The following is a 115,343-nucleotide window of genomic DNA, read 5'->3' on the forward strand; positions in this document are numbered from 1 at the left end:
CGGACACCGATGTCCGCCACCTGGCGGGCCCGCGCCGCGAACTCCACGGACTCCTGCTCGGGGCGCCCGAAGAGCTTGACCAGGGTGGCGCCGGGCGCGGAGAAGCGCTCGGTCATCCTGGTGCCCATCGCCGCGTTCAGGGTGGCCGCCTCGCGCTGCATCCGGGCCATCCTGCTGCCCATGCGCCGGGCGGGGATCACGAAGACCGGGAGCAGCGCGAGCGCGAGCAGGGTGATCTGCCAGGACAGGGTGAGCATCACCACCAGGGTCAGCAGCAGCGTGACCAGGTTGCTGACCACGCCTGACAGGGTGTTGCTGAAGGCGCGCTGGGCGCCGATGACGTCGTTGTTGAGTCGGGAGACGAGCGCTCCCGTACGAGTACGTGTGAAGAACGCGACCGGCATGCGCTGCACATGATCGAACACAGCCGTGCGCAGATCGAGGATGAGTCCCTCCCCGAGCGTGGCCGACAGGCGTCGGGCGAGGATGCCGAGCGCGGCCTCGGCGACCGCGATGAGGGCGATGAGCAGGGCCAGGCGTACGACCTTGCCCTCGTCGTCGCCCGACACGATCGCGTCGACGACGTCGCCGGCCAGTACGGGCGTGGCCACGGCGAGCAGCGCGGTTCCCACACCGAGCACGACGAAGCGGGCGATACGGGTACGGTGCGGGCGGGCGAACGCGCCGATGCGGCGCAGCGTCGCGCGGGCGAACGGGCGGCGCTCCTGCTCGGCGTTCATGACACTGTGCAGCTGTGTCCAGGCTGTGGTCTCCATGCTCATGGGAGAGAACTTAGAACCTCAAGCGTTATCGAGGTCAACACCCGACCTCCGACCGCCCGACGGAAGGACTCGATGACCGTACGTAAGACCCTGGCCCCGCTTCCGCAACCCGCCGTTGGCGCGGTGGGGAAAGCCTCTCCCGGTGTGACAGCGGTAGAACTCCCCCAGGGACGCCCTCTCCAGCGCCTCCCCGTCCGCCGTATCCGCCAGATCCTGTGTCTGGTCCCCCTCCTGCTGGTCACCGTCGTGGCGGTGCAGCACCGTTCCGTGCTCGCCGAGGGCTTCGGTCACCTGCGGCACGCCGAGTGGCCGTGGCTCGTGGCCGCGATCGGCACCACCTGTCTGACGTGGGTGGCCGCCTCCTTCACCCGGCAGGGCGCCGTGGTGGAGCGGTTGCCCCGGCGGCGGCTGCTGGCCACCCAGTTCGCTGCGGGCGCGGCCAACCATCTGCTGCCGACGGGTCTCGGCGCGAGCGCGGTCAATCTGCGCTTCATGACCGTGTGCGGGGTGCCGCTCGCCCGCTCCTCGGCCGCGCTGGCCCTGTATCTGATGGCGGAGTCGGTCGGCCGGCTCGCCCTGCTGACCGCGCTCCTCGTGGCCTTCCCGGACGCGCTGCGGCTCGGCGCACTGCTGCCCGACACGGCGGCCGGTCCACTGCTGCTGGGCCTGGGCGCGGTGCTGGCGGTGGCCGTGGGTGTCCTCGTCGGTGTCCGCAGGGTGCGGACGGCGGTGGGCTCCTTCCTGCGGACCGCGCTGTGCGAGGCCCGCTCGGTGCACGCCCGCCCGTCCCGGGCGCTCGCCCTGTGGGGCGGTTCGCTCACCTTCCCGGCGCTCCAGGCGGCGGGGCTTGCCGCGGTGGGGCAGGCGCTGGGGTTGTCGGTGCCGCCCATGCACATCGCCCTGGCGTATCTGGCCGCGACCTGCGCGGTGGCCCTGGTCCCCACGCCGGGCGGGGTCGGCTCGGTGGAGGCGGCCCTGGTGGTGGCACTGGTGGCGGCCGGCGGCCCGGCGGCCGTGGCCACGGCGGTGGTGCTCGCCTACCGGATCATCACGGTCTGGGTGCCACTGGTGCCGGGCGCTCTGACACTGGGCGCGCTGGTGCGGCTGAAGGTGATCTGACCCGGACGTCGCTCGCCGGGGGCACGAGTTCGCGGCCCCGGAGTGCCACGGCATGGGCGGGCGGACAGACAGCCTGAACCATGCCGCCCGGGAAGCCTGCGACGCTGGGCGCGCTGGTGCGGCTGAAGGTGGTCCGACCCGGGCGTTCGCACACCGCGGCACGGGTGCGTCGTCCCGGAGCGCCGCGGCATGGGTCGGCGGACGGCCTGCACGGCGCGCGGGTCGTTCACCGGTCTGTGAGGTGTACGCGCACCGGGCCGCCCTCGGGGTCGGCCTGGTGCGTCCAGCGAGCGGTCAGGGTGATGGTCCGGTTAGGGACCGCCGTGCGGAGGCGTTCGCGGTGCAGGGTGCGGCCGTCCTGGGTGACGTGCAGGACTGGGCGGCGGGTCAGCGGGGTCGCCGTGCGCAGGACGTACGGCAGGCGGTCGGCCGGGGTGACGCGGTTCGGGGCGATCCAGAAGAGGGGCGGATCGACCGACAGGGGGACGCTGTCGGGGCGTTCGGCTCCGGTGAGCATCTCCAGGACGGCACCGGCCACGTGCGCGCCCTCACGGGCCGCGGTCGCCGCGCTCTCCGCGGGGTGCAGCACACTGCCGGCGGCGAACACCCCGGACCGCGAGGTGTGCAGCGAACCGTCGATCACCGGGCCGCGGGTGCCGGTGTCCAGGGTCAGGCCGCCGCGCCGGGCGAGTTCGTGATCGGGCACGAAGTCGCCGGTGAACACGACCGTGTCACAGGGCAGTACGGCCGTTCTGCCGTCGCGGTGCCGTACCCGGACGCCCGACAACCGTCCGTGTCCGAGGAGTTCGGCGACCGTGGTGCCGGTGAGCAGCGGGATCCCTTGCCGGAGACGGGCGTCGGCGGCGCGGGCGGGCGTGGTCTGTGCGCGGGGCAGGTCGGTCAGCATGGCGACGACCACCGCTCCGGCGGACCGTACCGTGGCGGCGGCCGCGTAGGAGACGTCCTCGGCGCCGACCACGACCGCGCGCTCCCCGATGCGCTGCCGGTACCGGTGCACGGCCTGCTGGAGTTCGCCCGTGGTGTACACGCCGGCCGGGCGGGTGCCGGGCACCAGCCGTGCGGCGCGCGGCCGTTCGCGGGCGCCCGTGGCCAGGATCACCGCCCGTGCCCGGATCGTCTCCGGGCCGCTCGGGCCGACGGTGTGCAGCGACAGCGGCCCCGCCCAGTCGAGGGCGGTGACTCCGGTGCGTACGACGGCTCCGGCGCGCTCGGCGGCGCTGACGAGGCGTCGGGCGTAGGCGGGGCCGGTCAAGGGGTGCGGCCAGGCGCCGTAGCCGCCGTGAGCGCAGTGCCGTGGCACTCCCCCGGCCTGTTGCTCACGGTCCAGGACCTCGACCCCGGCGACCTGGGCGGCGGCCAGGCGGGCCGCGGCCACGAGTCCGGCGGGACCGCCACCGACGATCAGGACGTCGACCTGCCGTACGGCCGTCATGGGCAGTCCGTCTCGCGCGGCGCCGAGGGCCGGGACTCCGTGCGCGGCGCCAGGAGCCGACACTCCCCACGCAGCACCGAAGGCCAGGACCGCCCGCCCAGCGCCAAGAACCGGGACTTTCTCCACGGCGCAGGCCGCACAGCAGGCCGGATCGACGGGCGGCGACGAAGCGAACCGGGCCGCCGCGCTGGAACGACCGCTGGACACGCCGAGGGCCGGACCTCCCCACGCAGCACCGAAGACCGGGAACCCCCGCGCAGCGCCAGGAGCCGGGACCTTCTCCGCGGCGCCGAAGGCCGGGCCTCCCGGCGCGGCCCCCGCGTCGCCGGCCGCCCGCACCTCTCCCGCCCGCCGCTCACCGCCGCGCCTCCTCGAACAACTCCCGCACCGCGGCCCCGCAGTAGAACCCCTGGCAGCGTCCCGCCCGGGCCCGGGTCCGGCGGCGCAGTCCGTCGAGGCCGGACGGGGGGATCGTGCCGGTGAGGGCGTCGCGGATCTCACCGCGGGTCACGCGCTCGCAGTGGCAGACGAGGGTGCCGTACTCCGGGTCCTCGGCGATGAGTTCGGGGCGTTGGTAGGGGCGCGGGAAGGCCTCGCCGAGGTTGGGCATGCGGACCGGTTCCAGCTCCTCGGCGGGCCCGAGGTCGAGCCCGGTGTCGGCGAGGAGTTCCGCCACGTACGCGGCGATGGCGAGCGAGGCGGTCAGTCCGGTCGACCTGATGCCACCGACGGTGACGTACGCCTGCTCGGGGTGGACGGAGATGCGGTAGTCCTCGTGCTCGGTGGCGGCCCGCAGGCCCGCGTAGACGGCGGTGACCTCCTCGTCCAGCAGGCCGGGCAGGATACGGCGGCCCTTGTCGCGGAGTTCTGCCAGGCCGTCGGCGGTGGAGGATGTGGCCCGCTTGTCGTCCAGGTCCTCGGCGGTGGGGCCGAGGAGGACGTTGCCGTACACGGTGGGAGCGACCAGGACGCCCTTGCCGAGTGCGGTGGGGACGGGCAGGAGGATGTGCCGCACGAGGTCGCGGGCGAACTTGTCGAAGACGAGGAGCTGGCCGCGGCGCGGGGTGACGGTGAAGTCGTCGTGGCCGAGGGCGCGGTCCAGCGTGTCGGCGTGCAGACCGGCGGCGTTGACGAGCCAACGGGTGCGCAGGGCGCCCCGGGAGGTCGTCAGGTGGTGGCCGCCGTTCTCGTACGCGGCCTGCTGCACGCGGGTGTTGAGGTGAAGGTCGACTCCGTGCCGGACGGCCTGGGTGGCGTACGCCAGGGTCGTCGTCCAGGGGCAGATGATGCTCTCGCCGGGGACGTGCAGGGCGCCCAGCGCGCCGGGGCCCAGGTGCGGCTCACGGTCGTAGAGCTCCTCGGGGCCGATCAGGCGGGTGTCGGGGCAGTCGTTGCGCTCGGCCTTCTCCGCCAGGCGGGGCAGGGCGGCGAGTTGTTCCTCGTCCCAGGCGACGAGGAGGGCGCCGACGGGTTCGACGGGGATGCCGGTCGCTGCCGCGTACGCGGCGAGCAGCCTCGCGCCCTCGCGGACCAGGCGGGCCTCCAGGGAGCCGGGGGCGGCGTCGAAGCCGGTGTGCAGGATGGCGGTGTTCGCCTTCGAGCTGCCCTGCCCTATGTCGTCCTGTGCTTCCACGAGGGCGATGCGGAGGTGGGGGTGGCGGGCGAGGGAGCGGGCGATGGCGGTGCCGATCACTCCGGCGCCGACGATGGTGACGTCGTACGGAGATGAGGGGAGGAGGCCTCGGCGGGTTACGGTCGCGTTTTTCGGCCGCGGCGCCGTCACGGCCGGTCGCGCCGTTCCCCGCGCCCCCACGGGGCGCGTCATCGGGGCGTTTCCTCGAGCAGGGCCGTGACCGCGCTTCGAAAGCGTGCCCGGCGCTCCGCCGCCTTCTCCGCCGACACCCTTGGCTCGTACACCGCGGCCGGCTTCCAGACCGGCAGGGCGTCAGCCAGGTCCAGGCCGGGTTCCGCGCCGAGTCGCGCCAGCGTGCCCACGCCCAGCGCCGTCGCGTCCGGTAGCGCCGACACCTCCACCGGCCGTTGCAGCAGGTCGGCCTGGGTCTGCATGAGGAGGGTGGAGCGGGTGAGGCCGCCGTCCACACGCAAGGCGTCCAGGGGTGAGTCGAGTTCCGCCGAGGCGGCCTCGACGAGCTCCACGACCTGGGCCGCCAGGCCCTCGCAGAGTGCTCGCACCAGATGCCCGGGGCCGGTGTCGAGGCCGAGGCCGGTGAGGGAACCCCGAAGGTCGCCCCGCCACCACGGGGCCGCGAGCCCGGCGAGGGCCGGGACGAAGGTGACCCCGCCGCTGTCGGGCACCGCACCGCCCACCGCGTCGAGGTCGGCGGCGCCTTCGATGACGCCGAGATCGGTGAGCCAGCGGACCGCGGACGCGGCCGTGTAGACCTGGCCGTCGAGGCAGTAGCTGGTCCGCCCACCGAGCCGCCAGGCCACACAGCTCACCAGTCCCGAACCGCCGCGCCGGGGCTCGGACCCGGTGTGCGCGAGCAGGAACGCACCTGTCCCGTAGGTGCACTTGGCGCCGCCGGGTGCCGTGATCCGCTGGGCCAGCAGGGCGGCCTGCTGGTCCACGGCCAGACCGGTGAGCGGAATCTCCGGGCCGAACGCCTTTGTCGCACCGACCTGTCGGGCATTGTCGACGACCTCGGGGAGCCGTTCGCCTGCGAGGCCGTACAGGTCGAGGGCACGCCCCGACCACTGCACACGGTCCAGGTCGAGGAGCTGGGTGCGCCCGGCGGTGGCGGCATCCGTGACAAAGGCACCGGTGAGCCGGTGGACCAGCCAGGCGTCACTGGTGGTGACGACTCCCTCGCGGGTGAGGTGCCGTCGTATCCAGGCCATCTTGGGCGCGGCGAAGTACGGGTCCAGCGGGAGGCCCGTCAGGTCACGCAACTCGGCTTCATGAGTGCGGAGTTCGGCGCACACGCTGTCCGCCCGGCGGTCCTGCCACACGAGCGCGCCGGTGAGCGGCCGGCCCGTCGCCGGGTTCCAGGCGAGCACGGTCTCGCCCTGGTTGGCGAGGCCCAGCGCGACCACGGGTTCGCCCGCCTCGGCCAGTGCCCGCGCACCCGCGTCGATCACCGAGTCGTACAGCTCCGCGGGATCGACCTCGACCAGTCCGCCGGACAGGTGGCGGGGCCGCACCTCGGCGAATCCGGTGCCGATGACACCGCGTCCGGGGCAGATCACCAGGGCCTTGGTGCCGGATGTGCCCTGATCGACGGCGAGCACCGGACCTGTCATCACGCCCCTCCCTGAGTGATCACGGTCCGACAGCCTGCCGTCGCCGTCCGTACCGCGTCAAGCCGCTCCCACCAGCGGTTACTCGGCCCCGTTGACTGGCTGATGACCAGTCAACTTCCGTTGTCTGAGAAGAAGTTCTCAATGATCCGGAAGGTGGTGTGCCGTCGGATGCCCGCCTTTATAGTGACCGCCGACCGACGCGCGATCTCCTCAACCGCCGCCCCGAGGAGGGCTGTTGTTACTCCACCCTGCCGTCCTGCCCGGTCCCGCGTCCGGGGCGGGCAGGTGATGGCCAGAGAAGGAGCACGCCCCGCCTACGATCCCGCCGGCCACGACCCGGAACTGCGCGCCGCCCTCCAGGAGGTCCGCGCCGGGCGCTGGATGTCGATGCGCAGCCTGCTGGAGCGGACCACCGCCTGGTGGCAGTGGACCCAGCGCACCCAGGTGCTGGCCGCGGCGGCCGCGGGGACCGACGTGGTGCGGACCTGGCTGGCCGAGGAGCCCGGCAGTGTGCCGGCCACGGTGATGCGGGCCCGGGTCGCCGTGGAGCGCGCGCTGCGGGCCCGGCGCGAGCGGCACCGCCGTACGCACGAACTGTGGATCGAGGCCTGGGACGTCAGCCGGACCGCCGCCCGGGTCGCGGCCCACGACCCGGTGCCCTGGGTGTGTCTGCTGGCCCTGGCCCAGCTGGACCACCGGCTGCTGTGGGAGGAGCACCGGGCCGGACCGCCCGGGCCGATGCTGCCGCCGGGGCCGTGGGGGCTGCTGGCGGAGGCCGACAAACGGGACCCGCACAACCGCGAGGCCCACCACCGCATGCTGCAGTTCCTGTACGCGCGGGCGTCCTCGGGACGGCTGGCGGAGGCGGTCGGCTATGCGCACTGGGCCGCCGAATCCGCTCCGCCGGGTTCCGCGTTGCATGTCCTGCCGCTGTATGTACGCGTCGAGCGGTACCGGCGCGGTGCCGGGCACAGTGCCGCGCTCGACCTGCACTGGGTGGCCGAGGACGCCGTCCGGGAGGCAGGCCGGGCCCACGACGCCTGGTTCGCGCGGGCCCCCGCCGAGGAGCGCACCCCGCTCGACCTCAACCATCTCGCCCATGCCCTGTGGGGCGCGCTGCGGTTCGAGGAGGCGACCGAGGTGTTCGACGCGCTCGGCCCGTACTACACGCCCCTGCCGTGGTCCTACCGCGCCGACGCGAGTGGCGAGCAGGGGCGGGGCGTACAGATCTTCCTCCAGGCGCGGGCGCGCAGCCGGTCCGCGGCGCACGGTCCCTGAACACCCGTACCTTTCACGCCACTTCATCGGAGGTCTCCGTATGTCGTCCGAACCGACGGTCTCCCCGGAAGTCCCGCAGCCCGACGAGGAACAGCGCCTGCGGGAACTCGGCTACCGGCCCGTACTGGCCCGCCGCATGGGCGGCTTCGGCAACTTCGCGATCAGCTTCTCGGTGATCTCGATCCTGTCCGGCTGCATGACCCTGTACGGCTTCGGCATGGGGGCGGGCGGCCCCGCGGTGATGCTGTGGGGCTGGGCGGGTGTCGGCCTTTTCGTGCTGTGCGTGGGACTCGCGCTGGCCGAGGTCACCAGCGCGTATCCGACGTCCGGCGCCCTGTACTACATGGCGGACCGGCTCGGCGGCCGTCGCTGGGGCTGGTACACGGGTTGGCTGAACCTGCTCGGGCTGCTCGGCGCGATCGCCGGGATCGACTACGGTGCCGCCCTGTTCGCCGGCGCCTTCGCCAACCTCCGGTGGGGTTTCGAGCCGACCCCCGCGAAGACCATGATGATCTTCGGGGCGATCCTGTTGCTGCACGCCGTACTGAACCTGTTCGGGGTGCGGCTGGTCTCCGTGCTCAACTCGATCAGCGTGTGGTGGCACCTGGCCGGCGTGGCGGTGATCGTCGGCGCTCTGTGGATCGTTCCGGACAGCCATCAGTCGCCGTCCTTCGTGTTCACGCAGTTCGTCAACGACACCGGCTGGCACAACCCGGTCTACGTGGCCGCGATCGGTCTGCTGCTCGCGCAGTACACCTTCTCCGGCTACGACGCCTCGGCCCATCTGTCCGAGGAGACCTCCAACGCCTCGGTGTCGGCGGCCAAGGGCATCGTGCGCTCGATCTGGGTGTCGTGGATCGCCGGGTTCGTGCTGCTCGCGGGACTCACCTTCGCGATCCAGGACTACGACGCCACGCGGACCAGCGCGACCGGGGTGCCGCCCGCCCAGATCCTGCTCGACGGACTCGGCACGGACGGCGCGAGCGCGCTGCTCGTCGTGGTGATCGTGGCGCAGCTGTTCTGCGGCAACGCCGAGGTGGCCGCGGCCAGCCGGATGGTGTTCGCGTTCAGCCGGGACAAGGCCCTGCCGGGCTCGGCGCTCTGGCGGAAGGTCAGCGCCCGCACCCAGACGCCGGTCGCCGCCGTGTGGCTGTCGGTGGTGGTCGCCGGCGTACTGGCCCTGCCCTCGCTGTACTCGGCGACCGCGTACGGCGCGGTGACCGCGATCAACGTCATCGGCATCACGCCCGCGTACGCCATCCCCGTGCTGCTGCGACTGCGCGCGGGGAGCCGTTTTCAGCCGGGTCCGTGGAGCCTGGGCAGGTGGAGCAGGCCCATTGGATGGACGGCCGTGGTGTGGGTGGCCTGTGTGACGGTGCTGTTCTGTCTGCCGCAGTCCTCGCCGGTGACGGTGGACACGATGAACTACGCCTCCGTGGCCCTGGCCGTCGTCCTGCTTCTCGCCACGGTGTGGTGGTTCGTGGCCCGGCGTTCCTACGGAACGCCCACGACGGCCGCGTACTCGGACCGGGAGCAGGCCGAACTCTCCGAGGGCATCGTCTGAAAGCAGGCGATCCGGCCTCCTGCCAGGTACGAACTGCTGTGGCGGATACGGCAGGATGAGCGGTCGCGTCGGCCACGGAACCTTCACACGGCGGACGCGATCGCACATCCCGCACTTTCGAACAGGTGGCAACATGACGGCATTTCAACGGGATCTCACCATGGACGACATGGTCGGCGCCGGCATCGCCGTGGTCGCGGGCCTGGTGGCGGCCTTCCTGCTGCGCATGCTGCTCAAGTGGCTGGGCAAGCACGCGGACCGCACCAAGTGGGGCGGTGACGACGTCCTCGTGGCCGCGCTGCGGACCGTGGTGCCCTCGGCGGCGGTCGCGGGCGGCATCGCCGTCGCCGCGGCGGCCCTGCCGCTGACCAAGGGGGTCCAGCACACCGTCAACCAGGTCCTGACCGTGCTGCTGATCTTCGTCGTCACGGTGGCGGCGGCCCGGCTGGTCGCGGGGCTCGTACGGACGGTCACCGCGTCCCGCTCCGGAGTCGCCGGTTCGGCCACGATCTTCGTCAACATCACGAGGGTGCTGGTCCTGGCGATCGGCTTCCTGGTCGTGCTCCAGACCCTGGGCATCTCCATAGCGCCCCTGCTCACCGCCCTCGGCGTCGGCGGTCTCGCGGTCGCGCTCGCCCTCCAGGACACCCTCGCCAACCTCTTCGCGGGCATCCACATCCTCGCCTCCAAGACGGTCCAGCCCGGCGACTACATCCGGCTGGCCAGCGGCGAGGAGGGGTACGTCGAGGACATCAACTGGCGCCAGACGACCGTGCGCGCGCTCTCCAACAACCTGATCGTGGTCCCCAACGGCGAGCTCGCCAAGACGAACATGACCAACTTCATGCGTCCCGAGCAGCAGTTGACGATCCTGGTCCAGGTCGGGGTGGCGTACGACAGCGATCTGGAGCACGTCGAGCGGGTCACCTGCGAGGTCGTCACCGAGGTCATGACGCGGGTCGAGGGCGCGGTCCCCGAGCACGAGCCGCTGGTCCGCTTCCACACCTTCGGCGACTCCCGGATCGGCTTCACGGTCATCCTGGGCGTCGGCGAGTTCAGTGACCAGTTCCGCATCAAGCACGAGTTCATCAAGCAGCTGCACAGGCGCTACCGCGAGGAGGGCATCCGGATCCCGGCGCCGACGCGGACCGTGGCGCTCCAGCAGGGCTCGGTGTCGATTCCGCACCAGCGCGGGGCGGAGACCGTGATCGAGCCGGGCGAGGTGTCGTCCGCCCGGCTCGACTAGGTCATGCCCTTCGGACCGGTCCGGCGTTGCGGAACGGCGCACCGGGCCCGGCTCGTACGGGGGCGAACGGCGCGCCGGGCCTGGCTCGTACGGGGGCGACGATCCGGCGCCCCCCGTACGGCCGGTACGGGCCCGCGCCCCCGGTCGGTCGTTCAGGCCGGGCGTACGGCACGTCGGCGCCCGACGGCTCCGTGAAGCCGGGCGGCGCGGGCCGTCCGGGCTGATCGGGAGCGCCGGCCCCGCCGTGGTCGGCTACAGGGTGGCCGAGTTGTCGTGCGGGGCGCTCGGCCGGCTCTGCGGCTGCCGCAGCGCCGAACTCACCGGCGTCGCCGTCCAGTCCGGGTGACCGGGCATCCTCGGGGTCCTGGTGCCGTAGAGCCAGGCCCCCAGGAAGCCCGACTGGTCGACGCCGGAGACCTCCGAGGCGACCGCGATGTAGTCCTCCGTCGACGCCGAGGCGTTGCGGAAGCGCTCCAGGAACGTGGACTCGATCGCGCCGAAGACGCTCTCGCCGACCTGCTGGCGCAGCGCGTACAGGACGAGGACGCCACCGAGGTAGCGCTGGCTGTCGAAGAGGTTGGCCTCGTTCGGGGCGGCGACGGGGCCGGAGGACTTCCGCCACTGGTCGCCCCGCGCGTACGTGTCCTTCATGCGGGCTTCCATGGTGGTGAGGCCGAGTGAGTCGGTCCAGCCGCGCTCGTAGCGGTACAGCAGCCCGTAGAAGTCGGCGTGGCCCTCGTTGAGCCACAGGTCGGACCAGGTCGCCGGGCTCACGCTGTTGCCGAAGTAGGAGTGGACCAGCTCGTGCATCATGTGCGAGCCGATGCTCTTCTCCGCCTGGAGCAGGAAGTTCGGCTTGTACAGGGTGAGGGTCTGGGTCTCCAGACCCGTGAAGTCGAAGGCGTCCGAGGCGTCGCTGTTGCAGGGCAGCAGGCCGTACGTCTCGAAGGGGAAGGCCCCGAGCCGCTGCTCGATCCAGCTCACCAGGTTCGGGGTGAGGGCGAGGGCGGGCTCCAGGGCGGTGGCCCGGGCGGTCGGGACGACGTCCCTGAGCGGGAGCCCGTGCGGGCCCTGACGGTCCTTGATCACGTAGTCGCCGACCGTGATCTGCACGATCTCCGTGGCGATCGGCTCCCGGGACCGGTAGCAGTACGCGGTCCGGCCGTCGCCGAGGTCCTCGGTGCCGACCAGGTGGCCGCTCGCGACACCCTTGAGACCGGCCGGGACGGTGATGCGGAAGCTGAAGTCCGCCTTGTCCGAGGGGTGGTCGTTGCAGGGGAAGACGGTGTGCGCCGCGTTGGGCTGGGGGCAGACCGCGAAGCCGTCGGGGGTGGGCACCCAGGCGGTTGGGGTGACGGCGGCGCGCGGGTCGGCCGTGTACGTCACGGTCACGGTCGCCGTGGCCTGGGCCGCCAGCGAGGTCGCCGGGGTGATCCGCAGCTTCTCGCCGACCTGCTCCCGGGCGGCCCGGACGCCGTCGAGCAGCACCTCGTGCACGTCGAGGCCGAGCGCGTCCAGGGAGAGGCGGCTGAGCTCCTGGGTGGTGGTGAGCGTCAGGGTCGCCGTCGCGTCGACGAGCCGGGTCGTGGCGTCGTACGCGAGGTCGAGGTGGTACGCGGAGACGCGGTAGCCGTCGTTGCCGAGGCCCGGGAAGACGGGGTCCCCGAGGGTCTCCGGGCCAGGGGTGGCGGTTGCCGGGTCCGCGTGCGCCGGGGCGGCCACGGACAGGGCCGCCACGGTGCCGAGCAGAGCTGCCGGGGCCGTCACTCTGGTGCGATATCTCATGGTCTGCTTTCCCTCGGGCGACCGGTCGGTCGGGTCCGGCCGTCGGATGACTGCGATCAACGTGCATGACCACAAGATCGGCCGCCTCGGTTGCCTCGGGGGATGTACGGGATCTCGGAAACAGTCGAGGACCGCTGTCGAGCCCGGCTCGATCACGAGATATCTTGATGTCGAGCAATGTTGCAGACGTGGAGCGGAGCACCCGGTGACTGACTCGACTATCATCTATACACACACTGACGAGGCCCCGGCCCTGGCGACGTATTCCTTCCTGCCGGTGGTCCAGGCGTACGCCTCGCAGGCGGGTGTCTCCGTGGAGACGCGGGACATCTCGCTGGCCGGGCGCATCATCGCCGTGTTCCCGGAGTACCTGACCGAGGACCAGCGGATCCCGGACGCCCTGCACGAGCTGGGCGAACTGGCGAAGACGCCCGAGGCCAACATCATCAAGCTGCCGAACATCTCGGCGTCGATCCCGCAGCTCAAGGCCGCCGTCGCCGAGCTGCAGGCCCAGGGCTACGCGCTGCCGGACTACCCGGACGACCCGAAGACCGACGAGGAGCGGGACATCCAGGCCCGCTACGACAAGGTCAAGGGCTCCGCCGTGAACCCGGTCCTGCGCGAGGGCAACTCCGACCGCCGCGCCCCCGCCTCGGTCAAGAACTACGCCAAGAACCACCCGCACCGCATGGGCGCCTGGTCGTCGGAGTCCAAGACCAACGTGGCGACCATGGGCGTGGACGACTTCCGCTCCACCGAGAAGTCCGTCGTGATCTCCGAGGCGGGCTCGCTGAAGATCGAGCTGGTCGGCGACGACGGCTCCACCACCGTGCTGCGCGAGTCCGTACCGGTCCTCGAGGGCGAGGTCGTCGACGCCTCGGTGCTGCACGTGGCCCCGCTGCGCGAGTTCCTCACCGCGCAGATCGCCCGCGCCAAGGCCGAGGACGTGCTGTTCTCCGTGCACCTCAAGGCCACGATGATGAAGGTCTCCGACCCGATCATCTTCGGTCACGTGGTGCGCGCGTTCTTCCCGAAGACCTTCGCGCAGTACGGCCAGACGCTCGCCGCGGCCGGCCTGACCCCGAACGACGGTCTGGGCGGCATCTACAAGGGCCTGGAGTCCCTGCCCGAGGGCGCCGAGATCAAGGCGTCCTTCGACGCCGAGCTCGCCGAGGGCCCCGCCCTGGCGATGGTCGACTCCGACAAGGGCATCACCAACCTGCACGTGCCGTCCGACGTCATCGTCGACGCCTCGATGCCGGCCATGATCCGCACCTCCGGCCACATGTGGGGCCCGGACGGCCAGGAGGCCGACACCCTCGCGGTCCTGCCGGACTCGTCGTACGCCGGTGTCTACCAGGCCGTGATCGAGGACTGCCGTGCCAACGGCGCCTACGACCCCTCCACCATGGGCTCGGTACCGAACGTCGGCCTGATGGCGCAGAAGGCCGAGGAGTACGGCTCCCACGACAAGACCTTCGAGATCCGGACGACCGGCACGGTCCGCCTCGTCGACCAGAACGGCAATGCCGTCATCGAGCAGACGGTCTCCGCCGGCGACATCTTCCGCGCCTGCCAGACCAAGGACGCCCCGATCCGGGACTGGGTCAAGCTGGCCGTCACCCGCGCCCGCGCCACCGGCAGCCCGGCGGTGTTCTGGCTGGACGAGACCCGCGCCCACGACGCCAACCTGATCGCCAAGGTCAACACGTACCTGGCGGAGCACGACACCGAGGGCCTGGACATCCGGATCCTGAACCCGGTCGAGGCGACCAAGCTGTCGGTGGAGCGCATCCGCCGCGGCGAGGACACCATCTCGGTGACGGGCAACGTCCTGCGTGACTACCTCACCGACCTCTTCCCGATCCTGGAGCTGGGCACCAGCGCCAAGATGCTGTCGGTCGTCCCGCTGATGGCGGGCGGCGGCCTGTTCGAGACCGGCGCCGGCGGCTCCGCCCCGAAGCACGTCCAGCAGCTGGTCAAGGAGAACTACCTGCGCTGGGACTCCCTCGGTGAGTTCTTCGCGCTGGTCCCGTCCCTGGAGCAGTACGCCGACTTCACGGGCAACTCCCGCGCCAAGGTCCTCGCCGACACCCTCGACCGCGCCACGGCGACCTTCCTCAACGAGGACAAGTCCCCGACCCGTCGCGTCGGCGGCATCGACAACCGCGGCAGCCACTTCTACCTGTCCCTGTACTGGGCCCAGGAGCTGGCCGCGCAGACCGACGACGCGGACCTGGCGAAGGCCTTCGCTTCGCTCGCCGAGACCCTCGCCGCGAACGAGCAGAAGATCGTCGAGGAGCTCAACGCCGTCCAGGGCGAGTCCGCCGACATCGGCGGCTACTACCAGCCCGACCCGGCCAAGGCCGCGAAGATCATGCGTCCGTCGACGACATGGAACGAGGTGCTGGCGTCGCTGAGCTGACGCCCACCCGCTGTGCGACTCCGCCCCGGTCGGCTTCTGCCCGGCCGGGGCGGGGGCGTGTCCGGAGGCGCTTGCCCGAAGGCGCTTCCCAGGGGGCGGCGCGTGCCGGGATCTTATCCGGCGCGGCGGCTCACCAGTCCCGTGTGCCGATCAGTTCCTCCACGTCCGCGTCCTCGAAGCCGTAGGTCCGGGCGATGAACCAGAACTCCTCGGCTATCTTCTCGCGGGCCACGGTCTCGATGTCCAGGTCGTCGTCCTGGAGGTCGTTGAACTCCTCGGTGGCGGCCTGGGTCAGGACGTACAGCGCGGCCAGGTCGGCGGGCCGGTCCGCCTCGATCCGCTCGCACAGACGCAGCAGGATGTCCTTGCCCCGGTCCACCGCACGGTCGGGGTACCAGCCGTCCCGGTAGAGCGTGTCGAGGAACGGGTGGGCGGCCACCCGCTGGTTGCTGATGTTCATGCTGAGATGGTGCACCACGCCACTGACAACGCCCCGGGAGCAGCCGTATGCCCTCTTTCGACCTGTTGCCCGGTGCCGCGGAGTCGCCGGTGATCCTTCATGTCCCGCACTCGGCGCGGGAGATCCCGGCCGAGGTGCGGGCCGGGATCGTGCTGGACGACCTCGCGTTGGAGCGGGAACTCGACCACATCGTCGACGCGCACACGGCGGAGATTGCCGAGGAGGCGGCAGGGCGGGCCGCTCTGAGGCCGTGGCGGTTCGTGAACCGGTTGTCGCGACTGGTCGTGGATCCCGAGCGGTTTCCGGACGGGCGGGAGGAGATGCTCGCCGTGGGGATGGGGGCCGTGTACACGCGGACCACGCACCGGGAGGACCTGCGGCCGGGCGATACCGATCCCGGACCGCTCATCGCGCGCTACTTTTGGCCGTACGCCCAAGCCATGACCGACGCCGTGGCCCAGCGACTGGCCGTCACCGGGCGGGCCGTCGTCATCGACGTGCACTCCTACCCCAGCGCGCCGCTGCCCTACGAGTTGCACGGCGAGGGGCCGCGGCCGCCGGTCTGTCTTGGTACCGATTCCTTCCACACGCCGCCCGAACTGCTCGCCGCGGCCCGGGAGGCGTTCGGGGAGGTCGGGCTGGACAGTCCGTTCAGTGGGACCTACGTGCCGCTGGAGTTCTACGGTCGCGATCCCCGGGTGAGCGCCCTGATGGTGGAGATCCGGCGGGACACGTACATGACGGAACCGGGCGGCCCCGCCGGGCCGGGGCTCCACGAGCTGGCACAGGCACTCGCCGCCCTCGTGGACGCCCTGGCCTGACTCCGCCCGGAGCATCCTTCAGACGGTCAGCCAGTCGGTGACGATCACTCCTTCGCCGGTCCGCAGCCGTAGCGCGAAGGGACCGGCGGGGGACGCCTCGCAGGTGAAGCGGCCCATGTCGTCGGTCGTGAGCGGCACGCCCGCCTGTGGGCCGCTGAGCACCTCGATCCGGGCCGACTGGGGCGGCAGCACCTGCCCCATCAGGCCCTGCGGGGTGAGTTCGACGTCGACCGTCACCTCGCCCGCGTGGAAGGTCAGCATCCGCGGCGCCCCCGTCGCTCCCCTCACCGGGAGGGCGTCCACCACCGAGTCGAAGGTGAGTTCGACGATCCGGCTGTCCAGGTCGTGCAGCGCGAACGCCTCGACGGCGATCTGCCGCAGGGCGGGCGGTACCGGGTCCAGGATGGCCGTCGCCTGCCGGAGCTCCTCCTCCAGCAGTTCGAGGGTGAACTCCTCGTCCGGCAACGCCTCTTCGTCGAACACGTCGTCGTTCATGTCGCTCATACCGCCCCCCGGGCTTCGAGCCGCGCCCGCAGCCGCCTCAGGCAGCGCTGGCGCAGTGGTCCGATGCTGCCCACCGCGATCCCCAGGGCGGCGGACACCTCCTGGTAACCGGGCTTCGGCGAGGCCATCAGGATGCGCAGCAACTGCCTGCACCGCTCGCCGAGTTCCTCGAACTCCTGCCACAGGTGCCGGACGCGCTCGCTCTGGGCGGCGGCCTCCTCGGAGTCGATGAACGACTGCTCGGGCGTACGGTCCTCGCTGATCCGGTCCAGGAGCTGCGGATCGTCCGTGACGGTCAGCCGTCTCAAGCTCTTGAGCACCTTCAGGCACTCGTGGCGTGCGGTGCTCGCCAGCCAGGACTTGGCCTTGTCGGGTTCGCGGATGCGTCCGAGGTGCTGGGCGAAGCGGAACCACACGGTCTGGTAGACCTCGTGTGCGTCGGCGTCGGAGAGCCGGTGCGCGCGCACCACGGCCCACACCAGTGGGCTCAGCCCCTCCACGAGCGCCTTCCAGGCCGCCGCGTCACCGTCGACGGCGGACTGGACCAGCACACCGACATCTGCTCGGTCCACGGTCCCACCCCTCGTGTACGGCAAGTCATCGTACGCCGTGGAAGGGACCGCTCCGGCCCTCATGTGCCGACCGGGCGCTGCACGACCGGCACAGGGCGCCAGCCGGCCGGCTTCAGCGCGGGGACGTGCGCCCCGCGCACTTCGGCGAACTGCGTGGTGGAGGCAAGCAGTTGCTGCCGGGCGGCGCGCGGGTCGGTCTCCTTGTTCGCGGTCATGTGGGCGGCGACCAGCCCTGCCACGACCGGGGTCGCGAAGGAGGTGCCGCTCCAGTGCGCGTACCCCTCGAACATCACCTGATCCGGCTTGGCGGTGGTGCCGTCCTCGCTCAACACGCCGACGTGGGAGGGGGCCTGGCAGGTGCACACGTAGGTGAAGCCGTACCGGCAGGCCTCGTAGGTGGAGTGCTGGTAGAGGTACGGAACCGGTGCGTCGAAGCCGGTGAGGGTGCTGGTGAGGCGCTCGCCGGGAGCGTAGACCTTCACCCAGGAGCCGTGGTTGCTGAAGCAGGCGCCGAACTCACCGTCGCCGCGCAGCGCACCGACCGACAGGACGACGTCCTGGTAGTCGGGCAGGTCGGCGTAGGCGGCGGGCCAGAAGGGGCTGGCGCTGGCGTTGTTGCCGGCCGCGGCGACCAACAGGGTGCCGTGGGCGCGCAGTTCCTCCATGAACGCGTCCATGCCGAGCAGTCCGTCGGTGCGGCCGTTGGAGGTGCCCGCGGAGAGGCTGATGATGTCGGGCCAGCCGTTGGCGACCGCCTCGAAGAGCTTCTCGCCGAGCTCGGACTCCAGGATGGCGCCCGCGTCGTTGAGGGTGCTGCGGACGGTGATGTCGGTGTTGGGCGCGACGGCCGCGAGGACACCGGCGATGAACGTGCCGTGGCCGACGTACTGGAGGAGGTTCCCGGCCCCGTCGGTCTCGGTGCCGTGCAGGTCGCCCTCGACGCGGGCGAGCAGCGGGACGAGGGCGTGGTCGTGGGTGAGTCCGTTGTCGACGACCAGGACGCCCACGGCGGTGTCGGGGTCGTGACCGGCTTCCGCGGGGGCCGGGTTGGTGCCCTGGCTGAGCGCGGCGGGCACGGGTTCGTCGCCGGGGCAGGAGTTGACCGCGATCGACACCACGTGGTTGCGGCTGACCAGGCGGTGTCCTGCGCGTCCCTCCCGTTCGCTCATGGCGCGCAGGGCGTGGGTGACGGCACGGTCGCCGCGCCGGTCGCCGTGGCCCGGGTCGCCGACCTTGATCCGGGTGATGCCCGAACGGTTGGTCTCGGGGCTGTCCCGCTGTACGTAGTCGCCGGTCAGACCGGTCGCCTCGGTGAAGTGGGTGCGGACGGTCTCCTCGACGAGTGCCGCGTCCCGGCCGTCCCGGGCCAGGACCACGCCCTTCTCGTAGATGAACTCCGAGGCGTCGTCGGGCCCCAGTGCCAGCGGGACGTCGGGCATGGAACGCTGGATCTGGTCGAACTGCTCGTGGAATCGCTGTGGTGCCATGGCGTGTCCTCCCACTGGGGCGGCGGTCGTCAGTCAGAGCCGCGGGACGGGTGATTGATACAGCGCCAAACCGGTGTGGCCTGCCACCTGGGCCACTACCATCCTTTGAGTGACAGCGGGAAGCGACCAGGTTCTCGAACTTCTGCCGATGGTGTTCGCCGCGCCCAACCAGGCGCTGGCGAGGGCGGAGGAGGTACTCGGCGCGGATCCCTCACCGCTGCACGCCTCCGTCGCCCACCAGGTGATCGGCATCTGGCAGCGGGACTGGGGCGACCTGCGGATCGCCCTGGACCATCTGCGCCGCGCCCGCGATCTCGCGGCGCGCTCGGAGTCGGCGGACCGGGAGGCGGACGTGCTGGCCGCGTACGGGGTGGCGCTGGTGCACGCGGGGCGTACCCGACAGGGTCTCGCGGCGCTGGAGCGGGGTGTCGAGGTCGCCAGCGGGCACACACGCGCGCGCGTCCTGTTCCGCCGGGCCTACGCGTCCTGGGTGCTGGGGCATCACCGGGCGGCGCTGGAGGACGTACGGCGGGCGGTTCCGGTCCTGCGGCAGGCGGACGACGTGATCTGGACGGCGCGGGCACTGACCCTGCGGGCCACCGTGCATCTGGCGCTCGGCGCGGTGGAGCGGGCGGACGCCGACTTCGCGGCGGCGGAGGCGCTGTGGGACACCACGGGCCAGGAGCACGACAAGGCCGACGCCGTGGAGAGCCGGGGCCTTGCCGCGTACCGGTCCGGGGACATTCCCGCCGCGCTGCGACTGCTCGACGAGGCACAGGAGCGGTACGCCAAGCTCGGCACACCGACGTTCATGCTCACCATCCGGCGCTGCGAGGTCCTGATGGCCGCGGGTCTCGCCCCGGAAGCGCTCGCGGAGGCGGACGCGGCGATCAAGGTGCTCGACGGGATCGGCGGGCAGTCCACCCTCAAGGCGGAGCTGTTGCTCGCCGCCGCGCGGGCGGCCAGGCACACGGGTGACGCGCACACCGCGATCGCGCGCGCCGACATGGCCGTACGGCTGTTCGCCGGACAGCGGCGCACCTGGTGGGAAACGCATGCCCGGCTGGTGCTGATCGAGGCGCGGGTCGCCGCCGGGCGCGGCTCGGGCCGGCTGGTCGCGGACGCGGCCGCGGTGGCCGACCGGCTGGCCTCCTTCGGCGCGCCGGCCGCCCCGGAGGCCTCGCTGCTGGCGGGCCGGATCGCGCTCGGTCTGGGGTGGCGGGAGGACGCCCGACGGCATCTGGAAGTGGCCGCCCGCAGCCGGCGCAGCGGGCCGCCGCTGGCGCGGATGACGGGCTGGGCGGCGCGGGCGCTGTGGGCGCGGGCCGTGGGCTCCGACCGGCAGGTCCTGGAGGCCTGCCGGCGTGGCCTCGACGTGCTCGACGATCACCGTACGACCCTCGGCGCCTCGGAACTGCGGGCCCGGGCCACCGCGCAGGGCGCCGAGCTCGCCGGACTTGCCGCGGAGGCCTCGCTCGCGTCGGGCGGGCCGCGGCGGCTGCTGGTGTGGAGCGAGCGCTGGCGGGCCACCGTGCTGTCCGCGCCGCCGACCCGCCCGCCGGCCGACCCGGCACTGCTCAGCGACCTCACCGCCTTCCGTGAGATAGCGGCCCGCGCGGAGGAAGCCCGGATGGAGGGCAGGCCGGTGCCGACGCTGGAGCGTGAACAGCGGCGCCTGGAACGGGAGATCCGCTCCCGCACCCTCCACATGCGCGGCGACGCTCCCGGTGACGGTTACCGGTTCGACCCCGGCAGGCTGCTGGAACGGCTCGGTGACGACGTACGGCTGGTCGAACTAGCCGTGCTGGACGGGCGGGTCCAGGTGCTGCTGTGCGCGCGGGGGCGGGTGCGGCGGTTCGAGGCCGGACCGCTGGCCGACGCCGAGCGCGAGGCCGAGCACGTCCAGGCGGGGCTGCGGCGGCTCGCGCACCCCGGCGCGGAGGCCAGGCTTCCGGTCGTGGAGGCGGCAGGGCGGCGGCTGGAGGAGTTGCTGCTCGGGCCGGCCGCGGCGCAGCTCGGCTCCGGACCGGTCGTGGTGGTGCCGCCGGGGCGGCTGCACCGGGTGCCGTGGGCGCTGCTGCCCTCGCTGCGTGAGCGGGTGTTCAGTGTGTCGCCGTCGGCGAGCAGCTGGCTGCGGGCGCGGGAGACCACGCCGCCACCGAGCGGACGGCAGGTCCTCGTCCGCGGGCCGGGCCTCGCGACCGGGGGCGCCGAGGTGCCCGAACTGGCCGGACGCCACGGCTCCGCGACCGTCCTGGAGTACGACGACGCGCGCGTGCCGCGGGTACTGGAGGAACTGGACGGGGCTGCGCTGGCGCACATCGCCGCGCACGGCACGTTCCGTGCGGACAGCCCGTTGTTCTCGGCGTTGCGGATGGCCGACGGCCCGCTCATCGTCCACGACTTCGAGCGCCTGGACCGCAGCCCGTACCGGATCATCCTGTCCTGCTGCGACACCGCCCGGTTCGCCTCCGTCGGCGCGGACGAACTGCTCGGCCTGGTCACCGCGCTGCTGCCGCTGGGTACGGCGGGAGTGGTGGCGTGCAGTGCGCCGGTCAACGACGAGGCGGTGGTGCCGTTGATGCTCGCGCTGCACAAGGGGCTGAGCGCGGGAGCCTCCATGGCGGAGGCATTGCGTGACGCTCGGGCCTCGCTGCCGGGGGACTCGGTGCACCGGGCGACGGGGTGGGCGTTCTCGGCGTTCGGGGCGGCGTGAGAGGTGTGTGTGTGCCCGGTGGTGCGGGTGATGTGTGGGGCGGCCTGACCCCTCCCCCGAATACTGGGGGTCAGACCGCCCCGGTCCGGTGTCCGGCTCAGGCCGGCTGGGCCTCCGGCAGCTCCACCAGGCACGGCAGGGCGTCGCGGTCGCTCGCGCCGAGGCGGGCGTACGCGCCGTAGAGGTGGTTGCCGACGGTACGGACGGACAGGGTGAGTTTCTCCGCGATCTGGCGGTTGCTCAGGCCGGCGGCCGCGAGGGTGACGATCTGCCGCTGGCGGGCGGTGAGTTCGCCGAGGACAAGACCCGACAGGGCCGGGGTGCGGGCGCCCTGGCAGCGCCGGGCCAGGGCGACGGCCCGGGTACGTGAGGTGCGGGCGGCGCTCGGGTCGCGGTGCGCGCCTGCGGCCTGGGCGTACGCCTCCGCCGCGAAGAGCAGGAAACCGCGCTCCTCCAGGGCCTGGGCGGCACGGTCGAGGGCGGGCCCGTCCCCCTGGGCCAGCGCCTCGGCATGGGCGGCGAAGACACCGGTCAGGCGACCGACGGCCCCGTCGGGCACACCGAGCCGGACGGCGTCGTACGGCTCCTCAGCGACCGTGCCGAGAGCCGCGTCGAGGTCGCCGCGGGCGGCGGCCCACCAGGTGGCCGCCGAACCGCCCGCGACCTCCCGCGAGTTGGCCGCGCCGCGTGGCCGGGTCGGGGGCGCGGCGAGTCGGGGGCTGCTGGAGCCGGGGGTGGCCGCGGCAGCTCGGGGGGTGCTGGAGTCGATGAGGGGCACAGGAGAGTGGAGGGGGCCGGACTCTGCGGGGGGCACGGGAGGGTGCAGGGCGCCGGGCTCGACGAGGGCCGCGGACCAGTCACCACGGGATCCGGCCGAAGACTCGGCGCAGTGGTCGGTGTCCGCCGGCGCCGCATGTTCCGGATGCCCCGACTGTGCTGAGGCCAGGGCGAGTTCGAGGCGGCAGGCCGGGTCGTCGGCGGCTGCCCGCAGTCCCTCCCTCGCCCAGGCCGCGGCCTCCCGCAGTTCCCCCCGCAGGCGTGAGAACCGTGCGCGTACGGCGGCGTGCCGGGCCGGTACGCCGGTGCCCTCGTCCAGGAGCCACTCCCCCACCGGGGACGGGACGGCTCGTACGTCCGTCTCGGCGATCGCCCGGGCCAGCGTGGCCGTCTCGGCCTCCAGGGCGGCCGCGCAGCCGGCCGGGGTGCGGGCCAGACGGCGGGCCCGCAGGCGTCCGGCGGCGGCTCGCAGCACCGGGCCGTGGAGGGGGTGGGCGAGGCGGGTGGCGCCCTGCTCGTCGACGTGGACCAGGCCGTCGGCCTCCAGCGCTTCGAGGGCGCCGAGGTCGAGCGTGTCGGCGTCCAACGGGAGCGGCTCGCCGAAAGCCAGGCGGTCCAGGGTCTCCCGCTCGCCGGGGCCGGTGCGGTCGAGGAGGTGCGCGGTGCGCTCGCGCAGGCTCGCGGTGATCGGCACCGGGCCGCGCCACTCCCACTCGGCCGAGTCCGGGACCCGGTGCAGCAGCCCCCGCTCGCGCACCGCGTCCACCAGCTCGCGCAGCAGCCGCAGATCGCCCCGGCACAGGCGGTACAGCCGGTTGACGGTGAGGGTCGCGAGACCGCCCGTGCCGGTCGCGAGCAGCTGCGCGGTCTCCTCGCGGGGCAGCGGTGCCAGGGCGAGGCGCGGCAGGAGCTCTCCGGTCCAGAGACGGGAGATCGCGCCCGGTGACCGCGGGCCGTCGGTGGCGACGACCAGGAGTCGGGTGCGGCCGTGCACCGTGAGCTGGTGGACCAGGGCCGCCGAGGCGTCGTCCAGCAGATGGGCATCGTCGACGAGCAACAGCCGTACAGTGGACAGGAGTTGAACCGCTCGGTGCAGGGACACGGTCTCCGGCAGCAGGTGCGCGAAGGCGGCGAAGGGGAGCCCGCGAGCCTCGGGCGTGCCCACCGCCCGGGCGTGGTCGCTGCCGCGTACGGCCTCCGTGACGAGCCGGGTCTTGCCCCGGCCCGCGGGACCGGTCACCACGATGCCGTGCCGTCCGCCGGCCACCGACCTGCGGACCAGCTCGAGTTCGTCCTCCCGCCCGGTGAACGGCCAGGGCAGCTCAAGGGTCTTCGCGTCCCGTTCAAAAGTCGTCACGGAAGCAAGAGCAGCGCTACTCAGTCCTGATACAGGGGGACTTGAGTAGCCCCCGACTCAGGCGCCCCGAGACGCCGGACGGCACGCTGAACCCCATGACCGCACGCTACTGCTCCCTCGCGCAGCAGTCGGCACCGGCGTTTGCCCCGGGGCTGGCCGCCGAGCGGCTGAGTGCGCTCATCGGCGGCAGCCGGATGTGGGTCAACAGCACGGTCCTGCACTACTGGTTCTTCGACGGCGACGCCGACGGGTCGGTCATTGCCGTTCCGGGGACCGGGCAGTCCCGCCGGGTGTCGTGGGTCGGCGCCAAGGAGCAGCGGGACGTGGTGCGCGAGTGCTTCCAGGAGTGGCAGGACCTCGGGATCGGGGTGCGCTTCACCGAGGTCGGCGACCGTTCGGAGGCGGAGCTGCGCATCGGGTTCCAGCTCGACGACGGCTCCTGGTCGGCCGTGGGCAAGGACGCGCTCGCGGTCGGTCTGAACGAACGCACCATGAACTTCGGCTGGGACCTGACCGCGCCCGGGGAGCGCGGGACGGCCCTGCACGAGATCGGGCACGCGCTCGGCATGCTGCACGAGCACCAGAGTCCGTTCGCCGGGATCCACTGGGACGACGAGGCCGTCCACGCCGATCTGGCGGGCCCGCCGAACTTCTGGAGCCGGGACCGGACGTTCTTCAACATCCTGCGCAAGCTGCACCCGGACGAGGTCAACAGCCCCGTCTGGGATCCGCAGTCGATCATGGAGTATCCCTTCGAGGCGGGGCTGGTCCTGGAGCCGGAGCAGTACCGCGCGGGCCTCAACCCGCCCGGCACCCTGTCGGCCGCCGACAAGGAGTACGTCCTGCGCCGGTACCCGCCGACCGAGCAGGTCCGGACGCCGGAGCTGGTGCCCTTCCGGTCCGCGCCGCTGGGGCTCGGACCGGGTGAGCAGGCAGACTTCACCGTGGAACCGCCGGAGACCCGCGAGTACACCGTGGGCACCTTCGGCGACGGCGACACCGTCGTCGTGGTCTTCGAGGAGCGGGACGGGGAACCCCGCTACCTCTGCGGCCGGGACGACGCGGGCACTCCGCACAACGCCACGCTCAGGGCCCGTCTCGTGAAGGGCCGCCGCTACTTCGTCCGTGTGCGCCTGTACTCCGCGTGGGGGTCGGGGGAAACCGCGGTCATGTGCTGGTGACAGCACAGAGGGGCCGCACGGACGAGGCTGGACCACTGTCCGGCGCCGGGGGAATGGCCGGTGCACGTCACCTTCGGGGGAGGGAGACGTGCACCGGCCACGGGGCGTTCAGCGGAGGTCGCGAGGGTGGTCGGCATCCCGGGACGGGAGCTCCCGCGTGAAGACGACACGGGCGCGGCCGGGACCGTCGTAGTCCTCCACCACTCGGTCGTCGAAGCCGAGGCTGCGGTGGAAGGCGATGGAGCCCTCGTTGGTGACCGAGGTGATCGCCTTGAGGCGGACCGCTCCCTGGCGGCGGGCGGTCTCGGTGAAGGCGTCGTAGAGGGTACGGCCGAGGCCGGTGCCGCGGGTGTCGTCGCGGGTGGCGATCAGGTGGACGTATCCGGTGCGGTCGGGGGTGACGAATCCGAAGAGGTAGCCGCGGATGCCGTCCTCGGCTCGGGCGACCAGACAGGTGGAGCCGAACTCCTGCACCAGCGCGGTGAGATGAAGGGCGCGAAGGTCACGCTCGCCCCAGTAGCGGGCGTGGTCCTCCAGGAGCTGGTGGAGGTCGCCGACATCGGCGAGGTCGATACGGACGGCCATGGCGTCGATCATGGCATGGAGTCGGGCGAGTCCCGGTAGCGGGCGGCCGTGCGGCGCGCGGTCTCCGCCAACTCCGCGCGGACGTCGGCCGGTTCGAGGACCTCGGCGTCGGGGCCGAAGCCGAGCAGACGGCGGCAGGCGGCCTGCCGGTCGTCGAAGTGGAGGATCAGGCGGTGCCGGCCGGGCTCGTCCGGATCGACGGTCGCCCGGGCCGCCGACGCCGTGTCACCGAGCACCTGCGGCAGTGCGGCGAGGCCTGCCGGTGTCAGGCGTACGGTGACCGGGAGCTGGTCCAGGCTCGCCTCGAACTCGGCGGTCCAGCGGGCCCAGTAGGCCGACAGATCGAAGTCGGCGGGGCGGGTGAAGGACTCGGGCAGGAGTTCCGCCTCCGTGATCCTCGACGCGCGGTGTGCGCGAATGCCCCGGTCGGACCGGACGATCAGATACCAGACGCCCGCCTTCGCGACGAGGCCCAGGGGGTCCACCGTTCTCGTCGCTCCGCAGCGGCTCGCGTGAGCCAGGCGCAACCGCCTGTCCCGTCGTACGGCATCGACGAGCACGGGCAGGTGCGGAACCGGCTCCGGTGGCTTGAACCAGGCCTGGGTGTCGATGTGGAAGCGGCTCGCCGTGGTGTTCGCCTGCTCGCGGCCCGCCGCCGGCAGTGCTGCCAGGAGTTTCAGGCGCGCCTGAGCCAACGCGTCGCCCAGCGCGATCCGTTCCAGGGGCCCGCTTCCGGAGGCGGCCGCCAGCAGCGCCGTCGCCTCCTCCGCGCTGATGCCGAGCAGCGGACTGCGCCAGCCCTCCAGGAGACGGCAGCCGCCGCCGGGCCCCCCGCTCGCCACCACCGGGACGCCCGCCGCGCTCAGCGCCTCCAGGTCCCGGTAGACGGTACGGACCGACACCTCCAGCTCCGCGGCCAGTTGACGTGCCGTCTGCTGCCCGCGGGACTGCAGGCTGAGCAGGAGGGACAGCAGCCGGTCCGCTCGCATCGGGCGATCACCTCATCGACGTATGGCTGACAAAGGATGTCAGTCATCCGGCCGTAGCGTCACCCGTGAAGCCCCCGATCAGCAGGGAGACAGCACGTGATCACCGGATACGTCATCGGCGAGAGCCTCCGGCCCGGCGCGGTGTTCGCGCCGCGCGGGTTGCGGCTGCGGAAGGTCAGCAGGGTCGAGGTCGACGGGGCGAGCGATGCGCAGCCGCCCGTGTGGACCCTCGTCGAGTGGGAGACCGACGGCGTGGACGTCGGAGCGCTCGCGGACGCGTTGGCGCAGGCTCTGGAACCCGAGAACGGCTGGTACGCCGACTTCACGGCCGGGGACGAGCGCGTGGTCGTCTTCGCGGGCAAGGTGTTCCGCTGCCGGCACGGCGACCAGGCGGGCCGCGCCGAAGCGGTGGCGTACGGGCGGTCGGTGGGTACGCCCGAGCATCAGCTCGACTGGGAGGAGTGACCGCGCTTCCGCCGCAGCGGCCCGCCGCCGCATCGCGCGGGATCTACCGGTGTCACTCACTGCCGGTCCGTCAGGCGGAACGGTCAGGGCGTGCGGGCGGTGTGCGCGGCCCAGTCCAGGATCTGTACGGCGGCCCCGGCGGCTTCCAGGCCCCGGCAGTGGGCGTGGTGTCGGCGGGCGATGCCGTCGAGGTCGAGGTGTGCGCCGAAGGCCGGGTGGGCGGTCAGACGGCGGGCGTAGGCCCACAGGGTGGGGTGGTCGGCGATGCGCTGCACCGCGGCGGCGTCGAGGTGGTCGCGGTGCACGGTGTCGAGTTGGACCAGCGCGACCCACAACTCGACGTCGGCGGCCGTGAGGTGATCGCGGATCAGGTACGCGCGCCCCGGCAGCCAACGCTCCAACGAGCCCAAGGTGTCCAGCAGTCGTTCCAGCGCGGCGGCACGGTTCGCGTCGTCGCCGCCGGCCGATCCGGCCTGCTGTGCGGCCTGCTCGATGACCCCGCCCATCCGCTCGACGGCCTCGGTCTCCGACTCCGCACCGCACGGGTACAGCGCCGGACGGCCGCCGCCGAAGTGCCGGGCGAGGTCGCGGATGATGTCGGCGGCGTGGGTGCTGACGATCCGCCCCGACCAGTCGTCGCTGAGCACCGGCGCGACGGCCGCGCCGGTGTACCGGTGCGCGCTGGCCTCGTACAGCGGGCGCAGCGCGGAATGTCCTCCGTCCGGACCGTCGGGGACCGGGTCCAGGAAGGTCACGGGACAGACGTCGTCGAGGCCGAGCAGGCTGTGCACGACGGCGATGCGCAGACCGTCCGCACAGGCGGCGGCCAGGTGGAGCCGGTAGCGGCGCGGCACGGCGTAGTGCCCACTGCGCGCGTCCTGTCCGATCCGGCCCCGGAAGGCGGGGACGGAGTGGGTGGCGGGGACGTGGGCGAGCGATGTGACGGACATGGGTCTCCCCGGGGTGTCGGTGCGCAGACGTACGCGCGGCGGAAGCGTCGTCGGGCCGAAGGTGCGGGCCAGGACAGGGAGGGGGTGACTGCGGCCGGGCTCAGCCCGGGGGCCTGATCGCGCTGCAGACGCGCAGCAGATCGATGTGACGGCGGGAGGTCAGAAGAGGCGAGGACGGAGGTGTACGGCTCACTCGGCCGACGGCCGGTTCAACGCGCCCCATGTTTCCCTACCTGTTCACTAGGATTCCCGTCTGGAGTGTCGATCGGGCCGGGGCGCACGTCAAGAGGGCGTCCACGAGGTGGGCACGGGCGGGACCCCCGTCCGACGTCCTCCTGGTCAGTGCGACTCGCGGCTGACCTCCGAGCCGCTGGAGCCGACGAGGAAGTCCAGGTCGGCACCCTTGTCGGCCTGTTGGACGTGGTCGACGTACAGCCGCTCCCAGCCTCGCCTCGGGTTGGCGAAGCCCTCCACGGTGGCCGCGTTCGGGGTGCGGGCGGCGAGTTCGTCGGCGGGCACCTCCAGGTCGATGCGGCGGGCCTCGACGTCGAGGCTGATGACATCACCGGTCCGCACGAGGGCGAGCGGGCCGCCCGCCGCCGCCTCCGGGGCCACGTGCAGGACGACCGTGCCGTACGCGGTGCCGCTCATCCGGCCGTCGCAGACGCGGACCATGTCGCGCACGCCCTGCTCCAGCAGTTTGGTGGGCAGCGGCATGTTGGCCACCTCGGGCATGCCCGGGTAGCCCCTGGGTCCGCAGCCACGCAGGACCAGGACGGAGTCCGCGTCGACGTCCAGGTCCGGGTCGTCGACGCGGGCGTGGAAGTCCTCGATGCTGTCGAAGACGACCGCCCGGCCCCGGTGGCGCAGCAGATGCGCGGAGGCGGCCGCGGGTTTGATCAGCGCTCCGTCGGGGGCCAGGCTCCCGCGCAGGACGGCGATGCCGCCCTCCTCGACGAGAGGCCGGGCCCGGGTCCTGATCACCTCGGCGTCCCAGATCGGGGCGTCGGTGAGATGGTCCACGAGCGGCTTGCCCGTCACGGTCAGCGCGTGCGGGTCCAGGAGGTCGGCGACCTCGCGCAGCACGGCGAGCAGGCCGCCGGCCCGGTGGAAGTCCTCCATGAGGAAGCGCCCTGCGGGCTGGAGGTCCACCAGGACCGGTACCCGGGAGCCGATGCGGTCGAAGTCGTCCAGGGTCAGTTCGATGCCCAGCCGGCCCGCGATGGCGAGGAGGTGGACGACGGCGTTGGTCGAGCCCCCGATCGCGGCCAGCGCCACGATCGCGTTGTGGAAGGAGCCCTTGGTCAGGAAGGTGCTCGGGCGGCGGTCGCCGGACACCAGCTCCACCGCGAGGCGTCCGGTGCCGTGCGCGGCCTCCAGCAGCCGGCTGTCGGGAGCGGGGGTGCCGGCCACCCCGGGGACGACCGTGCCCAGCGCCTCGGCGACCAGCGCCATCGTCGAGGCGGTGCCCATGGTGTTGCAGTGCCCGCGACTGCGGATCATCGACGACTCGGAGCGGGTGAACTGCTCCTGGGACAGGGTTCCGGCGCGGACCTCCTCCGACAGCCGCCACACGTCCGTGCCGCAGCCCAGCGGGGTGCCGCGGAAGGTGCCGGTCAGCATCGGCCCGCCGGGCACGACCACGGCGGGCAGGTCCACCGAGGCGGCGGCCATCAGCAGGGACGGGATCGTCTTGTCGCAGCCGCCCAACAGGACCACGCCGTCGAGGGGGTTGGCCCGCAGCATCTCCTCGGTGGCCATCGCCGCCATGTTGCGCCAGAGCATGGCCGTGGGCCGCACGTTGGTCTCGCCCAGCGACACCACGGGCAGGTCGAGGGGGATGCCACCGGCCTCGTACACGCCGTCGCGGACGGACCTCGCCACCTCGTCCAGGTGCGCGTTGCAGGGCGTGAGGTCGGAGGCGGTGTTGGCGATGGCGATCTGGGGCCGGCCGGTGAAGGCGTCGGCCGGGACTCCCCGGCGCATCCAGGCCCGGTGGATGTAGGCGTTGCGGTCCTGTCCCGCGTACCACTGTGCGCTGCGAAGGCCCATCGCTCGGCTCTTTCCGGTCATCGGTACGGCGGTCTACTATCCGGAACGCGATGCAGCATACGCAGGCGTTCCCCGCTTCGACAGCCTCCGCCCCGCACGGCGCGGAGAGTGACCGGCTCGTGGGATCGGACCGGGTACCGGCCGTGCTCAGGGAACTCGCCCGGCGTCCGGACGGGGTGACGTTCGACGAGCTCAAGCGGGCGATCGGCAGCCCGAAGCCGACCGTGCACCGGGCTCGGGCCACCCTGCGCCGGCCGGTCCGGCGGTCGGCCAGGACTCCGGCGGCCGCGGATCCGCTCGGCGACGGGTTCCTTCGGATGGCCTTCGCCCATCACGAGGGCCGTCCCGAACGGGTGCGCGTGCGCCCGCTGTTGGAGAGGGCGAGCAACGTCTTTCCGGCTCCGGTCGCGTCGGCGAGCACCCCTGACGCCTTACGACGACGGGTCGGTGAGGTGTCCCTCGAAGGCACGGTGAGCGTCAGCGGGCCGATGCACCTCCCTCCCCCGCGGACGCTGGTCGACGCGGTCGAGGAGATCCGTGACGCGCTCGGCCCCCTGAAGGAGCCTCTTCGTTGAACGTCCCCTCAGCGACGGGCCGGAAGATGCGCGCCTTCGTCCTCACGGCCCCGGGCGAGTTCGCGGTCCAGGAGGTGCCCGCACCCGTCGCCACTCCCGGTGAGGTCGTCGTCGACGTCGAGCGGGTCGGCGTGTGCGGCACCGATCTGGAGTTCTTCACAGGGGCCATGGCCTATCTCCACCAAGGACACGCCGCCTATCCGATGCGACTGGGCCACGAGTGGGCCGGGCAGGTGCGGGCGGTCGGCGCCGGGGTCGATCCCGGCTGGGTCGGGCGCCGGGTCATGGGCGACACCATGCTCGGCTGCGGGACCTGCCGCCGCTGCCGGCGCGGGCGGCAGCATGTGTGCGAGGAGCGCGAGGAGGTGGGCATCCGGGGCGGCCGAGCGGGCGCCTTGGCCGAACAACTCGCCGTCCCCGCGAGTTCGTTGCACGTTCTGCCCGACTCCGTGGACCCGGTGCTCGGCGCCCTCGTCGAGCCGGGCGGAAACGCCCTGCGGGCCGCACGGGCCACCGGTGCGGGGCCCGGCGACCGGGTCCTGGTGCTGGGGCCGGGCACCATCGGTCTGCTGGTCGCGCTGTTCGTCCGGGCCGCCGGTGCGGAGGTGCACCTGATGGGCGCCACCGAGGACTCCCTCGCCTTCGCGCGTTCACTGGGCTTCCCGCACGCCTGGCGCGAGGACTCGCTGCCGGGCCTGCCGTTCGACGCCGTCGTGGACGCCACCAACGCGGCCCATCTTCCCGCCCTGGCCCAGGAGTTGGTCGAGCCGGGCGGTCGGCTCGTGTACATCGGGCTGGCAGGCGGGCCCAGCAGGATCGACACCCGCGCGCTCGTCCTGAAGGACGTGACGGCGGTCGGCGTCCTGTCGGCCTCCCCCGGGCTCGACGCCACCATCAGGGCGTACGCCGAGAAGGTCGTCGACCCGAGGCCACTCGTGGCCGCCACCGTCGCGCTGGACGAGATCGGCGCCGTACTCGCGGGCGAGCGCCCGCCCGGCGCCGGTCCTGGCCCGAAGATCCACGTCGATCCCGGCCTGCTGTGAGCCCGTCCGGGCGGGGGACACCGTCGGCATGCTCGACGACCGGACATGTTCGACGAGACGAAGGGTTGAGCCCGGTGAACGTCAAGGTGCAGCCGACCGCCCAGGTCGACGGGACGGCGGTGATCGGCGAGGGGACGACCGTCTGGGATCTGGCCCAAATCCGCGAGAACGCCCGGCTGGGGAGCGGGTGCATCGTGGGCCGGGGCGCCTACGTCGGCCCCGGGGTGCGCATCGGCGACAACGTGAAGCTCCAGAACTACGCGCTGGTCTACGAGCCCGCCATGCTCGGCGACGGGGTGTTCGTCGGACCGGCCGCGGTCCTCACCAACGACCGCTTCCCCCGGTCGGTGGACCCGGAGGGCAGGCTGAAGCGCGGCGGCGACTGGGAGACCGTGGCGGTGGAGGTGGCCGAGGGGGCGTCCCTGGGGGCCCGTTCGGTGTGTGTGGCACCGGTCCGCGTCGGCCGCTGGGCCTTGGTCGCGGCGGGCGCCGTGGTGACCAGGGACGTACCGGACTTCGCGCTGGTGGCCGGCGTTCCCGCGCGCCGGATCGGCTGGGTCGGCCGGGCCGGCGTCCGGTTGGTCGGGCGGGACGGCGAGCCGGGCGGCTGGCAGTGCCCGGAGTCGGGTGCGCTGTACGACGAGGAGGACGGCCACCTCGTCGAGCGCGTATGACGCCCGTTGCCACGAAGACGTGCGGCAACGTTCTGAGCCACCCGTCGACGGCCTCCGCGGTGGCGGTGCCGCCGATGCAACCGGCCGGCCACGGTTGACTGTGCCGTCCGATAGCGTGTCGCCCGTGATCACGGGCGAGATCAAGGGCAAGGTGGATCGGTTCTGGGATGCGTTCCGGCCCCCGGACACGGTGAGCGCGTGACCGGCCGGCCGACGCCCGCGGTGCTGCCCCCGTCGCTGCGCGCGCGGCTCGGGCTGGTCGCGGCCCTCGCCGCGCTGGTGGTCGTCGTGCTCGGGGTCCTGTACGCCGGCCACAGCCGGCCCGGCAGGGTGGACAGATGGATCATCCCGCCGACGGCGGACAGTGTGCGGCCTCCGTGGCGGCACGTCGCCACGGCTCTGGACTTCTTGGGAGAGCCCGCCGGATCGGTGCTGCTGGTCATGGTCGTCGTGGCGGGCTGCCTGCTGCTTCGGCGTCCCCGCGCGGCGGTGCTCGTCGTCGTCGGCGCCGCCGTGGCCGTGGGGACGGCGACGCTGCTCAAGCATCTGGTGGGGCGCACCATCCACGGCGCCGACAACCTGTCCTATCCGAGCGGGCACACCGCCTTCTTCACCGCACTCGCCCTCGTCGTGGCGCTGCTCGCGGCCGACCGGCTCGGCCTCGGCAGGACGGCCGGCACATCACTCGTGCTCTGCGCGGCGCTCCTGGCCGGCGCCGCGATGGGATGGGCGGAGGTCGCCCTGGGCGCGCACTATCCGACCGACGCGCTCGGTGGCTGGTGCACCGCGCTGGCGGTGATTCCGGCGACCGCGTGGCTGGTCGACCAGACGGCTGACCGGATGACCGCCCGGTCGGGCGATCGGACGGCCGGCGCCGGTCAGCGGGAGCCTCGCTGACGTCACGTCACGCCGAGCGCCGGAATACAGGCTTCACGGGTCGTCCGCCCACCCAGGGGGTGGGGTCGGCGGCGTCCAGTGCCTTCCGGTACACCGCGCACGCCTGGGCCACGACGTCGACGGTGTGATCGATGTCGGCGTCGCTGAGCGCGCTGCTCACCACGAACGACGGGGCCAGCACCCCGCCCGCGAGGAGCCGGCGCAGGAACAGGGTGCGGTACTCCTGCGACGGCTGCCCGTTCTCGTCGAGGGTGGCGAAGACCAGGTTGCTGGCCCGGCCCCGGACGACGATGTGCTCACCGACGCCCATGCCGGCGGCCGCGTCGCGGACACCGGCGGCCAACCGCTCGCCGAGGGTGTGCAGCCGCGCGGTGACTCCCTCTTCGGCGTAGGTGGTCTGCACGGCCATCGCGGCGGCCAGCGAGTGCGTCTCCGCACCGTGCGTGGTGGACAGCAGGAACACCCGGTCCCCGGAGTGGCGCAGCCCGCCCCGCTCCATCAGGTCGCGGCGCCCGGCCAGTGCGGAGACGGCGAATCCGTTGCCCAGCGCCTTGCCGAACGTGGAGAGGTCGGGGACTACGCCGTACAGGCCCTGGGCGCCCGCCTCGGACCAGCGGAAGCCGGTGATCATCTCGTCGAAGATCAGTACGCAGCCGTGCCGGTCGGCCAGTTCGCGCAGGCCGGCGAGGTAGCCGGGCGGCGGCTCGGTGTGGGTGGCGGGTTCGAGGATCAGACAGGCGATCTCGTCCTGGTACCGGGTGAGCAGTTCCTCCGTGGCGGCCAGGTCCCCGTAGGGGAACGCCACGGTGAGCTCGTTGGTCGCCGCCGGAATGCCGGCGGACATCGGTGTGGTGCCGATGAACCAGTCGTCGGTGGAGAAGAACGGGTGGTCGGCGCAGAGGGCCACCCGCGGGCGCCCGGTGGCGGCGCGGGCGAGGCGTACCGCCGCGGTGGTGGCGTCGGAGCCGTTCTTCGCGAACTTCACCATCTCGGCGGTCGGCACCGTGGCCAGGAAGCGTTCCGCGGCTTCGACCTCCACGATGGACGGCCGGACGAAGTTGCTGCCGCGGTCGATCTCCCGCCGCACCGCCTCGGTCACGCGAGGGTGGGCGTGCCCGAGGCTGACCGACCGCAGGCCGGACCCGTACTCGATGTACCGGTTGCCGTCGACGTCCCATACGTGGGCACCGCGGCCGTGGCTGATGACGGGGGCCAGGTCCTCGGGGTACTGGTCGTCGCCCTTGGCGTAGGTGTGCGCGCCCCCGGGGATCAGGGCGTGCAGCCGTTCGTTTGCCTGCCGTGACCGGGGCAGACGGAGCTGTTCGGTGTCTTCGGTGGTCACGCAGACCTCAACTCTCTGTTTGCTGCAGGACCTTGGCGAGGCTCGGCGCCTCCCGGTCCCGCTGGGACATCGACGTGACCGGCAGCGGCCAGGGAATGGCGAGCTCCGGGTCGTCGAAGGCGATCGTCACGTCCTCGGACGGATCGTGCTGACGATCGATACGGTAAGAGGTGTCTGCGATTTCGGTAAGAGCCTGGAAGCCGTGCGCGCACCCCGCCGGGATGTACAGGGTCGTCTGTGTCTCGCCGGACAGCTCGAAGAAGGCCCGGTTCCGGTACGTCGGCGAGCCCGGCCGCAGGTCCACGACGACGTCGAAGATCCGCCCGTACGAGCACCGCACCAGCTTGGCCTCGCCGGCGCCGGAGCGCAGGTGCATGCCGCGCAGCACGCCCCGGACCGAGCGGGAGACGCTGTCCTGGACGAAGGCGTGCGGGTCGAGGCCCACCGAGCGGACCACGTCGACGTCGAAGGTGCGGCAGAAGAAGCCGCGTTCGTCGGCGTACGGAGTGGGCTGGAAGAGGTACGCGCCGGCGATCTCCGGGACTTCGGTCGCTTTCATGGAGCCTTCCGCGGGGTGTGGGCGTGGGAGTGCGCCGGGAAGAGGTTCGTGGTCAAGGCGGTGAACTGCTGGGCGAGTTGCTGTTGGACGACCTGGTTGCGCTCGGCGAGGGTCTGCCGTAGCTCCACCGCGTGCTTCTCCAGGTCCCGGAACTGTTCGAGCAGCCGGTCGGCGTCGACTTCGCGTGCCGGGTGGCAGTACGCGCCGAGGCCCATCCGGTCCATGACGGCATCGCTCTTCGCCGCATAGCAGAGGGCGAGCACGGGCGTTCCGGTCTTCAGCGCGCAGATCAGGTTGTGGTAGCGGACGGCCACGACGGTGTCGGCGGCCGCCATCTCGTTCATCAGGTCGGCGAGTGAGGCCGGTTCGGCCGCGGTGACCAGCGGTGAGTCGACGGCGTCGAGGATCGCGGCGACCACCGACAGATCGCACCGGTCACCGGTGAGGAGCCGGACCGGTCTGCCCTCCGCGACGAGCGCGCGGACGAACGTGATCGTCCCGTCGAGGTAGCGCCGGTATATCTCCTCGGCCCGGGCGCGGTCGTCGTTGCCTCCGTGGAAGTCCATGACGCCCAGGCAGACCGGGCCCGGTGTCCCGGTGGGCTCGCTCGCCCGCGGCGCGGGCAGCGAGAACGCGAGGTCCGGGTAGACCTCGTCGCCCGCGGTGTTCACGCCCATCGCCCGCATCGCGTCGCGGGACTGGGTGTCCCGGTACGAGCGGTACGCGGCGAGCCGAGCCGACCAGCGCACCAGGGCACGGGTCGGCCGGTTGCGGATCTCGGCGGCGCCGACGCTGACCAGCGCGACCCGGGTGCCGAGCAGCCGGCCGCTCGCGCAGAGCAGGAGCAGCGAGTAGGGGAAGCCCCACGGCCGCAGCGGCAGGGTGGCCTCCAGGACGCCCATGCCCGGCACGATCACCACGTCGTGCCGGCGGACCCAGGCGGCGGTGCGGAAGGCGTCGACGAGTTTGCCCACGCCCTTGCCCGCGATCGCCGCCGCGCGTGACGCGGTCCGGTACTCCCCGCGGTACCAGTGCAGCCGTGTCGCGGGGATCCCGAACGTGGCCGTCACCGCCCCGGGTCCGCCGCACAGTGCGTCCACGCTCGCGTCCGGGTGCTCGGCGCGCAGGTATCCGAGGACGGCCTCGAGTGATCCGTCGTTGCCGAGGTTGCCGGAGCCGAGCAGGCCGAACACCCCGACGCGTGCCGGGGTTTCGTCCGCTGACGTCATGCCTGCCTCCCCTCCCGGCCCGCGACGAGGGCGTCGACGGAGACGGTCAGCTTGGCCGGGTCGACCGGGGCGCGGTCCTCGACCCGCTCGCCGGCACCCGGCCGGACCCGGCTGGTCATCCATGCAGCCAGGTGGCGGTAGCACTCGCGCCGGTCGGCCGGGGACAGCGGGGCCCGCCGGATCGCCGAGGCGAAGCCCCAGACGTACTCGGCGAGCAGCCGGGGCGTCGGGTGCAGCAGGCCGGCCCGGCGCGGGTCCAGGTTGACGCACCGGGAGCGCTTGGACGGGTTCGCCCGCTCGGCCCGGTTGGGGTGGTCGCGGCGGAAGTACAGGAGTTCCGGCACCTGGTGGAAGCGCCCGTGCAGGGTGATCTCCGCGACGTAGGTGCGGTCCGCGTGGTGGTAGCTGTCCATCGGTTTCACCCGGCGCAGCACGTCGGTCCGCATCACCCCGTAGAAGTCGTCGCCACCGGGCTCGAACAGCAGACTGCGGAAGCGGTCCGGTGCGTGCGGCGAGTCGGTGGCGAGCGTGTACTCGTAGGGGACCTTCACCTGGCCGTCGCCGTCGATGACCGCCTGGTCGGTGTGCGCGAGGATCACGTCCGGCCGCTCGTCCAGCGCCTCGATGCAGCGCCGCAGCAGGTCACGGCCGTAGAGGTCGTCGTGCGAGGCCCACTTGAACAACTCGCCGCGTGCTTCGTCGAGCACACGGTTGTGGTTCGGCGTGGCGCCGATGTTCCGGAGCAGCCGGACGTACCGGATGCGTGCGTCCTGCGCGGCGTACTTGCGGCAGATGTCCTCGGTTCCGTCGGTCGAGGCGTTGTCGGAGATGACCAGCTCGAAGTCCTCGTAGGTCTGGCCGAGCAGCGCGTCGAGCGATTCCGCCAGGTACTCCTCGCCGTTGTACACGGGCAGGCCGATGGTCAGCCTGGGTTGGGCGGTCATGAGGTCCTCACTTCGGGAATGGGGTTGTGGCGGTGCTCGCGCAGGGCGGACCGCAGGTGCAGCCACCACACGGCCGAGCCGCTGACGGTCGCGGCGGCGACGCCCCAGGCCGAGCCGACCGTGCCGGCGAGTGCGGCCCCGCCGAGACCGCCGCTGACGTAGCAGACGGAGGCGAACAGCTGGGAGCGCAGGCTGCGGCGGGCGGCACCGAGCGCGCGCAGTCCGGCCGCCGCGCCGGTGCCGAGGCCCGCGCCCGCGACGCTGAAGGTGATCGGCACGATGAGGTGCGAGGAGGAGTGCCAGACGCTGCCGAGCAGGAGGTCGCCGAGCCGGTTCGGCAGCAGCAGCAACGAGCCGCCCCACAGCAGCGCGGCGGCGGCCTGTCCACCGCCCAGCAGAAGGCAGAACTTGCCGAGGCGGTGCGGGGACTGCCGCAGCACCCGGGCCGCCTCCGGGACGGTGACCAGCGACAGTCCCATCAGGACGGCGAGGAAGGGGCCCATCAGAAGCTCGGCACCCCGCACCGCGCCCACCGCGCCGACCCCGACGATCGCGCCGAGCCCGTAGGCCCGCAGTTGGCTCGCGCCGCTGAGGCTGACGTTCTCGACCAGGTACCGGTAGCCGAGATCGCGCTGCTCGCGAAGCCACCCGCGCGCCTCGGTCATCCGGGGCCGGATGCCGGACTGGACGCAGCCGTACGCGGCGGCCACCACGGCGGACGCGCCCCAGGCCAGCACGAAGGCGCCCACGGTGTCCACGTGGGCCGCCGCCACCAGGGCCGGGACGAGTGCCACGCACCACACCACGTCGTTGACGAAGGCCTTCCGCCCGTTGCCCGCGGCGAAGAACGAGAACCGCCAGGCGTCCTGCAGCAGCAGCCCCGGCAGCATGACGCCCAGGCAGGCGAAGGCGGCCCCCAGCCGGCCGCCGAGAGCCAGTCCGGTCACCAGGGACACCGCGCCGATGGCGGTACCGACGCCGAGTGCCGTACCCGTCGACCGGGCCACCGCCCCGCGCCAGGAGGCCTCCGCCACGCCGCTGAAGCGCACCACTAGCGGATCGGTGGCCAGGCCGCGGGAGACGTTGAGCACCACGCCGTAGGTCACCCAGGCGAGGCTGAACACGCCGAACGCGGTCACCCCCAGTGAGCGGGCCACGTAGATGCCCACCGCGAAGTTGGAGATGCTGGAGGCCGCCTGGTCGGCCAGTCCCCAGGACAGCCGGCCGACAAGGGCCCGCTTGGCGGATCCGGCCGCCGCCGTCGTCTGCTCCTTCTCGGTGGTCATCGGCGTCAGGCCTTGATCAGCCCGGCGCCGTGCAGGGCGTCGGCCGCGTCGGCGACGGTGTCGAAGGGCAGCCCGGACCGCTGGGCGACGTCCAGCAGGCTGTGCTCGCCGTCGGACAGGTTGAGCACCCAGAGCATGGCCATCTGGGCCTGCTTGGTGTCGCTGCGGCCGCCGAGCGCGTCGTACAACCCCCGTCGGCCCAGCTGTGGTTCGCCGTAGGGGCTGAGGTTGAGGTACCGCCGGTTGCGGTCGAGGACGGCGAACGCCTCACGGCAGACGGCGAGGGTGTCCGCCATCGCCTGAGGGGAGACGAAGTCCAGGTTGTCCGCGGACGTGTGGTACTCGGGGTAGCCCGCGTACGGGGTCCGGGTGAGCGAACCGACGCCGAGGTTGAACCCGGGCGAGCAGTACTGCCGCTCGTCGTAGCCGTACGGGGTGAACTCGGCAACACGGTGCGGGCGTTCGGAATCAGCCAGCACGTGCTGTATCACCCGGTCGATCTCCGCGTCGCCACGCCGGCTCTGCTTGTACGTCAGTTGACCGCGGTCGCCCGCGCAGGCCAGCACGACGCCGTGCTTGACCCGTTCCACCCGCTCCCTGTTCTGCGCCAACCAGGTGATCGCCCCGATAGTGCCGGGCGCGAAGATGAAACGGTAGGTGTAGTACGGCGTTTCCTCGGCCAGCGCCTTGGCGAGGGACACCGCCACCGCGACGCCGGCCATGTTGTCGTTGGCCAGCGCCGGGTGGCAGACGTGGCAGGAGACGATCACCTCGTCGGCGACCTGCCCGGGGACCACGTGCTCGGCGTAGGTGAGGTGGCCGTCGGCGAGCGTGGAGTCGATGCGCACCTCGTACTCGCCGTCCGGCATCGCGTCCAGGGTGTCCTGGGCCAGGCAGAACCCCCACTCCGGCTTGTAGTAGCTGGTGCGGTACGGCACCCAGGACGGCTGGTCCGGCAGGGTGTGCAGGTGCGGGCGCAGCTCCGACAGCGGCATGGTCGCCGACACCGGAACGCTGTAGCCGAGCACGTGCAGGCTGGACGCGGCGAAGTCGACGACCCGGTTGCCGGCGCGGTCGGCGATGTACGCGTCCCGGATGTTCCACTCCTGGGGCACCGTCCAGTCGAGCACCTGCGTACCGGTCGGCACCTCGTAAACCTGCAGCGGAATGTGCTCGCCGACGATGTCCAGGGTGGCCCGCACCCCGTCGCCGGTGATGCTGCGGCACAGCGGGTACAGCCGCTCCACCAGCGCGTACATCTCGTCGCCGGCCGAGGTCGTCGGCTGTTCGCCGCCCGCGGTCATCCGCGCCACCGCAGGGTGTTGTCGACGGTGCCGGCCTCGGACGCCGCGCGCAGCACGGCCAGGCGGGTGAAGCGCTGCTCGAAGTTCTCCTTGGTCAGCCCGAACTTCCGGTAGGCGTCGGCGAGTTCGAGCGCGCCGCGCTTGACCGACCACTCGATGTCGAAGCCGGGGATCGCGGCGCGGAACCGGGAGAAGTCCACCCGGTAGGACCGCGGGTCGGCGCCGTTCTCCCCGGTGATGTTCACCTTGGAGCCGGGCACCGCCTCGGCGACCTGCTCGGCGATCTCGGCGACCGTGACGTTGTTGGTCTCGCTGCCGATGTTGAACGCCCGGTCGTGCACCGCGTCCCGAGGCGCGGTCAGCGCGGCCGTGAAGGCCCGTGCGATGTCGGCGGCGTGCACCAGCGGGCGCCAGGGGGTGCCGTCGGAGAGCACCAGGACCTCGCCGGACAGGAGCGCGTGGCCCACCAGGTTGTTCAGCACGATGTCGGCGCGCAGCCGGGGCGAGTAGCCGAAGGCCGTGGCGTTGCGCATGAACACGGGGGTGAAGTCGTCGTCGGCCAGCGCGTGCAGGTCGTCCTCCACTCGCACCTTGGACTCCGCGTACGGCGTCACCGGGCGCAGCGGGGCGTCCTCGCCCACCAGGTCGTCGCCGCCGGCGGCGCCGTACACCGAGCAGGTCGACGCGTACAGGAAGCGCCGCACTCCGGCGTCGCGGGCCAGCCGGGCAAGGTGGACGGACGCGTGGTGGTTGATGTCGTAGGTGAGTTCCGGCGCCAGTGACCCCAGCGGGTCGTTGGAGAGCGCCGCCAGGTGGATCACGGCGTCGACCCCGGCCACGTGTTCGGCCGTGACGTCGCGCAGGTCCACCCGGTGCCCGGGCGGGTCCGCGGGTGTGTCGCCGAGGACGGAGTCGGCGAACAGGCCGGAGTCGAGGCCGACGACCTCGTGCCCTGCGGCGGCGAGGACCGGGGCCATGACGGTTCCCAGGTATCCCTGGTGTCCGGTCAGAAGTACGCGCATGGTTCAAGCCCCCAGGTCGAGCGTGAGTTTGGTGACGGCGAACGCCTCGGCGTATCGCTCGTGGCATTCGATGCCGCGGATCCGTGCGAGGCCGAGGAAGGCCTCCCGGTCGTACCAGGGCCGGTGCCGCTGCGAGGCGTAGTGCTCCTGCAGCAGCCGTACCTTCTGTTCGGCGATCTCCGTCGACAGCGCCTGGTACGCGGCCATGCGGCCGAGGTCGCCGTCCCACTTGACGATCTCGTAGCCGAGCACGAGGTGGTCGCGGAAGGCGGTGGGTATCAGCTGCGCCAGGCCGCGGTGGTCCTGGTGGGCGTCGTCGGTGCGCGGCGCCAGGATCAGATCCGGGTCGCTCTGCGCGCGCAGTTCCTCGACCGCGGCCTTGGCCTCGTCCCAGTGCACGGGCATACGGCCGTCCGGCAGTTTGAGCACGGTCAGCCGCAGGTCGGCGCCCGGGCAGAAGGCGGCGAGCGCGGCCCGCTCCTCCTGCTCGCGTTCGCTGCCGCCGCCGGAGAGCACCAGGGCGTCGACGCGGACACCCGGGCGCGCGTGGCACAGCGTCAGCAGTGTGCCGCCGGCGCCGATGGCGATGTCGTCGCAGTGCGCACCCACCGCGACGATCCGGTCCGGGCGCCCGGCGCTGAGCCGGATCACGCGCTCACCCCGGCGTCATCCCGTTCCCACACGGCCCACGGGCGGTCGCCCAGGGTGTAGGCGGCGTCGAGCGCTGCGCGCTCCTTCACGGTGTCGGTCGGCTTCCAGAAGCCGCGGTGCTGGTGCGCCACCAGCCGGCCGCGCTTGGCCAGTTGGGCGCATCCGTCGGCGACCAGGTCCCCGCCCTCCGGGATGTGGTCGAAGACCTCCTGGCGGAGCACGAAGTAGCCGCCGTTCTCCCACAGCGGCAGTTCGCTCACCGCGGTGATGCCGCCGACCAGGTTGTCCTCGCCCAACTCCACGCAGTGGAAGGACGACTGGGGCGGCACGACCATCATCGAGGCGCCGGCGTCGCGCCGGGAGAACTTCTCGATCATCTCGGGCAGCGGGGCGTCGGTGAGGACGTCCGCGTAGTTGGCGAGGAACATCTCGTCGCCGTCCAGGTGGTGCCGCACCCGGCGCAGCCGCTCTCCGATCGGTGACTCGATGCCGGTCTGCGCGAACGTGATCGTCCAGTCCGAGATGTCGGTGGACAGCAGCTCGGTCCGCCCGCCTCTCAGCACGAAGTCGTTGGACGTCGTCTCCTCGTAGTTGAGGAAGAAGTCCTTGATGTGGTGGGCCCCGTACCCCAGGCACAGGATGAACTCCTTGTGCCCGAAGTGCGCGTAGTAGCGCATGACGTGCCAGATCAGCGGCCTGGGGCCGACCATCGCCATCGGCTTGGGCACGTCGTCCGCGGCACCGCTGCGCATCCGCATCCCGTAACCGCCGCAGAACAGAACGACCTTCATGCTGTGACCTTTCGGGACGCGACCTCGACAACGCTCAGTTCGGGGATGGGAAAGACCAGCCGGCCGCCCCAGTCGTGCACGAAGGACAGCTGCTCGACCAGTTCGGCCCGCAGGTTCCACGGGAGGACGAGGACGTAGTCCGGTTTGTCGGCGGCTATCTGCTCGGGCGGCAGGATCGGGATGCGGGTGCCCGGCGTGAACCTGCCGTGCTTGTAGGGGTTGCGGTCGACCGTGTACGCGAGCAGGTCGGGCCGGATACCGCAGTGGTTGAGCAGGGTGTTCCCCTTGCCCGGGGCGCCGTAGCCGACGACCGTCTCGCCGCGCTCGGCCGCCTCGATGAGGAACTTGAGGAGGTCCCTGCGCACCTTGGCCACCCGGGCGGAGAACTCGGTGTAGCCCGACGGCTCCTGAAGCCCGGCGGCCTTCTCGCGGGCCAGCACGTCGGCCACCCGCTGCGTCGGCTCGCCGGCCACCTCGGCCGGGCGGGCCCACAGCCGGATGGAGCCGCCGTGCGTGGGCAGCAACTCGACGTCCACGAGCGTCAGTCCGCCGCTCGCCAGGGCCTGGATCGCGGACGCGACCGTGTAGTACTGGAAGTGCTCGTGGTAGATCGTGTCGTACTGGTTCTCCTCGATCAGGGTCAGCAGGTGCTGCACCTCGATGGAGACCCAGCCGTCGTCGGCGACCAGGGCGCGCAGCCCCTGGGTGAAGCCGACCACGTCGGGGATGTGCGCGTACACGTTGTTGGCCACGACCAGGTTCGCCGGGCCGTGCTCGGCGCGGACGGCCGAGCCGGTGTCCGGGCTGAGGAACTCCGTGAGCGTGGGCACGCCCGCGTCGCGCGCCGCGGCGCCGACGTTCACCGAGGGCTCGATGCCGAGGCAGCGGATCCCCCGGTCCACCACGTGCCGCAGCAGGTACCCGTCGTTGCTCGCGACCTCGACCACGAAGGCGTCGGAGCCGTCGGAGCCTTCGGTCTCGAGTCCCACCCGCTCCACGGCGTCGGCGACGAACGTGCGCGCGTGCTCCACCCAGGACGTCGAGAACGAGGAGAAGTACGCGTACTCCTTGAACGTCTCCTCCGGCGTGATCAGCGGCGGGATCTGCGCGAGCCAGCAGTCGGTGCACACCTGCAGGTGCAGCGGGTACGCGGGCTCCGGCTGGTCGAGTTGGTCCGCGGCCAGAAAGCTCTCACATGGTGGCGTCGCCCCGAGGTCGACGACGCTCGCCATCGCTTCCGAGCCGCACAGTCGGCATCGTGTCATCTAGTGTTCCCATCCCCCCTGCTCGCGCGGGTGTCCCCGCCGCGAGTCTGCGCCGACCGAACCGCGATCGCGGTGCGGTACTCATCAACCAGACGGTCAAGGCCGACCGTCGGGCTGAAACCCTGTTCGTAACGGCGCCGGGCCGCCTCGCCCATCTCCCGGTTGCCGGCCGGCTCGCCCGCGATCCGGCGTATGCAGGACGAGAGCGAGGCGGACTCGCCCGGCTCGTGCAGCAGCCCGGTCACCCCGTCCTCGACGAGTTCGACGAAGGCGCCGTGCCCGGCCGCGACGACCGGGACCCCGGCCGCCATCGCCTCCACGACCACCAGGCCGAACGCCTCCAGCCACGTCGAGGGAGCCACCACGGCGACCGACCGCGCGATGGCCTTCTGGCACTCCGCCGTGTCGTACAGGCCGACGTACCGCACGTCGTCCCGGGCCGCCGCCCAGGCGATGACCTCTGCCTCCAGTGGTCCCGTGCCGGCGATCACGAGCGGTACCCCCACACCGCCGCTCGCCGCGATCTCGTCCCACGCGGCCATGAGCAGCCGTACGCCCTTGGCCTCCGCGAGCCGGCCGAGATAGAGCAGATGCTCGCCGGTGTCCGTGCGGCGCGCGTCCGGGTCGGGCACGAAGTTGTGCTTCACCGCCAGCCGCTCGGCCGGCATCCCGGCTCGTACCAGGACGTCACGCTGCGCCGCGGAGATGCAGAGGAAGCGCTCCACGCCGGACCACCACCGGCGCCGGTTGGCCGACAGGCTGACCGCGAGCGGCACGGTTGCCAGGCGGGAGCCCCGGTAGCAGCCGTGGCGGACGGCGGGCAGTGGCGTCGACCCGACGCACTCGGTGCACGGCTTGCCGTCCCGCTGCAAGGTGCCGGGCGGGCAGACCTGGGTGTAGTTGTGCAGCGTCGCCACGGCGGGCACGCCGGCGTCGGCGCAGGCGGCGAGCACCGCGGGCGACAGGAGCGGGAAGACGTTGTGGACGTGGACGATGTCGGGCCGCTCGGTGCGGAGCCGGGTGGCGAGTTCGGTGCGGACCGCCGGGTTCCACGGCACCCGCAGGGGCACCGCGACCTTGGCCAGGAGGGACATGGCGCCGATGTCGTCGCTGCGCCGCTCGAACATCTCGACCCGGTGGCCGCCCTCGCGCAGCAGCTCCACCTCCTGGTCGACGACCTTGTTCTCGCCGCTCGGCTGCGCCGAGCCGTAACGGTTGTGCACCACGAGGATGTGCATGCTCACCTCACCTCCGATCTCCGGGCCCAGCGTGGGACGCGTTGTCGAGGGATTGCGGGCGTCCCGAGGGGGGTGGCCTCGGCAGGTGTCGCCAACAGCGAGGCGGCCAGGGCCAGATGCAGCAGATACGGCGAGGCGTCGCCGAGACCGGCCTCGGTGTACGACGCGATCGCGCAGTAGCTGATCAGGAAGATCGCGCAGGCCCGCTGCAGCGACGGTGGCCGCAGCAACGCGACGCCGCCCAGCACGATGATGATCGCCCCGACGAGGGCGACGCCGATCAGGCCCTGCTCGTTGTAGACGGCCAGCCAGCTGTTGTCGATCGGCAGACCGCCGAACGACTTGTCGCCCAGTCCCACGCCGAACAGCTTCTCCCCGGTCGAGCGGGGCGCGGCCAGCAGGGCGTCCCAGACCTTGGCGCGACCGGTGAGGCTGGAGAAGTTGTCCTTGCTCTGTCCGCGCAGGAACCACGCTTGCAGCGCGGAGGCGAACCCCACCGCGGCCACCGTGGCGCACACCACCGCCCAGGCGAAGAAGCGGCGGGCCGCGGCACTGGTGAACAGGAGCGAGCCGATCGCCAGCACCAGCCCGAGGAGCAGGCCGAGCGTGGCCGTCCGGGTATGGGTCAGGGCGAGCAGGACGAGTGACGGCACGATGACCACCGCCGCGCTGGTCCTGTCGGTCCGCCGGCCCAGGAGGAGCAGCACGGTGAGCCCGACGATCACCGCGGCGTACTGGCCGATCTGCGGCGGGGTGAGCGGCCACAGCGCGCCGACCAGCCGCCCGCCGTAGAGGTCGGGCAGGGCCATGCCCGGTGAGACGGCCAGGCCGAGGGCTACCGACCCGAGCACCGCGAAGTACATCCGGATGTGGTGCCGTACGAACGTCAGGCTGTCGCCCCACCAGCGGCTGAGCAGCCACAGCGTGCCGACGAAGAGCGTCAGCCTGAAGCAGCGGAACAGCGCGCCGAACCCGGACTCCAGATGAGCGCTGGAGATCACGCTCGTCACCAGCAGCAGGGTGAGCAGGAACACGTACGCGCTGGCTCGGATGCGCAACCGGGCGTTGACCGCGAGCGCCAGCGCGAACGCGGCGACCAGCGAGCCCATGGTGACCATCTGGATGAGGGAGCGGGGCAACGGGACGATGGTCTTCGCCCCGGCGGAGCCGAGCGTGTTGAGGACCAGCAGCCCCCAGACCACCCCCACGATCTTCGGCGTGCGCTCTGGCTCCATCTCAGCCACCGGCCTTCGGGTCGGGGGCGAGGGTGCTGCCCGTGTCCTGCTGGTACGGCGTGCCCTGCCACTGCGTGAAGTCGAGCACGCGGGCCGGGTCGTGGGCGACGAACTTCCATGGTCCGACGTAGACGTTGTCGTGCCAGCGGTTGTGCTGCTTGGTGGTGATGGCATCGGCCACGCTCTCGCCCTTGTACGGCGACCAGTCCGGATAGGTGCCGTAGTTGGACAGCACCGCCATCCGGTCGCACTTCGTCGTGCATTTCACGACGGACATGTCCAGCACGAAGCGGTTGTCGTGGATGTCCACCCGCTGGGTCTTCCATCGGCAGTCGGCGTAGAGCGGCGCCCTGTCGATCGCCGGCTTCGCGCAGCTGCCGGTCTTCTTCACCAGCAACGTGCAGTCACCGGACGAGGTGTTGGCCGGGCTGTTGCAGAACCGGTCGGCGTTCTCCCACAGGGTGATCCCGGACCAGTTGTTCTCCAGCAGGTTCCGAGAGATCTCGATCTTGTCGGTGCGGGCCTTGATCCGAGGTTCCCCGCCCGACTCGGACAGGTAGACGGTCGCGAACGGGAAACTGTCACCCTTGTCGGCCGCCTTGCGGCCCTCGACCCAGTTGTTCCGCCGGATCGTGTTGTTCCGGATGATCGCGTTGTAGCTGATCTCGTAGATCAGCGCGGCACCGTCGTTGGCCTCGATCACGTTGTTCTCGATGAGGAAGTCGTTGTTGTCGGTGTCCGCCCACAATCCTGTTCCCCGGTTGTCGTGCACCCAGTTCCCGCGTACGTCGGCGCCGTCGACTTCCCAGAACTTGATGCCTCCGGTGCAGCCGCAGCCCGGCTTGCGCCGCTCCCAGTCACCGGTGTTGTTGCCGACGATCTCGTTGCCCTCGACCACCAGGCCGGTGATACGGCCACTGCCCTTGTACGCGTTCATGCCGTACTGGCCGTTGTTGCGCAGGCAGTTGGCGCGGACCTGCTGGCGGGCACCGGCCATCAGCCCGGCACCGTCGTTGTCCTGGATCGTCGAGTCCTCGACCACCCACCCGTCGGCCGAGTCATGGTTGACCACGCCCTCGTCCGACGGCGCCACGAAACGCTGCACGGTCAGGTAGCGGATGGTGACGTCACGGGCACTGCCGCTGAACGCGTACTGGTTCTTCTTCCCGCCGTCGAGCACCGCGCCCGGTGCACCGAGGTAGCGGTCCCCCTTCTTCGGGACGACCTGGGCGTAGCGGTCCGGGTCGAGCCTGTGCTTGCCGGTTCGGAGCCAGAACGTGGTGTTCGGGGGGTGGCTCTTGGTCTTGGCCGCCAGGTCACCGACCTTCGCGGGGTCGACCGTCACCGCACCCGCCGGTGCCTTGGCCGGCCCGGTCGCTGGGTTGGCGCACACCCGGGCCACGGACGTGGAGAGCGCCCCGGACGTGGTCGGTACGGCGGTCGGTTTCGCGTCGGCTTTCGGCGTGCCGCTGTCACAGCCGGTCGCCGCCAGCAGGGCCAGCGCGAGCGGTGCCACCGCCAGCGCCCAGGGCCGCCTCTTGATCACCACGCGCCCCCTAGCCGCGGAACCCGAGCACGGTGGTGAAACCCTCCGTGCCGTCGGTGGAGCCGGTTCCGATCAGGGTGGTGGCGGGTTCCTTGCGCCCGAATCCGGCGGAGTACCAGCCCAGCGGCGGCTCGCTCTCGCCGCGGTGCGCCTGCCAGGACAGTTGCGCGGGCAGGTCGAGTACGGCGGAGCGGTCCTCGCCGTCGCGGGTCCAGGTGAGCCGGGCCCGGTTGCCGGCCAGGTCGGCGGTGATCGCCGGGCCGAGGTGGAACGCCAGCCGCACGGTCCGGCGGGGACCGCTCACCTCGTCGATCAGTTTCAACTCCTGCCTCTCGGCGGTCAGTTCCACCCGGCGGCGGTGCACGGACCCCTGGTAGCCGTCGTGCTCGGCGGACCAGCGGGCCACCTCACCGGACGCGTCCGCGACCAGGACACGGCTCTCGGCATGCCGGGTCCACAGGAACGGGCCACCGGAGACGGACTGGTCACCACCGTCCAGCTGCAGGGTGTTGTGGCCGAGGGTGGAGCGGAAGTACTGCCGCCACTCGGGCTGCCCGTGGTAGCAGTACGTCCCCGGGTCGGCGAGCACGTCGACCCCGTCGTGCCGGACCTCCACGGACAGCGCGTCCGCGTGGGCGTGCGCGGCGATGGACAGGAAGCCGTGCGGCCCGCCGTCGCAGCGGCACCAGATCTCCTCCGGGCCGCGCAGGATCGTCATGCCCGCGTCGGCGAAGTGGGCCGGTCGGCTCGCCGGGCGGGTCACGGACAGTTCGGTGGGTTTGACGAGCGCGGCCAGCAGCGGGGTGCGCACATCGGTGGCGGTCACCTCCGGCCACCAGTCGAGCCGGCCGAACACGGCGTCCCCGGTGGCCAGCAGCGAGGCCCAGCGGTCGGTGCCCGCGCCGTCCACGATCAGACCGTGCCCGTCGTCCGCGTCCCCCTGCCGCGGCGGCCGGAGCCGGTTGTCCACGATGGCCGCGAGCGCGTCGGTCATGCGCAGCAGCACAAGACGGACGGACGCGGGGACCGGCACCGCGGCGGCGTCCGCCTCGGCCAGCGCGGCCAGGCCGAGCTCCAGGACCAGTCCGTGGTACTCGGTGGCCAGCTCGCGGTTGAGGCCGGAGAGATGGGTGTTGCCGCGCAGCTGCCGGTCCAGCGAGCGCAGCGCGTCGGCTCGCCAGCGCGTCGAGGAGGGGAACCAGTCGAACGCGCAGGCCGCGGCGAACTGACCGGCGGTCTCGGCGATGACGTGGTTGTTCGCCGAAGAGCCCCGGCTGGGGAAGGCGGCCAGCCAGCGCTGGTGGTGCCAGATCTGGTTCCGCGCCACCGGGTTGCCCTCGAACAGGTCGGCCGCGCCCGGCCAGCCGTCGAGCAGCCGGCGGATCCACACCCAGGACAGCAGCCGGATGCCCAGCTCGATGCCGCTGATCCAGTGGACGCCGCGCAGCGGCGGGTTGGCCGACCACCACGACCGCAGATGCTCGGCCACGCGCTCGGCGTACCGCTCGTTCCCGGTGATCGCGTAGGCGGCCGCGAGCCGGGTGAGGTACTGGTGCCGGGACGGCTCCCAGATCTGCTTGATGTCCCCGACCGCGTCCTCGCTGCGGTACGGCACGTCGAAGGCGTAGCCCGAGGGGGCCCGGCGCCCGGTCTTCGGGTCGCGCCACCAGTCCGGGTCGGCCAGGTCGTCGCGGACCACGCCGAAGAACTCGGCGTGCCCGTCCATCAGCCGGTCCGCCTCGGCGATGAGGCGTTTCGCGGCGTCGGCGGGTACGGCGGAGATCGCCCCGGCGGGCAGTACGGCGGTGAACCGGGCGCCGGTCACGCTCGGGCAGTCGGGCGGCGCCGACCGCCAGCGCCGCCTGCGCACCGTGTCGCCCACCCGGCCCGCGACCTCCTGCGGCCCCATCCGGGACAGCCGCCGGAGGTACCAGCCCACGCTCATGGTCATCGGGACCTCGTCAACGTCACCGGCACGCCACCGGCCAGGCCGGCCTGCACGGCGAGGGTGGCCGCCGTGGTGGCGACCAGCGACTCCAGCGGCACCGGCATCGGCCCGCCGGTCCGAACCGCCTTGACGAACGCGGCCAGTTCGGCGTTCTGACCCTTGTCCCGCGCCTTGGGCAGCCGCGAACTGACCCACTTCTTACGCCCGTACACCGAGGCGCGCACGAAGTCGTCGAGTCGCAGCGCGCGGCCGTCCGCGACCAGGTCCAGCGTCTCCTTGGGGAAGCCGGACGGCCCGGTGGTGACATAACTGATGGTGGCGGTGGAACCGTCCGGGTAGCGCAGCACGACCTGCAGGTCCTCGTTGCCGGACGTGGCGGTCGCGTACACCGACACCGGGTCCGCGTCGAGCAGCCAGCTCGCCGTGTCGATGAAGTGTCCGCCCTCGCCGGCGAACCGCGAGCCCTCGGTGCCCTGCTGGAGGTACCAGCTGCCGTGCGTGAGGCGGCCCGCGTTGACCAGGTAGCGGAGGTTGGCCGGGCCGCTCCGGGCGCCGAAGTGCTGCTTGGCCTCCTGGAGCAGCGGCGCGAACCGGCGGTTGAAGCCCACCTGGAGCCGGTCGTTGCCGGACTCCTCCACCGCCGCGAGCACACCGGCCAGTTCGTCCTCGGTGAGCGCCAGAGGCTTCTCCACGAACACGGTCTTGCCGGCCAGCAGTGCCTGCCGCGTCAGTTCGGCGTGCGAGCTGTGCCGGGTGACCACGAACACCGCGTCGATGGACTTGTCGCCGAGCACGGCGTCGAGGTCGGTGGTCGCCTCGGCGAAGCCGAACTTCCGCTGCGCGTTGGCTCCGGACAGCGACGTCGTGGTGACGACGGTCGACAGCTCGACGCCCTCGCGCTGGGCGAGGTGCGGCAGCAGCATCGATGTGGCGTAGTTCCCAGCGCCGACGAACGCGAGACGCACCGAGGTCTTGGCGGCCGGGGCGGGACGCGGCTTCACGTTCACGGCGGGCACCGTCACCGACGGTGCCTCGGCCTCCTGGGCATCTTGTGCGGGGTACCGGAACAGCGCGGTGATGGCCTTCAGCTCGCCGTCCTTCAGGCGCTGGTAGGTCTCGACGGCGTCGTCGAAGTCGGCGACGTGGGAGATCAGGGGCTCCACGTCGACCTTGCCGCGGGCGGCGAGGTCGAGGAAGCAGGCCAGGTTGCGGCGCTCGGTCCAGCGGACGTAGCCGATCGGGTAGTCGCGCCCCTCCAGCTCGTACGACGGGTCGTAGCGCCCGGGGCCGTACGAACGCGAGAACCGGACGTCGAGTTCCTTCTCGTAGTACGCGTTCCACGGCAGGTCCAGGCGGCACTTGCCGATGTCGACGACCCGGCCGCGGTCCCGGGCCAGCTTGGCGGCCAGCTCGACGGGCTGGTTGCTGCCGCCGCCGGCGGCCAGGTACACCTGGTCGACGCCGTGTCCGTCGGTGAGTTCGGCGACGGCGTTCTCCACGGCGGCGGAGGCGGGGTCGCCGCAGGCCGCGGCGCCCAGGCGCTCGGCGAGCTCGCAGCGCACCGGGTCGGGGTCGGCGCCGACGACGCGGACTCCCGAGGCGGCCAGGAGCTGCACCACCAACTGCCCGATCAGGCCGAGGCCGATGACGAGGGCCACTTCGCCGAGCTGCGGCTCGCCCTGGCGGACGCCCTGCATCGCGATCGACCCGACGGTGCCGAAGGCCGCGTGCCGCGGCGCGAGGCCGTCCGGCACCGGTGCGTAGAGGTTCTTCGGCACCCAGTTCAGCTCGGCGTGCAACGCGTGCTCGTTGCCGGCGCAGGCCAAGAGGTCGCCGACCTTCACGTCGTCGATCCCGGCGCCGACCTCCTCGACCACCCCGCACAACGAGTAGCCCAGCGGTGTGTACGAGTCCAGCTTGCCCATCACCTTGCGGTAGGTGGCGGGCACCCCGTTGGTGGCCACACTCTGCATGACCTTGGCCACCTGGTCAGGGCGGGAGCGGGCCTTGCCCAGCATCGACATGCCGGCCTCGGACACCTTCATGAGCTCGGTCCCCGTGGAGATCAGCGAGAAGGCGCTGCGGACCAGCACACCGCCCGGCTTGCACCCCGGCACCGGCACGTCGAGCACCGCCAGCTCGCCGCTCTTGTAGTTCTGTACGACCTGTTTCACCGAAGTCCCCTGATTCCTAAGCCGTTTGCCGAGTGCTCTGGCCGGACCCGGAGGTCGCGTCGCGGTACCAGTACTCGAGGGTCAGCACATGCCACAGATGCTTGGAGAAGTCCTGGCGCCCGGCGGCGTCCTCGGCGACCATCCGCGCCAGCGCGTCCCTGCGCAGGAACCCGGAACGCACGAGCTCGCCGTCGTTGACCACCTCGCGTACCAGCGGTGCCAGATCCCGGCTCATCCAGGCCCGCAGCGGGGCGCTGAACAGGCCCTTGGGCCGGTAGACGATCTCCCGGGGCAGGATCGAGGTGGCCGCCTCCTTGAGGACGGCCTTGCCCTGTCGTCCGACGATCTTGCGGTCGCCGGGCACGGTGAACGCCGCCTTGACCACCTCGACGTCCACGTACGGCACCCGCACCTCGGTCGACGCGGCCATGCTGGAGCGGTCCGTGTACGCCAGGTTCAGGCCCGGCAGGAACATCCGGGCGTCGCCCAGGCACATGCGGTTGACGAAGTCGTCGAGCTCGTTGTCCTGGTAGATGTCCGCGTGTTCGGTCACTACGTCGTCGACCGTCCCGGCCAGGTCCGGATCGACCAGGGCGAGCAGCTCGTCCTGGTCGTACATGGTGTAGCTGCGCCGGAACGCGGTCTCCTCCGGCAGATCGGCGAAGGAGAGGAACCGCTTCGCGAAGCGCACCGACCTGAGGCCCCGGCGGGACGTGGCGACCGGCAGCCGGTCCACGGCCGCGGACACCCCGCGCCGCAGGGGTCGCGGGACGCGCTGGTAGCGCAGGGCGAGCAGGTTGGCCAGGTGCTTGCGGTATCCGGCGAACAGTTCGTCGGCACCCATCCCCGAGAGCATCACCTTGACCCCGGCCTCCCGGGCGGCCTGGCAGATCAGGAAGGTGTTGATCGCGGCGGGGTCGCCGATCGGCTCGTCCAGGTGGTACGTCATCTGCGGCAGCAGGTCGAGCACGTTCGGGGCGATCTCGATCTCGTGGAGGTCGACGCCGAACCGCTCGGCGACCTGCCGGGCGTAGCGCAGGTCGTCGGGCATCGCCTCGAACCTGGCGTCCTCGGCGCGGAACCCGATCGTGTAGGCGGAGATCCCCGGCTGGTGACGGGCCGCAAGGGCGGTCAGCCAGCTCGAGTCGAGGCCGCCGGACAGGAAGGTCGCCACGGGTACGTCGGAGAGCAGGTGCTTGCGGGTCGACTCCTCGACGATGGCGGCCATATCCGGCCGTTCACCGGCCCGGGCCCGTTCCTGGCCCTCGGCGGCGACGTCCTTCAGGTTCCAGAACCGGCCGCGCTCCACCCGGCCGTCGGGCCGGCACCGCAGCCAGCTCCCCGGCGGCAGCTTCTCCGCCTCGCGGAACGCACAGCGCGTGTCCGGCACCCAGTAGTAGAGCAGCGAGGCCACCATGGCCCCGTGGTCCACCTCCAGCTTGCCGCCGGTCGCGGCGGCGAGCGCCTTGAGCTCGGAGGCGAACACCAGGCCCCCGCCGCGCCGGAGCAGGAACAGCGGCTTGATGCCCAACTGGTCGCGGACCAGCACCAGTTCACCGGTGCGCTCGTCGAAGATGCCGAACGCGAACATGCCGCGCAGCCGGGGCAGACAGTCCGTGCCCCAGCGGCGCCACGCCTCGAGCAGCACCTCGGTGTCGGAGGTACCGCGGAAGCGCACCCCGGCGGCCGCCAGTTCGGCACGCAGCTCGGGCGCGTTGTACAGCTCGCCGTTGTACGTCAGGACGAGGCCGTCCGAGACCATCGGCTGGGCGCCGGTGTCGGACAGGTCGATGATGGACAGCCGGCGGTGCCCGAGCTGCACCTCGCCGTCACCGACGGGGTGGCCGTAGCGGCCCGCCCCGTCCGGGCCGCGGTGGGCGAGGGTGTCGGTGAGCCGGTCGGTCACGATCTTGCCGTCCGGCCATCGGTAAGTCCCTGCGATGCCACACATGTTCTACCGCACCTCCTGGTCGCTGTCCGGGACGCGTGCGGCCCACCTCGGCTGTCGTTCCGTCTTCACCTGGCCGTCCCCCACTGCCTGAACGGCGTGGGAGGTACCCCCACCGTTCTGCCGGGCCGTCCGCTCGCTGTGCCCCCGCAGCGCTACGTGCAGCCCGTCCCAGAGCGTGCCGTCGGTCCGGTCCCGCGGGTCGGGGTCGATCAGCACCACACCGACCACCGCGATGCGCTGGTCCGCGAGTTGCCGCGCCACGGTGTGCAGCCATGCGGCGCTGCCGTGCCCGGCACGGACGACGAGCACGGTCTGCGTGCCGAGGTACTGGAGGTCGGTCCACGCGGTGCCGGGTGCCACCGAGCCGACGCCGAGCAGGTGCCCGTGGTCCGGCACGGTCGCGACCTGTTGGCCGCTGACCACGCTGGGGTCCCCGGACTTCGGGCGGCGGCCGGAGAGCTCCGTGCCCGGTAGACCGTCGACGACGACCACGGGCCCGTCGCTCGCCAGTGCCCTGGCGACGTTCAGGGCGATCTCGCTCGTGCTGCGCGCACAGCCCAGTTCCAGCAGCGACAACCGTTCCGTGGAGCCGCGCGCGGTGCGGGCCAGGGACACGGTGAGCCGTTCGCGTGCCAGCCGGGTCCGTCGGCGCTGCCACGGCCTGCCCGACCGGCGGGGCAGCTCCGAGAGGACCGAGGCGCCCAGGTTCGCCGCGATGTCCCGGCGCAGTACGGGGCGGTCCCCGACCACCACGCCGACCGCGGCCAGCGCGAGCCCGAGGAAGAGCCCGAGGACGAGCCCGATCCCGGCGTCGGTGGCAGCGGCCTTGGGCAGGGAGTGCCGTACCGCGCTCGGGTCGTCCACGATCTGCGTGCCGGCGATGACCGCGGGCGTGCCGGTGCGGGCCTCGGCGGCGCGCTGGTCGAAGTCGGCGATCCGCGAGTTGAGTTCGGCCCGGCGGGCGTAGAGCGACTCGATGCTCGCCGCCCCCGTCGTCTCGCCTGCGGTGGCGCGGTCGTTGATCTCCTTGTTGACCTTGGCGAGCTCGTCTCGCGTGCGGTCACGCTGGTCGAGCAGGGCTTTGGACTCGGCCTGCGCGGTCGCCTTCATCCGCTGCACGTGGTCCGCGACGAACGCGTCGGCCAGCGCCTTGGCCCGGGCCACCGCCTGCGCGTCGTCGTCACCGGTCACATCGATCTGCAGCAGGTTGTTGGTCAGGCCGGTGCCCCGGTAGTCCTTCATGAAGTCCTCAGGTTTTTCCGGGGACTTGAGGGACTTCAGGGCCGCGTCGGCGATACGCGTGGTCTGCAGCAGCGCGACGTCGGTGCGGATCAGCGTTCCGGTGTCGTTCGGCTGGTCCTCCGCGTGGGCGACCAGCACCTTGGTCGTCGCGCTCGGCGGCGGCGGCATCAGCACCGCCACCGCCGCGCCGGCCAGGAAGCCCAGGACCGCCATGGCGCACCACAGGCGGCGGCGCCTGCGCACCGCCACCACCAGCGCCTGAACGTCCAGGAGCGGGGTGGCCGCCGACTCCGGTGAAGTCGTGTTCGTCGTCACGCCCGTCCTCCGTTCACGCGGCCGGGAACCGCGAACGTGAGCGTGGCGTCGTCCGGCAGGTCGGCGGCAGAACGCGCGGGGCGGGCCTGGACCGGGCCTGCCACGACGACGCCGACGACCTCGTGCCGGCCGTCCGCGCACGCCTCGGCGATGCCGGCGAGCTCCTCCGCGGTCCAGCTGTTCGCACTGAGGAGCACCACGGCACCGTTCTCCGTCTCTCGGTCCGGCACGATCGGCCGGTCCACCGACACCTCCACCACCCGCAGCAGCGGATCGTTCTTCGCCTCGGCGAGGAGCTGCCCCGCGGCCCGGCGGGCGATCGCGTCGCCGTCCGGTACGACGAGCAGCAGCCGCCGTGGAGCCGGCAGCTGCTCCCGGAGACGGGCGCACACCCGCCGGTAACGGAGCCGTCTGCCGGCCTCGTCGCCGGACATCTGCGGGGCCGGTACGTCCCACCGGGTGTCGGCGCCGAGGAGCCGGCGGATCCGGGCTCCCCGGCCCCCGCCTTCCGGCCCGTGCGCGGGCCATTCACCGGGCACGTCCACGGCGCCCAGCGGCGTCGAGCCCAGTGCCGCGGCGATCTCGGGTTCGGTGCGCAGTCGACGGTTCATCCGTGCGGCGACGAGATGGCCGACGACCGCGAGCAGGAAGAACACCAGCGCCCCGCCCGCGATGAGCTGAATCCTCGTCGGCGGCGCCTCACCGGTGGGCCGGGCGGCCTGCCCCATGACGACCATGCCTGACTTGTTGGTCGACGGATCGGCCTCTGCCAGCTTCTTCATGGCCGCCTCCAGCGAGGTGCGCAGGTTCTCGAGCGCCGTGCGGGACTGAACGCTCTCCACGGTCTGTCCCGGATCGGCCGCCTTGGCCAGGTCGGAGATGCGCCGGTTGGTCTCCGCCACCTGCTTGCGCAGCGCCTCGGTCTGTGTGGCCACCGAGGCGTCGGCGCTGCTGCCCGCGACCTCCGCGGCGAACTGCACGAACTGCTGGGCCACCACGTCGGCGAGCCGCTGCGCGCGCTCCGGGGTGTCGGCCGTACCCGAGATCGTGACGATGTTCCCGTCGGCGGCCGTGGCGCTCACGTGGTCCCGCAGCTCGGAGCGGCTGACGTCGGACCAGTGCAGAGCGTCGGCCGCACGATCGACCACGGTCAGACTGGTGGCGATGTCGACCTGGGTGAGCAGCTCTCGTTCCTCCCAGACACCTGGCAGCAGTACCGGTGCCGACGCGGTGTATCGCGGCGGGAACACCAGCACCGAGGTGCCGTAACCGAACAGTGCGCCCACCACGGCGAGGACGGCCAGAAGCCGCCAGCGCCGCCGGAGTATCCGCCCGATCGTGACGAGACGGATGGTGTCTTCGTTCAACTGCGCTGCCTCTTCTTCCTTGTGCGCACCGGACCGCTCGCCGACACCGCTGTGCGGTCCCGGCACGCGGCGGCGTAGGCGGCGAGCAGCGACGCCTGCGAGTTGCGCCAGGAAAGCTGCCCGCCGATCCGTTCCTGGCCGATCTTGCCCATCACGGCCCGCTTGTCGGGATCGTCCAGCAACACCGTGATGAGTTCGGCGAACCGGGCCTCGTCGTTGGCCGGCGCGTAGACGGCGGCGTCACCGGCGGAGACGCGCGCCTCCTTCAGGTCGAACGAGACGATCGGCCGGCCCATCGCCATGTACTCCAGGACCTTGTTCATGGTCGACACGTCGTTGAGCGGATTGCGCGGGTCGGGAGAGAGGCACACGTCCGCGGTGGACAGGTAGCGCACCAGATCGGCGTCCGGGATGCGCCCGGTGAACTGCACCTGCTCGGTGAGCCCGAGCTGCCGGGACAACTCCACCATCGCGTCGAAGGCGTCGCCGGAGCCGACGAACACCGCGTGCCAGTCGGTCCGCCCGAACTCGTCGCGGAGCTTCGCGAGGGCGCGCAGGGCGTAGTCGACGCCGTCCTGCGGTCCCATGACGCCCAGGTAGCACAGCAGATGAGGCTTGCCGTGCTTCAACTCCGGCTCGGGCGGCACCGGTTGGAACCGCTCGATCTGGGGCGCACTGCGCACCACGAAGACGTCCTCCGGCCGCTTGCCGCCGCGGCTCACGGCGACGTCCCGGTAGCTCTCGTTCGTGGCGAGCACGACGTCCGCGGCCCGGTAGGTGCGCCGTTCCACGGCGCACACGGCGCGGTAGAGCAGGTCCTTGCCGCGGTCGAAGCGCGAGAGGTACAGCTCGGGCACCAGGTCGTGCTGGTCGAAGACGAACCGTGCGCCGCGCCGCCGCAGCCAACGGGCCGACAGGAACAGCAGGTCGGGCGGGTTGCAGGCGTGCACCACGTGGACCGGGCCGACCTTGCGGGCCAGCCGGGCCGTGTGCCAGAGCGCCGATCCGTACTCCTTGAGGTAGCCGGACGGGCCTCCGGTGGCGGCGCGCAACGGGTAACGGTGGATCCGCACCCCGTCGATCACCGCCTCCGGCTCCCTGTCCCGCTTCTCCCCCTGCGGACAGATGACGTGCACTTCCCAGCCCGCGTCGCGCAGCGTCGTGCACTCCTGCCACACCCGTCGGTCGAACGGCACCGACAGGTTCTCCACCAGGATCAGCGCGCGCCGGCCCGTGCCGTCGCCGCTGACTTCGTTACCAAGCAAGGCCTATGTACCCCGGTTCGGTCCGGCGCGTCTCGGCGTCGGGAAGGTGGATGAGGTCGACGATCATCGGGCCGCCGCCGTGCGGCAGGGCCGCGAGGACGGCCGGGTCTTTGGTCCCGACCAGGCACACCTCGGCATGGTCGAGCACCTCCTCGACGGAGTCCGCGAGCAGTTGCGCGAGGTGCGGCAGCCGGGTCTCGATGTACTCGCGGTTCGCGCCGATCAGCCGGGAGAGGCTCACGTTGGCGTCGTGGATCCGCAGGTCGTACCCCTTGCCGTGGAGCCGCTCCGCCAGCTCGACGAGCGGACTCTCACGAAGGTCGTCGGTGCCGGGTTTGAAGGACAGCCCGAACATGCCCACCCGGCGCTTGCCGGTGCGCTCCACCAGGTCCACCGCACGCTGCAGATGGTCGGAGTTGGAGGGCAGCACGTGGGAGAGGATGGGCACCGAGACGTCGGCCCGCTGGGCCGCGTAGACCAGGCTGCGCAGGTCCTTGGGCAGGCAGGAGCCGCCGAAGGCGAAGCCGGGCCGCAGGTAGGCGGGGCTGATGTTCAGCTTGCGGTCGGCCAGGAACACGTCGATCACCTGGTGCGAGTCCACTCCGAGCGCCTGGCACACCGCGCCCAGTTCGTTCGCGAAGCCGATCTTGAGGCCGTGGAACGCGTTGTCCGCGTACTTGATGGCCTCGGCCGTCGGGACCGGCACCCGGAACACCTCGCCGGGCAGGCCCTCGTACAGCGCCGCCACCACATCGCCGCTGGCCGGGTCGAGTTCGCCGATGACCGTCTTGGGCGGGTCGAAGAAGTCCCGCACGCTGGTGCCCTCGCGCAGGAACTCCGGGTTGACCGCGACTCCGACGTCCACGCCGGCGGTGCCGCCGATGTTCTTCTCCAGGATGGGCACCAGGAGGTTCAGGCAGGTGCCCGGGAGCATGGTGCTGCGGAACACCACGGTGTGCCGCCCGCCCCGCTCCGCCAGCGCGGCGCCGATCTCCTCGGTGACCCGCTCCAAGTAGGTGGTGCACAGGCTGCCGTTGGGCTCCGACGGGGTGCCCACGCAGATCAGCGACACCTCGCTGTCCATGATCGCCTCACGGACGTCGGTGGTGGCGCGGAGCGCTCCGGTCCGCACGGCCTCGGCGGTGAGCTCGCCGATCCGCTCCTCGACCACCGGGGCCTTGCCGTCGTTGACCAGGTCGACCTTCACCTGGTTGACGTCCACGCCGATGACCTCGTGCCCCATACCGGCCAGGCACGTGGCCGACACGCAGCCCACGTAGCCGAGCCCGAACACGCTGATTCTCATGACCCGTTCCTCCCCCAAGGCAGGCCCTTGTGGCCTGCGGTCTGCCCGCCGTGCGGACGGCGCCCCCCGCACATCAGTAGGCCCCCTGGCCGTAGAGCACCGCGCGCAGCGTCTTCCACAAGATCACCGCGTCCAGGGCGAGCGACCAGTCCTCCACGTACCGCAGGTCGAGGCGGACGGCCTCCTCCCACGGCAGGTCACTGCGTCCGCTGATCTGCCACAGGCCGGTGAGGCCGGGCTTGACCAGCAGTCGCCGCCGGATGTCCGGGCCGTACGCGGCGGACTCCTCCGGCAGCGGAGGGCGCGGACCGACGAGCGACATCGATCCGGTGAGTACGTTGAACAGCTGCGGGAGTTCGTCGAGCGAGTACCGGCGCAGCACTGTTCCCACCCGGGTCACCCGCGGATCCCTGCGCATCTTGAACAGCAGCCCCGCGCCCTCGTTGCGGTCGGCCAGCTCGGCACGTGCCCGGTCGGCCCCCACGGCCATGGTGCGGAACTTGAGGATGGTGAACTCGCGGCCGTCCTTGCCGACCCTGCGCTGGCGGTAGAACGCCCCGCCCCGGCTGTCCGCCACCACGAGCAGTCCGACGAAGAGCATCAGCGGCGCGAACAGGATCAGCAGGATCGCCGAGCCCAGCCGGTCGGCGACCGCCTTGATCGCCCGGCGGCCCCCGGTGAACGTCGGCATGCTGACCCGCAGCAGCGGGATCCCGAGCACCGCGTCGACGTGCAGCCGCGGGCCGGCCACCTCCATCAGCACCGGGGCCACGACCATCTCGGCCTCGCTGCCCTCGAGGTTCCAGGCCAACCGCTGCAGCCGGTCCGGTGTCCAGTACGGGTCCGGGGTGATCGCGACGACACGATAACCGTCGTGCTCCACGTACTTGGCGACGTCCGTCAGCCGGCCGACGACCGGCACTCCGTCCAGTTCGTCACCGTCGAGCCCGCTACCGTCCGTCGTGCAGACACCGTCCACCCGCCATCCGAGGTGCGGGAACTTGCGGGTGCGGCTGATCAGGTCGCGCACGGTGGCCGGGCTCCCGGCAGCGAGCACCGGTCTCAGACACTGCCCTTCCTTGCGCTGTTTGTGCAGCCCGAGGCGGAGCAGATACCGCGCTGTCATGGTGACGAGCGCGATCGCGGGGATCGCGACGAAGATCCAGAGCTTGATGTTGCGCGAGGTGAGGGCGATCCCGCCGAGCGCCAGCACGACGGTCGCCGCGAACAGCGAGCGCCCCAGCCGGCGGAATTCCTCGGCACCCTGGCCGAGCACGGCCGGTGCCCACGCCCGGCCCACCGCAAGCGCTCCCAGCACCAGCAGCTCGGTGCCGAACGCCAGAATTCCCCATTTCTCATGCCAGTTGGCCGCGTCCCGGGCCCCGAAGAACTCGCCGATCCCCGCCACCACGAAGGCGGTGGTCACGGTGTCGCTGGTGATCACGGTACGGCGGTACCGCTGCTCCCAGTCGTTCGCCGACTGGCCGATAACCCCATCCGTCAGACGCTCGTGCGTCGACGGAACGGGGCTGACTATGCCCCCCTCCCGCACAGCCACCCCCCGGTTCCCAGTGGTATGACGTGGTTGCCAGACACCGTTCCTCCCCCCGGGAGGCCCCCGCCTCCCGCAACGTTGCTCCCTCGCAGGGCCCCCCGCCCCACGGCGCGCTGTTCTTCTCCCGGAAGGCACCGCCCCCCGCGCATGACATGCCGGATACTTCGACGTTGCGCGAGCAACTCACCTTGGCGGCAACAGACTTACACGTCCTGCTGGCCTTGAGTTGCGCAGGAACCCGCCAAAACCTCGGATGCTCCCCGCGCCCGAACCCCCTTCGGGCTCCAACAGCTGATCACCCCCGAGCCCGGCGCTGAGACGTTTCTGCTCACTGTCCGCAGCACCGAACCCATACATCACCATTTGTCGCTTCGTGTCCCAGCATGGGCAGCAAGGTCAATCTAGACCATCGACACCCATCTGGAGAGGGGGATGTGTGGAATATGTGCTTACGATTTGGAGATCGGGGAATGGGGCCGTCCCCACAGCGGGCGCTTCGGCACGAAGGCGGACCTCCTGACCTGCGATGACGGGAGTCGCGGGGCGCAGGATGGCGTCCCGGGGGATGACCGGCGGGCGGCACAGCCGATCAGGACGCCGGCAACCGAAGGCCGGACACGGCTCGTTCACAGAGGCCCCCGGCGTCTCCCGCCTGCGCAGGCAGGCAGCGGTGACAGCGTGGGTATCCGCCTGCTGCAGACCGGCACATGTCGGACGGATCACGCAGCCAAGCTCGGCTGCGTGCGTCGGTCGCGGCAGGGCATGCGCCCGTCGCCCGTGCTCGCCCGAAGCGGTGGGACAACGAGGCCCGCCTCACCTCTGGCGGGATCCGGTCACATGATCACCGCTCGCCGCCGGACGCACTCGTGAAGGAAGCGCCGGCGCGCGCCCCGCTGCTGCACCACGATGCGGACGGCGTCGCGTCGTGGCGTTCAAGGAGCGCGTGTCGGCGCGGCGTCGGCGCCGGCGTCCCTGTGACGGACTCCCCCTTCAGCGCAACTCGGCCTCCACCGGGTCGTCTTCGAGGAATCCGCCCGACTGGTGGTGCCACAACTTCGCGTAGGGGCCGTCCAGGGCGAGGAGTTCCTGGTGGCTCCCCTGCTCGACGATCCGCCCGTGGTCGAGCACGACGAGCTGGTCCATGCCCGCGACCGTGCTCAACCGGTGGGCCACCACGAGCGCCGTCCGCCCCTCCATGAGTCGCCACAGCGCCTCCTGGACCAGGATCTCGCTCTCCGAGTCCAGGGCACTGGTCGCCTCGTCGAGCAGCAGGATCGGCGCGTCCCGCAGGATCGCCCGGGCGAGTGCGACGCGCTGGCGCTGTCCGCCCGACAGTTTGACGCCACGCTCGCCCACCAGGGTGTCGAAGCCCTCCGGCAGCGCGTCGGCGAACTCCGTGACGTGCGCCGCCTCGGCCGCGCGGCGGATCTCGGCGTCCGTGGCGTCCGGCCGGGCGAAGGCGATGTTGTCCCGCAGGGTCCGGTGGAACATGGCGGGGTCCTGCGGAACGTAGGCCATGAGACTGCGCAGGTCGGTCTGGCGGAGTCTGCTGATGTCCTGCCCACCGACCAGGATCCGGCCGCCGTCGATGTCCTGCATCCGCAGCAGCAGCCGGGTCAGCGTGGTCTTGCCGCCGCCCGACCGGCCGACGAGCCCCACCTTCGTCCCGCCGGGCACAAACAGGTCGAGCCCCTCGAAGAGCAACTCCGCGCCCGCGTGGGCGAAGTTCACCTGCTCGAAGCGGACATCGGCGGCCCCGGGCAGCAGCGGCTCGGGGGACGGTGGGTCGAGCACGGTCGGCGGGGTCAGGAGCAGCTCGGTGAACTGCGCGGCCTCCGTCATCGAACTCTCCAGGCGACGGTAGATCTGGTTGAACTCGAACATGATCCGGGTCGCGTTGGAGTAGTAGGTGAAGGCGACGACGACCGCCTCGACGCCGTGCTCGCCCCCGCCGAGGGCGACCGCGAGCAGTAGCCCGAGCGCGTTGGTGAGTACGGACATCGGCGCGACGAAGGTGTCGATGCGCAGGTTGCCGTAGTCCCACGACCTGAGCGTGAGCCGACGTGAGGTCGCGACGCGGGCGCGGTGTTCGGCGGCCTCGCGTTCCTCGGCGCCGAAGGCCCGGACCGTGTCCATGTTCATCAGACTGTCGGCGACGTGCCCGGCCACCCGGGCGACCGCCGCCTCGCGCTCGGCGACGAGCCTCTGGCGGCGCCGGATGAGCGGCGCCGCACACAGCGCCGTCACCGCGATCATGACCAACAGGCCCACGACGAGCAACGGTTCGTAGCGCCACAGCACCACCGAGCCGAACAGCAGCGGCACCAGGCTGCCCACGATCTGGAACGCCAGGGTGTCGACGAACGGCTCGAAACGGGTGGCGAAGCTCAGGGCGCGCTTGGTCAGCGACCCGGCGAAGTTGTCGTGGAAGAACGTGGCGTCCTTGGCGAACAGTTCGTCCATCCCGATCACGTACAGGTGCTCGATGCCGAGCGCGTCCAGACGGTTCAGACAGTGCAGGGCGACCCGCCACAGCGCTTCCGCGAGCAGCAGGACACCGGCGAAACCCAGGACGTACGGCAGCGCCGATCCGATGGTGAACTCGTCGCCGTCGGCGATGTCGCCGGCGAGCTTGGCGACGATCAGCGGCGCGATGTAGTTGATGCCGGTGCTGCCCAGCGCCGACAGCAGCATGGCGGGCGCGGTCAGCCACCGGAGACGGGCCAACTCCCGTCCGTAGTAACGAAGTGCGAGGAGTACCGCGCCCTTGCGTGGTGTGGTCTTCTGTGCCTCAGGCGTCTGCATCGTAACCCTGTGTGTCTGGGGAGTCGCGGTCCGAGTTCGGCAGTGTCCCGCGGCGGCGGCCTCGCGGTCCACGCGTTTTTCGGCAGGTCGCCACCCCTCAGGAGCCGTCACATCCCGGGTGACGCAGGGGGATTGACGTAGAAAGCGCTTGCCACCTACGGTCCCCCGAATGGGTATGCAGCGAAGATTCGGCTGGGCGTCGCTCGCCGCGGCGACCACCATGGCACTGGCGGCAGGGGTGACCGCGGCACCCGCCGCCCACTCCGCGGACGATCCCGTGCAGATCGTGGTCGACGGGAACGACGTACGCGCCGACAACGTGAACGGCCTGACCTACAAGGGCCTCGGTCTGCTCAGCTGCAACAGCACGAGCAATCTGCTGATGGACTACAAGGCGGAGCATCCCGACCGCTACTGGCAGCTCGTCAGAGTGCTGTTCGGAGGGAAGAACCCCCTCATCAACCACGTCAAGATCGAGATGGGTTCGGACACGAACACGTCGACCGGTTCCGACCCGGCGACCATGCGCACGGCGGACGAACTCGCCGACGCGTCCCGCTCCCCCGGCTTCCAACTCGCCGCCGACGCCAAGACGGTGAACCCGAAGCTCAAGGTCTCGATCCTGCGCTGGGTCATGCCCCAGTGGGTCCAGACCGAGTGGAACAAGGGCACCGGCACCGACGAGATGTACCAGTGGTACAAGGAGACGATCCTCGACGCGTACCAGAAGTACGGATACATGGTCGACTACGTCAACCCGGACACCAACGAGACCACGAAACCCGACATCTCCTTCGTCAAGTGGTACAAGAGCGCCCTGGCGAACGACACCGCATTCGCCGACTCCCGCTACGGTCTGACGCCTCGTCAACAGGAGGTGGCCGCGAAGGCGTACCACGCCATCAAGATCGTCGCTTCGGACGAGAACACCACGAAGAACATCGGCCCCGCGATGCTCACGGACACCGAACTCTTCGGCATGGTCGACGCGGTGGGCTACCACTACACCACCGACGACCGGCTCGACGGCGCCCCCAGCAGCTCCACGTACCGGCCGTACACGAAGCTGGCGACCGGTGACAACGCCGTCGGCCAGGACAAGGAGGTCTGGTACAGCGAGGGAGTCGGCTCCTTCGGCTGGACGGACTACCGGGTGGCCAACACCGAGGGTCCGGGCGGCGCGAGCACCGGTATCGGCGGCGTACAGAGCGCGCTGGACATCGCCAACCGCTCCGTGAAGAGCTACGCCAACTCCAAGCGGACGCACTACATCTTCCAGCCGGCGATCGGGGCCTTCTACGAGGGCGCCCAGTACAGCCACAAGGAGCTGGTCAGCGCCCGTGACCCGTGGTCCGGGAGCATCCACTACGACGCCGCGGTGTACGTGATGCAGCACTTCACGCAGTTCGCGAAGACCGGCTGGGAGAACGACACCAACACGGCCGGCGTCTGGCGCACCGTGCCCGAGGCCAGTTACAGCGGTGTCAGCGGCACCGAGAACGTCGACGGCTCGAACGGCGCCCCCAGCTACATGACGCTCGCCGACCCGAAGAAGAAGGACTTCTCCACGATCGCCGTCAACGACAGCGACCGGACGAAGAGTTACCGCATCAAGGCCGAGAACATGGACCTGGGCGCCGATCCCACCATGGAGGTCTGGGAGACCCGCGCGGCGGACCCCGGCGAGGCCTACGACGCCAACTTCAAGCACCTCACCGCCGAGATCCGCCCCGACGGCGACGGCTACTACACCTACACCGTCCAGCCGCGCTCGATCGTCACGTTCACCACGCTCGACCGCAGCCGCGACAAGGCGACCACGCAGCGCTTGCCCGAGTCCGGTGCCCGCACGGTGCTCGACACCGACGCGACCGGCAAGCGGCACGAAACCCACGACGACGTCCTGTACGCCGACGACTTCGGGTACCAGGAGGAGGGCCGGGTCCGGGTCGGCACGGACAACGGCGCCCGCAAGGTGTCTCAGTCGTACCTGAAGTCCCGTGGCAACCAGCCCCGTTACCTGGTCGACCAGACCGGCGCGTGGGAGGTCGGCAAGGACACCGACGGCGACAACGTCCTGTACCAGTACCTGGACCAGTCCATGAAGGACACCGGCGCCTGGAACCGGAACACCCCCAACACCACGGTCGGCGACTTCCGTTGGGAGAACTACAAGGCCTCGGTCGACGTCTCCTTCCCGGACCCGGCCGGTGGCCTGGCCACCCTGGGGGTACGCCAGCAGAAGGGCATGGCGGCGACGGACGCCGCGTACAGCGTCGGGATCGGCCCGTCCGGGAACTGGACCCTCTACAGGTACGCCACGGCGATCCGCACCGGTTCGGTCGCCGCGTCCGACAGCTACCGCCTCGCCGTCGAGGCCAGGGGCGCGACCGTCACGGCGTACGTCGACGGCCAGGCCGTCGCCACCTACCAGGACCCGACGCCCGTGACCGAGGGGCGCGTCAAGCTCGGCACCGACTTCCACCGGACCGCGTTCGACAACCTCAAGGTCGAGAAGGTCGCCGGATACACGCCGTACGCCTCCGCGCTGACGGACAACATGGACGCCTCGGTCGCCTACGACGGCACCTGGAGCCGGAACGCCGCCCTCGGTGACGCGATGAACTGGTACCGGTCGACGTCGACCAGCGCCACCGCGGGCGCGACGGTCACCGTCCCGTTCCGCGGCACGGGCATCGACGTCATCGGCGGCAACGACGGCAGCGCCGTCCTCGATGCCGAGGTCGACGGCCGGCCCGTCGCCCGGGACGCGAAGACCACGGCCACCGACAAGCGCCAGGCGACGTACTCGCTCCGCGGACTGCCCGACGGCAGACACACGGTGACGTTCACCCTGAAGTCCGGGAAGATCGTCCTCGACGCCTTCACCGCGATCTCCGGCGACGTGGACGGACGGGTCGACACGACACCGCTCCGCACTGCCCTGGACGCGGTGGGCTCCCCGGACCGGGCCGACTACACGGCCGACTCCTGGGCCCTCTTCGCCACCGCGCGCACGGCCGCCGCGAGGGCCGCGATGTCCAAGCAGAAGGGCCTCGACACCCTCGGCGTCGAACAGCTCGTGAGCAGGCTCGGCGACGCCTACAAGGGGCTGGTCCGCGAGCAGGCCTGACCGACGCGAGCGGCGGGCCCGCCACTTCTGGCAGACCCGCCGCTCATCACCGTCGGGACGACAGGATTTGAACCTGCGACCCCTTGACCCCCAGTCAAGTGCGCTACCAAGCTGCGCCACGTCCCGGCCGCGACTCCCACGAGAGTTCCGTGTGATCGCGCAGGTGAACCTTACCTCACGCGCGCGGCCGGACCGACTGGCGGGACGTCAGCCCCGGGTGGTGACGGTTTCACGGACATCCGTGGCCGCAGTGACGATCCGGCGCGCGGTCCGCCGTACCGGAACCAGCAGGGCGGCCAGCGCCGCCGCCAGGCACAGCACGGCCAGCAGCGAGAAACCGTGCGTGTAGCCGGACTCGTGCGGCAGCCCCGAGGGCTGAAGGTGACCGGTGACCAGGACGCTGGTGACCGCCGCGCCGATGGAGCCCCCGATGGTGCGGATGTTGGCGTTCATACCGGTCGCGGCGCCGGTCTGGTCGGTCGGGACGCTGCCCACGATCAGGTTGGCCATGGAGGCGAAGGCGAGCCCGATGCCGAGGCCGAACAGGCCCGCGACCACGGCGATCTGCCACTGCTCGTCGTGCCAGAGGGCGAGGAACCCGCAGGCCACCGCGCCCAGCGCGGCACCCGTGGTGAGCAGTGCCTTGGCGCCGACGACCGGCTCCAGGCGACCGCTCAGGACACCGGAGAAGAACATCGCCACCAGCATCGGCAGCATGAGCAGTCCGGCCGCGGTGACGCTCGCGCCGAAGCCGTATCCGGCCGACGACGGTGTCTGGACGAAGCCCGGCAGGAAGGACCAGATCGAGTACATCCCGGCGCCGAAGAGCAGCGCGGCGGTGTTGGTGGTCCAGACGGCCGGCAGGCGCATCACCTTGAGGTCGATCAGCGGGCTGCGGGAGCGGGCCTCGGAGTACAGCCACAGCGCGAACAGCACGACGGCCGCGCCGAACAGACCGAGCACCCGGGCCGAGCCCCAGCCCCACTGGCCGGCCTGGCTGAGCGGCAGCAGCAGCGCGACCAGCCACGCGGACAGCAGCACGGCACCGAGCCAATTGACGCTGCCCTGCGCCCTGTTGGGCGACTCGGGCACATACCGTACGGCGATCAGCGTCGCGGCGATCACGATGGCGACCGGGATCCAGAACAGCCAGCGGTAGTCGAGCGCGGTCACGATGGGACCGGCGGCGACGATGCCGACGCCACCGCCCGCGGCGATCACGGCGGACAGGTTGCTGATGGAGCCGCTGACCTCGGACGCGGCGAACTCGTCCCGGATGATGCCGAAGGAGAGCGGGAACAGGGCGCCGCCGACGCCTTGGACGACCCGGGCGACGATCAGGACACCGATCGACGGCGCGAGGGCGGCGAGGAGGCAGCCGACGGCCACGGTCATGAGGACGGCGACGAGCGTGCGCTTCTTGCCGATCAGGTCGCCGACCCGGCCGAGGATCGGCGTGAAGATCGAGGCGGACAGCAGATACGCGGTCATCACCCAGGTCACGGTGGACTGCGAGGTGTGCAGCGCGTGCTGGACGGTCGGCAGGGCGGGCGCGATCAGTGACTGGAGCATGGAGAACACACCGGCACCGGCCGCGAGGACGGCGAAGGTGAGGCGGGTGGACTTGCGGGGCATGAAGAGCCTCTCCGAACACAGAGTGCGGCCGGAGCCTCGTGGGAAGCGGTCGCGGAAAGGACGGTGGACGCACCTCGACTGCTAAAGTGGAGGTACGCCTCCACTCTAGCGGAGGCAACCCTCCGCTTCAACCCGTACCGGAGGTGCACCTCCGTTTCAGCCTCGGGAGGCAGCCGTGACCGCCCCGCCGTTCCCCGTCACCGAGATCGTCGCGTCCCGCCGACCGCACCGGAAGGACGCCGCCCGCAACTACGACGCCCTGCTGGCCGCGGCCCGCGAGGCGTTCGCGGAGCATGGCGCGGAGGCGTCCCTGGAGGACATCGCGCGCCGCGCGGGCGTGGGCATCGGCACGCTGTACCGGAACTTCCCCACCCGCCGCCATCTCTTCGAGAGCGTCTACGCGGACGAGGTGAACACCCTCGTGCAGGTGGCCCAGGAGCTCGCCGACCAGGAGCCCTGGGAGGCGCTCACGGCCTGGCTCGACCGGTTCGCGGGCTACATGGTGACCAAGCGGGCGGTACGCGAGGCGCTCAACGACGAGTCGGAGATCTTCGCGGCGTGCCGGGACTCGATGTACGCGGCGGGCGGTCCGTTGTTCGCGCGGGCACAGGAGGCGGGCCGGGCGCGGCGGGACATGGACTTCGTGGATCTGCTGCGGATGGTCGCCGGCATCACGGCGACGGCCTTCGATGACGACGCCCAGCGCGATCGCGTGTTGTCGATCGCGCTGGACGGGGTTCGTGTGTCGCGCTGAGCCGGGGAGCGCCCAAGAACCCGAAGCCGTCTCACCGTTCGCGGGTACGGGTTTTCGGGGCTGGTCGCGCAGTTCCCCGCGCCCCTGGGCAGGTAGCGCGCCTCCCAGCTCCGAGGCTCGGCCGGTCAGGTCCTGAACAAACCTTCGAAGGCACCCTATGATCTGGGGGCGGCTCGGAAGAACGCGGCTCAGGCGACCGGTGGGGTCCCGTGCGTATGGAACGACTCGATGGTCTTCAGACCCCAGGCCTGCCCCTTCCTCCGCTCCTCCTCGGTCCAGGTGATCAGGGGCCAGTCGGGCGCGAGCACGAGCCGGGTGAGCGGGTTGCACAGCTCGACGCGGTTGCCGCCGGGCTCGTAGACGTACAGGAAGAACGTCTGCTGGATGGCGTGCTTGTGCGGGCCCGTCTCGATGAACACCCCGGTGTCGATGGCGAGATCGGCCGCGCGCAGCACGTCCTCGCGGGTGTCGGTGGCGAAGGCGATGTGGTGCAGCCGCCCTTCACTGCCGGTCCAGTCCGAGGTGTAGACGACGTCGTACGACTTGTTCGTGTACGTCAGCCAGCGCGCCGCGACCGTCCCGCTGTCCAGCCGGATTTGTTCGGTGGGCCGGGCACCGAGGACGTCCTGCTGGAACTCGGCGTTGGCGAGCACGTCGGCGGCGAGGAAGTTGACGTGGTCCAACCGCCGTACGCCCACTCCCCGGTTCGGCTTGGCCTGCGGCTGGTTCTTCAGCGCGGGCCTCAACTCCTCGGGGGCCCGGTAGTGCTCGCTCTCCCAGTAGAGGGCGTGCTCGTGGCCGTCCGGGTCGGTGGTGACGTAGAGCTTGCCGAGGCCGGGTTCGTCCTCGACCCACGTGCCGGTGCCGCCGGACTCCTCAACTGCCTTGATACGGCGGTGCAGTGCCTCCTCGCTGGAGGTGCGCAGGGCGAGCCGGCCGAGGCCGGGCTGATCGCGGGCGGTGAGGACCAGGCTGTGATGCTCGTAGTCGTCGAAGGTCCGCAGATAGGCCGTGTCACCGTCCTGGCCGTTCACCGTCAGGCCGAGGAAGTCGGTGAAGAAGGCGACGCTGCCGTCCAGGTCCGGGGTGAACAGCTGGGTGTGGCCGATGTGCGCGATGTCGCCGAGCGGCGGAGTCATCAGTGACCTCCTGTGGGTCGGTCGGCGGCCCGGGGGAAGACGGTGCCGTCGAAGATCTTGCGGGCCGTGCGGACCACGGCGGTTCGCCGGGCGGAGGGCAGGCCGTCGGGGGTGACGGCCAGGCTGCTCTCGATGTCCAGGAATCCCGTGGGGTGTTCTATGCGGACGCGGTCGCTCCCGGGATCGATCACCGCGAGGTCGGCGCCCACGCCGCCGTCGATCCGCAGGCCCGCGGCCACGCTCGCGGCGCCGAGGACCCCGATGGAGGTGTGGCAGCGCACGGGGATGAAGGTGCGGGTGGTGACCGCTCCGCCGGCGCGGGGCGAGGCGAGCAGCGTGAGCTTGGGGACGGTGGCGTCGGACACGTCACCGAGGCCCATCAGACGGCCCGCCGCCAGGCGGACGGTGCGCAGGCGGTCGGCCAGGGCCACGTCCTCCTCCAGATCCCGGGGCAGCTCGTAGCCGGTGACCTCGAGAGAGCCGGCCGCGATGAGGACGGTCGGCATCCCGTTGTTCACGCAGGTCACCTCGACACCGTCGACGACGTCGACCGCGTTGCCGGTGGGGAGCAACTCCCCGGCGCCCGGCGGGAACTCGATCACCACGGGTGCCGCCGTGCCCGGCACGCCCGAGATCTCGGCGTTCCCGGTGTAGTCGACGCGGCCGCCGGGGGTGGGGAAGGTCGCGGTCGCGTAGTCGCCCGTGTTGACCATGCGGATCCGGACGGAGGTCTCCTGCTCCCCCGCCGGCACGAGTCCGCGCTCGACGGCGAACGGGCCGACGCCGGCGAGGATGTTCCCGCAGTTCTGACGGTCGCTCACCTCGGGTCTGCCGACGGTGACTTGGAGAAAGTGGTAGTCGATGTCGGCCTTCGGGTCGGCGGACACCGAGATCACGGCGACCTTGCTGGTGAGCGGGTGCGCGCCGCCCAGGCCGTCGATCTGCCGGTCGTCCGGGCCGCCCATGATCCGCAGCAACAGGTCGTCGCGCAGGGCGGGTTCGGCGGGCAGGTCGTCGGCGAGGAAGTAGGCGCCCTTGGAGGTGCCGCCCCGCATCAGCATGCAGGGCACCTCCTCGGGCAGCGCCGTCACGACCGCTCCCCCGTGTACTCCTCGTAGGACCTGTACTCGACGCCGAGGTTCTTCAGCGTCTCGCGCAACCCATAGCGGTCCAGGCCCAGTTGGCCGTCGATGAAGGCGGCGCGGGTGGCGGCCTCCTTGGCCTCGCGGGCCTCGGCCCTCTCCACCGTCCCGGCCACCCGCCCGCGCGGGACGACCACGACTCCGTCGTCGTCGGCGAGGATCACGTCGCCCGGGTTGATCACCTGGCCGTCGATGGCGATCGGCACGTTGACCGAGCCGCCGGTGGCCTTGACCGTGCCCTGCGAGGAGACCGCGCGGGACCAGGCGGCGAAGCCCATGTCCCGCAGTTCCTGCGTGTCACGGATGCCGGTGTTGGTGACGACCCCGCGCACCCCGCGCTGCCGCAGAGCGGTCGCGAACAGCTCGCCGAACAGGCCGTCCGTACACGGGGAGGTGGTGGTGACGACCAGCATGTCGCCCTCGCGGCACTGCTCGACGGCCGCGTGGATCATGAGGTTGTCGCCGGGCCAGCCGATCACGGTGACCGCGGTTCCCGCGACCCGTACGCCCTGCTGGACGGGGCGAATCTCCGGGCCCAGCAGGCCCGTTCGGCCCATCGCCTCGCTGACGGTGGCCACGCCGTACCGCGCGAGCGCGTCGACGTCCTTCAGGTCCGCCTTCGGCGGGTTGGTGACGATCACGCCGCTCATGCCAGCTCCTTCGCGATCTGCGGATAGGGACGCATGTACGCCTCGGCCATGGTCTTGTGGGCCAGCCCCAGGTTCGGGCCCGCGTTGCGCTTGAGCTGGACGCCCCGGCGCACGGCGAGGTCGGTGTAGTAGTCCCACAGGTGCTGCTGGGCGCCGAGGCACTCCATGGCCTTGCGCTTGGTCTCCCAGACCTCGGTGATGTCGAGGAGGACCTCGGGCTTGAAGCCGCTCATCTCGGGCTGGTGGGGCTCGAAGTAGAAGACCGGCGGGGCGCCGATGATCTCGCCCTCACCCGGGTAGCCGATGGCCTGCGCGAGGATTCGGGCCTCCAGGGCCATACGGTTGGCGGCCGGATGGTCGCCGTTGTACGGGTCCTCGACCGGGTGGGTGAGCACGGCGTCGGGCTGGGTGGCCCGATAGACCTCGACGAGCTTGTCGGTCAACTCGGCGGTGGGGACCAGCGGGTAGTCGCCGGCGTCGAAGAAACGGACCTCGGCGCCGAGGGTGGCGGCGGCGCGCTCGGCCTCGTCCCGGCGTATCGCCTTGATCTCGTCGAGCTTCCTGCCCTCGCGCCAGGCCTTCGCGGACTCACCGCGCTCACCGAACGTCAGACAGGCGATGGTGACCTTCTCGCCCCGGGAGGCGGCCAGTGCGATGGCGCCGCCCGCCCGCCACACGAAGTCCCCGGCATGCGCGGTGATCACCAGTGTCGAGCGTGGACTGGCGGGCGCGCCTGACTGCGTCATTACGGACATCTCCTTGGAGTGGACAGGTTCGCGCCCGCCTCGCGCGGCTCAGTCGCGCAGCGCCTCGATCACGCTGGTGAGGTGGGCGCGGACGGCCTTCTCGGCCGCCTGCGGGTCCCTGGACCTGATCGCCTCGATCATCGCCAGATGCCCGTTCAGGGAGTGCTGCGGGCGCCCCGGCCGAAGCGCCAACTGGAAGCGGTGGCGCACCAGTTGGGCGTTCAGCCGCTCCAGCAGATCCACGGCGGTCCGCTGGCCCGAGAACTCCCGCACCCTGGCGTGCAGCTCCTGGTTGAGCTCGGAGTAGGTCATCGGCTCGCCGTCGGCCACGGCCTTGGTCATCGCCGTGCCCAGCTCGGTCAGCTCGGCGAGCTGCTCGTCACTGGCCAGGGTCGCCGCCTTGGCCGCGCACAGTCCTTCGAGGACCATGCGGCACTCGGTGATGGCGACCGCCTCCTCGACGGTCACCACCCGCACCCGGGAACCCCGGTTGCGGATCCGTTCCACGAGGCCCTGGGCCTCCAGATCGATGAGCGCGGCCCGGATGCTGGCCCGTGTCACACCGAACTGCTCGGCGAGCTCGTTCTCCACCAGCCGCTGCGCCGGTGCCATCTCGCCGTGCAGGATCGCCTGCCGCAGCTGCGCGATGGCATGCTGCTTGGCCTGCTCCCCGGTGCTCGGACGGGCTTCTTTCGGCATCGTTGCCCTCCCTGAGTGAGTGCCTGTCGAACCTAAATCTAGCCAAACAAGATTGTCAACAATTTTGTCCGCCGTATCGGCGGATGGCTTCTGTCGCACCCGTCGACACACGCATGCCCCCGAGAGGCCCGGTCCAGGGCGGTGTGCGGTTCGGTACGGCGTCCACGAGCAGCGTGCGCCCAGCAAGGTCAGCCGGCCGACGGGTCGGGTCGCACCGGTGACGGAGGCGGCTCACCCGGCCACCCCCAACTCGGCTGGTGGTCGGCTAGTGCGGTCTCGCGTGGCGCCGCAACGACCGGGGCTCACCGTTCGTCAACCCGGCACCGAGGCCGGGTGATCGATGACGCCCACTTGCATGACGCGACCGTTCACACCGGGAGCGGGGTCTCGGCGTGCGCGACGAAGTCATGGACCAGCCGGCGGAAGAGCACGGCGAGTCGGTCCAGGTCATCGGGCGCCCAGTCGGCCAGGGCCAGTTCGACGCCCCGGCAGCTCGCCTCCCGTATGCGCTCCACCGCCACCAGGCCGACGTCGGTGAGCTGCACACGCTGGGCCCTGCGGTCCTCCGGGTCCGCGATCCGCACGACGTACCCGCCGCGCTCCAACTGCCGCAACTGCCGGGTGACATGGGACGCCTCGACGGACAGCCGGACCGCGAGCACCCCGGGTCGCACCGGATCACTCTCGGCGATGTGCCGCAGGATGGTCACGGCCGCCCGGTCGAGATCAAGTCCGGCCATGGCCATCAGCCGCTCGTGCTGCCGCGCCCGTCCCGCCAGATAGGTGATCCGGCTCAGCGCACGCTCGATCTCGACCACCTTGGCCGGGACGGCTGCCGTCGGCGCGGACTTCTGTGTCGACATGGGACCACCCCGGGAGTAGTTGCCTGGCTCAAGCAATGGACCATTTGATTGCTTGACTTAAGTAACTCGCATGTGCTTGCCTAAGTCAAGCAAGCCATCCCGGACGGGGCCCGCGTCGAGCGGACACGGGCCCTCGCGCCCGACCCGTGGGGACGGGAACGGCGCCCTCTCCGGGCCCGGCGGACGGACCCACTCCCCCCGGTCCGCCGCCGGACCCGGAGACACCAACCCCCTCGCGCCTCACCCCCCTGCAGAAAGTGAGACACCCCATGGCCACGATGAAGTCCGTCCTCACCGCGAAGGACAAGGTCGACGTGGTGGACGTCGAACGGCCCGTACCCGGCCCCAAAGACGCTCTCGTACGAGTCCGGGCGTGCGGCATCTGCGGCACGGACACCTTCTTCCTCCACCTGGGCGGCATGCCCGCCGGCCCCGACGGGTCGATGCGGGCCATCCCGCTCGGCCACGAGCCGGCCGGCGAGATCGTCGAGGTGGGCGCCGAGGTGACGGGCCTCGCGGTCGGCAACCGGGTCGTCGTCAACCCGCAGGACGCGCCGACCGGCATCATCGGCTGCGGCGGCGAACTCGGCGGCATGGACGAGTATCTGCTCATCGAGAACGCCGAGGTCGGAAGAAGCGTCGCCGCCTTCCCCGACGAGATGCCCTTCGACGTCGCCTCCCTCAACGAGCCGATGGCGGTCGCCCGGCACGCCGTCAACCGCTCCGGGGCGAAGACCGCGGACAAGGTGGTCGTGTTCGGCGCCGGACCCATCGGTCTGGGCGCGGCGATCTGGCTGAAGCTGCGCGGGGTGGAGCACGTGACCGTGGTCGACATCATCCCCGAGCGCCTGGAGACCGCACTGGCGGTCGGCGCCGACGCGGTCGTCAACTCCGCCTCGGAGGACCTCACGGCCCGACTGAAGGAACTGCACGGCGAGGCCGCGAACGCGCTCGGGCAGCCGCGGGTCGGCACCGACATCTACCTCGACGCGGCGGGGGCGCCGGCGGTCTTCGACTCCGTGATCTCCAACGCCAAGTGGCACGCCAAGCTCGTCATGGTCGCCGTACAGAAGAAGGGTGAGGTGGATCTCGGCGGCATGCTGCGCAGCGAGCTCACGCTCATCGCCTCACAGGGGTATCCGACGGAGATCTTCGAGGTCACGGCGGAGTTGGTGGAGCACCGGGAGCGGTTCGCGAAGCTGATCAGTCACCGGGTGCCGTCCACCGAGGTCGGTCGGGCTTTTGAGCTCGCGCTGACGCCCGGGGCCGCGGAGAAGGTCGTTGTGACCTTCGGCGCGTGATCCCGCAGTCCATTTAACTTGCTTAAGTCAATCAATAACTCTTTACTTGAGCAAGTCAAGCAATTCTGAAGCTCTCTGACGGAGGCCCTGCCATGTCCGACGCCCTTGCCCGACCCGCCGAAGCGGGGCCGTCCGCCCCGCCGAAGCCGAACGCCGTGGTGGCGGTACTGGCCCTGGCCGGAATCGTCGTCTCGCTGATGCAGACCCTGATCATCCCGATCGTTCCCGAACTGCCCAAGCTCCTGCACGCCGAGGCCTCCGACACCGCCTGGGCGGTCACCGCCACCCTCCTCGCCGCGTCCGTGGCCACGCCGGTGGTGGGGCGGCTCGGCGACATGTTCGGCAAGCGGCGGATGCTGCTGCTCAGCATCGTGCTGCTGGTGTCCGGCTCGCTGGTCTGCGGCCTCGCCGACTCCCTCGTCCCGATGATCATCGGCCGTGCCCTGCAAGGTCTGGCCGCCGCGGTCGTGCCGCTCGGCATCAGCATCATGCGGGACGCGCTGCCGGCCGACCGGCTCGCCGGCTCCACCGCGCTGATGAGCGCCTCGCTCGGTGTCGGTGGCGCCCTGGGACTGCCCGCCGCCGCGTTCATCGCCGACAACTGGAACTGGCACATCCTGTTCTGGGTCTCCGCCACCCTCGGTGCCGTCGCCTTCGTCCTCGTCCTGCTGATCGTGCCGGAGTCCAAGGTGCGCGCCGGGGGCCGGTTCGACCTGGTCGGCTCGCTGGGTCTGTCGGCCGGTCTGGTCTCGCTGCTGCTGGCCGTCTCCAAGGGCGGTGACTGGGGCTGGACCAGCGGCACCACGCTCGGTCTCGGCGCCGCCGCGGTCGTGATCCTGCTGGCCTGGGGCTGGTGGGAGCTGCGCAGCCCGCAGCCGCTGGTCGACCTGCGCACCACCGCCAAGCCGCAGGTGCTGTTCACCAACCTCGCCTCGATCGCCCTCGGCTTCTCGATGTTCGCGATGTCCCTGGTGCTCCCGCAGCTGCTCCAGCTGCCGTCGCAGACCGGCTACGGTCTCGGCAGGTCCATGCTGACCGTCGGTCTGGTGCTGGCCCCGCAGGGTTTGGTGATGATGGCTATGTCCGCCGTCTCCGCGGCCCTCACCAAGGCCAAGGGCCCCAAGATCACGCTGATGGTCGGCGCGCTGATCGTGGCCGCCGGTTACGGGCTCAACATCGTCCTGATGTCCGAGGTCTGGCACCTCATCCTGGTCTCCTGCGTCATCGGCGCCGGCATCGGCTTCACCTACGGCGCGCTGCCCGCCCTGATCATGGGCGCCGTGGATCCCTCCCAGACGGGTGCCGCCAACAGCCTCAACACCCTGATGCGGTCCCTCGGCACCTCCTTCGCCAGCGCCCTCGCCGGCGTGATCCTGGCCCAGATGACCACCGACTTCGGCGGCATCGCGCTGCCCTCGGAGAACGGCTTCAAGGTCGTCATGGCGATCGGCGCGGGCGCGGCACTGCTCGCCTTCGTCGTCGCGACCTTCATCCCACGCCGGCGCCAGACGTCACCGCAGCCCGAGGCCGACGGAACGACGGAGCCGACGGAGGTCGGCGCCAAGGCGTAGTTCCGGGTCTGCAGCGGGTCGATCGGCCGCCGCTTCCTCGTGGGGGGGCGTCGGCCGATCGGCGCTGTACGGGGGGAGCGTCGGCCGCTCGGTGTCGCGAGGGTGACAGGTCGCGAACGGGTGAACGGCCCGGCGCTGAGGGACGGCACCCCGCTCACCTCCTCGTGGTTTCCCATATGGACCTCGTCACGCGAGCGCCGGCTGGGCCAACAGCACAACCCGCCCCACCGTGACGTCGAAGCCGAGAACCGGGTGCAGCGGATCCGACTCCGGAGCCAGCAGCACCGGCTTGCCCAGCCGTCGGCCGATGGCCCGCAGCAGATGGCACAGCGCGTCAACGCCCGCCTGACCCCACAACTCCCGCAGATCCACATCGAAGTCGATCGCGCCGACCTCGTAGGGCCGAAAGACCGCCAGAACTCCGGGAGTCGGCCATACCCGCAGTACTGCGTCGACGCCCCGGCTGCGGGCCGGCATGTCGGCGGCTCGCGGCAGCCGGACCGCGACTCCGTCCTCGGAGTACGCGTACGACCATCCCCGCGACCGCACCAGATCGAGGACCGCCTGCCAGTCGGCCGGCGAGGTGCCCGGGACCGTCACGTCCGGGAGCGGCCCCATCAGATCGGGATCGAAGAAGTTCTTGACGTCGTCCCACAGGAGGTCAGGCATCTCGCCATGGTGCCCCCACCCCGCCCCCGGGCGCCCCCCGATTCCCCCGACGGGAGCCGCGAGTCCACGCGGCACACCCTCTACTTGATCACCGCGTTCGCCACCACGACCACCACCCCCAGCATCGCGTCCACCACCCCGATACCGATCGCGGCCGCCCACGGGCGACGAGACCAGCGGGACGTGACCAGGCCCAGGGTGAACAGGAGGGTGATGTTGAGGGCGAAGGCCGCGTACTCGACGCCGTTCGCCGGCCACCAGCCCCAACCGGCCCCGGCCAGGAGGACGACCGTCGGCACGACCGCGCCGATCAGCGGCCACTCCTCGGCGAGGGTGCGCAGCGCGTCCCCGCGGCGGTGCGGGACGCGCTCGGCGATGTAATGCGCGTAGCCGTGCGCGAGGGCGGTGACCAGGAGCCACGCGGCGTCGTAGCGGCGGCTGTCGCGGGAGGTGTGCCCGTACTGGGTGAGCGCGGCGACCATGGAGCAGGCCAGGACCGAGCCGTAAACGCCGCCGAAGAGGACGGCCTCACGGGTGTCGTGCCGGTCCGGCGGGGACGCGGCAGCCTCGGTGTCCGCCATGTCCTCCACGATCACCCGGGCCGCGACGGGCCGCCAGTCCACGACGGAATGTCCTCCCACCTGCGCCGACACTCCACACACTGTCGACGGACCGGCCGGGAACGATCTCGCTAGGGTCGACCCATGGACCACAGTTTCGTACTGCACATCCCCGACGCCGAGCTCGAGTCCGAGCCCCTCGCACGGGAGCAGATCGTCTCCGGGACGCCCGAGGTGACCGGGAAGGTGGTCTGGGAGTCGCAGGACGGACGTCAGATCCGGGGCATCTGGCAGATCACCCCCGGCGTCGTCACCGACACGGAGGCGGACGAGCTGTTCGTCGTCGTCAGCGGCTCGGCGACCATCGAGGTCGAGGGCGGGCCGACGCTGAACGTGGGTCCCGGCGACATGGCCGTACTGCGCGAGGGCGACCGTACGACGTGGACGGTGCACGAGACGCTGCGGAAGGCGTACGCGATCAACCTCTGACGGGGACCGGGGAGGCGCCGTCATTTCCCGGCGGGCGGCGGCCCCGCCGTCGTTCCCCGGATCTCCAGCGCCGGCGCGGCGAGATCCGTACGCCCCGCTCCTCCGCTCCCCTCGAACCGGTCGAGCAGACAGCGTGCGGCGCGGCGGCCGACCTCGTGGCTGGCGTTGTCGACGGTGGTGAGCCAGACGTGGCGCAGGCGGGCGATGCTCGTGTTGTCGTAGCCGACGACGGACAGGTCGCGCGGGATGCTCAGGCCGAGTTCTTCTGCGGCCGACACCGCACCGATGGCGGCGATGTCGTTGAAGGCGAACAGGGCCGTCGGCCGGTCGGGACGGCTCAGCAGCCGGACGGTCGTGCGGTAGCCCCCCTCCTCGGTCATGTCGCTCGGCTCGACGACCGCCTCCTGCGCGAGACCGTGCGCCCGCATCGTCGCCTCGAAGCTCCCCCGGCGCAGTTCGCCGACCGCCCCGTACCCCGCGATGTGCGCGATACGGCGGTGCCCGAGGCCGATCAGGTGCTCGGTGACCAGGCGGGCGCCGCGCTCGTCGTCGTTGGCGACCACGTCCACCCCCGGCAGCCTGGGTTCACGCGCGCCGGCCACGACCACCGGGAGGCGTTCGGCCACCGCTGCGAGCGCGGCGGGTTCGGGCAGCGTGCCGACCACGATCAGCCCGTCCACGCCGAGGTCCAGGAAGGGGCCTGCCGGGTCCTGTCCGGTACGGCGGTTGAGACGGGCGTCGGCCAGGAGCATCCGCAGGCCGTTGTCGTGGAGCAGTGAGTTGAGGCCGTCGAGCAGGTCGACGAACCAGGGGTTGCGCAGGTCGTTCAGGAGGACGCCGACCGTGCGGGTGCGCTGCTCACTGAGGCTGCGGGCGGCGGCGTTCGGGCGGTAGCCGAGCTCGCGCACGGCCCGCAGCACGGCCTCCCGTCTCTCCGGGCGCACCTGGTCGGAGCCCCGCAGCACGAGGGAGACCAGCGACTTCGAGACACCGGCCCGGTCGGCCACATCACGGATCGTCGGCGGTCTCATGAGCATGGACCGTTCCACGCGCTGGTGCGGCTTGTCAAAGGCTTGACAGCGAGCAAATACGGCACCCAAGGTGACCTGGACAGAAAATGGAACGGTCCAAAGAGGGGCTCCCCGTGGTCGATGCGCTCGGTGTCGCCGTCGTCGGATTCGGCTGGATGGGGCGGGTGCACACCCAGGCGTACGCCCGTGTCCCGCACCACTACCCACAACTTCCCCTGCGTCCGCGGCTGGTGACCGTCGCCGAGGACGTGCCGGGGCGGGCCGAGGAGGCCGCCGCCCGGTTCGGGTTCGCCTCGACGACCCGCGACTGGCGCGAGGTCGCCGCCGACCCGCGCGTCCAAGCGGTCAGCATCACCGCGCCCAACTTCCTGCACCGCGAGATCGGTGTGGCGATGGCCGAGGCCGGCAAGCACATCTGGATCGAGAAGCCGGTGGGGCTGACCGCCGAGGACGCCCGTGCGGTCGCCGACGCCGCGGCCGGAGCCGGGGTGCGGAGCGCGGTCGGCTTCAACTACCGCAACGCCCCCGCCGTGGAGACCGCCCGCGAGCTCATCGCCTCCGGCGAGATCGGCACGGTCACCCATGTCCGCATCCGGCTCTTCAGCGACTACGCGGCCCACCCGCAAGGGGCCCTGACCTGGCGCTTCGAACGTGAGCGCGGCGGCAGCGGGGTGCTCGGCGACCTCGCCTCGCACGGCGCCGACCTGGCCCGCTTCCTCCTCGGTGACATCGCCTCCCTCACGGCCGACACCGCGATCTTCGTACCGGAGCGCGCCCGCCCCACCGGTGCCACCGCCGGGCACACCCTCGCCACCGGGGAGCTCGGACCGGTCGAGAACGAGGACTACGTCAACTGCCTGCTGCGCTTCGCCTCCGGCGCCCGGGGTGTCCTGGAGGCCTGCCGGGTCTCGGTCGGCGAACAGAACAACTACGGCTTCGAGGTGCACGGCACGAAGGGCGCGGTGTTCTGGGACTTCCGCCGCATGGGCGAGCTGGGCATCAGCCGCGGCACCGGCTACCAGGACCAGCCGGTCAGCACGGTCTACGTCGGCCCGGGCGACGGGGAGTTCGGCGCCTTCCAGCCGGGCGCGGCCAACGCCATGGGCTACGACGACCTGAAGGTCGTGGAGGCGTACCGCTTCCTGCGTTCGGTCGCCGAGGACCGGTCGTACGGGGCCACCTTGCAGGACGCCGTGCACAGTGCCGCCGTACTGGACGCGATGTCCCGGTCCGCGCAGAGCGGTTCGTGGGTGCAGGTGTCGGTGTGACGGTCCGGGTGGGGTGATCAGGGCCGCGCGGCCCTCGCCCCTGCCCCCCGCGCAGCGGCCCTCGCCACTTCCCTCCGCGGCGGGAGGGCCTGACCGCGTCCGCGGTCGCCGACGCGGTCATCGCGTCGATGCGGGACGGGGGCCGGACCGTGTCCGTCCCGGCCGGGTGAGGATGCCCGCGACGCGCTCCCCGCACCCCCGGACGGCGAGCGGGCACCCGAAAAGGCGGCCTACGACGGCATGTTGTACGGCGTCACCACCTGTATCGCCGAGGGCACCGTCGGCCCCGCCGGCGGCAGCGCCCCGTGCGCCCGCATCACGATGTGGCACGCCTCCCGCATGTCCTGCCGCAGGTCGTGGTGCAGCACGGCCGACAGGCGGTGTTCCCGCAGCAGCCGGTCGTTGTCGTGGTCCAGGTCGTGGGCCACGAACACCGCGCACTCCCTGCCGAGGTCCTCGAAGGCCCTGAGCGTGGCGATGTTGCCGCCGCCGATGGAGTAGACCGCGCGGATCTCCGGATCCCGATCCAGCGCGGCCCGGACGAGGTCGTACTGCGTGGCGTCCAGGCCCTGCCCCTCGGTGATCTCCACCAGCGCCCGCTCCGGGTGCCGGGTGCGCATGGCGCTGCGGAACCCCATCTCACGCTCCTCCTCGTTGCGGAAGAAGCCGCTGCTGAGGCTGGTGAGGACGTTGCCGGGGCGGTCGCCGAGCCACTGGCCCATGAGGTAGGCGGCGGTCGCTCCCGCCGCCCGGTTGTCGATGCCGACGTAGGCTAGGCGAGCCGTGGAGGGCAGGTCGGTGACGAGGGTGACCACGGGGATGCCCGCCTCCGCGAGCCGGCCGACGGCCGCCGTGACCTCGGGGACGTCGGGTGCCTTGAGGATCACTCCCTGGGAGCCGCGCCGGGCTATCCGGTCGAGGGTCTTCGTCAGTTCGGCCGCCGGGCCGGTCTCCCGGAAGTGGAAGCGCGAGCGCAGGACGGCGGGGTGCAGCGCGGGCAGCTCGGCCTCCAGGGCGGCGCGCACGGCCGTGGAGAAGCGTTCCGGCGTCTGCATCACTATGTCGATCATGAAGGTGCGGCCGACGAGGCGGACCTGGGTGCGCTGCCGGTCCAGGTCGGTGATCGCCTGGTGGACCTCACGGGCCGTGTTCTCCCTGACCCCTCCCCTGCCGTTCAGGACCCGGTCGACGGTGGCCTCGCTCAGCCCCGCCTGACGTGCGATTTCCCGGATCGGATAGGGGTGGCCCACGCGAGTGCTCCTTGAGGGGTTTTTGATGGCTGCCTGCTGGTTGTTCGACGGCTTTGTCATGACAAGAATGACAGCGCTGAGTCGCCCCTGTCACCGAGAGGACGCCGATGTCCTTCACCGCCGTACACCGCCACGCCTGGCTGTCCGAGCAGGACTGCGACCTCGACTCGTTCCGCGCGCTCGTCGAGCGGACGGCCGACCCCGCCGACTACCCGTACGCGAGTGCCGTGGAGCGGAACGTCCTGCTGTACGACGCCGACCGCGTCCGCGGCGCCAAGGACCGCCGGGAGGTGCAGGAGGAGCTGGTGCGCGCCCTGACCGACGGCCCGGGGGTCGTGGTCTTCCAGGGGGCGTTTCCCGATCACGCGGTCGTGGACCGGTTCACCGCGGTCTTCGACTCGCTGATCCGCGAGCAGTACGCGGCGGGCACGACCGCGGGCGACCACTTCGCGAAGCCCGGCGCCAACGAGCGGGTGTGGAACGCGCTGGAGAAGGCCGCCCTCTACGACCCGGCGGCGTTCGCCGACTACTACGCCAACCCCGTCGTCGCCCTGGTGTCCGAGGCCTGGCTCGGCCCCGACTACCAGGTCACCTCGCAGGTCAACGTGGTCAACCCGGGCGGCCTCGCGCAGACCGTGCACCGCGACTACCACCTAGGCTTCCTCTCCGACGAGGTCGCCGCGGCCTACCCGGCGCACGTCCACCGCCTCTCCCCCGTGCTCACGCTCCAGGGCGCGGTCGCGCACTGCGACATGCCCGTGGAGTCGGGGCCGACGCTGTACCTGCCGTTCTCGCAGCAGTTCGAACCCGGGTATCTGGCGTGGCGGCGGCCGGAGTTCCAGGCGTACTTCAAGGAGCACCACGTCCAGCTGCCGCTCTCGAAGGGCGACGCCGTCTTCTTCAACCCTGCGTTGTTCCACGCGGCCGGCACCAACCGCACCACCGACGTGCGGCGCATGGCCAATCTCCTGCAGGTGTCCTCGGCCTTCGGGCGCGCCATGGAGACCGTGGACCGCGAGGCGGTGTCGAACGCCGTCTACCCGGCGCTGCTGCGCCGCAAGTCGGAGGGCGCCGACGCGCAGTGGCTGGACAACGTGATCGCCGCGAGCGCCGAGGGCTACCCCTTCCCCACCAACCTCGACAGCGACCCGCCGGTCGACGGACTCGCCCCGCCCTCCCAGGCGGACCTCGTACGACGGGCGCTCGCCGAGGACTGGACCCCGCGCACGCTCAGGGACGAGCTGCGGGCGGGCGCCGACCGGCGCACGAGCTGAATCGGCTTCGCACTACTCGAAAGGCACCGGCACATTCATGGGACTACTCGACGACAAGATCGTCCTTGTCAACGGCGGCAGCCAGGGCGTCGGTGCCGCCATCGCCCGGGCCGCCGTCCGTGAGGGGGCGGTCGTGGCCGTCACCGGGCGTCGGGCGGAGCCCGGTGAGGCTCTGGTGGCGGAGCTGGAGGCGGCCGGCGGCAAGGCACTGTTCGTGCGCGCCGACCTCGCCGACGCCGAGCAGGCCAAGGCGTCCGTCACCCGGGTCGTCGAGGCGTACGGCCGGGTCGACTGCCTGGTGAACTCCGCCGGGCTCACCTCCCGGGGCACGCTCCTCGACACCACGCCCGAGCTGTTCGACCAGCACATCGCGATCAACCTGAAGGCACCGTTCTTCGCCATGCAGGCGGCGGTCGCGGACATGGTCGGCCGGAAGGCGCCCGGCACGGTCGTCAACATCATCACGTCCTCGGCGCACGGCGGGCAGCCGTTCCTGGCGCCGTACGTCGCCGCGAAGGCCGGTCTCATCGGCCTCACCCGCAACGCGGCGCACGCGCACCGCTGGGACCGGGTCCGGATCAACGGCCTGAACATCGGCTGGACGGCGACCGAGGGCGAGGACGCCACCCAGAAGACCTTCCACGGCGCCGGCGACGACTGGCGTGAGGAGGCCGCGGCCAAGCTGCCGATGGGCAAGCTCGGCCAGCCCGACGAGATCGCCGACTTCGTGGTTCTGCTGCTGTCCGACCGGTCGGGCGTGGTGACCGGATCGGTGATCGACTGGGACCAGAACGTCCTCGGCGGCCTCGACTGACCACTCCCCGTCCGGTCTCTCGCATCCCCGTCCCCTCGCAAAAACCGCTCGCACGTCCCGCTTCCTAGGAGCTGCACCCCCATGCGCATCGGAATCCTCGGCCTCGGCCGCATCGGCGCCTTCCACGCCGAGACCCTCTCCGGACTCGACGTGGTCGAGTCACTCGTGCTCACCGACCCCTTCGCGGAGGCCGCCAAGTCCGCCGCGGAGCGCTTCGGCGGCGAGGTCGTGGACTCGCCCGAGGCCCTGCTGGCCGCCGGCGTGGACGGCATCGTCGTCGCGGCGGCCACGGACGCCCACCCCGGGCTCATCCTCGCCGGCGTCGAGGCCGGCATCCCGGTCTTCTGCGAGAAGCCCGTCGCCAAGCACATGAGCGACGGTGTCGCCGTCCTCAAGGCCGTCGAGGGCAGTGACGTACCGATCCAGATCGGCTACAACCGCCGCTTCGACGCCGGTTTCGTCAATGCCCGGGCCGCCGTCCAGAGCGGTGAGCTGGGCACACTGCACACCGTGCGCTCGACCACCCTGGACCCGGCCCCGCCGCCGGCCGCGTACGTCGCCGCCTCCGGGGGCATCTTCCGGGACTGCTCGGTGCACGACTTCGACATCATCCGCTGGGTGACCGGCCGCGAGGTCGTCGAGGTGTACGCCGTCGGCGGCAACCGGGGTGCCGACTACATCAAGGAGGCGGGCGACGCCGACACCACCGGCGCGATCCTCACCCTCGACGACGGCACGATCGCGGTGGTCTCCAACTCCCGCCACAACGCCCGGGGTTACGACGTCCGCATGGAGATCCACGGCTTCACGGACTCCATCGCCGTGGGCCTGGAGGACAAGCTCCCGCTGCGCTCGGTCGAGCCCGGCGTGACCTTCCCCGCGGGTACCCCGCACGACTTCTTCATGGACCGCTTCACCGACGCCTACCGCGCCGAACTCACCGCGTTCACCGAGGTCGTGGCCGGCAGCCGGCCCTCGCCGTGCACCATCGCGGACGCGCTGGAGGCGGGCTGGATCGCCGAGGCGTGCACGCTGTCCCTGCACGAGCACCGCCCGGTGACGATCGCCGAGGTCCGCTCCGCCTGAGCCCGCCGCCGTGTCCCGGGCGCCCGTGCCCGGGACACGGCGGGGTGAACGCTCCGCCCGCGACGCCCGTTTACGGTCACGTGATCTCTCCGTACGACCATGAGAGCCGTCCACGTCCGACCGAGCCAGGAGTCACGAGCATGCAGGAGTTACACGGCACCGCAGGCCCCCGAACCGTGGCCGTCGTGGGCGCAGGGCCGAGCGGCCTGGCCGCCGCCCGCGAACTGGAGGGTGCCGGGCACCGGGTGACCGTTCTGGAGGAGCGGGACACGGTGGCCGGGAAGTGCCAGAGCGTGCATGTCGACGGGCACGCCTACGACCTCGGCGGCCACATCTGCACCAACAGATACGAACGCGTCGCACGGTTGCTCACCGAACTGGACGTGGAGACGGAGCGCACCAGCCGTTACCGCGTCCTCGACACCGCGGGAGGTGCCGTCCGCCAGTCGATGGCGTTCCTGCGCGACGGCGGGCTCCAGCGCTACCGTGCCCTGCGGGAGCGGGAGTTCCCCCGCATCGGCGAACCCGGGCTCGCCCACTCCGCGCGGGCGCTCGCCACTCCCGTCGCCGACTGGCTCACCGAGCACGGACTCCGGTCCATGGCCGAGTCCTTCGGCACCGGGTACACGGCGGCCGGGTACGGCCATCTCGACGACGACATACCGGCGCTGTACTTCGTCAAGTACGCGGAGATGACCGGGCTGTTGGATCCCGGGCCCGAACTGCTCGGCCACCCGGGCGACTTCACCGTCGTGGGCGGGTTCGCCACGCTGTGGCGCCGGGTCGCGGAGGAGTTGAAGGACGTGCGGTGCGGGGTGCGTGTGACGTCGGTGGAGCGCCGCGAGGACGGGGTACGGGTGCGCACCGACTCGGGCCCGGTCGAGGCGGACGCCGTGGTGATCGCGGTCGCACCGGACCGGATCCTGCCGGTCCTGGACGCCACCGACGAGGAGCGCGACCTGGCCGCCAGGATCCGCAGCAACGCCTACCGCACCACCCTCGCCGCCGCGTCCGGCCTCCCGGAGGACGCCTTCTACTTCCTCGCCGCCCACACCGCGAGCCGCGAGACGGCCGGCCACTGTGTCTCGTACCACCACCGCTATCCGGGCAGCGAGGTGCGCACCTTCTACTCCTACGGCCGTCCCGGCGACGTGACCGCGTTGCTCCGGGACGATGTCACGGCCCTCGGCGGACGGCTGGAGGAGGTGCATCTCCAGCGCGAGTGGGCGTTCATGCCGCATTTCGACAGCGCCGACCTCAGCGCCGGCGCACTGGACCGGCTCGACGCGCTGCAAGGCCGTCACCGCACCTACTGGGTCGGCGGGCTGCCCGCGTTCGAGCTCGTCGAGTGCGCGGTGGCCCACGCCCAGGACCTCGCGCGCCGCCACTTCCCGCCCACGCGGATCGGCGAGCCGTCGACCGGGTCGTAGCCTACGTCTCGCGCAGCGCGGCGAGCTCGCGACGTGTGCTCAACTCCTTCTCGGTCTGACCGAGTTGACCGAGCACGTCGGCGAGGCAGTCCAGCGCGGCCGGCAACTCGCTCGCGCCGTGCGGTTTCCGTGCCTCGGCCACCGCCTCCACGGCACAGGCACGAGCCTCGGCCGGGTCGCCGAGGGCGCTGTGGCAGCGGGCGAGGTCGACCAGGAGCCGGACCCGCAAAGGCAGCATGATCGCGGGCACGGACCAGGAGATCGCGCCCCGTGCGGCCTCCCTGGCCTCGGGGCCCACGCCGAGCGCCTCCTCGTAGCGCCCCAACGCCCGCAGTGCGCCGACGAGTTCGGCCAGGACCCGGGGCCGCACCAGCCCCACTCGCACCGACTGCCGGAACGACATGGCGGCGAGGAGCGCGGCGCACTCCTCGTACACGGCCACGGACTCCTGCCGGCGGCCGGCCACGGCGAGCACCAGCCCGTACGTCCGCAGCGCGCCGGGCAGGGTGCCGAACAGCCGCTCCCGCCGTCCGGGGGCGGGCTGGGCGCGGTACAGCTCCACGGACTCCCGGGCCGCCTCCACGGCTTCCTCGACCCGGCCGACCTCCACGAGCGCCCCCGCCCGCTGATGGATGACGAACGCGGCCAGCGGCGGTGACGATCGGGTGTCCGGCAGGGCCAGGGCCGCGTCCGCGGCCGCGCACGCCTCCTCCGGGCGGCGGTTGAGCAGGAGCGCGTAGGCCCGCAGCGCCTGGGCCCGGCTGAGCCCGTCGGTGCGGCCGGGCAGCGAGCCGTACACGGCGACCGCCTCTTCGGCCCAGGCGAGTCGCCGGGCGGCCGACGGTATCCACAGCAGGACCCAGCTGGGCATGACGCAGTGCAGCAGGGCCGCCCCGAGCAGCGGTCCGCCCTTCTCCGGCGACAGCCTGGCCGCCGCGCGCGGCAACGGCAGCAGTATCCGTACGAGTCCCATGGGCACCCCCTCGCCGTCCCGCCGAGGACAGCCGCGCCATGGTCGCACAGGGGGGTCACGCCGATGCCGCGATTCACCGAGTACGTAGCGCGCTCGGGGGAAATGCGCCGAACTCTCCCCTTGCAGCACGCGGTCAGCCGTACAGCGCGGGTCGCTCCACGAGTTCCACGGGCACCCGGCCGCCCTCGGTCAGCGAGCGCACGCCCGCCTCGCACACCGCGGCCGCCGCGTAGCCGTCCCACGCGCTGGGGCCGGTGACCTCACCGCGACGCGTTGCGTCGACCCACGCCTGCACTTCACGGTCGTAGGCGTCGGCGAAGCGTTCGACGAAGTCCTGGGCGATGGTGCCGCCCCACCGCCCCGCCATGTCGGTGACCATGGCGTGGCCGTCGCCGATGCGGGCGGTGCCGCGTTCGCAGACCGCCTCGGCCCGGACCTGGTAGCCGAAGCCGCAGTTGACGAAGATCTCCACGTCGGAGAGGGCGCCGCCGTCGGTCTCGAAGACGACGAACTGGGGGTCCTGGAGGTCGTCGGGGGCGTTTGCCGACGGCGCTGGGCGCAGCACCGTGACCGCCGTGATCTCGTGGCCGAGGAGCCAGCGGGTCACGTCGGCCTCGTGGGCCACGGAGTCGCTGATCAGCATGGAGCTGGTGAAGAAGGGCGGGCTCGCGGCGTTGCGGTGCCGGTTGTGCAGCATGAGCGGCCGCCCCAACTGGCCGGTTTTCAGCAGGGCTTTGAGCTTCATGTACTCGGCGTCGTAGCGCCGCATGAAGCCCACCTGGGCACGTCGGTGCCCCAGTCTCCGCTCGGCTTCCATGACCCGCAGGGCGGAGGCCGCGTCGGGGGTGAGCGGTTTCTCGCACAGCACCGGCAGGTCGTGCTCGAAGGCCTGGAGCAGCGCCGCCTCGTGGGCGGGGCCCGGTGAGGCGATCAGGACGGCGTCGACGTCGGCCGCCGCCATCGCGGAGGCCGGGTCGGTGTAGGCGGTGCAGCCCTCGACACGGGCGGCGATCCGCTTGGCGCGTTCCGCGTCGAGGTCCACGACTGCGCTCACCCGGGCACCGCTGACGACCTCGTGGATGCGGCGGACGTGGTCGGCGCCCATCTTGCCGGTGCCGATGACGGCGACGCCCAGGGTGCCTCGCTCGGTCATGGTCATCCCTTCAGGCGCCGCAGGACCTCAGGAACTTCCGGGTGCGCACCGCGATGGGCAGCGGCTTGTCCGGCTCGCAGGGGTACATGTCCTGCTCGACGATGGCGAACAGCTCCACGCCGAGTTTCTGGGCGGCCACCAGGACCGGCTCCAACTCGGGTACGCCGGACGGCGGTTCGCACATCACACCGCGCTGGACGGCCGGGCCGAACGGCACCTCGTTCTTCACGACGTCCGCGAGGATCTCCGGGTCGACCTGCTTGAGGTGCAGATAGCCGATGCGTTCGCCGTACGTCTCGATGAGCTTGACGCTGTCGCCGCCGCAGTAGGCGTAATGACCGGTGTCCAGGCAGAGGTTGACGAGTTCGGAGTCGGTCGAGTCCAGGAAGTGCTCGACGTGGTCCTCGGTGTCGAGGTGGGTGTCGGCGTGCGGGTGGACGACGAGGTCGAGCCCGTACGCCTCCTTCACCTCGTGGCCGAGCCGTTCCATGCCCTTGGTCAGGTGGGCCCACTGCTCGTGGGTCAGCTCCGGCGGCTCCAGGATCTCGGCGGTCTTGTCGTCGCGCCAGAAGGACGGGATGACGACGAGATGCTGCGCGCCCATGGCCTGGGTGAGCGCGGCGACCTGGCTGACGTGCTCCCAGGTGGACTCCCAGACCGAGGGGCCGCGGTGCAGCCCGGTGAAGACCGTGCCCGCTGAGACCTTGAGGTCACGCCGCGCGACCTCGTCGGTCAGGCGGGCCGGGTCGGTCGGGAGATAGCCGTACGGCCCCAGCTCGATCCAGGAGTAGCCCGCCTCGGCGACCTCGTCCAGGAAGCGTTCCCACGGCACCTGCACCGGGTCGTCCGGGAACCACACGCCCCAGGAGTCCGGGGCCGAGCCGACGCGGATACGGTCGAGTGAGGCCGTCATCTCAGGACTTCCCCTCGCCGGTGGTGGCCGCGGTGAGGTCGTCCTCCTCGGGGAGGGCCTCGGTGTCGACGCCGCGGACCTGGGACAACTCGTGCTTCAGGGCGGCGAGTTCGGCGCCGCCGGCCATGTGGTTGGTGAGTTCTTCCAGGGTGATCTGTTCGCGGGCGGCGGACAGTTCCATGGTGCCCAGGCGCAGCACGCTGAAGTGGTCGCCGACCATGTAGGCGTGGTGCGGGTTGTGAGTGATGAAGATGACCCCGAGACCGCGGTCCCGGGCGGCTGCCACGTACTTGAGGACGACCCCGGACTGCTTGACGCCGAGGGCGGCGGTGGGCTCGTCCAGGATCAGGACGCGGGCACCGAAGTAGACGGCGCGGGCGATGGCCACGCACTGGCGCTGGCCGCCGGACAGGGTGCCGATGGGCTGTTCGAGGTCGTCGAGGACGATGCCCATCTCGCGCAGCTCGTGGTCGGCGGTCTTCTTCATCCTCTCGATGTCCAGGCGACGCAGAGGCCAGCGGCCCTTGGTCATCTCGGAGCCGAGGAAGAAGTTGCGCCACACCGGCATCAGCGGGACCACGGCCAGGTCCTGGTAGACGGTGGCGATGCCCTTGTCGAGCGCCTCACGCGGGGTGGTGAAGCGGACCGGGGTGCCGTCCACGAGGAACTCGCCCTCGGTGTGCTGGTGCAGGCCGGAGATGATTTTGATCAGGGTGGACTTGCCGGCGCCGTTGTCGCCGAGCACGCAGGTGACCTGGCTGGGGCGCACCTGGAGGCTCACCCCGTGCAGGGCGCGGATGTTGCCGTAGGACTTGCCGGCGCCGCGCAGTTCCACGATCACCCCGTCCGCTGCGGCGGGTTCGGGGGTGTCGGCGAGGATCGCGCCGTGCGTGCCTGATTGTTCAGTGCTCATGAGTGGGGTTACCTCCGGGTCGCTGTGCGGCTGACCCACAGATTGATCATGACGGCGCCCAGCAGCATCACGCCGAGGAAGGCCTTGAACCAGTCCGGGTTCCAGTTGGCGTAGACGATGCCCTGCTGGACCATGCCGAACATGAAGGCCCCGAACACCGGCCCGATCGCCGAGCCGGCGCCGCCGGTCAGCAGACAGCCGCCGATCACCGCGGCGGAGATGTAGATGAGTTCCTGGCCTACGCCCTCGCCGGACTGCACGGTGTTGAAGGAGAACAGGTTGTGCATGCCGACGAACCAGGCGGCGAAGCCGACCAGCATGAACAGGCTGATCTTCGTGAAGTTGACCGGGACACCGACCGCGCGGGCGGAGTCCTTGTTGCCGCCCACCGCGAAGATCCAGTTGCCGTACTTGGTGCGCAGCAGCACCCAGGTGGCCAGCGCGGCGAAGACGAGCCAGTAGATGATCGTGATCTTGATCTGGACGCCGCCGACTTCGAAGGAACTGGCGAAGACCTTCTTGGCCTGGTCGAAGCCGTCCATGTTCGAGATGTCGTCGGTGGCCACGTTGCCGGTGACCAGCTTGGTCACCGCCAGGTTCACGCCCTGGAGGATCAGGAAGGTGCCGAGGGTGATCAGGAAGCTGGGCAGACCGGTCTTGACGACCAGCCAGCCGTTGAGGAACCCGATCGCCAGCGCCACCAGCAGGGCGACCACGATGCCCGCCCACACGTTCAGCGTGAGCTGGAAGGCGAACATCGACGCGGTCAGCGCCGAGGTGATCACCGCGACACCCGCCGAGAGGTCGAACTCCCCGCCGATCATCAGCAGGGCGACCGGCAGCGCCATGATCCCGATCGTGGACGACTGGTAGAGGATGTTCGCCATCGAACTGCCCTCGCGCACCGGCGGAGCAGCGATCAGGAAGAACACCCACACCGCCACGGCACCCAGGAACACACCCACCTCGGGGCGCGCCAACAGCCGTAGGGCGAGCGGCCGTTCCGTGGTCCGGCCGTCCTTGACGTTGCTGGGGCCGGGGGCCGGCGGTGTGGTCACCGCCGGCTCGGCGTGCTGGGTCATACCCATCACCTGGTGCCCTTCGCGGCGAACGCGGCCACCGCGTCGACGTTGGACTTGTCGACGAAGGCCGGGCCGGTCAGCACCGGCTGCTCGCCACCGCCCATGTAGTTGCCGTTGTTCTTGTAGAGCCACAGCGAGTCGATGGCGAGGTAGCCCTGGAGGTAGGGCTGCTGGTCGACGGCGAACTCGATGGTGCCCTTGCTGATGGCGCCCGTCAGGTCCTTGTTGAGGTCGAACGTGGCGATCTTGGCCTTGCTGCCCGCGTCGGACGCCGACTGCACCGCGGTCAGCGCGAAGGGCGCACCGAGGGTGACGACGTAGTCGATGGACTTGTCCTGCGTGAGCTTGGCGGTGATCGTCGACTTCACGGACGGCATGTCGGTGCCGTTGACGTTCAGCGTCTGCAGCTTGCCGGTGAAGGTCTTCTTCACACCGTCGCAGCGCTGGGTCAGGCCGATGTTGCCCTGCTCCTGGATGACACAGACGGCGTTCTTCGCACCGGCCTCGTTCAGCCGCTTGCCGAGTGCCTCGCCGGCCACGGACTCGTCCTGGCCGAAGAACTCCATCAGGCCGAGCTTCTGCCAGTCGCTGACACCGGAGTTGAGGCCGACGACGGGTATGCCGGCCTTCTTCGCCTTGGCCACGACGTCCTTGAGGGCGTCCGGCTTGGCGAGGGTTATCGCGATGCCGTCGACCTTCTGGTCGATGGCGTTCTGGACCAGGTTGGCCTGGTTGGCCGCGCTCGGGTCGGCGGAGTAGACCAGCTTGACGTTGTCCTTGGCGGCGGCGGCCTGGGCGCCCTTGCGGACGATGTCCCAGAACGTGTCGCCGGGCGACTGGTGGGTGACCAGCGCGATGGTCATCCGGGGGGTGGTGGCCTTGCCCGCGGAAGCGCCGTCCGCGCTCTCCTCGGACTTCTTGCCGCCCGAGCTGCTGGAGCAGCCGGCGAGCGTCAGGGCCGCGGCCGCAGCCAGGGCCACGGCGGGAGCGAATCTCCGCGAACGGGAGAGAGAAGAGCGGTCCATCTTTCCTTGCACCTCACTGTGCGACGGGGAGAACGTCGGGAAAGGGGGTGGGATTCAGGGCCCGGGACCTCGGGAGTTCCGGGTCGGTGCCGCGACCTCACGGCAGTTGCGTTGGGACGGAATCCAATCCCCGAGCGCGCCCGCTGTCAATACTTTGTTAAGACATCATTTCACAAGCAGGTCCGAATGTAAGTACAAACTATTGACAGCGTCGCCCTTCGAGTCCTACACCTGGGGAAGCAGCGGGCCCGTGGGCCCCACGTCCCCAGGTCGGATCGAGGAGCGTCGCGCATGGTCGAGCCAGTCCAGCAGTTCGACGTGATCAGTATGGGCCGAATCGGAGTTGATCTCTACCCGCAGCAGTCCGGGGTGCCGCTTGCACAGGTCCGGTCCTTCGGCAAGTCCCTCGGGGGATCGGCCGCCAACGTCGCGGTCGCCGCGGCCCGGCTCGGCCGCTCCAGCGCGGTCATCACCCGTACCGGAGCCGACCCTTTCGGTACGTATCTCCACCAGACCCTCACCCAGTTCGGCGTCGACAACCGCTGGGTGACTCCCGTGGAGGCCTACCCGACCCCGGTCACCTTCTGCGAGATCTTCCCGCCGGACGACTTCCCGCTGTACTTCTACCGCCATCCCAAGGCCCCTGACCTGGAAATACACACCGACGAGCTCGACTACTTCGCCATCCGCGCCGCCCGGATCTTCTGGATCACCGGAACCGGTCTGAGCGAGGAGCCGAGCCGCTCGGCCACGCTCGCCGCCCTCAAGTGCCGCGACAGGGCGGGCACCACGGTCTTCGACCTCGACTGGCGTCCCGCCCTGTGGAACGGCCCGGCCTGCGCGGATCCCGACGAAGCCCGCCCGTACTACGCCGAGGCCCTGCGGCACGCGACGGTGGCGGTCGGAAACCTCGACGAGTGCGAGATCGCCACCGGATTCCGTGAACCCCGGGCCTGCGCCGAGGCCCTGCTGGCGGCGGGCGTGGAGCTCGCCGTGGTGAAGCAGGGCCCGAAGGGCGTCCTCGCCGTCCACCGGGACGGCACCACGGCCGAGGTCCCGCCGGTCCCGGTCGAGGTCGTCAACGGCCTCGGAGCGGGCGACGCGTTCGGCGGTTCGCTGTGCCACGGCCTGCTGTCCGGCTGGGAACTGGAGAGGACCGTCCGGTACGCCAACGCGGCCGGCGCGCATGTCGCCGCCCGCCTCGCCTGCTCCTCCGCGATGCCGACCCAGGCTGAGGTCGACGGTGTCCTGAACGGCGTCGCACCGTGACCCACCGTGTCGCCGAGACGTTCAACAGCGACACCCTCCCTCCGTACGGCCCCGACACCCGGCCCGGTCGGCCGGTCACCCCCCGCCTCCCCCTCCCCACCGCACCGGAGAAGTCCTGATGAGCAGCACCACCCGCCTGACCGTCGCCCAAGCCCTGGTCCGGTTCCTGTCCGTCCAGTACACGGAACGGGACGGCGTACGGCACCGGCTGATCGCCGGGACCTGGGGCATCTTCGGCCATGGGAACGTGGCGGGCATCGGACAGGCCCTCCTGGAGGCGGGCGAGGACGCGATGCCCTTCCACCAGGGCCGCAACGAGCAGGCGATGGTCCACGCGGCCGTCGGCCACGCCCGCCAGCTCAACCGCCTGTCCGCCCAGGCGGTCACCACGTCGATCGGCCCGGGTGCCACGAACCTGGTCACCGGCGCGGCCCTGGCGACGATCAACCGCCTCCCGGTTCTGCTCCTGCCCGGCGACTACTTCGCCACCCGTGCCGCCGACCCGCTCCTCCAGCAGCTGGAGCACCCCACCGAGGCGGACGTGTCGGTGAACGACACCCTGCGCCCGGTCTCCCGCTGGTTCGACCGCGTCCACCGCCCCGAAGCCCTGATCCCCTCCGCCCTCCAGGCCATGCGCGTCCTGTCGGACCCGGCCGAGACCGGCGCGGTCACCCTCGCCCTCCCTCAGGACGTGCAGGCGGAGGCGTACGACTGGCCGGAGGAGTTCTTCGCCGAGCGGGTCTGGCGGGTACGGCGGCCCGCGCCGGACCCGGTGGAGCTGGCGGAGGCGGTGCGGGCGATCAGGAAGGCCACGCGCCCGCTGATCGTCGTGGGCGGCGGAGTCCACCACAGCGAGGCCGAGGAGGCCCTCAAGGCACTGGTGGACACCACCGGCGTCCCGGTCGCCTCCACCCAGGCGGGCAAGGGCTCCCTGCGCCACGACCACCCCGCCGACGTCGGCGGCATCGGCCACACCGGCACGGCGGCCGCCGACGACCTCGCACGCACCGCGGACCTGGTCATCGGCGTCGGCACCCGCTACTCCGACTTCACCACCGCCTCCGGCACCCTCTTCCAGAACCCGGACGTGCGCTTCCTCAACCTCAACATCACCGCCTTCGACGCCCACAAACTGGCCGCGCGCACGGTCGTGTGCGATGCGCGGGCGGGTCTGGAGGCGCTCGCGTCGGCGCTGGCGGGCCACCGCGTGCAGACGGCGTACGAGGCCGAGTACGGCGCGGGCAAGGAGCGCTGGGACCAGGTGGTGGACCGGGCCTACCGCGCCGCCGACGAGAACGCCGTACCGACCCAGACCCAGCTGCTCGGCGCGCTGGACGCGGTCGTGGGCGACGAGGACGTGGTGATCAACGCGGCCGGCTCGCTCCCCGGCGACCTGCACAAGCTGTGGCGGGCCCGCAGCCCGCGCCAGTACCACCTGGAGTACGGCTACTCCTGCATGGGCTACGAGATCCCGGCGGCGATCGGCGTCCAGCAGGCCACCCCGGACACCCCGGTGTGGGCGCTGGTCGGCGACGGCACGTATCTGATGATGCCGACGGAACTGGTCACCGCGGTCCAGGAGGGCCTGCCGATCAACCTGGTCCTCATCCAGAACCACGGGTACGCCTCGATCGGAGGCCTCTCGGAGTCTGTGGGCGGCGAGCGCTTCGGCACGGCGTACCGCTACCGGGCCGCCGACGGCACCTTCAGCGGGGCCCCGCTCCCGGTCGACCTGGCCGCCAACGCGGCGAGCCTCGGCATGGACGTACTGCGCGCCAAGACCGTACGGGAGTTGCGGGAGGCCCTGGCCGCGGCCCGCGCCTCGGACCGCCCGACCTGCGTCTACGTCGAGACGGACACCGCGACCCCGACCACTCCCCCGGCTCAGGCCTGGTGGGACGTGCCGGTGGCGCAGACGGCGTCGCGCGAGGCCGCCGTGGAGGCGAGGACGGAGTACGACCGTCAGGCCGCCGCCCGCCGCACCCACCTGTGACGGCCCCGGTCTTTGAGGGAGGTAGTTCCATGGCGAAGCCCGGCGACACGTCACGTGCCGCGACCACCCCCGCGCTCAACTGCCTGGACTTCGCCCTGGACCGGGGCAGTCCGGTGCCGCTGTACTACCAACTCGCCCGGCAGCTGGAGGAGGCGATCGAGCACGGCGTACTCGCCCCGGGGAACCTCCTGGGCAACGAGATCGACCTCTCGATCCGCCTCGGCCTGTCCCGCCCGACCGTCCGCCAGGCCATCCAGACCCTGGTGGAGAAGGGTCTGCTGGTCCGCCGGCGCGGAGTGGGCACGCAGGTGGTGCACAGCCAGGTCAAGCGCCCCCTGGAACTCAGCAGCCTCTACGACGACCTGGAGGCGGCCGGGCAGGGTCCGGCGACACGGGTCGTGCGCAACGAGACCGTGCCGGCACCCGCCGACGTCGCGGCCGCGCTGTCCCTGCCGGAGGGCAGCCCGGTCACGCTGCTGGAGCGGCTGCGCCTGACCCACGGCCAACCGGTGGCCGTCCTCTGCAACCACCTGCCCACCGACCTCCTCGATCTCGACAGCGGCCGCCTGGAGTCCACCGGCCTCTACCGCATGCTGCGCACCGCGGGCATCACCCTGCACAGCGCCCGCCAGACCATCGGCGCCCGCTCCGCCACCGCCGAGGAGGCCGCCCGCCTCGACGAACAGCAGGGCGCGGCGGTCCTGACCATGCAGCGCACGGCCTACGACGACACCGGCCGCCCGGTCGAGTACGGCAGCCACATCTACCGGGCGTCGCGGTACGCGTTCGACTTCCAGCTGCTGGTCAGGCCCTGAGCGCGGCGCACGGGCTCAGCTCACCCCGTCGAGCCGCGCCCGCTGCTCCCCCGTCAGCTCCAGGTCGACCGCCGCCAGGTTCTCCTCCAGCTGGACCACCGACGACATCCCGGCCAAAGGGATGACGGGCAGGTCACCGCCGATCTGCCAGGCCAGGACCACCTGATTGACGGTGGCTCCCGTCTCCTTCGCCACCTCGGTCAGGGCCCGCAGACGGGGCGGCGTGCCCGGGTGGTCGAAGTCCGCGGGGAGGCGGTCCGGGCGGGTGTAGGCGCCCTTCAGGAGGGGTGAGTACGCGACGAGGGTGAGGGCGGGCTCCGCGCGGAGGTAGCTCAGCAGGTCCGCGCCCGCGTGGCCGAGGCTGCCGTCCGGGAACAGGGGCTCCGGGACGTCGGTGCGGGGGCGCAGGTGGCTGTGGGCGTACTGGAGGACCTCGTAGGCGGGAAGGCCGGCCGCTGCCGCCAGGGCACGGGCCCGCTCCACCCGCCACACGGCGTGGTTGCTCACGCCCAGCAGGCCCACCGTGCCCTCGGCCACCAGTTCGGCGAATCCCTCCACCGTTTCCTGGAGCGGGACCCTGTGGTCCTCTATGTGCGCGTAGAGGAGATCCAGCTTGGACACGCCCAGGCGTTCCCGGCTGCGTTCCGCGGACTCGCGGATCACCTTGGCCGACAGGCCCTCCGCGTTGTCGACGTAGCTGGTGCCGGGCGCCAGAGGGCGGGCGCCGAGCTTCGTGGCGATGACGATCTCCTCGCCGATGCCGCGGCTGCGCCGCCACCGGCCGAGCAGTTCCTCGCTCTGGCCGCCCTGGCCGCCGTCCTCCCAGAAGGCGTAGTTGTCGGACGTGTCGATGAAGTTCCCGCCGGCTTCGACATAGCGGTCGAGGACGGCGAAGGAGGTCTCCTCATCGGTCCGTGAGCCGAACAGCATCGCGCCGAGGGCGAGGACGCTGACCTCGCGGCGGGTCGCCGGGTCGGTGCCGATGGTGCGGTATCGCATGGTGATTTCCTCCCGTGTGTGCCCCGAGGACGGGTGCACACGGGAGTCTTCATGCTGGAGCGCACTTCAAGTCAAGGCCCTACGCGCTCACTTGGCGAACGGGCCGTCCAGAGCGGCCCATTGGAGCAGCATGATGGTCTTGGCGTCGGCGATCTCCCCGGAACGGATCATCTCCAGGGCCCTGCGGAAGGGCAGTTCGAGGATCTCGATGTCCTCGCCCTCCTCGTCGAGGCCGCCTCCCGCGTGGGTACGGGTCGACGAGGCGTACTCAGCGGCGTAGAAACTGACGCGCTCGGTGACCGACCCCGGGCTCATGTAGACGTCGAAGACGTGGCGGACCTCGCCGATGGTGTGCCCGGTCTCCTCGACGACCTCGCGCCGTACGGCGATCTCGGGGTGCTCGTCATCGTCGTCGAGCAGACCGCCCGGGGTCTCGATCAGCAGCCCGTCGGGGTGCCCGTTGACGTACACCGGGAAGCGGAACTGGCGGGTGAGCAGGACGGTTTCGCGTTCCGTGTCGTACAGCAGCATGGTGGCGCCGTTGCCGCGGTCGTGGGTCTCCCGCTGCTGGGTGCTCCAGGTCCCGTCGGCGCGCTGGATGTCGAAGGTCGTGGCCCGCTCGACGTACCAGTGGCTGGACAGCAGTTTCACCTCCCGGACCTTGACGCGCGGGTTGCCGGTCAGGTTCAGGCCGGTGCGGTCGAGGCCGGTGCGGCCCCGGCGGTCGGGGGTGTCGATGCCCTCGGTCATCGGACACCCGCCGGACGGGAGGAGAAGCGGGACAAGTACGAGTTGGTCATGACCGCTTCTACCATTTCGGGCCGGGCCGCGTCGCGTACGGTACCCCTTCCCGCAGGGCGTCGCGCTGCTTAGCGTGCTCCTATGGATCTTCCGCCGCGGCCGTCCGTACGGCACTTCGACCACTGCCCCTGGCTCTTCGCCGACGAGGCGACCGAGGAACAGCGCGCCGCGCAGCGGGAGGTGCAGCGGGCGATCGGCGGCGACACCGGGATCGGTGAGCGCTGTTACGTCGCCGAGTCCGCGGCGGTGTTCCCGGACCGGCTGCGGCTCGGCGACGACTCGTACATCGCCGCGCACGCCTACGTCACCGGCGAGCTGACCACCGGCTCGGACTGCACCCTCAACCCGTTCACCACGGTACGCGGGAACGTCGTCCTCGGTGCCGGCGTCCGCATCGGCGCCCACACCTCGCTGCTCGGCTTCAACCACTCCATGGCGCCCGACCGGCCCGTTTTCCGGCAGCCGCTCACCAGTCGAGGCATCCGCGTCGGGGACGACGTCTGGATCGGCTCGCATGTGATCGTCGTGGACGGCGTGACCATCGGCGATCACTGTGTGGTCGGGGCGGGTGCGGTGGTCACGCGGGATCTGCCGGCGTGGTCGGTGGCCGCGGGGAATCCGGCGCGGGTGCTGCGGGACCGGCGGGAGGCGCGGGGGCCGGAGAGGGTGGACCCGTCGGCCGCCACGGTGGCGTCAGGGACAGGGATACGGCCAGGCGGCGGCCCTACGGCTATGACCCGCCCGACGACCGGCCCCACCCCCGAACCCGAGACGGTGACCGAGCCCGGTACGGCACGGGTGGCAGGGGACGCGGCGGTGGTGGCCGGGAGGCCGGGGGCAGCAGCGGGTGTGCCGGGGACGCTGCCGGGAGGTGGCCGTACGTCCGTGTCCGGCCGCCCCGGCCCCCTTGCCGCTTTCGCCGACACCGCGCGTGCTCAGGCCCGCGAGCTCCTCGACCGTTGCTGGGACGGTGAGCGATACGTCGACCGGCCCGGCGCCGCGCCCACGGTGCGGGCCCACTGCGATGCCGTGGAGATCGCCGACCTGCTGCTCGGGGCCGTGCCGGAGCACTTGTCCGGCGAGGAGCACGTCGAGCGGTTGGGCGGGCTCCAGGATCCGAAGAGCGGTCTCGTGCCGGAGTTCGGTGCACCGCTTCCGGTGGTGGACGCCGACGGGTTCATCGGGGAGGGAGCGGCGCTTTATCACGTGCTGTGCGTGGGTTACGCCCTCGATCTGCTGGGTCCGGGTCTCCCTCATCCGGTGCGCGGGGCACGGGACATGACGGCACAGCGACTCGTCCTGCGGCTGGAGGCGTTGCCCTGGAGAACGGCTGCTTGGGGCGCCGGTGCCTGGGTCGACAGCCTGGCCACGGCGGCCCATTGGAACCTGCGGCACGGCCACGGCAACGACGGCGGCCACGGGACGCCGGAGGCGCTGTTCGGCTGGCTGCTGACCCGGGTCGATCCATGGACCGGAATGTGGGGCAGCCCCTCGGCCGAGGAGGGGCGGCTCCAGGTGGTCAACGGGTACTACCGGCTGACGAGGGGGTCGTTCGCGCAGTTCGGGCTGCCGGTGCCGTATCCGGAACGGGTCGTGGACACGGTCCTGGACCACGCGCGCGACGCCCGGCATTTCGGTCCCGGGCGGGAGAACGCCTGCAACGTGCTCGACGTCGCCCACCCCCTGTGGCTGTGCACCCAGCAGCTCGGCCGTGCCGCCGACGGTTACCGCTCCGGCGAGATCCGCGACTGGGCCGACCGGCAGCTGGCCGCGCTCCTGCCGCGCTGGCGGGACGGCCGGGGCTTCGGCTTCGGCCCGGGCACCGCGGGGCCCGGACCCGAGCCCGGCCTCCAGGGCACGGAGATGTGGCTGGCCATCCTCTGGTACCTCGCCGATCTGCTGGGCCGCTCCGGCGAACTCGGCTACCGACCCCGCGGCATCCACCGCCCCGAACCGGCCCGATCGGGACTCGGGGCTCTGGGGTGAGTCGACCGGGTGTCGGACCCGGCCCACCCGACGGGACATCGGCATGGTCGCTGGTCTCCGTGCCGTCGGCGAGCATCCGCTGCCCGCGGACGGCACTCGGCTCAAGAGGTCTCGAACGCACCGAGGTCCGGCGCCTGCCCCTTGTACGGCAGTCCGACGTTCACCCCCTTGTCGATCAGGGTGCTGTTGGCCGTGGGGCGGAGACCGGGCGGTACGGGCAGGCTCCCGTCGGCCTGGCGGGGCGCGTCCCACCCGGACGTCGACACGCTCTGGAACTGGCTGTCCGAGAGGGTGATCCCCAGGTTCCAGGAGTTGTTCGCGGCGCTCGTGCCGGTCATGTTCGACGTCAACGTGCCGGTGTAGGCGAGGTTGTTGCGCAGGTTGCCCCGGCCGGCGTCGGCGCCACCGGAGTCGACTCCGAGCATGTTGAAGTCGGGGTGATTGCCGTAACTCGTGTTGTTGAAGTAGTCGTTGGCGACCGGGTGGTGATTGGCGTAGAAGCCGGACGCCCTGTTGAGGAAGGCCACCGACGTGCGCACGGTGTGTTTGACGGCGCCGGCGTCGTAGTCGCCGCCGTAGCCGCCCGCCTTGAAGCCGGTTCCGTTGCCGGCCGCGGTGGTCGTGCCCGGCTTGTATCCGTTGCGCCACGCCCAGGAGTTCTCGATGGTCACGGACGAGTAGGCGCTGATGAGGTCGTAGCCGTCGTCGGCGTTCCACCAGGCGCGGCAGCCCCGGAACACGTTGCCGGGATTACCTGCCGAGATGTGCGCGCCGAACCCGTCGGCGTTCTCCCCCGCGCCGTTGGAGGAGTTGGTGTCGTAGTTGTCGTGCGAGTCGGAGTTGAGGACGAGGTTGCCGCCGCCGTTCTGGATGAACAGGCCGGGCCCCATGTGGTGGTGGGTGTTGATCTGCTCGAAGGTGTTGTTGCTGCCCGAGATCCAGATTCCCCACGACTCGTGGTTCAGCTTGTTGTTCTGTCGTACGCCGGTGACTTCCAGGCCCTTGAGGTGGATCCAACTGCCGGTGACATCGAAGCCCTTGATCCGGCAGTCGTCGGTCATCCCGGAGAAGTCGAAGACCGGTTTCTCCCCCGGATAGGCCCAGTAACGGATGGGACTTCCCGAACTGCCGCTCCTGTTCAGGGTGATGGCGTCGACCCTGGCCGTCTGGCTCGTACAGGCGCTGTTGGCGCGGGTGGAGCGGTAGGTGCCGCCCCGGAAGTACACGGTGTCGCCCGGCTGGACGACGGCCTGCGCGTGGGCGATCGTCGCCCACGGGGCGGCCTGCGTGCCCGCGGAGGTGTCGCTGCCGTTCGGGGCGACGTAATAGACGTTCGCCGTCGCCGTGGTGCTGACGGCGCCCGAACTGGCCGGGATCGCGAGGGAGCTCAGGGTGAGCGCCGATATCAGCAGCACACGCCCGGCCGGCTTGGCAGAACTCATCGTCGACTCCTGGTTCATCCGTTGAGGAATCCGTCCATGGCCGCCGTGGGCCGCCGCGTGCTCTCGTCCCAGGCCGAGCTGTTGTAACCGTTGAACGAGGGATAGCCCTCGGGCTCCCAGTAGAAGGTGCCGAGACCGCCGAAGCCCTGAAGTCCGGTGACGAACGCCTTCAGCGAGTCGCGCACCTGGGTGGGCTTGCCGACCGGGCCGCCGTACTCCACCTGCATGACCGGCTTGCCGTAACCGGACTGGATGGTCTGCATGTTGGCCAGCACGGCGGGCACGTTGCCGCCCTGTGCGTACGAGGACAGACCGGTGATGTCCCACCTTCCGCCGTTGTCCCGGTAGGCGTCGAGGAAGGTCTGGACACTGGCCAGGTTCTGCGGCTGCGCCAGGTGCACCAGCACCGGCGTGCTCGGGAAGACCTGCTTGGACATGTCGTGGGCGGCGTTCAGCAGGCCGGTCATCTGGGCGGGGCGGCTGACGCTGCCGACCGGCTTGCAGATACCGGAGTTGGTCTCGTTGCCGATCTTCACCCAGGCCGGGGTGACGCCGTGGTACTTGATGATGTTGCACGAGTGGTACACGTAGTCGTACATGGCGTCGAGCATCTGGCTGTAGGTCATGCCCGCCCAGGCCGCCGACGGGTTCTGCACCCCGACCGAGTTCCAGGTGTCGCCGAAGTGGAAGCCGATGAGGACCTGCAGGCCGGCGTCCTTCGCGCGCTTCGCCAGCTGGGCCGTCTCCTCGATGGAGCAGTGCCCGTTGGCCGGGTCGCTGGACGGGTCGACCCAGGTCCGCAGGCTGATCGCGCCGATGCCGTAGCCCTTGAGGACGGTGAACAGGTCCTGGCGCGCTCCGGCGCTGTTGTTCCAGTAGTAGCCCTGCGCCTCCATCTGCGGCAGCCAGCTGACGTCGGCGCCCCTGACGAACGTCGCGGCCTGCGCGGGGGTGGCCAGGGGTCCGGCGCCCAGGGCCAGCGCGCCGGCGCCGGCCGCCGCGCCGAGCAGGACGGTGCGCCGCCGTAAGCCGGAGGGGTCGGTTTGTTCGGGGTCGGTCATGTGGGGGTTCCTCGCTTCGTGGGATCCGGACCGCCGGGGTGGGGCCCGGACGGGGGTGAGGCAGGGCGGAACGGCTCCCGTCGGCGGGTTGAGCCGCTTCGCCGACCTGCACCGGGGCGGGAGCCGTCCGGAACTTCGCCTGTAGGTCGCCGCCCGCCTCGGCGAGGTTGCCGCTGCGGTGGAAGCCGTCCTCAGTCTCCGGAACACGCGAAAAGGGCCCCGCAGGCTCTCGCCGGTGCGGGGCACCCGAAGCATTTGCACATAACAGGCTTAATCCGGTCGTGAGTTGCGCGCCGACGTGGCTGCCGTTCGGTGCCCGAGCGCCCTACTCAGTGCACCGGAATGATGTCGGGGGCGCCGAGCCGTACCGCGTCGGCGGTCTGGTCGTCCGGCTGCTGCTGGGCCTCGCGTTCGGCCGCCACCCGCTTCAGGTAGTGGTTGACCTCACGGTCCCGGCGCGCTTGGTCCCATCCCAGGTGCGGCGCCATCAGTTCCGCGACGGTCTGCGCCGCGTCCACACCACGGTCCCAGGACTCGATGGAGATCCGGGTACGTCGGGCGAGCACGTCCTCCAGGTGGCGGGCACCCTCATGGGTCACCGCGTAGACGGCCTCGACCCGCAGGTAATCGTCGGAGCTCGGCAACGGCTCGCCGAGCGAGGAGTCGGCTGCGACCATGGCGAGCAGCTCATGCACCAGGGAGCCGTAGCGGTGCAACAGGTGCTCGATGCGGGCGACATGCAGCCCGGAGCTCTCGGCGAGGTTGTGGCGGGAGTTCCACAGGGCCGGATAGCCGTCGGCGCCGAGCAGCGGAACGCGTTGCGTGACGCAGTCGGGCACTTTCTCGTCCACGCCGCGGGCCGCCTCGTCGACTGCGTCCTTGGCCATCACCCGGTAGGTCGTGTACTTGCCGCCGGCCACCACGACGAGACCGGGTACCGGGTGTGCGACCAGGTGCTCCCGTGACAGTTTGCTGGTTTCTGCGGCCTCGCCGGACAGGAGGGGACGCAGACCGGCGTAGACGCCTTCGACATCCTCCGGAACCAAAGGCGTGGCCAGGACGCTGTTGACGTGCTCCAGCAGGTAGGTGACGTCCTGGGAGCTGAGGGCGGGATGGGCCTTGTCGAGTGTCCAGTCGGTGTCGGTGGTCCCGATGATCCAGTGTCGTCCCCAGGGGATGACGAACAGCACGCTCTTCTCGGTGCGGAGGATGAGCCCGGTGCGGGAGTTGATCCGGTCACGGGGGACCAACAGGTGTACGCCCTTGGAGGCGCGGACGTGGAACTGGCCGCGCGTACCGACGAGGGCCTGGGTGTCGTCGGTCCACACGCCGGTCGCGTTGATGACCTGCTTGGCTCGCACCTCTGTCTCGTCGCCGGTCTCCAGATCCGTGACAGCGGCTCCCACCACCCGCTCGCCCTGCCGCAGGAAGCGGCTGACACGGGTGCGGTTGGCGGCCAGCGCTCCGTAGGCGACGGCCGTGCGGGCGAGGAACATGGTGTGCCGGGCGTCGTCGACCTGGGCGTCCCAGTACTGGATCGCGCCGACCAAGGCGTCGGAGCGCAGCGCGGGCGCCTCCTGCAGGGCTCGGCGCTTGAGCAGGTGGCGGTGGTGGGGCAGACCTCTGGAGGTACCGGAGGCCGCGGCCATGGTGTCGTACAGGAGCACGCCGGCGCCGACGTACGGGCGCTCCCGGATCCGGTGTTGCAGGGGATAGAGGAACGGCACCGGACGCACCAGATGAGGGGCCAGGAACTGAAGCAGGAGTCCGCGTTCCTTCAGGGCTTCGGCGACGAGCCGGAAGTCCAGCATCTCCAGGTAGCGCAGGCCGCCGTGGATGAGTTTGCTGGAGCGGCTGGACGTGCCCGAGGCCCAGTCCCGGGCTTCGACGAGGCCGACTTTCAGGCCCCGGGTGGCGGCGTCCAGGGCCGCGCCGGCGCCGACGACGCCGCCCCCGACGACGAGGACGTCGAGCTCCCCCTCTCCCAGTCGGACGAGGGCCTCCGCGCGTGCGCCGGGCGAGAGAGCCACCGGGTTCGCCATGGTGTCCTCCTCGTGCAGCGGGTGCGGGTGGGGGGCCGCGCACGCGGCTCGGGCGGCCCCGTTCGGTCGCTGCCGACCGGGACCTATTCGACCTTGGCCCAGTCGAGCGTGCGCTCCACCGCCTTCTTCCAGCCCGCGTATCCTTCCTCGCGCTGTTCCTCGGACCACTGGGGTTCCCAGCGCTTGGACTCCTGCCAGTGGGTGCGCAGTTCGTCCGTGTCCCGCCAGAAGCCGGTGGCCAGACCGGCGGCGTAGGCGGCGCCGAGCGCGGTGGTCTCGGCGACGACCGGGCGACTGACCGGGACGCCGAGGACGTCGGCCTGGATCTGCATGCACAGGTCGTTGGCCGTCACGCCGCCGTCGACCTTGAGCACGTCGAGGTGGACGCCGGAGTCCTGCTCCATGGCTTCCACCACGTCGCGGCTCTGGTAGCAGATGGCCTCCAGGGCGGCCCGCGCCAGGTGGCCGCCGTCGTTGTACCGGGCGAGGCCGACGATCGCGCCGCGGGCGTCGGAGCGCCAGTACGGGGCGAACAGGCCGGAGAAGGCGGGGACGAAGTAGATCCCGCCGTTGTCCTCGACGGTACGGGCCAGGCGTTCGCTCTCGGCGGCATCGTTGATGATCTTCAGCTGGTCGCGCAGCCATTGCACCGCGGAGCCTGTGACGGCGATGGAGCCTTCGAGTGCGTAGATCGCCGGGCTGTCGCCGAACTGGTACGCCACGGTGGTCAGGAGGCCGTGCTGGGACCGCACCAGTTCCGTGCCGGTGTTGAGCACCAGGAAGTTGCCGGTGCCGTAGGTGTTCTTGGCTTCGCCGGGCGCGTAGCAGACCTGCCCGACGGTGGCTGCCTGCTGGTCGCCGAGCACACCGGTGATCGGGATGGCGGCCCGCAGCGGCCGGGACGTACGGGTCTGTCCGAACGCCTCCCGGTGGGAGGACGGACTGATGGTCGGCAACATCGCCCGGGGAACGCCGAAGAAGCCCAGCAGCTCGTCGTCCCAGTCGAGGGTCTCCAGGTCCATCAGCATGGTGCGGCTGGCATTGGTCACGTCGGTGGCGTGGACGCCGCCGTCGGGGCCACCGGTGAGGTTCCACAGCACCCAGGCGTCGGTGTTGCCGAAGAGGGCATGGCCCTGCTCGGCCGCCTCGCGGACTCCGTCGACGTTCTCCAGGATCCACTGGATCTTGCCGCCGGAGAAGTACGTGGCCGGCGGCAGCCCCGCCTTGCGGCGGATGACGTCGCCCTGGCCCGAGCGGTCCAGCGCTGCCGCGATGGAGTCGGTACGGGTGTCCTGCCAGACGATGGCGTTGTAGTAGGGGCGACCGTTGCGCGGGTCCCAGACGACGGTCGTCTCCCGTTGGTTGGTGATACCGATGGCCGCCAGGTCCTCCGGCGAGAGGTTTCCGTGCCGGAGCGCGTTCTGGATCACCGAGTTGGTGCGCTCCCAGATCTCCACCGGGTCGTGTTCGACCCACCCCGAGCGCGGGAGGATCTGCGAGTGCTCCAGCTGGTGCCTCGCCACCTCGTTGCCGGCATGGTCGAAGATCATGAAACGGGTGCTGGTGGTCCCTTGGTCCACCGCGCCGACGAAGTCCGCCATGGATGCCGCCTCTCCTTGGGCTCTCCCGGGGCAGCCGGATCACGGCAACCCCGGAGCCGGTCAGTTCTCGTCCGGGGCCGGGACCCGTCCGGGGGGCTCCGGCTCAGCGGTCGGCAGGAACCGGCCGATGAAGACCTTGTACAGGCCCGCTCCCAGCAGACCTCCGATCAGCGGACCGATGATCGGCACCCAGAAGTAGAAGTTCCCGTACTGATCTCGCCACGCTCCGCCGTACCCGGTGAGGAAGCTGGCCAGCCGGGGACCGAAGTCGCGTGCCGGGTTGATCGCGTAACCCGCGTTGGTACCCCAGGCCATACCGATGGCCACGACGATCAGACCGACGATGAACGGCGCCAGGTTGGCGCCGGGGGGCGTGTTGAGCAGGTCCGTGACCGCCAGGATCAGCAGCAGCAGGATCGCGGTGCCGATGACCTGGTCGCGGAATGCGCCCCATTCGTGGACCGGCAGGTTCGGGTTGCCGTTGGCGGGCAGCGTGGAGAACACGCCCTGCGTCTTGATCGTGTGGGTGGGATCCGCCTTCGCCAGCGCCTCGGTGTAGTTCCACCGGACGAGCAGGGCTGCCACGAAGGCGCCGGCCGTCTGGGCCAGCGCGTAGGGAGCCACTTTGCTCCACGGGAAGCCCTTGAACGCCGCCAGCGCGACGGTCACCGCCGGATTGAGGTGCGCACCGCTCAGCCTCGCCGCGACGTACACACCCAGGGTGACGCCGAGGCCCCAGGCCCAGGCGATGCTGTCGTGGTTTCCCAGGCCACCCGGCGGAGTCGTGAGGGCTCCGCCGGCGACTACCTGAGCCACCACGCCACAACCGAAGAGGATGAGGATCATCGTGCCGGCGAATTCCGCTGAAAGCTCGCCGACCAGTCCTGATCTCTTGAGCCGCTCAGCCATGGGTGCCCGCTTTCCCGCCGGCCCAGGGACCGGCCGTCGACTGCCCCGAGTACTCCGCAAATCATTGTAAAACGGGCCAGAGCCATGCGCGCGCGAGGCGATACGGCCCGCTGCCCGGCCAGGAAGCGGAAGTCCGCCCGTCGGCAGGAAATGCCCGGGGCTGGGAGGTGACGACGCCAATGGTCGGGCTGACCTGGGCTCCGCAGTCTCGCCGGCCGACGGCTTCGCGCACACGCCGCCGCGCCGCGCGCGCGACGGCTGCACATCGGTGGAAGCGTTCGGCGGTGCAGGCGCAACATGGGCGCCGATCTGGACGCCGACGAACGCAGACGCGTTCCGCGTCGTCATCCCGGCCGAGCACTACGCCGACGGCAACCGGGGGACTTCCCCGGTCCCGCGGCGCTCGGGCGGCACCTGCCGTCGCGGCCCACGAGGCCGGCGTGACCGTCGTCGTCACCACCAGCTCCTCCACCGCGCCCGCCGAGGAGTACGCCGCAACCTGCGGCATCGTCTGCGTCGACAGCGGCGCCCCGGCCGCCTGGACCGAACTGGCCGCGCCCCCGCCCTGGGAGACGGGCGGCAGCGAGCACCCGTCGCGGATGTCCACGGGAAGACGGCACACTGTTCGTGTGGTGTGCGATCGCGAACGCGCCCGCCTGTCACCGGCGCTGCCTGAGCTCCGTGAGGACACGAAGCAGAGGCTCCGCCGCCGGTTCCAACCGGGAGGTCCCATGAAAATGCTGATCAACAGTCCGGAGACCGTGGTCGCCGATGCCCTGCGGGGGGTGGCTGCCGCCCACCCGGAGCTGAACGTGGACGTGGAGCGGCGGGTGGTCGTACGGCGAGACGCGCGCGAGGGCGGGCGGGTCGGGCTGGTGTCCGGCGGCGGCTCCGGGCACGAGCCGCTGCACGCCGGGTTCGTCGGATACGGGATGCTGTCGGCCGCGTGTCCCGGGGATGTGTTCACCTCGCCCGTCCCGGACCAGATGCTGCGCGCGGCGAGCGCCGTCGAGGCCGGGCAGGGCGTGCTGTTCGTCGTCAAGAACTACACCGGCGACGTGCTGAACTTCCAGATGGCGGCCGAGCTCGCCGAGGAGGACGGCGTCCGCGTCGAGCGGGTCCTGGTCAACGACGATGTCGCCGTCACCGACAGCCTGTACACGGCCGGGCGGCGGGGTACCGGGGCGACTCTGTTCGTGGAGAAGATCGCCGGGGCGGCCGCCGAGGAGGGCGCACCGCTGGAGCAGGTGGCCGCGATCGCCCGGCGCGTCAACGAGTCCTCGCGCAGCTTCGGCGTGGCGCTCAGCCCCTGCAGCACTCCCGCGAAAGGCGGCCCGACCTTCGACCTGCCGGACGGGGAGATGGAGTTGGGGGTCGGGATCCACGGCGAGCCGGGCCGAGAGCGGCGCGCGATGATGCCGGCCCGAGCGATCGCGGAGGTCGCGGTGGGCGCCGTACTCGACGAGCTGGTGGAGGTGGCTCCGGCAGACGGGCCGGTACTGGCCCTGGTCAACGGGATGGGAGCGACGCCGCTGCTGGAGCTGTACGGGTTCCACGCCGAGGTGGCGCGGCTGTTGGAGGCCCGGGGCGTACCGGTGGCGCGGACGCTCGTGGGCAACTACGTCACGTCGCTGGACATGGCCGGCTGCTCGGTGACACTGTGCCGGGCCGACGCGGAGATGCTGCGGCTGTGGGACGCGCCCGTGCAGACCGCCGCGCTGCGCTGGGGTCGCTGACCCGACAGGATTTGAACCTGTGACCCCTTGACCCCGAGGAGTGAGGGCAAGGCTACTTTCGGAGATATCAGGTTCCTCTGAGTGCAGGCGGTGGACGCGACGGGCCGTGCACCAGCGCGCACACCGTGCGGTCCCCAGCTGGTCCCCAGGACCATGACCGGCATGCTCGCCTGCGCCATCACCTTCCTCTGTCTCGACGGGCGCGGCACCACCCCACCGCCGCCCAGCACTTCCGGTGCGCTGCACGCGGTGGGTGGAGGCAAGTGCCTGGACGTGCCGAACGCGTCGCCGATGGCAGGTACGCAGGTGCAGATCCGTGATTGCCAGGGCGGGCCAACCAGCTCTGGACCCGCACCGGGTCCGGCCGGCTGACGGTGACCATGTCGGGCACCACCTTGTGTCTGGACGCCTACGACCACCAGACCACGTCCGGCACCAAGGTGGTGACCTGGCCGTCCAACGGCGGCATCAACCAGAAGTGGAACCTCAGCTGACTCCCCTGTCCGGGCCGGGCACGCCCGGGCTCGGACAGGGCGAAATCTCCCATGGGAACCCACCCCCTTGTCAGGGCCATGACCCTCTTCTACAGTCCCCGGATACCGAGACCGTGGGAGCGCTCCCACTGTGGAGGTGTTCCAGCGCTCACTCCCCTCCCTCCGAGAGAACTCCCGTACGAACGTCACGGCGCCCCGTCACGAAGAAGGCGGATCCCCCCATGCAGCTTCTTTCGACCCCCCGCTCGCCGGCCCGAAGGCGCACCGCCACGTTGCTGGCAGCGCTCTGCTGCGCCGCGTTACCCGTCATGGCCGCGGCGGCCCAGCCGCCCGCGCCGAGTGCCGCCGCCACTGAGGTCCTGGGCAACGCGACCCACTTCGCCGGGCTCGGCAGCCCCTACGGCGGCTGCGGTCTGCCGCAGCGCGAACTGGACAGCCAGGACTTCGTGGCGCTCAACGTGTTCAACACACCCGGCGACTACGCGAGCACCTACCCCCGCCCGGTGCCGGACTCAAGCGCATCGGTCAAGGGGGTCTTCGACAACGGCCGCAACTGCGGCCGCTGGGTCAAGGTCACCATCGGGGACTACTGCACAGGCACCAACGACGGCGCCCCGGGCCAGCCCTTCTGCCGCAACGGCTCCTGGGCGGCCGACAAGTACAACGGGGCCACCCTGACCATGCTCGTCGCGGACAGCTGCGCCGATTCCAACGCCTGGTGCCGGGACGACCCCAACCACCTCGACCTGGCAACCGACTCCCTCAACCGCTTCCGGATCGGCGGCACCCCAGTGGGGACGATGTACCCGGACCACTGGAACAACCGTCATGTCTCCTGGAGCTTCGTCCCGGCCCCGGACTACAGCGGCGACATCCGTATCGGCTTCCTCAGGGGAGCCCAGCGGTACTGGCCCGCCATCGCCGTCTCCCATCTGCCGGGCGGCATCCACGGCGTCCAGTACCTGGCGAACGGCACCTGGACCGACGCCGCGATGAACAGCGACATGGGGCAGTCCTACGTCATCGGCGCGACGGCCTCCGGCCAGAGCAGCTTCACCATACGGATCCGCGACGCGGCCGACGCCTGGCTGGGCGGCGGCCGTACGTACTCCTTCTCGCTGCCGTCGGGCTGCGCGGGAGGCTGCTCGCAGGACTACACCGCCGTCCCCTACACCACCGACAGCTCTGGAGGGACACCACCTCCCACTCCCGCGCCGAGCCCCTCCGGCGACACCGCCTGCACGGCGGAGTGGAAGCTGACCGGCTCATGGCAGGGCGGGTACCAGGCAGACGTCACGGTCACCAACACCGGGTCCCGGCCGGTCACCGACTGGTCGGTGCACCACACCCTGCCGGGCGGTGTGACCGTGGCGAACCGCTGGAACGCGGTGGTGGATCCGTCCCGCCCCGCCACCACCGTTCACAACGCCTCCTACAACGGCTCGCTGGCACCGGGCGCGTCGACGACCTGGGGGATGACGCTCAGCGGCGACGACCGAGCCCTCGGCACATTCTCCTGCACCGCGTCCTGACTCCCGGAGATTGATCATGGCGATGACTTCATTACGCGTGCGCCGCCACCGCCTGCCGCTCTGGGCGTTGGTGCTGACCGTGGTGGCGGTGGCCCTTCCTGCCATCGCGACGTCGCGCGCTCAGGGCGCGGCGACGGGCTGCACGGTCGCGTACACCACCAACGAGTGGTCCGGCGGCTTCACCGCCCAGATCCGCGTCACGAATCTCGGCGCCGCCCTGAACGGCTGGCGGCTGGAGTGGACCTACGGCGGCGACCAGCAGGTCACGTCCGCCTGGAACGCGCAGGTCACCCAGTCGGGCAGTGCGGTGACCGCGGTGAACGTCGCGCACAATGCCGTGCTCGCCGCCGGCGCGTCCGCGGACTTCGGGCTCCAGGGCACCTGGCACACCGCCGACCCGGCTCCCACCGCCTTTACCCTCAATGGCACGCCGTGCGGCGGAACCGCGAGTCCCACCCCGACAGCGACCGCGACAGCCACGCCACCGGCCGAATGCGCCGGGGCGGCGATCTGCTCCGACTTCGAGGACCAGACCGGCACCGTGCCCTCGGGCGCCTGGCAGACCACGGCACCCGACTGCCAGGGCACGGGGAAGGTCAGCGTCGACACGTCCGTCGCCTACAGCGGCACCAGGTCGCTGCGCGTCGACGGCGGCGCCGGCTACTGCAACCACGTCTTCGCGGCCTCCACCCGCGATCTGTCCTCCGTCGGGCCCGTGGTGTACGTACGCATGCGGGTCCGGCACACCACCGCCCTGCCCACCGACCACGTCACCTTCGTATCCATGCCGGACGCCTCACAGGGCGGCAGGGCGCTGCGCGTCGGCGGGCAGAACGGCGCGCTGCAGTGGAACCGCGAGAGCGACGACGCGACGCTGCCGGAACAGAGCCCGGCGGGGGTCGCGCTCAGCACGCCGCTGCCGGCCGGTCAGTGGCTGTGCCTGCGGTTCCAGATCGACACCACCGCCCAGTCCATGCGCACCTGGGTCGACGACCAGGAGGTCGCCGGACTGCACGTGGACGGGGTGGCGACCCAGAACGTCGACGGGCAGTGGCTCGCCCGCAGGACCCCTCCCCGCCCCACCGGCCTGCGCGTGGGCTGGGAGAGCTACGGCACCGGGGACGACACGCTCTGGTTCGACGACGTGGCCCTGGGCTCCTCACCGATCGGCTGCTGACGCCCGCGTGGGATCCGTCGGGAAGACAGGATCCGAACGCGCGACAGTTGTTGATTCCTTGATCCGTACGGCACGCAGTACCCGCCTGGTGGACCGGTCAGCTGCAGGCCCTCGGCCTGGGCCCGGCTCACCGGCTCGTCGATCAGCTGGGCATCGAACTCATCGATCCCTTACGGCAACGAGGAGATCAAGTGAAACGTCGTCACGCCTTAATGGCCACCGGTGCCGCCGGTGCCCTGATCCTGGGTGGCCTTGCCGTCGCCACCCTGCCCGCATCGGCAGCCGCCACCGGCTGCTCGGTCGCGTACAAGGTGCAGAGCCAATGGCCGGGAGGGTTCACCGCGAACCTGGCCATCACAAATCTCGGCTCCCCCGTGCAAGGGTGGACCGCGACGTTCGACTTCCCGAACTCCGACCAGAAGGTCACCAACGGCTGGAGTGCCGGCTGGACACAGTCCGGAACCCACGTGTCCGCCACCAGCCTCGACTGGAACGGGGCGCTGGATACGGGCGGGTCGGCTTCCATCGGGTTCACCGGTGCGTGGAAGGGCGCCAATCCGGAACCGGCATCGATTGCGCTCAACGGCGTGACCTGTACCGGCTCGGTGACATCCCCGACCCCCAGCCCCACCACCACTCCGACCAGCGGTCCCAGTGGTCCGGCCCCGGAGCTGAAGGTTTCCGGCAACAAGATCGTCACCGCGAGCGGCAAGCAGTATCGGCTGCTGGGTGTGGACCGCTCCAGCGGTGAATACGCTTGTGTGCAGGGCAAGGGGCTATGGGACAGCGGCCCGGTCGACCAGGCGTCCGTCGACGCGATGAAGACCTGGAACATCCACGCGGTACGCGTGCCGTTGAACGAGGAATGCTGGCTCGGCATCAACGGCTCGCCCAGCGGAGCCACCTACCAGCAGGGCGTCAAGGACTACGTCAACCTGCTGGTGGCCAACGGCATCACCCCGATCCTCGATCTGCACTGGACCCGGGGTGCCTACACGAACGGGCCGGACTGGCACTGCAAGGACGCCACCGCGACGTGCCAGAAGCCGATGCCGGACGCGCAGTACGGCCCCCAGTTCTGGACCGGTGTCGCCAATGCGTTCAAGGGCAACGACGCCGTCGTTTTCGATCTGTTCAACGAGCCGTACCCGGAGGTCGCCAGCAACTGGGACAAGACCCTCGGCTGGACGTGCTGGCGAGACGGCGGCACCTGCACCGGCCTTCCCTATGAAACCGCCGGCATGCAGGACCTGGTCGACGCTGTTCGGGCCACCGGCGCGACCAACGTCCTCATGCTGGGTGGCCTGGAGTGGGCCAACGACATGCGGGAGTGGCTGACGTACAAGCCGACCGACCCACTGAACAACCTCGCCGCGTCCTGGCACTCCTACAGCTTCAACGCCTGCGCGACCGAATCCTGCTGGGACAGCCAGGTCGCGCCGCTCGCGCAACAAGTGCCGGTCGTCATCGGTGAGTTCGGCCAGGACAACTGCGGCTTCGACTACATGCAGCGGCTGGTCGACTGGGCCGACGCGCACAACATGGGTTATCTCGCGTGGACCTGGAACCCGTGGGGCTGCAGCACCGGCGCCGTACTCATCAAGGACTGGGCCGGAACCCCGGAGCCTGGCATCGGCGACGGGCTGAAGGCCCACCTGATCAGCCAGGACCCCTACACGACCCCGTAACGCGCACCCAGCGGCTGCCCAGCCGCGTTCGACGCCGCCCCGGCCGGATGCCCCAACGGCACAACCCGGCCGGGCGGCTTTCGACCACCACGCGTGTGAGTGTGGCGAGGTGCTCGAACCGCAGCCCACAGGGGAGTCGCCGGCTCCCGGACTCCAGGTGTGAAACCGGTCGGCGGCCGGCATCGGAGCGTCCCGCACCAGCCGGATGCCCATTCGTCCTTGTCCGACAGGATTCCTCGTGCCTGCAGGCGGAGGATCTGCTTGACAGTGCAGGTCACGAGCGCTTGGCGACCGGCTCCAGGCCACCCGTGACGGCATCGTCAAGGTCAAACCCGCCCGGGTGACCGGCTGGCAGAAGCCCTACAAGCAGGCCGAGGACGAACTCCTCGACCCACGCGGGCCGGCACTGCCCGACGGGGAGACCCTCGTCCGACTGGCCGACACACTCGTGGCCGCCTCCTACGACGACTACCGCAAGGTTCCCATCGTCGAAGAGATCCGACCCCTCGTCGCCCAGCGCATCCTGTCCGCCGGCCCCGATCACGATGCCCGCCTCTTCACCGGCCCGCGCGGCGGACGCATCTCCACCGCCGTTCTGCGCGACGCCACCCATGGGGACCACGTGATAATCAAGCTCGGCTACGAGCACCTGCGCCGCCACGACCTCCGGCACACCGGACTGACCTGGTTCGCCGACGCGGGAGTGCAGGTCCATGTCCTGCGCCGGATCGCCGACCACGGCTCGCTGACCACCACCCAGCGCTACCTCCACCCGGACGTACACAAGATCACAGCCGCAGGCGCAGCACTCTCCGCGCACCTCAGCGTGCTCCGCGCACCACGCTCCCTGCCGAGCCCGATCGTCATGACCCGCTGA

The 115,343-nt window shown here is 71.2% G+C and carries 94 protein-coding genes, 1 tRNA gene and 1 pseudogene (1 of these 96 running past the window's edge); 34 read left to right on the top strand and 62 right to left on the bottom strand.

All coding sequences use genetic code 11. From position 1 onward, the window contains the following. Positions 1-776, bottom strand: partial view of an ABC transporter ATP-binding protein gene (locus ABZT02_RS17615; protein WP_356019004.1) — the 5' end (the start) only. Its footprint begins 1,126 nt before the window's first position; 776 of the gene's 1,902 nt are visible here — the first part of the coding sequence; its start codon is at positions 774-776; the stop codon falls past the left edge of the window. Between the two features lie 78 nt (positions 777-854). Between ABZT02_RS17615 and ABZT02_RS17620 the strand changes: the two genes are divergently transcribed. Beyond that, complete coding sequence (locus ABZT02_RS17620; protein WP_356018772.1) at positions 855-1,901, top strand: lysylphosphatidylglycerol synthase transmembrane domain-containing protein; 1,047 nt, start codon at positions 855-857, stop codon at positions 1,899-1,901. A 226-nt stretch (positions 1,902-2,127) separates the two neighbouring features. Here the strand turns inward: ABZT02_RS17620 and ABZT02_RS17625 are convergent, their stop codons facing one another. The 3 genes from ABZT02_RS17625 to ABZT02_RS17635 all read right to left on the bottom strand — a co-directional run bounded on the left by ABZT02_RS17625 (position 2,128) and on the right by ABZT02_RS17635 (position 6,615). Continuing rightward, positions 2,128-3,354, bottom strand: a complete 1,227-nt coding sequence (locus ABZT02_RS17625) for an NAD(P)/FAD-dependent oxidoreductase (protein WP_356018773.1) — start codon at positions 3,352-3,354, stop codon at positions 2,128-2,130. Between the two features lie 355 nt (positions 3,355-3,709). Then, on the bottom strand, positions 3,710-5,137 hold the full coding sequence (locus ABZT02_RS17630; RefSeq protein WP_356019005.1) for an FAD-dependent oxidoreductase: 1,428 nt from the start codon (positions 5,135-5,137) through the stop codon (positions 3,710-3,712). Positions 5,138-5,175: 38 nt separating this feature from the next. Then, positions 5,176-6,615 carry an FGGY family carbohydrate kinase gene (locus ABZT02_RS17635; RefSeq protein WP_356018774.1) on the bottom strand — a complete coding sequence of 480 codons (1,440 nt, stop codon included), beginning with the start codon at positions 6,613-6,615 and terminating at the stop codon, positions 5,176-5,178. 288 nt (positions 6,616-6,903) lie between these two features. Here ABZT02_RS17635 and ABZT02_RS17640 point away from each other — a divergent pair, with 288 nt between their 5' ends. The 3 genes from ABZT02_RS17640 to ABZT02_RS17650 all read left to right on the top strand — a co-directional run bounded on the left by ABZT02_RS17640 (position 6,904) and on the right by ABZT02_RS17650 (position 10,703). Beyond that, positions 6,904-7,893 (top strand): hypothetical protein, encoded by a 990-nt coding sequence (locus ABZT02_RS17640; RefSeq protein WP_356018776.1) that lies wholly within the window; start codon positions 6,904-6,906, stop codon positions 7,891-7,893. A gap of 40 nt (positions 7,894-7,933) precedes the next feature. Continuing rightward, positions 7,934-9,457 carry an amino acid permease gene (locus tag ABZT02_RS17645; protein WP_356018777.1) on the top strand — a complete coding sequence of 508 codons (1,524 nt, stop codon included), beginning with the start codon at positions 7,934-7,936 and terminating at the stop codon, positions 9,455-9,457. 133 nt (positions 9,458-9,590) lie between these two features. Next, a complete protein-coding gene (locus ABZT02_RS17650; protein ID WP_356018778.1) occupies positions 9,591-10,703 on the top strand; it encodes a mechanosensitive ion channel domain-containing protein in 1,113 nt (370 codons plus the stop codon). A gap of 252 nt (positions 10,704-10,955) precedes the next feature. Here ABZT02_RS17650 and ABZT02_RS17655 read toward each other — a convergent pair whose 3' ends face one another. After that, complete coding sequence (locus ABZT02_RS17655) at positions 10,956-12,488, bottom strand: M1 family metallopeptidase (protein WP_356018780.1); 1,533 nt, start codon at positions 12,486-12,488, stop codon at positions 10,956-10,958. A 205-nt stretch (positions 12,489-12,693) separates the two neighbouring features. Between ABZT02_RS17655 and ABZT02_RS17660 the strand changes: the two genes are divergently transcribed. Beyond that, complete coding sequence (locus ABZT02_RS17660) at positions 12,694-14,913, top strand: NADP-dependent isocitrate dehydrogenase (protein ID WP_356018781.1); 2,220 nt, start codon at positions 12,694-12,696, stop codon at positions 14,911-14,913. A 130-nt stretch (positions 14,914-15,043) separates the two neighbouring features. On the opposite strand, the gene ABZT02_RS17665 is transcribed toward ABZT02_RS17660, so the two are convergent. After that, positions 15,044-15,373 carry a DUF5713 family protein gene (locus ABZT02_RS17665; protein ID WP_356018782.1) on the bottom strand — a complete coding sequence of 110 codons (330 nt, stop codon included), beginning with the start codon at positions 15,371-15,373 and terminating at the stop codon, positions 15,044-15,046. Between the two features lie 47 nt (positions 15,374-15,420). Between ABZT02_RS17665 and ABZT02_RS17670 the strand changes: the two genes are divergently transcribed. Beyond that, on the top strand, positions 15,421-16,194 hold the full coding sequence (locus ABZT02_RS17670; RefSeq protein WP_356018784.1) for an N-formylglutamate amidohydrolase: 774 nt from the start codon (positions 15,421-15,423) through the stop codon (positions 16,192-16,194). A gap of 18 nt (positions 16,195-16,212) precedes the next feature. Here the strand turns inward: ABZT02_RS17670 and ABZT02_RS17675 are convergent, their stop codons facing one another. Genes ABZT02_RS17675 through ABZT02_RS17685 form a run of 3 tightly spaced genes read right to left on the bottom strand, consistent with a single transcriptional unit; the run spans position 16,213 to position 18,757 of the window. Then, positions 16,213-16,698, bottom strand: coding sequence for a hypothetical protein (locus tag ABZT02_RS17675; RefSeq protein WP_356018785.1), 486 nt, complete (start codon positions 16,696-16,698; stop codon positions 16,213-16,215). Next, positions 16,695-17,270 carry a sigma-70 family RNA polymerase sigma factor gene (locus ABZT02_RS17680; protein WP_356018786.1) on the bottom strand — a complete coding sequence of 192 codons (576 nt, stop codon included), beginning with the start codon at positions 17,268-17,270 and terminating at the stop codon, positions 16,695-16,697. The genes ABZT02_RS17675 and ABZT02_RS17680 overlap by 4 nt, the downstream gene beginning before the upstream one ends. A 59-nt stretch (positions 17,271-17,329) precedes the next feature. Continuing rightward, a complete protein-coding gene (locus ABZT02_RS17685) occupies positions 17,330-18,757 on the bottom strand; it encodes a S8/S53 family peptidase (protein WP_356018787.1) in 1,428 nt (475 codons plus the stop codon). Positions 18,758-18,905: 148 nt separating this feature from the next. On the opposite strand from ABZT02_RS17685, the gene ABZT02_RS17690 reads away from it, so the two are divergent. Then, on the top strand, positions 18,906-21,473 hold the full coding sequence (locus ABZT02_RS17690) for a CHAT domain-containing tetratricopeptide repeat protein (protein WP_356019006.1): 2,568 nt from the start codon (positions 18,906-18,908) through the stop codon (positions 21,471-21,473). Positions 21,474-21,570: 97 nt separating this feature from the next. On the opposite strand, the gene ABZT02_RS17695 is transcribed toward ABZT02_RS17690, so the two are convergent. Further along, a complete protein-coding gene (locus ABZT02_RS17695; protein ID WP_356018788.1) occupies positions 21,571-23,607 on the bottom strand; it encodes a LuxR C-terminal-related transcriptional regulator in 2,037 nt (678 codons plus the stop codon). 95 nt (positions 23,608-23,702) lie between these two features. On the opposite strand from ABZT02_RS17695, the gene ABZT02_RS17700 reads away from it, so the two are divergent. Then, complete coding sequence (locus ABZT02_RS17700; protein ID WP_356018790.1) at positions 23,703-24,788, top strand: M12 family metallopeptidase; 1,086 nt, start codon at positions 23,703-23,705, stop codon at positions 24,786-24,788. A 108-nt stretch (positions 24,789-24,896) separates the two neighbouring features. On the opposite strand, the gene ABZT02_RS17705 is transcribed toward ABZT02_RS17700, so the two are convergent. Together ABZT02_RS17705 and ABZT02_RS17710 are read right to left on the bottom strand one after the other, a co-directional pair. After that, complete coding sequence (locus ABZT02_RS17705) at positions 24,897-25,373, bottom strand: GNAT family N-acetyltransferase (protein WP_356018791.1); 477 nt, start codon at positions 25,371-25,373, stop codon at positions 24,897-24,899. An 8-nt stretch (positions 25,374-25,381) separates the two neighbouring features. Further along, positions 25,382-26,362: a transcriptional regulator gene (locus ABZT02_RS17710; protein WP_356018792.1), complete on the bottom strand. Its 981-nt coding sequence runs from the start codon at positions 26,360-26,362 to the stop codon at positions 25,382-25,384. Between the two features lie 96 nt (positions 26,363-26,458). On the opposite strand from ABZT02_RS17710, the gene ABZT02_RS17715 reads away from it, so the two are divergent. Then, positions 26,459-26,827, top strand: coding sequence for a hypothetical protein (locus ABZT02_RS17715; protein ID WP_356018793.1), 369 nt, complete (start codon positions 26,459-26,461; stop codon positions 26,825-26,827). Positions 26,828-26,910: 83 nt separating this feature from the next. Here the strand turns inward: ABZT02_RS17715 and ABZT02_RS17720 are convergent, their stop codons facing one another. The 3 genes from ABZT02_RS17720 to ABZT02_RS17730 form a co-directional block, all read right to left on the bottom strand. After that, complete coding sequence (locus ABZT02_RS17720; RefSeq protein ID WP_356018794.1) at positions 26,911-27,777, bottom strand: glutathione S-transferase C-terminal domain-containing protein; 867 nt, start codon at positions 27,775-27,777, stop codon at positions 26,911-26,913. Between the two features lie 100 nt (positions 27,778-27,877). Next, complete coding sequence (locus ABZT02_RS17725; RefSeq protein WP_356018795.1) at positions 27,878-28,000, bottom strand: putative leader peptide; 123 nt, start codon at positions 27,998-28,000, stop codon at positions 27,878-27,880. A gap of 116 nt (positions 28,001-28,116) precedes the next feature. Further along, positions 28,117-29,829, bottom strand: a complete 1,713-nt coding sequence (locus ABZT02_RS17730) for an IlvD/Edd family dehydratase (protein ID WP_356018797.1) — start codon at positions 29,827-29,829, stop codon at positions 28,117-28,119. A gap of 50 nt (positions 29,830-29,879) precedes the next feature. On the opposite strand from ABZT02_RS17730, the gene ABZT02_RS17735 reads away from it, so the two are divergent. The 4 genes from ABZT02_RS17735 (at position 29,880) to ABZT02_RS17750 (ending at position 33,018) form a co-directional block, all read left to right on the top strand. Further along, the gene (locus ABZT02_RS17735; protein WP_356018798.1) at positions 29,880-30,404 is read left to right on the top strand and encodes a helix-turn-helix domain-containing protein; all 525 of its coding nucleotides are present in this window, start codon (positions 29,880-29,882) and stop codon (positions 30,402-30,404) included. A gap of 26 nt (positions 30,405-30,430) precedes the next feature. Next, positions 30,431-31,447, top strand: coding sequence for an alcohol dehydrogenase catalytic domain-containing protein (locus tag ABZT02_RS17740; protein WP_356019007.1), 1,017 nt, complete (start codon positions 30,431-30,433; stop codon positions 31,445-31,447). A 74-nt stretch (positions 31,448-31,521) separates the two neighbouring features. Continuing rightward, positions 31,522-32,121, top strand: coding sequence for an acyltransferase (locus tag ABZT02_RS17745; RefSeq protein ID WP_356018799.1), 600 nt, complete (start codon positions 31,522-31,524; stop codon positions 32,119-32,121). 198 nt (positions 32,122-32,319) lie between these two features. Then, on the top strand, positions 32,320-33,018 hold the full coding sequence (locus ABZT02_RS17750) for a phosphatase PAP2 family protein (RefSeq protein ID WP_356018800.1): 699 nt from the start codon (positions 32,320-32,322) through the stop codon (positions 33,016-33,018). 7 nt (positions 33,019-33,025) lie between these two features. On the opposite strand, the gene ABZT02_RS17755 is transcribed toward ABZT02_RS17750, so the two are convergent. From ABZT02_RS17755 to ABZT02_RS17860, 22 genes are all read right to left on the bottom strand, one after another. Next, complete coding sequence (locus tag ABZT02_RS17755; protein WP_356018802.1) at positions 33,026-34,360, bottom strand: glutamate-1-semialdehyde 2,1-aminomutase; 1,335 nt, start codon at positions 34,358-34,360, stop codon at positions 33,026-33,028. A 7-nt stretch (positions 34,361-34,367) separates the two neighbouring features. Continuing rightward, positions 34,368-34,919 (bottom strand): dTDP-4-dehydrorhamnose 3,5-epimerase family protein, encoded by a 552-nt coding sequence (locus tag ABZT02_RS17760; protein WP_356018803.1) that lies wholly within the window; start codon positions 34,917-34,919, stop codon positions 34,368-34,370. Then, positions 34,916-36,148 (bottom strand): polysaccharide pyruvyl transferase family protein, encoded by a 1,233-nt coding sequence (locus tag ABZT02_RS17765; RefSeq protein WP_356018804.1) that lies wholly within the window; start codon positions 36,146-36,148, stop codon positions 34,916-34,918. The genes ABZT02_RS17760 and ABZT02_RS17765 overlap by 4 nt, the downstream gene beginning before the upstream one ends. Further along, complete coding sequence (locus ABZT02_RS17770) at positions 36,145-37,092, bottom strand: glycosyltransferase family A protein (protein WP_356018805.1); 948 nt, start codon at positions 37,090-37,092, stop codon at positions 36,145-36,147. The genes ABZT02_RS17765 and ABZT02_RS17770 overlap by 4 nt, the downstream gene beginning before the upstream one ends. Further along, positions 37,089-38,378: a hypothetical protein gene (locus ABZT02_RS17775; protein ID WP_356018806.1), complete on the bottom strand. Its 1,290-nt coding sequence runs from the start codon at positions 38,376-38,378 to the stop codon at positions 37,089-37,091. The genes ABZT02_RS17770 and ABZT02_RS17775 overlap by 4 nt, the downstream gene beginning before the upstream one ends. 5 nt (positions 38,379-38,383) lie before the next feature. Continuing rightward, positions 38,384-39,682 carry a DUF4910 domain-containing protein gene (locus tag ABZT02_RS17780; protein ID WP_356018807.1) on the bottom strand — a complete coding sequence of 433 codons (1,299 nt, stop codon included), beginning with the start codon at positions 39,680-39,682 and terminating at the stop codon, positions 38,384-38,386. Then, the gene (locus ABZT02_RS17785; RefSeq protein ID WP_356018809.1) at positions 39,679-40,704 is read right to left on the bottom strand and encodes an SDR family oxidoreductase; all 1,026 of its coding nucleotides are present in this window, start codon (positions 40,702-40,704) and stop codon (positions 39,679-39,681) included. Before ABZT02_RS17785 ends, ABZT02_RS17780 begins: the two co-directional genes overlap by 4 nt. A 3-nt stretch (positions 40,705-40,707) precedes the next feature. Beyond that, positions 40,708-41,355, bottom strand: a complete 648-nt coding sequence (locus ABZT02_RS17790) for a PIG-L deacetylase family protein (RefSeq protein WP_356018810.1) — start codon at positions 41,353-41,355, stop codon at positions 40,708-40,710. Continuing rightward, positions 41,352-42,146 (bottom strand): glucose-1-phosphate cytidylyltransferase, encoded by a 795-nt coding sequence (locus ABZT02_RS17795; RefSeq protein ID WP_356018811.1) that lies wholly within the window; start codon positions 42,144-42,146, stop codon positions 41,352-41,354. Before ABZT02_RS17795 ends, ABZT02_RS17790 begins: the two co-directional genes overlap by 4 nt. Next, positions 42,143-43,411: a class I SAM-dependent methyltransferase gene (locus ABZT02_RS17800; RefSeq protein WP_356018813.1), complete on the bottom strand. Its 1,269-nt coding sequence runs from the start codon at positions 43,409-43,411 to the stop codon at positions 42,143-42,145. Before ABZT02_RS17800 ends, ABZT02_RS17795 begins: the two co-directional genes overlap by 4 nt. Continuing rightward, positions 43,408-44,649, bottom strand: a complete 1,242-nt coding sequence (locus ABZT02_RS17805) for a glycosyltransferase (protein WP_356018814.1) — start codon at positions 44,647-44,649, stop codon at positions 43,408-43,410. Before ABZT02_RS17805 ends, ABZT02_RS17800 begins: the two co-directional genes overlap by 4 nt. A gap of 2 nt (positions 44,650-44,651) precedes the next feature. Continuing rightward, a complete protein-coding gene (locus tag ABZT02_RS17810; protein WP_356018815.1) occupies positions 44,652-45,884 on the bottom strand; it encodes an O-antigen ligase domain-containing protein in 1,233 nt (410 codons plus the stop codon). Between the two features lies 1 nt (position 45,885). After that, the gene (locus ABZT02_RS17815; protein ID WP_356018817.1) at positions 45,886-47,433 is read right to left on the bottom strand and encodes a right-handed parallel beta-helix repeat-containing protein; all 1,548 of its coding nucleotides are present in this window, start codon (positions 47,431-47,433) and stop codon (positions 45,886-45,888) included. Between the two features lie 7 nt (positions 47,434-47,440). Next, positions 47,441-49,381: an alginate lyase family protein gene (locus tag ABZT02_RS17820; protein ID WP_356018818.1), complete on the bottom strand. Its 1,941-nt coding sequence runs from the start codon at positions 49,379-49,381 to the stop codon at positions 47,441-47,443. After that, positions 49,378-51,552 (bottom strand): bi-domain-containing oxidoreductase, encoded by a 2,175-nt coding sequence (locus ABZT02_RS17825; RefSeq protein WP_356018819.1) that lies wholly within the window; start codon positions 51,550-51,552, stop codon positions 49,378-49,380. The genes ABZT02_RS17820 and ABZT02_RS17825 overlap by 4 nt, the downstream gene beginning before the upstream one ends. Positions 51,553-51,568: 16 nt before the next feature. Then, on the bottom strand, positions 51,569-53,503 hold the full coding sequence (gene asnB, locus ABZT02_RS17830) for an asparagine synthase (glutamine-hydrolyzing) (protein WP_356018820.1): 1,935 nt from the start codon (positions 53,501-53,503) through the stop codon (positions 51,569-51,571). 3 nt (positions 53,504-53,506) lie between these two features. Continuing rightward, positions 53,507-55,060: a Wzz/FepE/Etk N-terminal domain-containing protein gene (locus tag ABZT02_RS17835; protein WP_356018822.1), complete on the bottom strand. Its 1,554-nt coding sequence runs from the start codon at positions 55,058-55,060 to the stop codon at positions 53,507-53,509. Then, positions 55,057-56,427 (bottom strand): Wzz/FepE/Etk N-terminal domain-containing protein, encoded by a 1,371-nt coding sequence (locus ABZT02_RS17840; protein WP_356018823.1) that lies wholly within the window; start codon positions 56,425-56,427, stop codon positions 55,057-55,059. The genes ABZT02_RS17835 and ABZT02_RS17840 overlap by 4 nt, the downstream gene beginning before the upstream one ends. Then, positions 56,424-57,692: a glycosyltransferase family 4 protein gene (locus ABZT02_RS17845; RefSeq protein ID WP_356018824.1), complete on the bottom strand. Its 1,269-nt coding sequence runs from the start codon at positions 57,690-57,692 to the stop codon at positions 56,424-56,426. Before ABZT02_RS17845 ends, ABZT02_RS17840 begins: the two co-directional genes overlap by 4 nt. Further along, the gene (locus tag ABZT02_RS17850; protein ID WP_356018825.1) at positions 57,682-58,998 is read right to left on the bottom strand and encodes a nucleotide sugar dehydrogenase; all 1,317 of its coding nucleotides are present in this window, start codon (positions 58,996-58,998) and stop codon (positions 57,682-57,684) included. The genes ABZT02_RS17845 and ABZT02_RS17850 overlap by 11 nt, the downstream gene beginning before the upstream one ends. Positions 58,999-59,071: 73 nt before the next feature. Further along, the gene (locus ABZT02_RS17855; protein ID WP_356019008.1) at positions 59,072-60,550 is read right to left on the bottom strand and encodes a sugar transferase; all 1,479 of its coding nucleotides are present in this window, start codon (positions 60,548-60,550) and stop codon (positions 59,072-59,074) included. Positions 60,551-61,543: 993 nt separating this feature from the next. Next, on the bottom strand, positions 61,544-63,358 hold the full coding sequence (locus tag ABZT02_RS17860; RefSeq protein ID WP_356018826.1) for an ABC transporter ATP-binding protein: 1,815 nt from the start codon (positions 63,356-63,358) through the stop codon (positions 61,544-61,546). A gap of 169 nt (positions 63,359-63,527) precedes the next feature. On the opposite strand from ABZT02_RS17860, the gene ABZT02_RS17865 reads away from it, so the two are divergent. Continuing rightward, positions 63,528-66,491 (top strand): GH59 galactosidase, encoded by a 2,964-nt coding sequence (locus ABZT02_RS17865; RefSeq protein WP_356018828.1) that lies wholly within the window; start codon positions 63,528-63,530, stop codon positions 66,489-66,491. Between the two features lie 52 nt (positions 66,492-66,543). Here the strand turns inward: ABZT02_RS17865 and ABZT02_RS17870 are convergent. Beyond that, positions 66,544-66,617: transfer RNA gene (locus ABZT02_RS17870), tRNA-Pro, on the bottom strand. 81 nt (positions 66,618-66,698) lie between these two features. Then, on the bottom strand, positions 66,699-68,126 hold the full coding sequence (locus ABZT02_RS17875; protein WP_356018829.1) for an MFS transporter: 1,428 nt from the start codon (positions 68,124-68,126) through the stop codon (positions 66,699-66,701). 175 nt (positions 68,127-68,301) lie between these two features. On the opposite strand from ABZT02_RS17875, the gene ABZT02_RS17880 reads away from it, so the two are divergent. After that, positions 68,302-68,880, top strand: coding sequence for a helix-turn-helix domain-containing protein (locus ABZT02_RS17880; RefSeq protein ID WP_356018830.1), 579 nt, complete (start codon positions 68,302-68,304; stop codon positions 68,878-68,880). A gap of 188 nt (positions 68,881-69,068) precedes the next feature. On the opposite strand, the gene ABZT02_RS17885 is transcribed toward ABZT02_RS17880, so the two are convergent. The 6 genes from ABZT02_RS17885 to ABZT02_RS17910 all read right to left on the bottom strand — a co-directional run bounded on the left by ABZT02_RS17885 (position 69,069) and on the right by ABZT02_RS17910 (position 74,119). Further along, complete coding sequence (locus ABZT02_RS17885) at positions 69,069-70,019, bottom strand: catechol 2,3-dioxygenase (RefSeq protein WP_356018832.1); 951 nt, start codon at positions 70,017-70,019, stop codon at positions 69,069-69,071. Further along, entirely contained in the window at positions 70,019-71,080 is a 1,062-nt protein-coding gene (locus tag ABZT02_RS17890; protein WP_356019009.1) for a 4-oxalomesaconate tautomerase, read from the bottom strand. Before ABZT02_RS17890 ends, ABZT02_RS17885 begins: the two co-directional genes overlap by 1 nt. Positions 71,081-71,106: 26 nt before the next feature. Next, on the bottom strand, positions 71,107-71,811 hold the full coding sequence (locus ABZT02_RS17895) for a 4-carboxy-4-hydroxy-2-oxoadipate aldolase/oxaloacetate decarboxylase (RefSeq protein WP_356018833.1): 705 nt from the start codon (positions 71,809-71,811) through the stop codon (positions 71,107-71,109). Then, positions 71,808-72,557 carry a PIG-L deacetylase family protein gene (locus tag ABZT02_RS17900; RefSeq protein ID WP_356018834.1) on the bottom strand — a complete coding sequence of 250 codons (750 nt, stop codon included), beginning with the start codon at positions 72,555-72,557 and terminating at the stop codon, positions 71,808-71,810. Before ABZT02_RS17900 ends, ABZT02_RS17895 begins: the two co-directional genes overlap by 4 nt. Positions 72,558-72,605: 48 nt before the next feature. Next, positions 72,606-73,256 carry a GntR family transcriptional regulator gene (locus ABZT02_RS17905; protein WP_356018836.1) on the bottom strand — a complete coding sequence of 217 codons (651 nt, stop codon included), beginning with the start codon at positions 73,254-73,256 and terminating at the stop codon, positions 72,606-72,608. Between the two features lie 368 nt (positions 73,257-73,624). Next, positions 73,625-74,119 carry a MarR family transcriptional regulator gene (locus ABZT02_RS17910; protein ID WP_356018837.1) on the bottom strand — a complete coding sequence of 165 codons (495 nt, stop codon included), beginning with the start codon at positions 74,117-74,119 and terminating at the stop codon, positions 73,625-73,627. A 269-nt stretch (positions 74,120-74,388) separates the two neighbouring features. Between ABZT02_RS17910 and ABZT02_RS17915 the strand changes: the two genes are divergently transcribed. Together ABZT02_RS17915 and ABZT02_RS17920 are read left to right on the top strand one after the other, a co-directional pair. Next, the gene (locus ABZT02_RS17915; protein WP_356018838.1) at positions 74,389-75,420 is read left to right on the top strand and encodes a zinc-binding dehydrogenase; all 1,032 of its coding nucleotides are present in this window, start codon (positions 74,389-74,391) and stop codon (positions 75,418-75,420) included. Positions 75,421-75,512: 92 nt separating this feature from the next. Next, entirely contained in the window at positions 75,513-76,991 is a 1,479-nt protein-coding gene (locus ABZT02_RS17920; protein WP_356018840.1) for an MFS transporter, read from the top strand. A gap of 186 nt (positions 76,992-77,177) precedes the next feature. Here the strand turns inward: ABZT02_RS17920 and ABZT02_RS17925 are convergent, their stop codons facing one another. Together ABZT02_RS17925 and ABZT02_RS17930 are read right to left on the bottom strand one after the other, a co-directional pair. Further along, positions 77,178-77,660: a hypothetical protein gene (locus tag ABZT02_RS17925; protein ID WP_356018841.1), complete on the bottom strand. Its 483-nt coding sequence runs from the start codon at positions 77,658-77,660 to the stop codon at positions 77,178-77,180. A gap of 80 nt (positions 77,661-77,740) precedes the next feature. Then, positions 77,741-78,241, bottom strand: coding sequence for a hypothetical protein (locus ABZT02_RS17930; RefSeq protein ID WP_356019010.1), 501 nt, complete (start codon positions 78,239-78,241; stop codon positions 77,741-77,743). Positions 78,242-78,364: 123 nt separating this feature from the next. On the opposite strand from ABZT02_RS17930, the gene ABZT02_RS17935 reads away from it, so the two are divergent. Next, on the top strand, positions 78,365-78,709 hold the full coding sequence (locus ABZT02_RS17935) for a cupin domain-containing protein (protein WP_356018842.1): 345 nt from the start codon (positions 78,365-78,367) through the stop codon (positions 78,707-78,709). Between the two features lie 20 nt (positions 78,710-78,729). Here the strand turns inward: ABZT02_RS17935 and ABZT02_RS17940 are convergent, their stop codons facing one another. Further along, positions 78,730-79,740, bottom strand: a complete 1,011-nt coding sequence (locus ABZT02_RS17940; RefSeq protein ID WP_356019011.1) for a LacI family DNA-binding transcriptional regulator — start codon at positions 79,738-79,740, stop codon at positions 78,730-78,732. A gap of 113 nt (positions 79,741-79,853) precedes the next feature. Here ABZT02_RS17940 and ABZT02_RS17945 point away from each other — a divergent pair, with 113 nt between their 5' ends. Then, entirely contained in the window at positions 79,854-81,008 is a 1,155-nt protein-coding gene (locus tag ABZT02_RS17945) for a Gfo/Idh/MocA family oxidoreductase (RefSeq protein WP_356019012.1), read from the top strand. 230 nt (positions 81,009-81,238) lie between these two features. On the opposite strand, the gene ABZT02_RS17950 is transcribed toward ABZT02_RS17945, so the two are convergent. After that, positions 81,239-82,258, bottom strand: a complete 1,020-nt coding sequence (locus ABZT02_RS17950; RefSeq protein WP_356018843.1) for a LacI family DNA-binding transcriptional regulator — start codon at positions 82,256-82,258, stop codon at positions 81,239-81,241. Positions 82,259-82,365: 107 nt separating this feature from the next. Here ABZT02_RS17950 and ABZT02_RS17955 point away from each other — a divergent pair, with 107 nt between their 5' ends. From ABZT02_RS17955 to ABZT02_RS17970, 4 genes are all read left to right on the top strand, one after another. Next, positions 82,366-83,532 carry a phytanoyl-CoA dioxygenase family protein gene (locus tag ABZT02_RS17955; RefSeq protein WP_356018844.1) on the top strand — a complete coding sequence of 389 codons (1,167 nt, stop codon included), beginning with the start codon at positions 82,366-82,368 and terminating at the stop codon, positions 83,530-83,532. 37 nt (positions 83,533-83,569) lie between these two features. Further along, the gene (locus ABZT02_RS17960; RefSeq protein ID WP_356018846.1) at positions 83,570-84,346 is read left to right on the top strand and encodes an SDR family oxidoreductase; all 777 of its coding nucleotides are present in this window, start codon (positions 83,570-83,572) and stop codon (positions 84,344-84,346) included. 81 nt (positions 84,347-84,427) lie between these two features. Continuing rightward, a complete protein-coding gene (locus ABZT02_RS17965) occupies positions 84,428-85,432 on the top strand; it encodes a Gfo/Idh/MocA family oxidoreductase (protein WP_356018847.1) in 1,005 nt (334 codons plus the stop codon). A gap of 140 nt (positions 85,433-85,572) precedes the next feature. Then, positions 85,573-86,862, top strand: a complete 1,290-nt coding sequence (locus ABZT02_RS17970) for an FAD-dependent oxidoreductase (protein WP_356018848.1) — start codon at positions 85,573-85,575, stop codon at positions 86,860-86,862. Position 86,863: 1 nt separating this feature from the next. On the opposite strand, the gene ABZT02_RS17975 is transcribed toward ABZT02_RS17970, so the two are convergent. The 6 genes from ABZT02_RS17975 to ABZT02_RS18000 form a co-directional block, all read right to left on the bottom strand. Beyond that, on the bottom strand, positions 86,864-87,835 hold the full coding sequence (locus tag ABZT02_RS17975; RefSeq protein WP_356018850.1) for a hypothetical protein: 972 nt from the start codon (positions 87,833-87,835) through the stop codon (positions 86,864-86,866). Between the two features lie 133 nt (positions 87,836-87,968). Then, a complete protein-coding gene (locus tag ABZT02_RS17980) occupies positions 87,969-88,988 on the bottom strand; it encodes a Gfo/Idh/MocA family oxidoreductase (protein WP_356018851.1) in 1,020 nt (339 codons plus the stop codon). Between the two features lie 10 nt (positions 88,989-88,998). After that, positions 88,999-89,901 carry a sugar phosphate isomerase/epimerase gene (locus ABZT02_RS17985; protein WP_356018852.1) on the bottom strand — a complete coding sequence of 301 codons (903 nt, stop codon included), beginning with the start codon at positions 89,899-89,901 and terminating at the stop codon, positions 88,999-89,001. A 1-nt stretch (position 89,902) separates the two neighbouring features. Further along, positions 89,903-90,814, bottom strand: a complete 912-nt coding sequence (locus ABZT02_RS17990; protein ID WP_356018853.1) for an ATP-binding cassette domain-containing protein — start codon at positions 90,812-90,814, stop codon at positions 89,903-89,905. Between the two features lie 8 nt (positions 90,815-90,822). Then, a complete protein-coding gene (locus tag ABZT02_RS17995; protein WP_356018854.1) occupies positions 90,823-91,902 on the bottom strand; it encodes an ABC transporter permease in 1,080 nt (359 codons plus the stop codon). Further along, positions 91,902-92,921, bottom strand: coding sequence for a sugar ABC transporter substrate-binding protein (locus tag ABZT02_RS18000; RefSeq protein WP_356018856.1), 1,020 nt, complete (start codon positions 92,919-92,921; stop codon positions 91,902-91,904). The genes ABZT02_RS17995 and ABZT02_RS18000 overlap by 1 nt, the downstream gene beginning before the upstream one ends. 291 nt (positions 92,922-93,212) lie before the next feature. Between ABZT02_RS18000 and iolC the strand changes: the two genes are divergently transcribed. The 4 genes from iolC to ABZT02_RS18020 are packed head-to-tail and all read left to right on the top strand — an operon-like array spanning position 93,213 to position 96,998. Further along, positions 93,213-94,190 (top strand): 5-dehydro-2-deoxygluconokinase, encoded by a 978-nt coding sequence (gene iolC, locus ABZT02_RS18005; protein WP_356018857.1) that lies wholly within the window; start codon positions 93,213-93,215, stop codon positions 94,188-94,190. Beyond that, positions 94,187-94,309, top strand: a complete 123-nt coding sequence (locus ABZT02_RS18010) for a hypothetical protein (RefSeq protein WP_356018858.1) — start codon at positions 94,187-94,189, stop codon at positions 94,307-94,309. Before iolC ends, ABZT02_RS18010 begins: the two co-directional genes overlap by 4 nt. Further along, positions 94,309-96,183, top strand: a complete 1,875-nt coding sequence (gene iolD / locus ABZT02_RS18015) for a 3D-(3,5/4)-trihydroxycyclohexane-1,2-dione acylhydrolase (decyclizing) (protein WP_356018860.1) — start codon at positions 94,309-94,311, stop codon at positions 96,181-96,183. Before ABZT02_RS18010 ends, iolD begins: the two co-directional genes overlap by 1 nt. A gap of 29 nt (positions 96,184-96,212) precedes the next feature. Then, the gene (locus tag ABZT02_RS18020) at positions 96,213-96,998 is read left to right on the top strand and encodes a GntR family transcriptional regulator (protein WP_356018861.1); all 786 of its coding nucleotides are present in this window, start codon (positions 96,213-96,215) and stop codon (positions 96,996-96,998) included. Between the two features lie 15 nt (positions 96,999-97,013). Here ABZT02_RS18020 and ABZT02_RS18025 read toward each other — a convergent pair whose 3' ends face one another. Beyond that, on the bottom strand, positions 97,014-97,997 hold the full coding sequence (locus ABZT02_RS18025) for an aldo/keto reductase (protein ID WP_356018862.1): 984 nt from the start codon (positions 97,995-97,997) through the stop codon (positions 97,014-97,016). 87 nt (positions 97,998-98,084) lie between these two features. Then, the gene (locus tag ABZT02_RS18030; RefSeq protein ID WP_356018863.1) at positions 98,085-98,747 is read right to left on the bottom strand and encodes an NUDIX domain-containing protein; all 663 of its coding nucleotides are present in this window, start codon (positions 98,745-98,747) and stop codon (positions 98,085-98,087) included. Positions 98,748-98,879: 132 nt separating this feature from the next. Between ABZT02_RS18030 and ABZT02_RS18035 the strand changes: the two genes are divergently transcribed. After that, positions 98,880-100,784, top strand: coding sequence for a DapH/DapD/GlmU-related protein (locus ABZT02_RS18035; RefSeq protein WP_356018864.1), 1,905 nt, complete (start codon positions 98,880-98,882; stop codon positions 100,782-100,784). 101 nt (positions 100,785-100,885) lie between these two features. Here ABZT02_RS18035 and ABZT02_RS18040 read toward each other — a convergent pair whose 3' ends face one another. The 5 genes from ABZT02_RS18040 to ABZT02_RS18060 all read right to left on the bottom strand — a co-directional run bounded on the left by ABZT02_RS18040 (position 100,886) and on the right by ABZT02_RS18060 (position 107,839). Beyond that, a complete protein-coding gene (locus ABZT02_RS18040) occupies positions 100,886-102,226 on the bottom strand; it encodes a right-handed parallel beta-helix repeat-containing protein (RefSeq protein ID WP_356018865.1) in 1,341 nt (446 codons plus the stop codon). Between the two features lie 14 nt (positions 102,227-102,240). Beyond that, entirely contained in the window at positions 102,241-103,287 is a 1,047-nt protein-coding gene (locus ABZT02_RS18045; RefSeq protein WP_356018866.1) for a glycosyl hydrolase 53 family protein, read from the bottom strand. A gap of 329 nt (positions 103,288-103,616) precedes the next feature. Further along, positions 103,617-105,329 (bottom strand): glycerol-3-phosphate dehydrogenase/oxidase, encoded by a 1,713-nt coding sequence (locus tag ABZT02_RS18050; protein WP_356018867.1) that lies wholly within the window; start codon positions 105,327-105,329, stop codon positions 103,617-103,619. Between the two features lie 83 nt (positions 105,330-105,412). After that, positions 105,413-106,930, bottom strand: a complete 1,518-nt coding sequence (gene glpK / locus ABZT02_RS18055; RefSeq protein WP_356018868.1) for a glycerol kinase GlpK — start codon at positions 106,928-106,930, stop codon at positions 105,413-105,415. Positions 106,931-106,990: 60 nt separating this feature from the next. Next, positions 106,991-107,839, bottom strand: a complete 849-nt coding sequence (locus ABZT02_RS18060) for an MIP/aquaporin family protein (RefSeq protein WP_356018870.1) — start codon at positions 107,837-107,839, stop codon at positions 106,991-106,993. A 731-nt stretch (positions 107,840-108,570) separates the two neighbouring features. On the opposite strand from ABZT02_RS18060, the gene dhaK reads away from it, so the two are divergent. From dhaK to ABZT02_RS18090, 6 genes and pseudogenes are all read left to right on the top strand, one after another. Continuing rightward, positions 108,571-109,575 carry a dihydroxyacetone kinase subunit DhaK gene (dhaK, locus tag ABZT02_RS18065; protein ID WP_356019014.1) on the top strand — a complete coding sequence of 335 codons (1,005 nt, stop codon included), beginning with the start codon at positions 108,571-108,573 and terminating at the stop codon, positions 109,573-109,575. Between the two features lie 380 nt (positions 109,576-109,955). Next, positions 109,956-110,069: an RICIN domain-containing protein gene (locus ABZT02_RS18070; protein ID WP_356018871.1), complete on the top strand. Its 114-nt coding sequence runs from the start codon at positions 109,956-109,958 to the stop codon at positions 110,067-110,069. Between the two features lie 221 nt (positions 110,070-110,290). Then, entirely contained in the window at positions 110,291-111,601 is a 1,311-nt protein-coding gene (locus ABZT02_RS18075; RefSeq protein WP_356018872.1) for a cellulose binding domain-containing protein, read from the top strand. A 22-nt stretch (positions 111,602-111,623) separates the two neighbouring features. Further along, on the top strand, positions 111,624-112,778 hold the full coding sequence (locus tag ABZT02_RS18080) for a cellulose binding domain-containing protein (RefSeq protein WP_356018873.1): 1,155 nt from the start codon (positions 111,624-111,626) through the stop codon (positions 112,776-112,778). A gap of 191 nt (positions 112,779-112,969) precedes the next feature. Continuing rightward, positions 112,970-114,466, top strand: coding sequence for a cellulase family glycosylhydrolase (locus ABZT02_RS18085; protein WP_356018875.1), 1,497 nt, complete (start codon positions 112,970-112,972; stop codon positions 114,464-114,466). Positions 114,467-114,764: 298 nt separating this feature from the next. Continuing rightward, positions 114,765-115,343: pseudogene (locus ABZT02_RS18090) on the top strand (tyrosine-type recombinase/integrase); the annotation flags it as partial.

This window comes from Streptomyces sp. NPDC005402 (assembly GCF_040606575.1).
In the GTDB taxonomy this organism is placed as follows: domain Bacteria; phylum Actinomycetota; class Actinomycetes; order Streptomycetales; family Streptomycetaceae; genus Streptomyces.

Bases quoted from the DNA above. Each gene is read 5' to 3' on its own strand.
- ABZT02_RS17620 (WP_356018772.1), top strand. From the start codon at position 855: ATGACCGTACGTAAGACCCTGGCCCCGCTTCCGCAACCCGCCGTTGGC.
- ABZT02_RS17625 (WP_356018773.1), bottom strand. From the start codon at position 3,354: ATGACGGCCGTACGGCAGGTCGACGTCCTGATCGTCGGTGGCGGTCCC.
- ABZT02_RS17635 (WP_356018774.1), bottom strand. From the start codon at position 6,615: ATGACAGGTCCGGTGCTCGCCGTCGATCAGGGCACATCCGGCACCAAG.
- ABZT02_RS17640 (WP_356018776.1), top strand. From the start codon at position 6,904: ATGGCCAGAGAAGGAGCACGCCCCGCCTACGATCCCGCCGGCCACGAC.
- ABZT02_RS17645 (WP_356018777.1), top strand. From the start codon at position 7,934: ATGTCGTCCGAACCGACGGTCTCCCCGGAAGTCCCGCAGCCCGACGAG.
- ABZT02_RS17650 (WP_356018778.1), top strand. From the start codon at position 9,591: ATGACGGCATTTCAACGGGATCTCACCATGGACGACATGGTCGGCGCC.
- ABZT02_RS17655 (WP_356018780.1), bottom strand. From the start codon at position 12,488: ATGAGATATCGCACCAGAGTGACGGCCCCGGCAGCTCTGCTCGGCACC.
- ABZT02_RS17665 (WP_356018782.1), bottom strand. From the start codon at position 15,373: ATGAACATCAGCAACCAGCGGGTGGCCGCCCACCCGTTCCTCGACACG.
- ABZT02_RS17670 (WP_356018784.1), top strand. From the start codon at position 15,421: ATGCCCTCTTTCGACCTGTTGCCCGGTGCCGCGGAGTCGCCGGTGATC.
- ABZT02_RS17675 (WP_356018785.1), bottom strand. From the start codon at position 16,698: ATGAGCGACATGAACGACGACGTGTTCGACGAAGAGGCGTTGCCGGAC.
- ABZT02_RS17685 (WP_356018787.1), bottom strand. From the start codon at position 18,757: ATGGCACCACAGCGATTCCACGAGCAGTTCGACCAGATCCAGCGTTCC.
- ABZT02_RS17690 (WP_356019006.1), top strand. From the start codon at position 18,906: ATGGTGTTCGCCGCGCCCAACCAGGCGCTGGCGAGGGCGGAGGAGGTA.
- ABZT02_RS17700 (WP_356018790.1), top strand. From the start codon at position 23,703: ATGACCGCACGCTACTGCTCCCTCGCGCAGCAGTCGGCACCGGCGTTT.
- ABZT02_RS17705 (WP_356018791.1), bottom strand. From the start codon at position 25,373: ATGGCCGTCCGTATCGACCTCGCCGATGTCGGCGACCTCCACCAGCTC.
- ABZT02_RS17710 (WP_356018792.1), bottom strand. From the start codon at position 26,362: ATGCGAGCGGACCGGCTGCTGTCCCTCCTGCTCAGCCTGCAGTCCCGC.
- ABZT02_RS17720 (WP_356018794.1), bottom strand. From the start codon at position 27,777: ATGTCCGTCACATCGCTCGCCCACGTCCCCGCCACCCACTCCGTCCCC.
- ABZT02_RS17725 (WP_356018795.1), bottom strand. From the start codon at position 28,000: ATGGGGCGCGTTGAACCGGCCGTCGGCCGAGTGAGCCGTACACCTCCG.
- ABZT02_RS17730 (WP_356018797.1), bottom strand. From the start codon at position 29,829: ATGGGCCTTCGCAGCGCACAGTGGTACGCGGGACAGGACCGCAACGCC.
- ABZT02_RS17735 (WP_356018798.1), top strand. From the start codon at position 29,880: ATGCAGCATACGCAGGCGTTCCCCGCTTCGACAGCCTCCGCCCCGCAC.
- ABZT02_RS17740 (WP_356019007.1), top strand. From the start codon at position 30,431: ATGCGCGCCTTCGTCCTCACGGCCCCGGGCGAGTTCGCGGTCCAGGAG.
- ABZT02_RS17760 (WP_356018803.1), bottom strand. From the start codon at position 34,919: ATGAAAGCGACCGAAGTCCCGGAGATCGCCGGCGCGTACCTCTTCCAG.
- ABZT02_RS17765 (WP_356018804.1), bottom strand. From the start codon at position 36,148: ATGACGTCAGCGGACGAAACCCCGGCACGCGTCGGGGTGTTCGGCCTG.
- ABZT02_RS17770 (WP_356018805.1), bottom strand. From the start codon at position 37,092: ATGACCGCCCAACCCAGGCTGACCATCGGCCTGCCCGTGTACAACGGC.
- ABZT02_RS17775 (WP_356018806.1), bottom strand. From the start codon at position 38,378: ATGACCACCGAGAAGGAGCAGACGACGGCGGCGGCCGGATCCGCCAAG.
- ABZT02_RS17780 (WP_356018807.1), bottom strand. From the start codon at position 39,682: ATGACCGCGGGCGGCGAACAGCCGACGACCTCGGCCGGCGACGAGATG.
- ABZT02_RS17785 (WP_356018809.1), bottom strand. From the start codon at position 40,704: ATGCGCGTACTTCTGACCGGACACCAGGGATACCTGGGAACCGTCATG.
- ABZT02_RS17795 (WP_356018811.1), bottom strand. From the start codon at position 42,146: ATGAAGGTCGTTCTGTTCTGCGGCGGTTACGGGATGCGGATGCGCAGC.
- ABZT02_RS17800 (WP_356018813.1), bottom strand. From the start codon at position 43,411: ATGACACGATGCCGACTGTGCGGCTCGGAAGCGATGGCGAGCGTCGTC.
- ABZT02_RS17805 (WP_356018814.1), bottom strand. From the start codon at position 44,649: ATGCACATCCTCGTGGTGCACAACCGTTACGGCTCGGCGCAGCCGAGC.
- ABZT02_RS17810 (WP_356018815.1), bottom strand. From the start codon at position 45,884: ATGGAGCCAGAGCGCACGCCGAAGATCGTGGGGGTGGTCTGGGGGCTG.
- ABZT02_RS17820 (WP_356018818.1), bottom strand. From the start codon at position 49,381: ATGACCATGAGCGTGGGCTGGTACCTCCGGCGGCTGTCCCGGATGGGG.
- asnB (WP_356018820.1), bottom strand. From the start codon at position 53,503: ATGTGTGGCATCGCAGGGACTTACCGATGGCCGGACGGCAAGATCGTG.
- ABZT02_RS17850 (WP_356018825.1), bottom strand. From the start codon at position 58,998: ATGAGAATCAGCGTGTTCGGGCTCGGCTACGTGGGCTGCGTGTCGGCC.
- ABZT02_RS17860 (WP_356018826.1), bottom strand. From the start codon at position 63,358: ATGCAGACGCCTGAGGCACAGAAGACCACACCACGCAAGGGCGCGGTA.
- ABZT02_RS17865 (WP_356018828.1), top strand. From the start codon at position 63,528: ATGGGTATGCAGCGAAGATTCGGCTGGGCGTCGCTCGCCGCGGCGACC.
- ABZT02_RS17875 (WP_356018829.1), bottom strand. From the start codon at position 68,126: ATGCCCCGCAAGTCCACCCGCCTCACCTTCGCCGTCCTCGCGGCCGGT.
- ABZT02_RS17885 (WP_356018832.1), bottom strand. From the start codon at position 70,019: ATGACTCCGCCGCTCGGCGACATCGCGCACATCGGCCACACCCAGCTG.
- ABZT02_RS17890 (WP_356019009.1), bottom strand. From the start codon at position 71,080: ATGCTGATGCGGGGCGGCACCTCCAAGGGCGCCTACTTCCTCGCCGAC.
- ABZT02_RS17895 (WP_356018833.1), bottom strand. From the start codon at position 71,811: ATGAGCGGCGTGATCGTCACCAACCCGCCGAAGGCGGACCTGAAGGAC.
- ABZT02_RS17900 (WP_356018834.1), bottom strand. From the start codon at position 72,557: ATGACGCAGTCAGGCGCGCCCGCCAGTCCACGCTCGACACTGGTGATC.
- ABZT02_RS17905 (WP_356018836.1), bottom strand. From the start codon at position 73,256: ATGCCGAAAGAAGCCCGTCCGAGCACCGGGGAGCAGGCCAAGCAGCAT.
- ABZT02_RS17910 (WP_356018837.1), bottom strand. From the start codon at position 74,119: ATGTCGACACAGAAGTCCGCGCCGACGGCAGCCGTCCCGGCCAAGGTG.
- ABZT02_RS17915 (WP_356018838.1), top strand. From the start codon at position 74,389: ATGGCCACGATGAAGTCCGTCCTCACCGCGAAGGACAAGGTCGACGTG.
- ABZT02_RS17920 (WP_356018840.1), top strand. From the start codon at position 75,513: ATGTCCGACGCCCTTGCCCGACCCGCCGAAGCGGGGCCGTCCGCCCCG.
- ABZT02_RS17925 (WP_356018841.1), bottom strand. From the start codon at position 77,660: ATGCCTGACCTCCTGTGGGACGACGTCAAGAACTTCTTCGATCCCGAT.
- ABZT02_RS17930 (WP_356019010.1), bottom strand. From the start codon at position 78,241: ATGGCGGACACCGAGGCTGCCGCGTCCCCGCCGGACCGGCACGACACC.
- ABZT02_RS17935 (WP_356018842.1), top strand. From the start codon at position 78,365: ATGGACCACAGTTTCGTACTGCACATCCCCGACGCCGAGCTCGAGTCC.
- ABZT02_RS17940 (WP_356019011.1), bottom strand. From the start codon at position 79,740: ATGAGACCGCCGACGATCCGTGATGTGGCCGACCGGGCCGGTGTCTCG.
- ABZT02_RS17955 (WP_356018844.1), top strand. From the start codon at position 82,366: ATGTCCTTCACCGCCGTACACCGCCACGCCTGGCTGTCCGAGCAGGAC.
- ABZT02_RS17960 (WP_356018846.1), top strand. From the start codon at position 83,570: ATGGGACTACTCGACGACAAGATCGTCCTTGTCAACGGCGGCAGCCAG.
- ABZT02_RS17965 (WP_356018847.1), top strand. From the start codon at position 84,428: ATGCGCATCGGAATCCTCGGCCTCGGCCGCATCGGCGCCTTCCACGCC.
- ABZT02_RS17970 (WP_356018848.1), top strand. From the start codon at position 85,573: ATGCAGGAGTTACACGGCACCGCAGGCCCCCGAACCGTGGCCGTCGTG.
- ABZT02_RS17975 (WP_356018850.1), bottom strand. From the start codon at position 87,835: ATGGGACTCGTACGGATACTGCTGCCGTTGCCGCGCGCGGCGGCCAGG.
- ABZT02_RS17980 (WP_356018851.1), bottom strand. From the start codon at position 88,988: ATGACCGAGCGAGGCACCCTGGGCGTCGCCGTCATCGGCACCGGCAAG.
- ABZT02_RS17985 (WP_356018852.1), bottom strand. From the start codon at position 89,901: ATGACGGCCTCACTCGACCGTATCCGCGTCGGCTCGGCCCCGGACTCC.
- ABZT02_RS17990 (WP_356018853.1), bottom strand. From the start codon at position 90,814: ATGAGCACTGAACAATCAGGCACGCACGGCGCGATCCTCGCCGACACC.
- ABZT02_RS17995 (WP_356018854.1), bottom strand. From the start codon at position 91,902: ATGGGTATGACCCAGCACGCCGAGCCGGCGGTGACCACACCGCCGGCC.
- ABZT02_RS18000 (WP_356018856.1), bottom strand. From the start codon at position 92,921: ATGGACCGCTCTTCTCTCTCCCGTTCGCGGAGATTCGCTCCCGCCGTG.
- iolC (WP_356018857.1), top strand. From the start codon at position 93,213: ATGGTCGAGCCAGTCCAGCAGTTCGACGTGATCAGTATGGGCCGAATC.
- iolD (WP_356018860.1), top strand. From the start codon at position 94,309: ATGAGCAGCACCACCCGCCTGACCGTCGCCCAAGCCCTGGTCCGGTTC.
- ABZT02_RS18020 (WP_356018861.1), top strand. From the start codon at position 96,213: ATGGCGAAGCCCGGCGACACGTCACGTGCCGCGACCACCCCCGCGCTC.
- ABZT02_RS18025 (WP_356018862.1), bottom strand. From the start codon at position 97,997: ATGCGATACCGCACCATCGGCACCGACCCGGCGACCCGCCGCGAGGTC.
- ABZT02_RS18030 (WP_356018863.1), bottom strand. From the start codon at position 98,747: ATGACCGAGGGCATCGACACCCCCGACCGCCGGGGCCGCACCGGCCTC.
- ABZT02_RS18035 (WP_356018864.1), top strand. From the start codon at position 98,880: ATGGATCTTCCGCCGCGGCCGTCCGTACGGCACTTCGACCACTGCCCC.
- ABZT02_RS18040 (WP_356018865.1), bottom strand. From the start codon at position 102,226: ATGAGTTCTGCCAAGCCGGCCGGGCGTGTGCTGCTGATATCGGCGCTC.
- ABZT02_RS18045 (WP_356018866.1), bottom strand. From the start codon at position 103,287: ATGACCGACCCCGAACAAACCGACCCCTCCGGCTTACGGCGGCGCACC.
- ABZT02_RS18050 (WP_356018867.1), bottom strand. From the start codon at position 105,329: ATGGCGAACCCGGTGGCTCTCTCGCCCGGCGCACGCGCGGAGGCCCTC.
- glpK (WP_356018868.1), bottom strand. From the start codon at position 106,930: ATGGCGGACTTCGTCGGCGCGGTGGACCAAGGGACCACCAGCACCCGT.
- ABZT02_RS18060 (WP_356018870.1), bottom strand. From the start codon at position 107,839: ATGGCTGAGCGGCTCAAGAGATCAGGACTGGTCGGCGAGCTTTCAGCG.
- dhaK (WP_356019014.1), top strand. From the start codon at position 108,571: ATGAAAATGCTGATCAACAGTCCGGAGACCGTGGTCGCCGATGCCCTG.
- ABZT02_RS18070 (WP_356018871.1), top strand. From the start codon at position 109,956: ATGTCGGGCACCACCTTGTGTCTGGACGCCTACGACCACCAGACCACG.
- ABZT02_RS18075 (WP_356018872.1), top strand. From the start codon at position 110,291: ATGCAGCTTCTTTCGACCCCCCGCTCGCCGGCCCGAAGGCGCACCGCC.
- ABZT02_RS18080 (WP_356018873.1), top strand. From the start codon at position 111,624: ATGACTTCATTACGCGTGCGCCGCCACCGCCTGCCGCTCTGGGCGTTG.